The sequence below is a fragment of the Nonomuraea sp. NPDC049655 genome (genome assembly GCF_044465465.1).
Classification (GTDB): domain Bacteria; phylum Actinomycetota; class Actinomycetes; order Streptosporangiales; family Streptosporangiaceae; genus Nonomuraea.
Genome location: NZ_JBITLS010000008.1, coordinates 113,717 through 227,803 on the forward strand (window position 1 = coordinate 113,717; position 114,087 = coordinate 227,803).

Genomic DNA, 114,087 nt, shown 5'->3' on the forward strand with positions numbered 1-114,087 from the left:
CAGCTCCAGCGGGCGCGGGCGTTCGCGGCGCCGTTCGTCCCCGCCTTGGCGTCGCCGGTGATCAGGCGCAGGAACCTCGGCATCGCGACGACCCTGGAGGTCGCGTTGCCCCGGAACTGCAGGCTCACCGTGCCGGCGCGGATCACCCGGCCCACGTTTCCGTCGGGGTCCTGGACGTTCGCGTCCACTTTGCGGTCGCGCAGAACTGGCCAGAAGTAAGTGGATTTATCCCCTAGGCGGCAGGTGGTTCCGGCGGCGGCCAAACTCTCGTCGGTGGAGAAGCCGTCCGTGGACAGGTTGCCGACGTAGTCGTGCAGATGGTGGGCGCCGTTGCTCACGCCGGGGGCCACGATGAAATTGTCGGGGTTGTTGTGACCATTGCGGTTGGTGCCGCATTGAGCGACGAAAGTGCCGCGTGAGCCGTTCCTGCCTATACCCGCGTCGAGCCTCAGGGGCTGGACCTGACGGATGTCCACGAAGTCGGTGACGAACGGGCCGAGATCCTTGCAGTCGTCGTCCTGGGAGGCCGTGGGAGAGGGGGAGGCGGTCCGGGTCGGCCGGCCACGCCGGTCCTGCGACTGGTCACCGGGGTCCTGCGGGTTCTGGGGGTCCTGCGGGTTCTGGGGGTCTTGGGGGTCCTGGGGGTCTTGGGGGTCCTGGGGTGCGGTCGTGGGGGTGCGGGGGGAGCGGTCGCGGCGGAACAGGGCGTCGCCGGAGTCCTCCGGCTCCGGCGACTGCGCCGGGTCGCGCAGCACGATCCCGCCGCCCTGCACCTGCTGATCCCCACCCTGCCCCTGCTCGTCAGGCGCCTGTTGGTCCGGGGCCTGTTGGTCCGGGGCGCGGTCGCGCTGGCGGCGGGAGTCGTCCTGGCTCGCCTGGGCCGGGTCGCAGTGGTCGGCCCGCGCCGGGGCCACGCCGATGACGGCGGCGGACACCAGGCCGCCCGCCGCCACGGCAAGAGCGGTCATGGCCGCGGCCATGCGCCCGGTTCTCATGGTTGTCAGCCGTTGCATGGTGGGAGGTACGCGGGCTTACACCATCAGGTTCACCCATGACCGGAGATAGTTAGAAATAACTGGAGTTATCGGAGTGGCTGCCGGACCGATAACGAAGGTGTAAAGATGTGCCCCGTGCTAGGTCACCTCGACGGCAGGTTCGAGAGTGCGGATGCCGAGGCGGAACATCGCATCGCGGTGCTCTACCAGGAGTTCGGCGGCCCTCTGCTGCGCCACGTACGCAAATCGACCGGAAACGATCTGCAATGGGCCGAGGACGTCGTACAGGAGACGCTGGTCAGGGCCTGGCGAAACTCGGCAAGACTGCAATGGGAACCGAGCCTTTTATGGGCGTGGCTGCTGACAGTGGCCCGCCGCATCGTCATCGACGGACGCCGACGGAAGAGCGCCCGGCCTCACGAGGTCGAGCCGCCCGAAGTCGACCAGATGTCGGTGCCGGACGGCTCCGAGCGCGCGCTGTCGGCGATCGTCGTCGCGGACGCGCTGCGCAGCCTGTCCGCCGAACACCGCGAAGTCATTGAGCAGACCTACCTCCGAGACCGTACGATAAGTGAAGCGGCGGAGATTCTGGGGATTCCGCCGGGCACGGTGAAGTCCCGGCTCTACTACGGCATCCGGGCTCTCCGCGAACAGCTGCGTGACAAGGGGGTAGCCGGCTGATGCACGACGGGGTGGCCGCCTACGTCCTCGGCGTCCTCGACGAGGAGGAGCACGAGGCGTTCGAACGCCACCTCGACGCGTGCGAGCGGTGCCAGGCCGAGCTCATGGAGCTGGCCGAGCTTCCCGACCGGCTCGACGATCTCAAGACCGCCCCCTCGGCCTCCGGCGACGATCCCCCCATGTCGATGTCACGTTGACGTCTATGCCCTTTTCGGGTGATATCGGTACGGCGAGGCACACGCCCGGAATCAGGGCCGGGCGTTCAGGGGGAGGTGTTCGGTGGGCATCGACGGTGATGCGCCCGTTCCCCCCGCGCCGGCGGTCCGGCGAGGAAGGCGGCCGGCTGTCGCCCATCTCCCCGGACGTACCCGTCTGCACTACTTCCCCTCGCTATGGGAACTAAGAGCCTGGCTATGAACAGCCATGGCAAACCCTCACAAAGGAGTGAGAGCGAAATGCCGCTCGACGAGGCCAAGGATGAGCTGCTGCAAAGAGCCGCGGAGAGTTGCGCGGTCGGCAGCGAGCACATGAGCGCGGAGGAGGCCCTCTCCTTCCTGCGGTTCTACTACCGCCATGTCGCACCCGAGGACCTGCTCGACCGCAACCCCGTCGACGTGTACGGCCCGGCGATGTCCCAGCGCCAGCTCGCCGAGGTGCGCCCCCAGGGCCGGGCCGTGGTCCGCGCCTACACCCCCACGCTGGAGGAGAACGGCTGGGACCCGGGGCACTCGGTCGTCGAGGTGGTCACCGACGACATGCCGTTCCTGGTCGACTCGGTCACCATGGAGCTCGACCGGCAGGACATCGGCATCCACCTCGTGGTCCACCCCCAGATGCGGGTGCGCCGCGACATGACGGGCCGGATGCTCGTCCGCGGCCAGGAGGACGTCACCGGCCAGATGCTGGTCGAGTCGTGGATCCACATCGAGATCGACCGTCAGGCCGACCCCGGGGTCCTCAGGCGCGTCGAGGCCGACCTGCAGCGGGTTCTCGCCGACGTGCGGTACGCGGTCGAGGACTTCAGGAAGATGCGGGCCCTGGCCGTCCAGACGGCGGAAGACCTGAGCATGAACCCGCCGCCGCTGGAGCCCGCCGAGGTCGAGGACAGCCTCGACCTGCTGCGCTGGCTCGCCGACGGGCACTTCACGTTCCTCGGCTACCGCGAGTACCGGCTGGAGCACACCGACCAGGGCGAGATACTGAAGGCCCTGCCCGGGGCCGCGCTCGGCATCCTGCGCGACGACAAGGTGGGCTCCGACAGCTTCTCCGCGCTGCCCGCGGAGGTGCGCGCCAAGGCCCGCGAGAAGCAGCTCGTGATCATCACCAAGGCCAACAGCCGGGCCACCGTCTACCGCGCGACCTACCTCGACTACATCGGGGTCAAGCTGTTCTCGCCCGAGGGCGAGGTGATCGGGGAGCGCCGCTTCCTCGGCCTGTTCACGCACGTGGCCTACAACGAGTCGATCTCCAGGATCCCCGTGCTGCGGCGCAAGCTGGCCGAGGTGCTCAACGCCGCCGGCCACGCGCCCGACAGCCACGACGGCAAGGACCTGATCGAGATCCTGGAGACGTTCCCGCGCGACGAGCTGTTCCAGACCTCGGTCGCCCAGCTCCTCCCGATCGCGCTCGGCGTGCTGCGGCTGCGCGAGCGCAAGCAGGTCAAGCTGTTCCTGCGGCGCGACGACTACGGCCGTTACATCTCCTGCCTGATCTACCTGCCCCGCGACCGCTACACCACCAAGGTGCGGCTGAAGATGCAGGAGGTGCTGCTCAAGGCGCTCGGCGGCAGGTCGCTCGACTACAGCGCGATGATCGGCGAGTCCGTGCTGGCCCGGCTGCACGTGGTCGTGCGCGGCGAGCGCGGCAAGCAGCTCCCCGCGCCCTCCGTCGACGTGGAGGAGTTGGAGGCGCGCCTGGCCGCGCTCACCCGCTCCTGGGAGGACGACCTGGCCACCGCCCTCGACGAGATGACCTCCGAGGAGGAGGCTCCCGCGCTGGCCAGGAGGTACGTCTCCGCCTTCCCCGAGGGGTACAAGGCCGACTTCCCGCCCAAGGTCGCCGTGGTCGACCTGCGCCGCCTGGAGCAGCTCGTCGCCGACGGCGAGGAGGTGGCGATCAACCTCTACGAGCCGTACGACGCCACCGAGGGCGAGCGGCGGCTGAAGATCTACAAGGTCGGCTCGCCGATCTCCCTGTCGGAGGCGCTGCCCCTGATCCAGCGGCTCGGCGTCGAGGTCGTGGACGAGCGGCCGTACGAGATCGACCGGGACGGCGACGCGAGCACCAAGAACGCCTGGATCTACGACTTCGGCCTGCGCTACACCCCCTCCGTCGAGGTGGACAGGAACGACTTCAAGCGGCTCTTCCAGGACGGCCTGAGCGCCCTGTGGCAGGGCCGCGTCCAGGCCGACAACTTCAACGCCCTCATCCTGCGGGCGGGCCTGACCTGGGAGCAGGTCGAGATCCTGCGGGTCTACGCCAAGTACCTGCGGCAGGCCGGCAGCACGTTCTCGCAGCTCTACATGGAACGCGTGCTGCTGGGCAACGTGCGGCTGGCCCGGCTGCTGGTCCGCCTGTTCGAGGCCAAGCTCGACCCGAGGCGCGGCGACGACGTGCGGGTCGACCTCGTGGAGGCGCTCAACGAGGAGATCCTGGGCGCCCTCGACGAGGTGGCCTCTCTCGACGAGGACCGCATCCTGCGGGCCTACCTGGAGATGATCCAGGCGACCCTGCGCACCAACTACTTCCAGACGGTCGACGGGCAGCGCAAGCCGTACATCTCGCTGAAGGTCGACCCGCAGGCGATCAGCGTGCTGCCGTTGCCGCGGCCGAAGTACGAGATCTTCGTGTACTCGCCCCGCGTCGAGGGCGTGCACCTGCGCTTCGGCAAGGTCGCCCGCGGCGGCCTGCGCTGGTCCGACCGCATGGAGGACTTCAGGACGGAGATCCTCGGCCTGGTCAAGGCCCAGATGGTGAAGAACACCGTCATCGTGCCCACCGGGTCCAAGGGCGGGTTCGTGGTGAAGCAGCCGCCCGCGTCCGGCAACCGCGAGGACGTGCTGGCCGAGGGCGTGGCCTGCTACCGGATGTTCATCTCCGGCCTGCTCGACATCACCGACAACCTGGTCGACGGCAAGGTCGTGCCGCCGGCCGACGTGGTCAGGCACGACGGCGACGACACCTACCTCGTCGTCGCCGCCGACAAGGGCACCGCCACCTTCTCCGACATCGCCAACAGCGTGGCCAAGGAGTACGGCTTCTGGCTCGGCGACGCCTTCGCCTCCGGCGGCTCGGTCGGCTACGACCACAAGGCCATGGGCATCACCGCCCGCGGCGCCTGGGAGTCGGTCAAGTACCACTTCCGCACCATGGGCGTGGACGTGCAGACCACCGACTTCACGGTGGCCGGCATCGGCGACATGTCCGGCGACGTGTTCGGCAACGGCATGCTGCTCTCCCAGCACATCCGGCTGGTGGCCGCCTTCGACCACCGGCACGTCTTCATCGACCCGGCGCCCGACGCGGCCCGCTCGTTCGCCGAGCGGCAGCGCCTGTTCGACCTCCCGCGCAGCTCCTGGGACGACTACGACCCGTCGCTGATCTCCGCGGGCGGCGGCGTGTTCCCGCGTACGGCCAAGTCGATCCAGATCACCCCGCAGATGCGCGAGGCGCTGGGCATCGAGGCGGGCGTCAGCTCGCTGGCACCCAACGACCTGATCAGCGCCATCCTGCGGGCCCCCGTCGACCTGCTGTGGAACGGCGGCATCGGCACCTACGTCAAGGCCGGCTCGGAGTCCCACGCCGACGTCGGCGACAAGGCCAACGACATGCTCCGGGTGGACGCCGGCGACCTGCGCTGCAAGGTCATCGGCGAGGGCGGGAACCTGGGCTTCACCCAGCTCGCCCGCATCGAGTTCGCCCTGAACGGCGGCCTGGTCAACACCGACTTCATCGACAACTCGGCCGGCGTGGACACCTCCGACCACGAGGTGAACATCAAGATCCTGCTCGACCAGGTCGTGCGTGACGGCGAGCTGACCGACAAGCAGCGCAACCAGGTCTTCACGTCGATGACCGACGAGGTCGCCGACCTGGTGCTGCGCGACAACCACGCCCAGAACGTGGTGCTCGACGCGACCCGCGCCCAGGCGGTCGACATGCTCCACATCCACGCCCGCTACCTGCGCAAGCTCGAACGCGACGGGCTGGTCAACCGCGAGCTGGAGTTCCTGCCCTCGGACAAGACGCTGGCCGAGCGGCGGCAGGCCAGGCTCGGGCTGACCGCGCCGGAGTTCTCGGTCCTGCTGGCCTACACCAAGCTGGTGGCCGACGCCGAGGTGCTGGGCTCCGAGCTGCCCGACGACCCGTACCTGGCCTCCTGGCTGGTGTCGTACTTCCCGTCGGACCTGCGCGAGCGGTTCCGTACGTACATGGACGCCCATCCGCTGCGGCGCGAGATCATCACGACCTGCGTGGTGAACGAGCTGGTCAACGCCATGGGCACCACGTTCATGTTCCGCTTCGCGGAGGAGACCGGCGCCTCCACGTCCGACATCGTGCGGGCGTACCTGGTGGCGCGGGAGGTCTTCGACCTGCCGAGCTTCTACCGGGCCGTGGAGGCGCTGGACAACGAGGTCGACACCGCCACCCAGATCGCCATGCTGCTGGAGGGCCGCAAGCTGGTCGAGCGCGGCACCCGCTGGCTGCTGGTCAACCGGCGTCCGCCGCTCGACCTGGCCGGGTCGGTCGGCTTCTTCCTCAAGGGCGTCAACGGGCTGTCCGCGCACATCCCCAAGCTGCTCACCGGGCCGGACCTGGCCGCGTACGAGGAGCGCCGCGACTCCTTCGTGGCCCGCGGGGTGCCGCAGGAGCTGGCCGAGCGGGTGGCCGCGATGGTGCCCGCGTACTCGACGCTGGACCTGGTCGAGGTGGCGTCCCTGACGGGCCGTCCGGTGAACGAGGTGGCGGAGGTCTACTTCGACCTGGCCGACCGCCTGCAGCTGGCCCGCCTGCGCGAGCGCGTCATCGCCCTGCCCAGGGACAACCGGTGGAACTCCATCGCCCGCTCGGCGCTGCGCGACGACCTGTACGCCGCGCACGCGTCGCTGACCCGTGACGTGCTGGCCCACAGCACGTCCGGGCTGCCGCCCGAGGAGCGGCTGGCCCGGTGGACCGACGGCAACGCGGCCGCCGTGGGACGCGCCCGCCAGACGCTGTCGGAGATCTGGGAGAGCGACCACTTCGACCTGGCGACGCTCTCGGTGGCCCTGCGCGCGATCCGCACGCTGGTGGCCGCCAGCAACCTGCCTCACACGGAGGCGTAGGAACCGCCCGAAGGGGCCCTCACTCGCCGCTGGCGCGGGTGAGGGCTCCGTCGTGGGCGACGACCCGGGCGGCGGCCGGGGCCGACAGCGGGGGCACCGCCGTGGCGTACTGGTGGACCTCGGTCAGCTTGAGGCTGCGGCGCACCGACGAGGTCGAGATGGCCCAGCCCGCCTCCGGCGGCACCGGGATGATGTAGGTGTTGTTGGCGACGGTGCGGGTCGAGGTGTTGCGCGACAGCGAGTACTGGATCAGCGCGCCGCCGTCGGCCGTGCGCAGCGCGTAGACCGGCCAGTTGTCGGCGCTGAAGATCGAGTCGTAGCTGAACCCGTCCTTCTTGGCCGTCTCGCGGTCGGTGGCGATCTGCTTGGCCACCTCCGTCGTGTACGGCCCGTCGGCGAGCAGGCCCGCCGTCACCCCGGCCGACCCGGTCTCGGCCACGCTGGCGTGCACCGGGCCCATGTACTGGGGGCTGATCGTGACGGTCTTGTCGTCGGGCGTCAGCGCCGTGGCGTAGCCGTCGGCGTCGAGCCGCACCCGCGGCAGCTCCTGGCCCGGCAGCAGCTGCGCGGCCGAGCTGAGCAGCCAGTCGTCGCCGCTCTTGGCGAACGTCAGCAGCGTCGGCTGCCCGTTGCGCGTGGCCAGCGCGCTGAACCAGGGCGCCCGCTCGCCCTGGGCGAACCTGGGCACGTAGAGGGTGGGCGAGCCCCAGGCGTAGCGCGGCGGGCGGTCGCCGGTGGACTCGAAGGCGGCCTGCGTGAGCGCCAGCTGCCCGCCGGCGACCAGGTCGGTGTCGAGGAAGAGCCGCCCCGTCACGGGGCTCTCCACGCGCAGCACGTCGTCGGCGGGCAGGATCTCGGCGACCGCCTCGGCCGCCTCCTGACGCGTGACGGCGGGCGGCGGCGCGCTGGGCGAAGGGCTCGCCGCGCCGGTGGCGCCCGCCTTTCCCTGGGTCACCGCCGGGGACGTCTGAGCAGGGCCTGTGCACGCGGTCGCCGCGGCCAGCACGCCGACGGCGAGCGCCAGCATCTTCCCCCGACCGTATGCACGCACCTCGCCATGTTATTCGTGCACGCGAGGGTCGCGTACCCTAGGGAGACGTGGCAGGCATCGATCCGGCAGAAGAGATCAACGAGCTCGCGAACACGCTCCGCAGCATCCAGGACGTGCTCGACCTCGACGCGATGCGCAAGCAGATCGAGGAGCTGGAGCAGCAGGTTGCCGCCCCAGACCTGTGGGACGACCCCGAGCAGGCGCAGAAGGTCACGAGCAAGCTCTCCCATCTCCAGGGCGAGCTCAACCGCGTCGAGGGCGTCGCGCGCCGTCTCGACGACCTGAAGGTGCTCTACGAGCTCGCGGCCGAGGAAGGCGACGACGACACGCGCCTCGAGGCCGACAAGGAGCTGGAGTCACTCAAGACCGACATCGGCGCCCTTGAGGTGCGCACGCTCCTGTCGGGCGAGTACGACGCCCGCGAGGCGCTCGTCACCATCAACTCCCAGGCCGGTGGCGTCGACGCCGCCGACTGGGCGGAGATGCTGCTGCGCATGTACCTGCGGTGGGCCGAGCGCAAGGGCTACTCCACCGAGGTCTACGACACCTCCTACGCGGAGGAGGCCGGCATCAAGTCGGCCACGTTCACCATCAAGGCCCCCTACGCCTACGGCACGCTGCGCGGCGAGCACGGCACCCACCGGCTGGTCCGCATCAGCCCGTTCGACAACCAGGGCCGCCGCCAGACCTCGTTCGCGGGCGTCGACATCGTGCCGGTCGTCGAGCAGACCGACCACATCGACATCAACGAAGACGACCTGCGGGTCGACGTCTACCGGTCCTCGGGCCCCGGCGGCCAGGGCGTCAACACCACCGACTCGGCGGTGCGCATCACCCACCTGCCCACCGGCATCGTGGTCTCCTGCCAGAACGAGCGCTCCCAGCTCCAGAACCGCGCCTCGGCCATGAACGTGCTCCAGGCCAAGCTGCTGGAGCGCAAGCGGCAGGAGGAGGCGGAGAAGATGTCGGAGCTGCGCGGCGCGACCACCACGTCGTGGGGCACGCAGATCCGCAACTACGTGCTGCACCCGTACCAGATCGTGAAGGACCTGCGTACGGGCACCGAGGCGGGCAACCCGTCGGCGGTGCTCGACGGCGACCTCGACGGGTTCATCGAGTCGGAGATCCGCTGGATGCGCAGGGCGGAGTCAGGCACCGACTAGGTGCCTGAGCACCAGCGTCGCGAAGAGCAGCACGAGGAGCAGGACGACGACGAGGGCGGGTGACAGTCCGGCGAAGCCGTGATTGTGCATCCGCTCCCTGTTGGCTCGGCAGAGGGGGCAGCGGCCCTCGATCACGGGGTGGGCGCACTGCGCGCATACGAGGTGTTCACAACTCATGACAGCCCCAAGTCTAGCCGCACAATCGTTTTGTTTCCGTTATGGACGTTCCATGCCAGTCTTCCCCCTAGACTGTCGTCTGGCCAATCGGAACGTCGATCATCAGTAAAGACGGCGCCCCCGATCGGCCGGCGGCGGGAAATGGGCATGTGCCACCCTCGCTTCCGTCCTGACCCCTAGACTGGCATGCCGTGATGCTCTCGTGATCCATTTCGATAATGTCACCAAGGTCTACGCGAACCAGAACCGGCCCGCTCTCGACCACGTCTCCGTCGACGTGGACAAGGGCGAGTTCGTGTTCCTCGTCGGCCCTTCGGGGTCAGGCAAGTCCACGTTCCTGCGTCTGGTCCTGAAGGAGGAGCGGCCCAACTCCGGGGCGATCCACGTCGCCGGCAAGGATCTGGCCCGCCTCTCCAACTTCAAGGTGCCCCACCTGCGCCGCCGCATCGGCTGCGTCTTCCAGGACTTCAGGTTGCTCCCGAACAAGAACGTCTACGAGAACGTGGCGTTCGCCCTAGAGGTGATCGGCAAGCCCAGGCGGTTCATCCGCAAGGTCGTGCCCGAGGTCATCGAGCTGGTCGGCCTGGAGGGCAAGGCCCATCGCATGCCCGACGAGCTGTCCGGCGGCGAGCAGCAGCGTGTCGCCATGGCCCGCGCGTTCGTCAACCGGCCGATGATCCTGCTGGCCGACGAGCCCACGGGCAACATCGACCCCGCGACGAGCATCGGCATCATGAAGGTGCTCGACCGCATCAACCGAACTGGCACCACGGTCGTCATGGCCACGCACGACGCGGCCATCGTGGACTCCATGCGCAAACGCGTCGTCGAGCTGGAGGACGGGAAGATCGTCCGTGACCAGTCGCGTGGCGTGTACGGCCAGGCGTACTGACAGGGAGCGGCAGACACAACATGCGGGCGAACTTCATCTTCTCCGAGGTCTGGATCGGCCTCCGTCGCAACCTGACCATGACGATCGCGGTCGTCATCACCGTGGCAGTCGGCATGGCGATGCTGGGCGTCGGCCTGATGATCAACGCCCAGGTCTCCATGCTCAAGTCCTTCTGGTTCGACAAGGTCGAGATCTCGGTCTTCCTGTGCACCAAGGGCACCGCGATCCCCGAGTGCAACGGCAAGGCCGTCACGCCGGCCCAGACGAAGGCGTTGAAGACCCGCCTTGAGAGCCTCCAGGGCGTCAAGGAGGTCTTCTACGAGGACCAGAGCACGGCGTACGAGAACTTCAAGACGGCCTACCAGGCCAGCCCGACGCTCGTCCAGGCCACCAGGGTCGAGGACATGCCGCAGTCGTTCCGCGTGAAGCTGGTCGACCCCGACAACTACCAGCCGGTGATCGACGCCGTGAAGGGCCAGCCGGGCGTGTCCCAGGTGATGGACCACAAGCAGCTCATCGGCAAGTTCTTCGACCTGCTCGACAAGCTGTCCTTCTACGCGCTGGCCGTCGCCATCGTGCTGGTGCTGGCCGCGGCGTTGCTGATCGGCAACACGGTGCGATTGTCGGCGTTCAACCGGCGCCGGGAGACGGGGATCATGCGCCTGGTGGGCGCCTCGAACCTCTACATCCAGCTGCCGTTCGTCATGGAAGGCGTGATCGCCGGTCTGATCGGCGGCGTCTTCGCGGCCATCATCCTGATCGTGACGAAGGTCCTGCTGTTCGAGGAGATCGCCGGCTACTTCGGCAGCGGCATGGCCCAGCTCGGCTGGGACGCGGTGGCCCAGACCATCACGCTCACCATGGCCATCGGCGTCGTGATCTGTGTGCTGGCCTCGTTCGTGACGCTCCGCCGATACCTCAGGGTGTGAGGAATCGCCGGTAAGGTCGAAGCATGCCACGTGAGACCGGGCGGAAGGTCATCGCCCAGAACAAGCGGGCCCGGCACGACTACCACCTTGAGGACACCTTCGAGGCGGGGCTCGTGCTCCAGGGCACGGAGGTGAAGTCGCTCCGCGAGGGCCGCGCCTCGCTCGTCGACGGCTACGCCAGCATTGACGACGGCGAAGCGTGGCTGCTCAACGTGCACATTCCCGAATACATGCAGGGCACGTGGACCAACCACGCCGCCAAGCGCAAGCGCAAGTTGCTGCTGCACCGCAAGGAGATCGAGAAGCTGGCCGCCATGACCAAGGAGGGCGGCCTCACGATCGTCCCCACGGTCCTGTACTTCCAGGACGGCCGGGCCAAGGTCGAGATCGCCGTCGCCCGGGGCAAGAAGGACTGGGACAAGCGGCAGTCGCTGGCCGAGCAGCAGGCCAAGCGGGAGATGGCGCGGGCCCTGCGGCACCGCAACCGATGAGAGCGGCGGCACTCTAACCGATGACACGCGCGCGCCGCACCCTTGCCGCGACCGTCACCCTGGCGGTCGCGAGCATGACGCTGACCGGCTGCTTCGAGGAGTCCTCGCCGCACGACGCGGTGCGCGACTTCCTCGTGGGCTGGCAGTCCGAGGACTACGCCCTGGCCGCGGGCCGCACCGACGGCGACCCCGCCAAGGTGGGCAAGGCCCTGGCCAACGCCAAGCTGGAGCTCGACGCGGCCTCGTTCCGCTTCAAGATCAAGAGCGTGAGCGTGAACGGCGAGGAGTCCAAGGCCGACTTCCGCGCCGAGGTCGACCTGGGGGAGAACACCCCGCTCTGGGCGTACGACGGCTCGCTGCCGCTGCACCTGGTCGACGGCAGGTGGAAGGTGCGCTGGTCGCCGTCGGTGCTGCATCCGCAGCTCAAGGAGGGCCAGCGGTTCGCGGTCGAGACCAACCCCAAGCCGCGCCAGCCGGTGGTCGACCGGGCCGACGACCCCCTGCAGAACGAGCTCTACGTCTATGTCGTGGGCGTGGTGCCGTCCGCGCTGGGCGACCGGGCCGAGGACGTCGTGGCCAAGCTGTCGGCGATCACCGGTTACGCCCAGGACCGGCTGCTGAGCCGGATCAGGTCCTCGCCGCCCGACAAGTTCGTGCCGCTGGTCACGTTCGGGCGCTCGCGTTACCTGTCGATGAAGTCGAAGCTGGCCGGCATCTCCGGCATCCAGACCGATCCGCAGCCGCAGCCCATCGACCCGGCCGCCCCCAAGCAGATCGTCGGCAAGGTCAGCGCGCTCACCCCCGAGGACGAGCAGAAGCTCGGCGGCCCGCAGCGGGCCGGCGACTCGATCGGCCAGAGCGGCCTGCAACAGGCGTACCAGGACTATCTGACCGGCTCCACCGAGACCAAGGTGATCACCCTCGATCTCAAGACCGGCCGGCAGGTGGCCAAACTGAAGGAGTGGCTGGGCCGCCAGAACGTCTCGGTCAAGACCACGATCGACAGCCGCGCCCAGGCGGCGGCCGAGCGGGCGGTGGCCGAGACGGCCACCAGCGCGCTGGTGGCCGTCCAGCGTGACACCGGCGAGATCCTCGCGGTCGGCACCAGCGGGCTCAACCAAGAGAAGGACGCGCTGGCGGGCAGGTTCCCCGCGGGCACGGCCTTCTCGATCGTGGCGGCCGACGCGCTGATCAAGAGCGGCGTGAGCACCAAGCAGCGGCTGGCCTGCCCGGCCGAGCGCACGGTGGGCGGCGCCAAGTTCGTGCACACCAGCCAGACCGCCGGGGTCACGTCGTCGGCCACGTTCCAGGACAACTTCGCCAAGGGCTGCGTGACCGCGCTGGCCTCGCTGGCCCGCCGGGCCAGCGCCGGCGGCCTGGCCGCGAGCGCCAAGGCGTTCGGCATCGGCCAGCCGTGGCGGCTGCCGTTGAAGTCGTTCAGCGGGGCGATGCCCGAACTGTCCAGCGACGCCGACAAGGCCAGGGCCATCGCGGGCCAGACCGTCGAGGTCAGCCCGCTGTCGATGGCGCTGGTCGCGGCGGCCGTGGGGTCGGGCACCTGGCGGCCGCCGGTGCTCGTGACCTCGCCCACGTCGCCCGATCCGGCGGCGGAGGTCGTCCCGGCCAAGCAGCCGGACGCCGTCCCGATGGATCCGAAGGTGCGCACCGCGCTGACCGCGATGATGCGCGCCGGGGCGGTCGGCAGCCCCGCCCAGGCGGGCCGGGGCAGGGTCTACGGCGTGCGCGCGACGGCGGGCACCCAGGACAAGCCCATGACGTGGTTCGTCGGCTGGCAGGGGGACGTGGCGATCGCCGTCCTGGCCAAGAACTACGACGCGGCGGCCGTCGCGGGCAGCTTCTTCTCGGGCCTCCGTGACTCTGCGTGAAAATCTTGTGACGGCGAGCAACCGTTCCTGGTCGCGGCTGCGTCTTACTGAATGACTGGGCCCGCTCGGGGGGTTGCGGACTCAGTCGCCGTGATGAGATCAGGACTTCATCTCGGGGGAAGTCCTGCCGTCCGGACCGGCTCGACCCTGCCGGTCGGCCCCCGGGAGCGCGTGCTGCTGTGCCACGCTCCCGGGGGTTTCGCCATGCTGGAATTAAGTTGGCGTTGGGGGCGTTGTCCCCTGTAGATTCAGTGTTGCTCGCCTCTGCGTGATGATCAGCGTGAGGCGTGTTGACAACTGCACAGGGGGTGACTGGCTTCGACTTCGATCTTGCAAGCCAGGTGAAGCGGGCCGAGGACTGCGGACATAACCTCGTTAATCCTGTGACCGCAAAACAATAAGTGCCAATTCCAAGCGCACTGAGGTCGGCCAGGGTTCCCTGGCCCTCGCTGCCTAAGTAGCGAAACCTCTGTCAGCCCGGGAGTGCCTTCGGCCCGGTGTCTGGCATCGTTAGAAGGCTCAACCGATCGACCCGGCCACGGGGGAGATCGGGAAATCAAACAGTGGCTGAGCCCGTCGGCGACTCGCCTGCGTGATCGCCGGGGCTGAGAAAAGCACAGCAGGCTGCGCCCGGAGAAGCCCTGACTTGGGATTGAAGGACGCGGGTTCGATTCCCGCCACCTCCACGTGATCAAAAAGCTTCCGACCTGCCGACTAACCTCGGCGGGTCGGAGGCTTTTCGCTGTCCGGAAGACGTGCGCATCCGAGCTCAGAACGTGCGCAGCCAGCGGCGGAGGCGGCCGAGGGGGGTGCGCGGCTCCAGTGGGGGCAGCAGGCGGCGCAGCTCGTCGTCGGTGGCCGGGCGGGCGTCGAGCGCGGCCTGGCGCAACGGCTTCGCGTCCACCCGCAGGCCGCCGAGCACCTGGACGGTCACCGTGCCGCGGCGCGCCGCGTAACCGTGCGTGTCCTCTCGGCGGACATAGGTGAGGCCGGAGCCGACGGGGGTGCACTTCTGGGCGAGATAGCACAAGTCGCCGTCGGCCTGGCTCACGGACAACGTGATGTGGACGCTCTGGCCGCCGTTGCCGGTGTGGTCGGAGGGCATGTAGACCAGGCCCGCCGGGATGCCCATGAGCTGTGGGGTGTAGCCCGGGACGCGGGCCGCGTAGTAGTCGCCGGTCTGTTCCTGCTCGCCCAGATCGCGGGCGGTGGCCGGGCGCAGGCTCCGGGCGGCCGACCGGAGCAGGTCGCGGGGGACGGCGGTGCTCCCCACCACCGTGACGTACCTGCGGCCCACCCGCACCTGGTAGCCGTGCTCGACCGGGCCCTGCCGGTGGACCAGGCCGCCGGGCTCGGCCGTGCAGGATCCGGTAGGCAGGTCGGCGTCCTGCGCGGTGGGCTGGCCGCACACGGCCGCGCCCGGCAGGAGCCGGTCGTAGGCGACGATCCTGACGTACCGGTCGGGCGGGATGGCGGCCGGGTCCGCCGGAGTGAAGCCGGAGCCGCCCAGCCCGCCGCCGTAGTCCCGGCCGTCGGGCCGGTAGCCGGGGACGGCGACCACGTACGCGGTCTCCCGGTGGAGGTCGCCCGCCGCCAGGCGTGCCTCCAGGTCGTCCGGCGGCTCCTGGCGCAGCACGGCCACGCCCGCCCCCAGAAGCGCCACGCTCAGCCCGAGCGCGACGCCCTTGTGGCGCCACCCGCGCAGCAGCGTCCCGGCCACGAGGGCGTACGGAACGCCGCCGAGCACGGCCGTCAGCAGCAGGTCGCGGCTCACCCCGAGGCCGGCGACGTCGGTCACCACCCAGCCGAGGGCCCAGCCGGCGGTTCCCAGGCCCAGCACCAGCAGCGCCCACAGGAGCCGGCCGCCGCGCGTCGCGCCGAGCACGGACACGCCGCGGGTGGCCCTGATCACGATGACCAGGTAGCCGAGCAGGGCCGCCACGCCCAGTGCGGCGGCGGCGAGGGCCACCGCCTCGTCGCCGGCGAACAGCACGGCCAGCAGGACCAGCCACGCCGTCGGCAGGAAGACCGATCCGGCCGCCCAGGCGGCGACGAGCTGGGCCAGGACCAGCAGCGGCCGCGACGCGACCCCGCCGGGTGGACGGTCGGGCCCGCTGTCCGTCAGCCTTTGCCGCTGCTTCTGACGACCGCCGGGCGGCGCGGGTTCGGTCAACGGGACGGTTCGAGGATCGTCTTGATGTGCTGGTTGCGCATGTTGATGAGGTGGGTCATGTGGCGGCGCAGGACCAGCAGCTCGGCCAGGCGGCCCAGGGGGCCGGCGGGGGCGGAGAAGTCGACGACGTCGGTCATGAGGGTGGCGCCCGCGTGCGGAGCCGCCTCGAAGCGGTGTTCGTGCCGCCAGTGGCGGAACGGCCCGGACAGCTGCTCGTCCACGAAGTACGCGGGCCGTTCCCAGGCGCTGATCGTGGAGGTCATCCGCCAGGTGAGGCCGAAGTGCCGGGCCTGCCAGGTGACTTGGTCGCCGAGGCCGAGCAGGCCCGTGGTGACCCCCGCGACGGCGCGTTCCGACGAGCCGGCCATGGACGCGGTGTGGGTCTCGACCGACAGCGACGTGTCGAAGAGCACCTCGCGGGGAGCGAAGACCAGGGTCACGGTCTCGAAACGCGCCATGGCGGCATCTTAGGGATCCCCGTGGGCGCGGGGCCGAGGGGGTCGGGCTAGTGGGCGCAGCCGGCGTACTCGTCGAGGCGCCGGAACATGGCGGCCAGCATGAGCGGGAACATCGCGACGTGCGCGACGAGCATCAGGACGCCGCCGTCGATGACGCCGAGCCAGAGCAGCGGATAGAGCGGCACGATCGGGACGAACATCGCCGCGCACATCTCCAGCGTCGCCGGCCAGCGGTGGCCGCGGAAGCGCATCCACACGGCCATGCCCACCGACATGTCGACGGCCATGATCAGGTACGCGAGCTCCGGCGACTCGTCGTGGGAGACGGAGAGGCCGACGGCCGACTGGAGGGCGCCGAGCGCGAACATGCCGACGAACATGGCGACGATCATCTCCACGTAGTGGAGGGCGAACTTCGACCAGCGGCGTCCGGTCGCGGAGGGGGTCGCGGGTGCAGGGGGCGTCGGTGTCATGGCTCCGACTGTGGCCGGGTGGGGGGACGTGGACGAGGGGCGAAGTCGTACATGTCTGGAAACTTGGGTTCTTGGTCTTCCGGACCTACAGTCGTGCCATGGAGTACCGGCGGGTCGTGGTCGTCGCCTACGAGGCGGCCGAGCTGCTCGACATCGCGTGCGTCAGCTCGACGCTGGAGAACGCGAACTGGCACGGCGCCTCACCGTACTACCAGGTACGGCTGGCCACCCCCGGCGGTCATCCCGTGACCACCGCCGGCGCGCTGGTGCTGCAGGCCCAGCTCACGCTGGAGCGGATCACCGGGCCGCTCGACACGCTCATCGTCTCCGGCGGCACCGGCCACGTGGACGCCGCGGCGAACCCGCTGGTCGTCGGCCATGTCCGCAGGCTGGCGCGGGAGAGCAGGCGGGTCGCGTCGGTGTGCACCGGCGCGTACGTGCTGGCCGCCGCGGGACTGCTCGACGGCAGGCGAGCCACCACCCACTGGCGGGAGGCGGCCGACATGGCCGCCCGCTACCCGCGCGTCACCGTGGACCCGGCCCCGATCTTCGTCCGCGACGGCGAGGTGGCCACGTCCGCGGGGGTCACCGCCGCGCTCGACCTCACGCTCGCCCTGGTCGAGGAGGACAACGGCGCCGAACTGGCCAGGACGGTGGCCCGCGGCATGGTCACCTACCTGCAACGGCCGGGCAACCAGGCCCAGATGAGCATGTTCGTCAGCCCTCCGGCGTCCGCCGACGGCCTGGTCAGGCGGATCGTCGAGCACATCTGCGCGAACCTGGCCGCCGACCTCACCGCGGCCACGCTGGCCGCCGCGGCGGGCGTCAGCGAACGCCATCTCACCCGGCTGTTCCTCCGGCATCTGGGGCAGACGCCGGGCAGGTTCGTGCGGCGGGCCCGTACCGAGGGGGCGGCTCAGCTGCTGGCCTCGACCTCGTTGCCCATGTCCGCGATCGCCGTACGGTGCGGGTTCGGGACGGCCGAGACGCTGCGCCAGGCGTTCGTGGACCGGTACGGCATCCCGCCGTCCCGTTATCGGCTGACCCAGTCGTCCGCGACCGGCTGATCGCCATTTATCCCGCCCGAAATGGGCAATCCGGGCTAGGGTGTCTGACTTGAGCCTTTTCTGAGCATTAAGGTGATCAGCAGATGCGAAAGACGATCGTGCTCATCGGGGCGGCCGTCGTCCTGACAGGGTGTGGCATGTCGCCCGGCGGGCAGCCGCAGACCGCCGCCAAGGAGGCGACCACCACCGCCCCCGCGCCGCCGCGGACCGCGCCCGCGCAGACGGCGCCGCCGCAGGGGGACGTGGTCATCGCCACCCGTGAGGCCAAGGTCGGCTCCGGCGACCAGTACGGCAAGGCCCGCGTCGAGATCACCGCCCTGCTGCGCCAGGGTAGAACCGCCACCCTCAACTGGACGATCACCGCCGTCGAGGGCAAGGTCAACGTGCACAACGGCCTGGGCGGCGGCGGCTTCGACTACACGGTCTCCAACGTCTCCCTGATCGACCCGGTGAACGCCAAGCGTTACCGCGTCGCCCGCAACGGCACCGCCGCCGACGCCACCTGCGTGTGCTCCGGCACGCAGGGCCAGTTCCTGGAGGCGGGGGAGTCCAGCACGCTGTACGCGGTCTTCGCCGCGCCGCCGCCGGAGGTCACGAAGGTCAACGTCGAGATGCCGATGCTGGGCGTGCTCACCGATGTTCCGCTCTCTTAGCCTGGCGCTGGCCCTCGTGCTGACGCCCACGCCGGTCCCGGTCCCGTCCGACGCCGCCGGCCCGGTGGAGGATCTGGTGCTGCCGGTCGAGGACATCGTCGGCGAGGTCGAGTCCATGGACGGCGCCCAGAGCGAGACCAGGCAGGGCCGCGAGGTGACGGTCGCGCTGACCAGCGACGTGCTGTTCGCGCTGGACAAGTGGCGGCTCACGCCCAAGGCCAGGAAACGGCTGGCGGACGTGGCCGCGAAGGTCGAGGCGGAGGGCGCGGGCGGCGTCGTCAGGATCGAGGGGCACACCGACGACCAGGGGAGCGACGCGTACAACCTGGCGTTGTCGCGGCGGCGGGCGCAGGCCGTGCGCGCGGCCCTGGAGAGCCTGCTCGGCGGCGGGAACGTGAGCCTCCAGGCCGCCGGATACGGCGAGAGGCGGCCCAAGCTGCCCAACCTGGTCGAGGGCAAGCCGGTGGAACGGAACCGGGCGAAGAACCGGCGCGTGGAGATCGTCTTCACGGCCCGGCAGTGAGGGGCCGGCCCGGCTGACGGATCGGCCGGGCAGTGAGGGATCGGCCCGGCAGGGACACACCGGCCCGGCGCTGGCACAGCGGCCCGGTCGGGCCGTCACTCGGCCTTGAGCTCGCCGAGGGTGACCGTGACGGTCTGGGTGCCGCCGTCGGGGCGCAGGACCTCCACCTTGACCTGGTCGCCGGGCTTGAAGGCGGTGATCTCCTCCGACAGCGCGGCCATGGTCGTGGTCTTCTTGCCGTTGATCGAGAGGATCACGTCACCGGCCCGGATCCCGGCCTTCTCCGCGCCCCCGCCCTTCTCCACGCTCGCCACGCCCACACCGCTCGGCTGCCCGGTGGCGCCGATGACCGTGCTGCCGCGGATGCCGAGCGCGGCCCGGTGGCTGTTGGTGACCTTGCCGTTCTTCACGATCTGGGCCGCGATGTCGGTGGCCGTGTTGCTCGGGATCGCGAACCCGATGCCGGGCGCGGCCCCGCCGCCGAGCTGCGGGTCGGTGGCGGCGAGGGTCGGGATGCCGATGACCTCGCCGGCCAGGTTCACCAGCGCGCCGCCGCTGTTGCCGGGGTTGATCGCGGCGGAGGTCTGGATCGCGCCGCTGATGGTGGCGCCCGGCGACTCGGGGCTCTGGGGCTCGCTGACGGTACGGCCGAGCGCCGAGACGATCCCGTTCGTGACGCTGCCCGACAGGCCCAGCGGGTTGCCCATCGCCAGGACGATCTGGCCCACCCGCAACTTGCCCGAGTCGCCGAACCTGGCCGGGCGCAGCCCGTCGGGCCGGTCGACCTTGATCACCGCCAGGTCGCCGGCGCCGAACGCCTTGACCAGCTTGGCCGGGCGGGGCGCGCCGCCGGTGGCGATCGTGACGTTCATCTCGGTCGCCTCGCCGACCACGTGGGCGTTGGTGACGATGTGGCCCGCCGTGTCGTAGACGATGCCGGAGCCGAGGCCCACCTTGGTGTTGATCTGCACGATCGACGGCAGGACGTCCGTGATGACCCGCTCGTACGCGCTCTCCAGCGACTGCGGCGCGCTCCCCGGCGCCTGTTCGCCGGCGGTCGGCGAGCCCGGCGTGGTCGTGGCCGGGCTCGCGGTGGCCGTGGAGGTGGACGCCGGGATCGACGGGGACCGCCCGCAGGCGGCCAGCAGTACGACGGCTGTCAGTCCGGCGACGATCTCCCTCATGGGGAGATGTCTGCCCAGCTCAGCGGGAAAGATACGCCTCCCGGACGTCCCGTCTGCTGAGTTTGCCCGTGGGGGTGCGCGGCAGCGACTCGCGGTACTCGATCACCCGCGGGTGTTTCATCCTGGCCAGCCGGGGCGCGCAGTGCCGCAGCAGCTCCGCGGTCAGCTCCGCGCCGCCCGTCACGCCCGGCACGGGCTGGACCAGCGCCACGACCTTGTGCCCCCACTCGGGGTCGGGCACGCCGATCACCGCCACGTCGGCCACCGACGGATGTTCGAGCAGCGCGGCCTCGATCTCGGCGGGGTAGATGTTGACGCCGCCCGAGATGATCAGGTCGGTCCTGCGGTCCAGCAGGAACAGGTAGCCGTCGGCATCGAGGTAGCCGATGTCGCCGGGGGTGTAGGCGGCGCCGCGCATGGCGGAGGCGGTCTTGCCGGGGTCGCCGTGGTACTCGAAGCGGTTGATGCCGCCGATGTAGACCGTCCCGGGTTGGCCGGGGGCCGCCTCGTGGCCGTCGTCGCCGATGATCGTGAAGGCCATGCCGTCGAGCGCCCTGCCGACCGTGCCCGGCCGTTCCAGCCACTCCTGGGACGACACCATCGTCGCCACCGCGGCCTCCGTCGAGCCGTAGTACTCCCACAGGACGGGACCGAGCCAGTCGATCATCGCCTGCTTGGTGGCGGGCGGGCAGGGGGCGGCGCCGTGGTAGAGGTGGGTGAGGGAGGACAGGTCGTAGGTCTTCCGGTCCGGCACGGCGAGCAGCCGGTGGAACATCGTGGGCACCATGAACGCGTTCGTCACCCGGTGCCGCTCGATCAGCGCCAGCGCCTCGGCGGCGTCGAACCGTTCCGGGGCCACGATCGAGTGGCCGAACTGCAGCGCCATCATCGCCTGGCCGTAGGGGGCCGAGTGGTAGAGCTGCGAGCACACCAGGTGCACCCCGTCGGACGGCAGGCCGAAGTGCCGCCAGCTCTTGCGCATCAGGATGGGGTAGAGGTCCTCGGGCGTGAGGTCGAGCAGCCGGCGGCGCACGCCCTTGGGGCGTCCCGTGGTGCCGGAGGTGTAGAGCATCATGGAGCCGGCCCGGCGGTGCTCGGGCGCGGTGTCCGGCCGGCCGTCGGTCAGGTCGGCGACCGTGAGCACGCCGGGGGAGACGACGACGTCGGCGCCGCAGTCGGCGACGATGTAGTCGATCTCCTCGGCCGTGTAGTGCCAGTTGACCGGCACCAGGTAGGCGCCGATCTGGTAGGTGGCCAGCATCATGGTGAGGGCGTCGAGCCCGTTCTTCAGCACGGTCACAACGGCGCCGCCCGGCCGGACGCCACGCGCGACCAGGCCGTGGGAGGCTCTGTTGGCGCGGGCGAGCAGCTCGCCGTAGGTCGCGCCGTCGTCGCCGAGCAGGGCGGGACGGTCCGGGTCGGCGGCTGCGATCTCGTAGAAACCCCTCATGTCCGCAGACCATACAGAATTAGATTCTGCTGGGGGAATAGAGGAATTATCCCGCTCTTCGGTGACGTAACCTCAAGGCCATGGCGGACGTCGGCGACGAGAGATCAGCACAGGACACCCAACCCTTTCGCAAGGTCGTTGTTCCGCCTGCCGAGCAAGTCGTGCCGCCTGCGGAGCAGACGGTCAAGATCCCGCGTCCGCCGCGGCCGGGTGCGTCCCAGCCGGTACGGCCGACTCCTCAGCCGCCGTCCGGCCCGCAGTCTCCGTCCGGCCCTCAGTCGCGTCCCTATCCCGGGCCGCCCTCGGGTCCGCAGGTGCGGCCGCAGCCTCCGTCCGGCCCGCAGGGAGGCCCGCCGCTCCCGCCGCAGTCTCCGGGGGGGAACCAGCAGTTCCAAGGCGCCGGCCGGCAGGGCCCGGGCCCGGGGGTCGCGCAAGGGCCAGGACAAGGGGCGGGGCAAGGGCTCGCACAAGGACCGGGGCCAGGGCCTGCGCAAGGGCCTGGGCCTGCGCAAGGGCCGGGGCAGGTGCACGCGCAAGGGCAGGGGCAGCGGCCAGGGCCGGGGAGGGCGTCGCAGCATCAGCCCGTGCAGGTGTGGCCGCCGGGAGCGCCCAGGTCGCCTCAGCCCCAGCCTCAGCGCCAGCCGGGTGTCGTCGGTCCTGTGACGCCGCTCGTCACCAAGCCGCACAAGCGTGGCATCGGGGACATCCCCATCCGCGCGATCTATCTCGCGGGCGCCATCCTCGTCACCGTCACGGCGGTGTTGCTGATCTTCGTCGTGTTCTCCGGCGACGTGCCCACGACCGGCGACCCCGCCGGGACGACGGTCTCCGTCGCCCCCGTGCCGGCCGCGACCGCCACCCCGACCGCCTCCCCGACCCCCAGCGAGACGCCGGTCGCGCTCCCCTCGGTGCCGGCGAGCAAGGCGTTCCCCACGCTGCCGGGCAAGGCGTCCGTGGTGAGCGGGATCATCTCCGACAAGACGAGCGGCATCAGCTACCCGCGCCTGGCCGCGCCCTGGGACGCCAAGTCGTTCGCGCCGTTCACCGTCGCCCAGCGCATCGGCAAGGTGGCGGTGCCGCACACCGTGATCGCCTCGGCCATGTTCCCCGGCGACGCCCCGGAGAAGAAGCCCTCCAAGGACGCCGACTACCGCGAGATGGCCGTCCGCGCGGCCCGCTGGGCGCTGCGCACGCAGTATCCGGCGGGCGCCGAGCTGACCTCATGGACCGGGTCCGCGAAGGTGCCGGTCGGCAAGGGCTGGTCGCTGGGCTACAAGGTCACCTACGTCTCGGGCGGCAAGAGCGAGACCGCCCAGGCCATGGTGACGGTCGTCGAGGTGGGCAAGACCAAGCCGGCGATGCTGCTGGCCTCGATTCCCGAGAAGAACAAGGCGCGATGGGCTGATTTGAACACACTCGTCCAGCAGGTGCGGCCCCTCTAGGCCAGAAGCATGCTCTAGAATATGGTTCTGGGCATCGGGCACTGACTTTGACCTGGCTGGAGGATGAGCAATGGCGATCGGATTGAGCGAGGAGCACGAGGCGCTCCGCGACTCGGTGAGCGGCTGGGCCGAGCGGAACATCCCCTCGGAGCTGCTGCGATCCGGGTCGGACGAACGTCCGCCCTTCTGGCCGGGCCTGGCCGAGCAGGGGCTGCTCGGCCTGCACCTGCCCGAGGAGTCCGGCGGCTCGGGCTACGGGCTGCTGGAGGCGGCCGTCGCCGTCGAGGCGCTGGCCGAGAAGCTCGCCCCTGGCCCGTACGTGCCGACCGTGCTGGCCAGTGCGGTCATCCACGCCTCCAAGCGGCACGACCTGCTCGAAGCCCTCGCCGACGGCACGCTGACGGGCGCCGTCGCGCTGTCCGGCTCGCTCACCGGCTCCCGTGCCGACGACGGCTCGCTGGTCGTGTCCGGCACGGCCGACCCGGTGCTGGCCGGCTCGCTGGCCGACGTGCTGGTGCTGCCGGTGACCACGTCCGAGGGCGAGGAGTGGATCGCCGTCGACGCCTCGGCCGTCACCGTCACGCCGGTCCGGTCGCTCGACCTGACCCGGCCGGTGGCCAAGGTGGAGCTGTCGGAGGCGCGCGTGCCCGCCGAGCGTGTGCTCGACGGCGTGGAGAGCCCCGACGTGCTCAACCTGGCCGCGATCCTGCTCGGCGCCGAGGCCGCGGGGCTGGCGTCCTGGTGCGTCACGGCCGCCGCCGCCTACGCCAAGGTACGCGAGCAGTTCGGCCGCCCGATCGGCCAGTTCCAGGGCATCAAGCACAAGATCTCCCGGATGCTCGTCGCCCTTGAGCAGGCCCGCGCCACCGTGTGGGACGCCACCAGGGCCGGGGGCCGCGAGCTGGAGTACGCCGCCGCCGTCGCCGGGGTGATGGCCCCCGACGCGGCCGTCCAGTGCGCCAAGGACGCGATCCAGACGTTCGGCGGCATCGGCTACACCTTCGAGCACGACGTGCACCTCTACTACCGGCGCGCCCTCACCCTGCGCGCCCTGCTCGGCTCGTCGGCCGAGTGGGCCGCCTCGGTGACCGCGCTCGCGCTGCAGGGCGTCGGCCGCGAGATGGAGATCGACCTGCCCGAGGGCGCCGAGGAACTGCGCGAGGGCATCCGTGCGGAGATCGCCGAGATCGCCCGCCTTGAGGGCCAGGAGCAGAAGCGGGCGCTCGCCGACCGCGGGTTCGTCATGCCCCACCTGCCCAGGCCGTGGGGCCGCGCGGCCAAGCCGCTGGAGCAGGTGCTCATCGCCCAGGAGCTCAAGGCCGCCAAGGTCAGGCTGCCCGCGATGATCATCGGCGCCTGGGTGGTGCCGTCCATCGCCGTGTACGGCACGCCCGAGCAGCAGGAACGTTTCCTGCCCAAGACGCTCAGCGGCGAGATGATCTGGTGCCAGCTCTTCTCCGAGCCGGGCGCCGGGTCCGACCTGGCCTCGCTGCAGATGAAGGCGGAGAAGGTCGAGGGCGGCTGGCGGCTCAACGGCCAGAAGATCTGGACGTCGGTCGCGCACGTGGCCGAATGGGGCATCTGCATCGCCCGCAACTCCTCCGAGGGCACCAAGCACGAGGGCATCACGTACTTCCTGGTGGACATGAAGGCGCCCGGCGTCACGGTCCGGCCGCTGACCGAGATGACCGGCGAGAACCTGTTCAACGAGGTCTTCCTCGACGACGTCTTCGTCCCGGACGACCTGGTCGTGGGCGAGGTCGGCGACGGCTGGAAGGTCGCCCGCAACACGCTGTCCAACGAGCGCGTCTCGCTGTCGTCCGGATCGGGCGGCACCGGCGCGTCCGTGTCCGACCTGCTCGGGCTGATCGGCCGGCTCGGGCGCGAGCTCACGCCGGCCGAGGAGCAGGAGGTGGCCGGGGTCGTGTGCGAGGGGCACTCGATCAACGCGCTGTCGCTGCGGGTCACGCTCAAGCAGCTGGCCGGGAACGAGCCGGGCGCCGACGCGTCCGTACGGAAGCTGCTGTCCACCTCGCACGCCCAGCACGTCTCCGAGACGGCCGTCGGCCTGCTCGGCGCCCAGGCCGTGGTGGCCGCCGACATGAAGCTCGGCGACGCCGGCTACTGGAACCGGGCGGTGCTCGCGACCAGGGCCATGACCATCTACGGCGGCACCACCGAGGTGCAGCTCAACATCATCGGCGAGCGCATGCTGGGCCTGCCCCGGGACCCCGAGCCCGGTAAGTAACACATGTGAGGCGTCGGCGGCTAATCTCCCTTGTGCCCGGACTGCCGGTCCTGGCACGAGGGAGAGGCGGTGTCACGGTGCTCGAAGGCCGTGCGGGCCGCTGGGGGCCGGCGGTGCTGGGGCTGGGGCTGGCGGTGCTGGCGCTCGGCCCGGCGCTGGGCTGGGGGCTGGTGCTCCGGTACGACCTGCTCTTCGTGCCCGATCCGCCCCTGTGGCCCGACCGCGGTGGTTTCCCCCGGGCGGTGCCCAGCGACCTGGTCGTGGCGCTGCTGTCCAGGGCGATGCCCGTGGAGATCGTGCAGAAGGCGGCCCTGGTCGCCGTGTTCGTGCTGGCCGCGACCGGGGCGGCGGCGCTGGTTCCGCCGGAGCGCAGGCTCGCCCGGCTCGTGGCCGCCGCGTTCTACGCCTGGAACCTCTACCTCGCCCAGCGGCTCATGCTCGGCCAGTGGGCCCTGCTCCTGGGCGTGGCCGGGCTTCCGTGGGCGATCCGCGCGCTCACGCGGGAGACCTCCGGAGGGTTCGCGCGGTTCGGGCGGCTGGGGGTGGCCTTGCTGCCGGCGGCGGTGGGTGGGTTCCAGGCGATGCTGGTGTCCTGGCTCACCCTGATGCCGATCGCCGTCGCCCGGCGCAGGGTGCCGGTCGCCGCCGGGGTGCTGGTCGCGTACAGCCTGCCGTGGGCGGTGCCCGCGCTCGGCTCGGGCGCGGTGACCGATCCGGCGGGCGTGGACGCGTTCGCGGCCCGCGCCGACGGGCCCTTCGGCGTGCTGGGCAGCCTGCTCTCGCTCGGCGGCATCTGGAACGCCGAGGCCGGGCTGCCGGGACAGGAGGCGTGGTGGACGGCGACCGCCCGGCTCCTCCTGGTCCTCGCCGGCCTGTACGGCTACGCCCGCCTCCGCGCGGCCCCCGAACGGCCCGCCTGGTGGGGCGGCCTGGCGGTGGCGGCGGCCGCCGGGTTCTGCGTCGCCGGGCTGGGCGCGTTCCAGCCGGGACGCGAGGCGCTCATGTGGCTCATCGCCCTGTGGCCGGGGTTCGGGCCGCTGCGCGACGGCCAGGCATACCTGGCTCCGCTGGCCCTGCTGACGGCGGTCGGCCTGGCCTCGGTCCTGCGGTCGGGCGCGCTCGCGCTGGTCGGGGTGCTGGCCCCGGTGCTGGCGATGCCGACGTTCGCGCTGGGCGCGTTCGGCCGGCTGGAGGCGGTGACGTACCCGGCGGAATGGACGGCGGTCCAGCGGATCGTGGACGGCGACCCCGCGCCGGGCCCGCTGGTGTCGCTGCCGTGGGGCGCCCACCGGGCCTTCGCCTGGAACGGCGGGCGCGTGGTGCTCGACCCGGCGACCAAGCTGTTCCGGCGCCGGGTGCTCTGGGACGACACGTTGCTCGTCGGCCTGCCCGGCGGCGGCCGGCTGCGGGTGCGCGGCGAGGACCCGCTGAACCGCCTGACCGGTGACCTGCTGGTCGCCGGCGCCTACGGCGACCTGCCCGCCAGGTATCTCCTCATGGCCGCGGGCGAGAACGGGTTCCCGTCCGCGCCGCCCGGCTGGAGAACGGTTTTCGACGGCGAAGAGCTGCGCTTGCTGCGGCGTTGACCGGCTGTTTCATGATGTACCGGAGGGTAACTTGCTTTATCACGGTTTGACCAATGTTATGGATTCAAGACGAAACACGTTCTAGTCTCGGCACACCGCGTCACCGGAAGGAAGGGAGAGCTTCGTGTTGCGACTTCTCGTGGCCCTGGCGATAGGAGCCCTGCTGGCGGTCGGAGCCTCCGTCGCGGTGGTCAACGTGGCCTCACCGTCGCTCACCCCGCCCAACCAGCCGCTCTACAACTACGGCACCAGGTGATCCATCCCGCTTGACGCGGGGCCATACACAGCGAGCACGGAGTGTGGCTCCGCCATGCCCGCATGCCCGCCGACGAGGAGTGATGGTGGTCTTTACCGGTGAGCGCAAGGCGGACACGGCACGGCTGATCGAGCCGCGGAACAGCGACGCGACGGCGGGCGAGCGGCCACTCGCGGGCGTCCGCGTGGCGATGCTCAACTTCCGCGAACCCTGCCAGTCCACGGCCGGCGGCGCCGAGGAGTACGCCTGGCAGGTCAGCCGGTTCCTGCTGAGCCAGGGGGCCTCGGTCGTGTTCCTCACCGGCCGCCAGCGCGGGCAGCGCCGCGCCGAGGTGCTCGACGGCGTCGACCTGCGCAGGATGGGCAACCCGTACCTCGTCTACCTGCTGGTCCCGCTCTGGCTGCTGATCCACCGGCGGCGCGTGGACGTCGTCATCGACACCATGAACGGCATCCCCTTCTTCTCCCCGCTCGTCGTCCGCCGCCGCACGCCCGTGATCAGCCTTGTGCACCACGTCCACGACCGGCAGTTCCACGCCTTCCTGCCCGCCTGGCTGGCCCGGATCGGGTGCTTCGTGGAGGGCGAGGTGGCCCGGCTGGTCTACCGGCGCTGCCTGACGGTCACCGTCTCGGAGTCGTCGAGGCGCGACCTGGCCACGAAGTTGCGCTGGCTCGCGCCGGTCACCGTCGTGCCGAACGGCTGCGCCGAGCCCGCGCGCAGCGAGCCGCCGGCCGCCGTCGGCGAGCCGGCCCTCGTGTACGCCGGCCGCCTGATCGGCCACAAGCGCATCGAGCGCGTCGTGGACCTGGCCGCCGAGCTCGGCGACGCCTGGCCGGGCCTGCGGGTGCACGTCGTGGGCCGCGGCCCCGAGCGCGACGCCCTGGCCGCCCGGATCTCCGGCCGGGGCCTGGACGGCCGGGTCGAGCTGCACGGCTTCCTGCCCGAGCCGCGCAAGAACGCCCTGCTGGCCGCCGCCCGGCTCAACGTGACGGCCTCGGAGTTCGAGGGCTGGGGGCTGACCGTGATCGAGGCCGCCGCGCTCGGCGTGCCGACCGTGGCCTACGACGTGGCCGGGCTGCGCGACTCGGTGCGGGACGGCGTCACCGGCTGGCTCGTACGGGACGGCGAGAGCCTGGCCGAGGTGACCGGCCGCGCGCTGGAGGAGCTGGCCGACCCGCGGCGGCGGGCGGAGGTGGCCGCGGCCTGCCGCGCCTGGGCCGGGGAATTTACGTGGGCCCGAACTGGGGCTAACATGACCGGACTTATCCTGGCGAAACTCCAAGATTGCGGCGGAGCCCCTCAGTGACCCAAGCCTCGCCTGGACCCCCGGGGGAACGCGGGGACTCCACCGTCGAGAGCTACGAGGCCCGGATCAGGCACAGGCTGCGGCTGCTCGCCTCCTGTCTGCTGCTCGGCGCCATCGCGTTCAACACCTCGACCGAGAAGATCATCCCCGAGACGAAGCTCGACATGGCGGTCAACCCGCTGGGCTTCCTCGGCCGGGCGCTGCACCTGTGGGACGGCGCCTACTTCGGCCACCTGCAGAACCAGGCGTACGGCTACCTGTTCCCGATGGGCCCGTTCTACGCGATCTTCCTCAAGCTGGGCATGGAGTCGTGGGCCGTCCAGCGGCTGTGGATGTCGCTCGTGCTGTGCGTCGCCTTCCTCGGCGTGGTCCAGCTCGCCCGCGCGTTCGGCGTCGGCGGCCCGCACACCCGCGTCCTGGCCGGCTTCGTGTACGCGCTCGCGCCGCACGCCCAGGCGCTGATCGGCATCAACTCCTCGGAGTTCCTGCCCAGCGCCGTGCTGCCGTGGATCCTGCTCCCGCTGGTCAAGGGGGCCAAGGGCGAGCTGACGCCGCGCCGGGCGGCCGCGCTGTCGGCGTTCGCCTTCCTCTTCTGCGGCGGCGTCAACGCGGTGGCCGAGGCGGCCGTGCTCGTGGTGCCGATGGTGTACCTGCTGACCAGGCGCGGCGGGCCGGTCAAACGCCGCCTGATCGCCTGGTGGCTGCCGCTGGTCGCGCTCGCCTCGCTGTGGTGGGCCGTCCCGCTGCTCACGCTCGGCGGCTACATCTTCTCCTTCCTGCCCTACATCGAGACCGCCACCGCGACGACCGGCGTGACGTCGCTGGTCAACGCGCTGCGCGGCACGTCGAGCTGGCTCAGCTTCCTGACCGTGGACGGCCAGACCTGGCTGCCCGACGCCCACCAGCAGTCCACCGTCCCGTGGCTGATCGTGGTCACCGCCGCCGTGGCCGCGCTCGGCCTGGCCGGGCTCACCCTGCGCCGGCTGCCCGAGCGGCCGTTCCTGCTGATCAGCCTGCTGTGCGGGATCGCCGTCATCACGACCGGCCATCCCGGCACGCCGCACGAGCAGTTGATGGTCGGGCTGCTCGACGGCCCGCTCGCCGCCTTCCGCAACCTGCACAAGTTCGACGCGCTGATCAGGCTGCCCGTCGCGCTCGGCCTCGCCGGGCTGCTCTCACTGGCCCGCCCGCGCCTGCGCACGCCCCTGACCGTGCTGGCCGCCGGGCTCGTGACCCTGTCGGGCCTGCCCGTCCTGTACGCCGGTCTCGCCCCCGCCGGCGGCTTCACCGCCATTCCCGACTACTGGCGGCAGGCCATCACCTGGCTCAACCGCAACGCCGGCGACGGCATGGTGCTGGCCGTGCCGGGCGCCAAACGCGGCGAGTACCTGTGGGGCCGCCCCCTGGACGAGCCGTTGCAGGCCCTCTCGCAGGCCCGCTGGGCCACCCACACGATCGTGCCGTGGGGCTCGGCCGGCATCTCGCGGCTCATGGCCGCCGTGGACGACCGCCTGGCCACCGGCAAGGGCTCGCCGGGGCTGGCCGCCACGCTGCGCCGGATGGGGGTGTCGTACCTGGTCGTCCGGAACGACCTGGACCGGGCGACGATCGGCACGGCCTGGCCGGCCCGGGTGCACCAGGCGCTGGAGGACTCGCCCGGCGTCTCGCTCGTGGCCCAGATGGGGCCGGGCGTCGGCATCGCCCAGTACGGCCGGGCCGCCGCCTGGCTGGACCAGCCCTACCCGGCCGTCGAGATCTACCGCGTGGCCGGCGCCGCGCCGCTGGTCGGCACCGTGGACGCCACCCGCCCGCTGCGCGTCGGCGGCGCGCCGGAGTCCGTGCTCTCCCTGGCCGAGCAGGGCCTCCTGGACGACGACCGGCCCGTCCTGCTCAACGACGACGCGGGCGTGGTCAAGGTGCCCGCGCACGACACGATCCTGACCGACACGTTGCGCCGCAGGGAGGTCGCCTTCGCCGACCTGCGCCGCAACGCCAGCGCCACGCTCACCGCCGACGAGCCCCTGCGCGGCAGCTCGCCCTCCAGCGACCTGCTCGACCCCGGCTGGGCGCGGTACGTCTCCACGGCGGGCCTCACCGGCGTCGCGGGCGTCACCGCCTCCAGCTCCGAGGCCGACGTCGGCGCCGCGGCGAACAGCCGTGAGCCCGGCCACCAGCCCTTCGCCGCGCTGGACGGCGACCGGCGCACGAGCTGGCGCTCCACCGGCTGGAACGGCGCCGTCGGCGAGTGGCTGGAGGTGACCTTCGCCGAGCCGCTGACGATCCCCACGATCCAGGTGGCGTTCGAGAACTCGCCGATCGGCCCGCCGCCCAGCGAGGTCGTCGTGGAGACCGGCGCCGGCTCGCTGCGCCAGAAGGTGCGCGCGACCGCCGACCCGCAGGAGCTGGCCGTGCCGAAGGGGCCGGTCGAGCGGCTGCGGGTGAAGGTCGTCGCCACCGCGTACGAACCGGCGAACCGCCTCGGCGGCCGGGTCGGCATCACCGAGCTCGCCATCCCCGGCGTCCGGCCCGGACGCTCGATCGTCGTGCCCGACCCGCGCGAGGACACCGGCGAGCCGGCCACGATCGCGGTCGCCAGGACCGGCGACGTGCCCGGCTGCGTCCGGGGCTCGGCCGCCTGGAGCTGCGCCAAGGGCCACGAGGTGCTGGGCGACGACGGCAACGGCTTCGACCGCTCCTTCGTCACCGGCAAGGACGGCGCGTACGGCATCTCGGGCCGCGCCACGGTCACCGACCGCGCGACGATCGAACGCCTCAGCACGCTGCCCGGCGACTCCCTGACCGTGCGCGCCTCCTCCACCGCGGTGGACAGCGGCGCGGCGGGCGGCCGCTGGGCCTTCGACGGCGACCCGAAGACGGCCTGGTTCGCCGACCCGCTCGACCCCAGGCCCACGCTGAACGTCGAGCTGGCCCGCGAGACGAAGCTGTCGCAGATCCGCGTCATCACGCCCGACTCCTACCTCGGCGCCCCTCCCGTCCGGGTGACGATCCGCGCGGAGGGCGGCGTCCGGCAGAGCTGGGTCGGCACGGACGGGCTCGTCCGCTTCCCCGAGATGAAGGCCAGGAAGGTCGCGCTGGAGTTCGGCGCGTCCGGCGGCCGGCCGATCGAGATCAGCGACGTGGCCTTCCCCGGCGTGCGGCCGCTCGGCGCGCTGACCGGCTTCAAACTCACGCTGCCGTGCGGCTTCGGGCCCACGCTCACCATCGACGGCAACGAGGTGCACACCGCCGTCACCGGCGGCACCCTGCACGACGTGGTCACCGGCCGGCCGGTGACCTTCGAGACCTGCGAGCGGCTCCAGCTCGTGGCCGGTCCCACCCGGCTGTCGGTGCGGCCGGGGGAGTCGTACCGGGTCGAGTCGGCGGTCGTGCGGCACGAGCCGGGCAGCCCCGCGGCCGGGCCGACCGTCATGCGGCGCACGCCGGTCACCACGTGGGCGGCCGGCGAGCGGGTCGTCCAGGTGAACGTCCAGGACGACGCTTACCTGGTGGTCAACGAGAACTTCAACGCCGGCTGGAAGGCCACGCTGGGGGCCGCGCCGCTCAAGCCCGTCCGGCTCGACGGCTGGCGGCAGGCCTGGTTCCTGCCCGCCTTCACGGCCGGGACGGTGACGCTCACCTACGAGCCGGACGAGCCGTACCGGGCGGGGCTCGCCGCGGGCGGGGCGCTGGCGCTGCTCGTCGCCGGGCTGGCCTTGGTGGGCAGGGGCCGGCCGGGACGCCATCTGGCGCCCGTCCTGGCCGCCCGGCCACGGATCCGGCACGTCGCGGTGTTCGCCGTGGCGCTCGGCTACTGGGTCGGCGGGCCGGCGGGGGCGGGCGTGGCCGGGGTGGCGTTCGTGCTGGGCGCCTGGTCGCGTCCGCTGCGGGAGGCCGAGCACCTGCGCGGGCGGCGGCGCTGGACCCTGCTGCTCGGGCCGCCCGGCGGGCTCGCGCTCTACCTGGCCGCCACGGCCGCGGTGGCGCTCGGCGCGGGCGGCCTGTGGGCGCAGCTGCTCTGCCTGCCGCTGCTCGGGCAGCTCCTCGTCGAGGTGGCGGCCAGACGCGCGCCGGCCCGGCAGACCACCGTACCGATCACCGTCGCCGCAGGCGGCCCGACCATGACGAGTGTTCCGTGACCGACACGATCAAGCCGCGTCCGGGGACCGTCATCACGGTTCCCGGCCCGGTGGCGCGTGCCGCCCGGTGGGCCCGCCGCCACGGCGTCCTGCTGGCCGGGCTCGTGCTCATCGCCGCCTCGGTGGCGGGCAAGGCGGCCGTCGTCCAGGAGGCGTACTTCAAGGAGGACGACTACGAGTTCGTGGCCAGGGCGATGGAGGGCGACCTGTCCTTCGACTACCTGACCCGGATCCATTTCGGCCAGTTCATGCCGGGCGGTTTCCTGGTGGCCTGGCTGGTCTCCCGGCTGCACCCCTTCGACTGGGGGTGGGCGGCCGGCACGGTGCTGGCGCTGCACGCCCTGGCCGCCCTGGGCGTGCTGCGCATGTTGCGGGTGGTCTTCGGCAGGCGGCCGGCGACCCTCGTGCCGCTGCTGGTCTTCCTGCTCGCGCCGGTCACCGTGCCCGCGCTCGCCTGGTGGGCGGCCGGGCTCAACACCGTCTTCCTCCAGGTCGCGCTGCCCATGGCGGTCGCCTCGCACTGGCATTACCTGCGGACGGGCCGGCTGCGGCACGCCGTGGCCGCGGCGCTGTGGGTGCTGGTCGGGCTGCTGGGCTTCGTCAAGGGCTTCGCGCTGCCGCTGCTGCTGTTCGCCCTCACCGCGATCTACCACGGCGGCCTGCGCGCCGCGCTGCGCCGCCACCTGGCCGCCTGGGCCATGTACGTGACCGTGCTGGTGGCCTTCGGCGCGCTCTACGTCCAGCGGTCTTCGTCGGCGCCGAACAGCGGGGCGCTGCCGATCTTCGACCAGGCCCTGGGCTTCCTGTGGGAGCTGCTGGGCAAGACGTTCGCCACCACCGTGCTCGGCGGGCCGTGGCGGTGGTTCGCGGGCGGCGACTGGGGGGTGGCCTCGCCGCCGCTGCCGCTGGTCATCGCCTCCCTGGCCGTCCTGGCCGCGCTGGTGGTGATCACCAGCCGGTACCGCAGGCGGGCGGTCCTGGCCTGGGCCACGCTGCTGGGCTACCTGCTGGTCGCGGACGCGCTGCCGGTGTTGTGGGGACGCGTCCACCTGCTGGGCTCGTTCGTCGGCACCGACACCCGGTACGTCGCCGACGCCGTCCCGCTGCTCGCGCTGGTCGTGGGCCTGGTGCTGCTGCCGCTGCGCGGCGAGGAGGAGCCGTACCGCAGGGCGCTGCCGGCGCGGGAGCGGGTGACCGGGGCGGCCGGCGCGACGCTCGGGCTGTTCGCGGGCGCGTCCCTGGTCACGGTGACGCTCTTCGCCGGGTACCTGGGGGCCGAGCGGCGGCACGGCTACATCGAGACCGCCCGCGCCGAGCTGGCCAGGGCGGCCCCCGACAGCGTGATCTACGACCGGCTGGTGCCGATGGAGGTGCTGCCGAACTCGTACGGGACCTACAGCCTGACCTCGCGGGTGCTGGGCGCGCTGGCCACGCCCGCGCTCAGGGCCAGGATGCAGGCGCCGCCCGCCGCGCTCGACGGCCTGGTCTTCGACGACCAGGGCCGCCTGCGCCCGGTGGACGTGCAGGGCATCCCGCTCGTGCCCACGACCCGTGACCGGTGCTGGCCGGTGACCGGCGGGACCGTCCAGGTGCCGCTGGACAACCGCGTCACCCGGGTCGAGGGCACCCTGGTCAGGCTGGGGTACGCGGCCCGCTCCGACACGACGGTCACCCTGTGGATGGGCGACCGCGCCACCGACATGAAGCTGCGCGCGGGCTTCGGCCGGGTCTTCGTGCTGGCCGTGCCCGGCGCGGACCGGATCGTCGTGCACGAAGTGCCGCCCGGCCTGTGCCTGGGCGACGTGACGCCGGGACAGGCGGTGCCCCGGCCGTGACCGTCCCGAGCCGAAGGAGCCTCGCGCTGGTGCTGGCCGCCGTGGGGGCCTTCCTGCTGACGCTCATCCCGCTGAGCCGCCTGTACGTCTACGACCGGGTGCTCAAGGCCCCCCTGGAACAGCAGAGCATGACCAGGGCGACCGCCGAGTCGGCCACGTACGTGGACCCGGCGACCATGCGGCAGACGACCGGCGACCTGGTCCAGACCCGGTGGCTGATCGGCGACGTGCTGGCCGGCGACGACGACCGCGCGGTGTGGGGCGAGTCGGTCTCCCTGGCCACCCGCGACGGCCACCGCCTGGACTACCACGAGCGCCGCCTGGCCTTCGACCGGCGTACGGGCGAGATCGTGAACTGCTGCGGCGAGTACCTGGACGAGGACGTCTCCGTCCGGCAGACCGGGCAGGCCTTCCGCTGGCCGTTCAACGCCGAGCGCCGCGACTACCCGCTGTTCGACCTGCGCCTGCGCCGCTCGGTGACGGCCGTCTTCGACGGGGTCGAGCGGGTGCGCGGCGTCGAGACCTACCGCTACGTCCAGCGCACGCCGCGCCGGCTGGTGCCCGGCGAGACGCCGCCGCTGCCGCGCCGCCTGCTCGGCCTGCCCGGCAAGGGCGACGTCGGCCTCGGCCGCTACGCCGAGATCCGGCGCACGTACTGGGTCGAACCGGTCAGCGGCCTGCCCGTCAGGACGCTGGAGGAGGTGACCGAGACGCTGGTCACTGCGGACGGCCGGGGCCGCCTGACCGCCCTGGACGCGGACTTCCGCACCGCCGAGCCGGACGTCGCCGCGGCCCTGGCGACGGCGGCCGCCTACAAGCGCTGGATCCTGCTGCTCGGCACGGTGGCGCCGGTCGGCGGCGGCCTGCTCGGCGCGGGCTGCGTGGCGGCCGCCCTGTGGTTGTCGCGGCGGCGCTCACCTGCGGCGCAGGACGAGGAGCAGGTTCCAGGTGACCAGCTCGCGGATGCCAGGTAGGTGGACGACGTGCCTGGCCCAGCGGGGATGGTAGCGGGGGATCGCGTCGAGGACCTCCACGTCGCGCCTCCTGCGGGCCCAGGCCAGCGGCTTGGCCACGCCGATGGCGTACATGCTCTCGCCGAAGACGTTCTTGGGCGGTTTGCCGTGGGTGCGGGCGTAGCGGCGGGCGGCGTAGTGGCCGCCGAGGTAGTGCCAGGGGGAGGTCTCGTGGCCGCCCCAGGGCGAGAACCAGATCGTGTACGACAGGTAGACCACGCCGCCCGGCCGGGTCACCCGGACCATCTCCTCGGCCATCCGCAGCGGGTCGGGCACGTGCTCCAGCACGTTGGAGGAGAAGCACACGTCCACCGAGCCGGTGGCGAGCGGCAGGTCGAGCGCGCTGCCGAGCACGGCGTCGCGGGGCGGCACGCCGTCGCGCAGGCGCATCTCACCGGCGTCGCAGTCGACGCACAGCGGGCGCGCGCCGACCGCGCGCAGGGCGTCGGCGAAGTAGCCGGGGCCGCCGCCGATGTCGGCCACGGTCGCGCCGGCCAGGTCGGTGTAGGTGGCGAGCTGGGCCACCGTGTCCCTGGCCAGGGTGCCGTAGAAGAAGTCGGGGTCGCTCTGCTCCAGGCGGAAGGCGCGCAGCAACCGGACGGATCTGCCGAGATCCGCTCGGAACGGTTCGGTGTCCACGGCGCGGAGCTTACTGCAGTGGAGGGATACGTCCATGGCTGAAGACGTCAAGCGAGCCGAGCCCTTCCAGATCACCATCCCGGCGGTGCGCACCGGGCCGGTCATCGGCGTGGGCCTGCTGATCGTGCTGATCTCGCTGGTGTTCCGGGCGAGCCTGCTCAGCAAGGCCTACTTCGTCGAGGACGACTTCCTCTTCGTGGCCGGGGCCGGTGACAGCGGGCCGACCTGGGAGTACCTGATGAGGGTGCACAAGGGGCACCTCATGCCGGGCGCGCTCGGCCTGGTGTGGCTGCTCACGTCGGTCGCGCCGTACAGCTGGGCGCTGGTGTCGTTCGTGACCGTCGCGATCCAGGGGGCGGCCTCGGTCATGTTCCTGGTGCTGCTGCGGCGGCTGTTCGGCGACCGGGCGGCGGTGCTCGCCGCGCTGACCGTCTACACGTTCGCGCCGCTCACCGTGCCCGCCATGAGCTGGTGGTCGGCCGCGCTCAACGCGGTGCCGCTGCAGCTCGCGCTGATCGCGGCGCTGGCCGCGCACGTCAGGTACGTACGCGAGGGCAAGGGCCGCTGGCGGGCCCTGGCCTGGACCGCCGTCGGGATGGCCTTCTCCACCAAGGGGGTGTTCATCCCGTTCGTGGTGCTCGGCGTCAGCAGCGCCTATCTCGGGCGTGGCCTGTGGGCCCGTGCCCTGCTCGCCGAGCTGCGCAGGCCCGTCTGGTGGGCGCACGGCCTGCTGCTGGCCGGGTACGCGCTGCTCTACTGGCTGCGCCGCGACACCGCCGGGGCCGACGCGCTGACCGGCCCGAAGGCCGAGGTGGTCCCGGGGCTGCTGCGCAGGCTGCTGGGCGAGACCTTCCCGACGGGGGCGGTCGGCGGCCCGCTGCGCTGGGGCGGCGTCACCTCGACCGGCGGGCTGGCCGACCCGGCCCCGGTGACCGTGGCCGTGGCGTGGGCGGTGCTCGCCGCGCTGGTCGTGGTCACCTGCGTGTACCGCAGGCGGGCCTGGCGGGCGTGGGCGATCCTGGCGGTCTACGTGGTGGTCGCCGACGCGGTGCCCACCGTGATCGCGCGGGCCACCGCCTGGGACCTGGTCGGCGCCGAGACCCGGTACGTCGCCGACGCCGCCGTGCTCTTCGCGCTCTGCCTGGCGCTGGCCGTCATGCCGGTGGAGGACGAGCCCGACGTCCTACGCCGGCCGGTGCCGGCGAGCATGCCGGCCGTCGGCGGCGCGCTGACCGCCGTCTTCGTCATCGCGTCGCTGATCTCGATCAACACCTTCGGCGACACGCTCACCGGCGACCGGGTCAGGACGTACCTGGAGAACGCGAGAGCCTCGCTGGCCGCGGCGGCGGGGGAGGCCGACATCTACTCCCGTCCCGTGCCGCCGGAGATCGTCCTGCCGTGGAACGGGGAGCGCCGGATGACCTCGTACGTGCTGGCGCCGCTGGCCGACGACGCGACCAGGGAGCGCATGCGCGACCCGCGGCCCTCGGCGGAGCCGTACGTGCTGGACGACACGGGCAAGCTCGTCCTGGTGGGGCGGGTGGTGCCGTTCTTCGACGCGGTCAAGGGGCGCAAGTGCTACCCGGCGGGCAAGGAGTTCCCCGTCGAGTCCTTCGGCGGGCCCGGCGTGGTGGTGGCCATGTCGTACGTCAGCCCGCGGCCCGTGCAGGTCGTGGTGGAGGTCGGCGAGGCCCAGCGGGCGGCCACGCTGCCCGCGACCGGCGCCATGGGCGCGCTGTTCTACGTGCCGCACGACGGGCCGGGCAAGGGCATGCGGATCACCGCGGCCGGGGCGCAGGGTCAGGCGTTCTGCCTCAGGGCGGTGGCCTTCGGCGAGCCGGGCCCGGCGGCGCGCTGAGGCACCAGGCGGATCAGCCGCCTGGCCGGCTCCTCCACGTAGCGGTGGGTGAGCCCGGCCATGGTGACCGTGATGGCGGTGACGGCGACCAGGTTGACCAGGAGGTTGCCGGTCCACGGCCGCTGGCCGGTGAAGTCGTACCAGAGGTAGAGGATGACGAACTGCCACAGGAAGACGCCGTAGGAGATCTGGCCCAGGTAGCTCATCACCCGGCCGCCGAGCAGCTCGTGCACCCGCGTGGGCCGTCCGGCCGCCAGCGCGGCCGGGGCGACCAGGCAGAAGGCGACGAGCGTGTAGAGGCCCTGCTCGGTGAACGCGGTCCAGATGCTGCCCAGGCCGACCGCGCGCGGCCCGGTGAGCGGCGTGGCGGCGATGAGGTAGGCCAGGCCCGCGATGACCCACAACGTGCCCCAGGAGGAGGCCAGCGCGGCGCTCAGCCGCCGCGCGCGGCCGTCCTCGGCCCTGGCCCAGACGGTCAGCACGGCCAGCGCCATGCCGGGCACGAAGAACGTCCAGGAGCGCGGCAGCCACACGTTCATCCAGGGCCGGTAGTCGGGGAAGTACTCGAAGACCGTGTACACGTAGGACAGCGCGCCGAAGACGGCCAGGCCGATGAGCAGCCGCCGTCCCCTGGTCCGCAGGTCGGGGTCGCCGCGCAGGGCGAACCTGCGCAGCACCGCCGCCATCAGCGGGAGCGTGAGGTAGAAGGTCAGCTCGACCGCGAGGCTCCACATCTGGCCGAGCCCCTTGGGGCCGAGGCCGTACCACCAGGGGGTGATGTCGTAGGTGTGCACGAGGAACAACATCTGCGCCCACGTCCAGGGGTCGGCCCGGTGCGCCTCGCCCCACAGCAGCAGCGCCACGGCCACCACCAGCCAGTACGCCGGCATGATCCGGAAGAAGCGTTTCCACAGGTAGCGGCGGGTGTCCGGAGCCCGGTCGCCGAGCAGCGCCTCAGCCGCCCACGGCCGGTACAGCAGCAGGCCGGAGAGCGTGAAGAAGATCGGCACGCCGATCTCGCCCCTGGACAGCACGCCGCCCAGGAACCCCGGGTCCAGCGCCGTCCCCGCCTCCATGGACACGTGGAACAGCAGGACGGCGAAGGCGGCCACGGCGCGCACGCCGTCGAGCGAGGTCTGGTGTCCTGAGACCACCGGCACCCCGCCCGAAGTAGAACCTGTTTCGGTCACGTTTCCGCATCCCTGGTGACGTCGGTCACTCGTCGCAATAACATACCGGCGAGTAGGTAGTTCGTTTCAGTACTTAACCACCCAAACAGGCGTCAGTGCACCTGCGCACATGGAGGGTCCATGAACCGGGTCGTCGTTGGCAGCGTCCTCATCGCCGTCGGGGCATTCCTCATCGTTCTGGCTCCCCTGGTGCGTCTCCAGGTCGCGCCCGCCTTCATGGCCGCCAAGGGCGACCAGTACAGCATCAGCAAGCTGCACGCGACGGGCGCCCAGTACTTCAGCATCCCGGACGGCAAGGTGCTGACCGCCGACCTCGACATCATCGTCACCACCCGCGGCGACGTGAAGGAGGCCAACGACGACCGCGTCGTCTGGGACGAGTTCACCGCCGTCAACGACGTCACCAACAGCAAGCCCGGCATCAACTTCAGCGAGCGGCGCAGCGCCTTCGACAAGCGCTCCGGCGTCGGCCTCAACTGCTGCGGCGCCAGCATCGACAAGGCCCCGGTGCAGCTCCAGGGCCAGATCTACAAGTTCCCGTTCGACGTGGAGAAGAAGACCTACCAGGTCTTCAACGCCAGCGCGGGCAAGGCGTTCGACGCCAGGTTCGTCGGCGAGGAGCAGGTCAACGGGCTGGCCACGTACAAGTTCGAGCAGACCGTCCCGGAGACCAGGACGCAGACGCTGAACGCGCCCGCCGCCTGGTTCGGCATGGGCACCTCGGGCGACGTGCAGCTGAACCGGTTCTACTCCGGCACCGTCACCTACTGGATCGAGCCCACCACCGGCGCGCCCGTCAAGCAGGAGCAGGTGCGCAACGAAGTGCTCAAGAGCCAGGACGGCATCGAGCGCTCCAAGGCGTTCGTGGCCACCGCCAAGATGACCGACGACACGGTCAAGGGCCTGGTCGACAGCGCCTCCGAGGGCAAGAGCCAGATCAACCTGATCAGGACCACGCTGCCGATCGTGCTCGGCGTGGTCGGGGTCGTCCTGCTCCTGGGCGGCCTGCTGCTCGCCCTGCGCGGCCGCCGGTCCGCATGAGCCAGGGCGTGGTCGCCCGGCCCTGGTCGCCCGCGCCCGCGCTGGCCCTGGTCAGGGCGGCCCGGCCGCGTCAGTGGCTGAAGAACCTGCTCGTCCTGGCCGCCCCCATGGCGGCCGGGGTGCTCGGGCAGCCGGGCCGCCTGCTCGCGGCGCTGCTCGTCCTGGCCGCCTTCTGCCTGGCCGCCAGCGGCTCCTACCTGCTGAACGACGCCTCCGACGTGGAGGCCGACCGGCTGCACCCGCGCAAGCGCCGCCGGGCCGTCGCCTCCGGCGCGGTGTCGGTGCGCACGGCCCGGGTGGCGGGCGTCGTCCTGCTGGTCCTCGCGCCCGCGGTCGCCGCGCTCACCGGCGGCTGGCAGTCGCCCGCGGTCGTCGCCGGGTACGTCGCCCTGACCCTGGCCTACACGACCTGGCTCAAGCACCAGGAGGTCGTGGACCTCATCGCGGTCGCCGGCTGCCACGTGATCAGGGCCTACGCCGGAGCCGTCGCCGTCGGGGTGCCGGTGACCGGCTGGTTCCTGGTGGTCGTCTCGCTGGCCGCGCTGCAGCTGGTGGCCGGCAAGCGCGAGGCCGAGCTGCGGTCGCGGGGCGTGTCGGGGACGCGGGCCACGCTGGCCGCCTACCCGGCCGCGTACCTGACGCACGTGCGGATCATGGCGTCCGGGGCGATGATCGTCACGTACTGCCTGTGGGCGCTGAACGCGCACGAGAACGTGTTCTACGGGCTCAGCATCGTCCCGTTCCTGCTCCTGGTGCTCCGGCACAACCTGCTGGTCGAGCGGGGCGGCGGCGAGGAGCCCGAGGAACTGGTGATCCGCGACCGGCCCACCCTCGTCTTCGCCGCCGCGCTGGTCGTCCTGGTGGGGCTCGGGATCTACGCGTGAGCACGTTCCTCACCGGCTGGGGGCGCACCTCGCCCACCCCCGCCGTGCTGCGCCGCCCGCGCTCCCTGGACGAGCTGCGCGACCTGGTCGTGGCCGCGCCGGGCCGCGGTGTCGTCGCCCGCGGGCTCGGCCGCTCGTACGGCGACGCCGCCCAGAACGCCGGCGGCCTCGTCCTCGACTGCACCGGCCTGGACGCCTGGAGCTTCGACGAGCGCACCGGCGTCGTGACCGCGGCGGGCGGGGTCAGCCTGCACGAGGTGATGACGGCGCTGGTGCCCCGCGGCTGGTTCGTGCCCGTGAGCCCCGGGACCAGGCACGTCACGGTCGGCGGGGCCGTCGCGGCCGACGTGCACGGCAAGAACCACCACCGCGACTCCTCCTTCGGCGCGCACGTGCGCTCCCTCACCCTGGTGACCGCCGACGGCGCCGCCAGGGTGCTGCGCCCCGGCGATCCGCTCTTCCGGGCGACCCTCGGCGGCATGGGCCTGACCGGGGTGGTGGCCGAGGCGACGTTCGGCTGCGTGCCCGTCGAGTCGTCCCTGATGCGGGTGGACGTACGGCGCACCGCCGACCTCGACGAGACGCTCGACGTCATGGCCCGCACCGACGACCGCTACCGCTACACGGTGGCCTGGATCGACCTGCTCGCCCGCGGCCGGCGGATGGGCCGCAGCGTCCTGACCAGGGGCGACCACGCGCCGCGCGACGGGGACAAGGCGCCGCCGGTCTTCGCGCCGCGCGCCCGGCTGCACGCGCCGCCGTGGGCCCCGGACGGGCTGCTCAACGGGCTCAGCGTGCGGGCCTTCAACGAGCTCTGGTACCGCAGAGCGCCCGCGAGCGCGACCGTCACGCAGGGCATCGCGCCGTTCTTCCACCCGCTCGACTTCGTCGAGGGCTGGAACCGCATGTACGGCTCGCGCGGCTTCGTGCAGTACCAGTTCGTGGTGCCGTTCGGCGCGGAGGAGACGTTGCGCGGCATCGTCGGGTCGTTGTCGGCGCACGGGACGGTGTCGTTCCTGACCGTGCTCAAGCGGTTCGGTCCCGGTTCGGGCGGTTTCCTGTCCTTCCCCGTGCCCGGCTGGACCCTGGCCCTGGACATCCCGGCCGGTCAGCGCGGCCTGAGCGGGCTCCTGCGCGGCTTCGACGAGCGCGTCGCGCAGGCCGGAGGACGGGTGTACCTGGCCAAGGACGCCCGGTTGCGCGCCGACATGATGGCGTCGATGTACCCCGAACTGGAACGATGGCGGAGCATCAGGGACGAGGCCGACCCGGAGGGCCTGTTCCGCTCGGACCTGTCCAGGAGACTACGACTGTGACCACCACTTCTGACGCGACCCGGGCGGCCGCCGCTCCGGGGCGGGGGGCGTCGTGAGGAACGCGCTCGGGGCCGTCGACAGCGTGCTGCTGCTGGGCGGGCGGAGCGAGATCGGCCTGGAGATCGTCCGGCTGCTGGTCGGGCTGGGCGCGACCAGGGTCGTGCTGGCCGTCAGGGGCGAGCTCGCGCCGCCGGCGGACCTCGCCGCCGAGGTGCACGTCCTGCCGTTCGACGCGCTGGACGTGGGGTCGCACGCCGCCGTCCTGGCCCGGGCCGTGGAGCTGGTGGGCGACCTCGACGTGGTGATCTCCGCGTTCGGCGTGCTCGGCAGCCAGGACGACTACGACGCCGACCCGGCCGCCGCCGCCGAGGCCGTCGCGGTCAACTACGGCGGCCACGTCTCCGTGGACCTGCACGCCGCCAGGGTCCTGCGCGAGCAGGGGCACGGCACCCTCGTGGTGCTCTCGTCGGTCGCCGGGGCGCGGGTGCGCAAGGCCAACTTCGTCTACGGCTCGGCCAAGGCCGGGCTCGACGGGTTCGCGCAGGGGCTCGGCGACGCGCTGCACGGGTCGGGCGCACGCGTGCTGATCGTGCGTCCGGGCTTCGTGATCGGCCGGATGACGAAGGGCCTGCCCCCGGCGCCGCTGTCCTCGACGCCCCGCCAGGTGGCCCTGGCCACCGTGCGCGCGCTGCGCGAGGGCGCGTCGTCCGTGTGGGTGCCGCGGGCGCTCGGCCCGGCGTTCGGCCTGCTGCGCCTGCTGCCGCGGCCCCTCTGGCGGCGGCTGCCGCGCTAGAACGCGATTCAAGCCGGAAGCCGACCGACGAAAGGTTCTAGAGTAGAACACGTTGCAGTTCGGCTGCGGCGCGGCTTATCGTCGGGCCATGCGGACACGGGTCACGGACATGTTCGGAATCGAGCTCCCGATCTTCGCCTTCAGCCACTGCCGGGACGTGGTCGCCGCGGTCAGCCGCGCGGGCGGCATGGGAGTGCTCGGCGCGCTCTACTTCACCCCGGAAGAGCTCGAAATGGAGCTCAAGTGGATCGACGACCACGTCGACGGCAGACCGTACGGCGTGGACGTGGTCATGCCCGCCTCCTACGAGGGCGCCGACTTCGCCCCCGAGGAGCTGGTCGGCCGCCTGCAGGCGATGATCCCCGAGGGGCACCGCGCGTTCGTCGAGAACCTGCTGGGCAGGCACGGCGTGCCGCCCCTGTCGTCCGACGCCGACCCCGGCCGGGTGCTGCTCGGCTGGACCGACGCCACCGCGCGTCCCCAGGTCGAGGTCGCGCTCCGGCATCCCATCGCCCTGCTGGCCAACGCCCTCGGGCCGCCCCCGGCCGACGTCGTGGAGCTCGCCCACCGGCACGGCGTCAAGGTCGCCGCCCTCGCCTCGACCCCGCGGCACGCGCTCAAGCAGGTCGAGGTCGGCGTGGACGTCGTCGTCGCCCAGGGCACCGAGGCCGGCGGCCACACCGGCGAGATCTCGACCATGGTGCTCATCCCGCAGGTGGTGGACGCCGTGGACGTCCCCGTCCTGGCGGCGGGCGGCATCGGGAACGGCCGGCAGATGGCGGCCGGCATGGCGCTGGGCGCGGAGGGCGTCTGGACCGGCTCCCTCTGGCTCACCGTCGAGGAGGCCGACACCCCCGAGATGGCGAAACGCCGCATCCTGGAGGCCACCTCGCGCGACACCGTGCGCTCCCGGAGCTGGACCGGCAAGCCCGCCCGCCTGCTCAGGAACGAGTGGACCGAGGCGTGGGAGTCGCAGGAGTCGCCGGGCACGCTGCCGATGCCGCTGCAGTTCATGCTCGTCTCGGACGCCCTGCGCCGGATCGGCCGCTCGGACGCCTCGGAGCTGGCCACGTTCCCCGCCGGGCAGGTCATCGGCCTGACCAACCAGGTGCGCTCGACGAAGGACGTGGTGTTCGGGCTCGTGGAGGAGTACGCGGAGGCCCTGGAACGCCTCGACCGCATCACCCGGGACTGATCGCCCGGCTGTAACCGTGGGCACGTGGCATCCGGGCCGGGACGATCCCGGCGGCGTCCGCGAGCATCTGGTGACGACGGTCCTCGACGGCCTGCGGGGCTGACTCCTTCCGCAGGCCGCCGTTCTCCGCCGGCTCTCCCTCGGCTCTCGGTCAGCCGAACATGCCGGGCACGTAGTCGCCCGCGGGCTGCTGGATGATGACGTTCACCCGGTTGAAGGTGTTGATCAGGGCGATCAGGCACACCAGCGCCCCGAGCTGCTCCTCGTCGTAGTGCTTGGCGGCGTTCGCCCAGACCTCGTCCGGGACGCCGCCGGCGCCGTCGGCGATGCGGGTGCCCTGCTCGGCCAGCTCCAGCGCGGCCCGCTCGGCCTCGGTGAACACCTTGGCCTCGCGCCAGGCGGCGACCAGGTTGAGCCGGATCGAGGTCTCACCGGCGTGCGCGGCGTCCTTGGTGTGCATGTCGGTGCAGAAGCCGCAGCCGTTGATCTGGCTGGCCCGGATCTTCACCAGCTCCTGCGTGGCGTGGGGCAGGCCGGAGTCCATGATGACCTTGTTGGTGCCGATGAGGTGCTTCATGACCTTGGCCGCGACCTGGTTCTCGAAGAGGTTGAGACGGGATTCCATGACGCGCTCCTTGTCGTCGTCGACTGCTTCCACCTCTCGGACGGGGCAGCCGGACGGGATGTGACAGGAACGGATGTGACGTGCGTCTCTCCTCCCGGCGAGTGGTCAGCGGCCTTCGTAGCGGGCCGGGCGCTTCTCGCGGAAGGCCCGGGTGCCCTCCTTGGCGTCCTCCGAGCCGATCACCGGCCAGCCCAGCTCGTCCGACACCTTCAGGGCCTCGGGCTCCGGCATGCCCAGGGTGTCCCGGTACGTCCGCAGAATGGCCTGGACCGCCAGCGGTCCGGAACCGGCGATGTCCGCTGCCAGCTCCCGGGCCGTCTCCAGCGCCCGCCCGTCCGGCACGACCCGGTTGACCAGCCCCATCGCCAGGGCCTCGGCGGCGGTCACGGAACGGCCGGTGAGCAGCAGGTCCATGGCGTGGCAGTACGGGATCTGGCGGGGCAGCCGGACCGCGCAGCCGCCCATGGGGAAGAGTGCGCGTTTGGCCTCGAACAGCCCCAGGGTGGCCGATTCCGCCACCACTCGCAGGTCCGTCCCGACCAGCAGTTCCGTGCCGCCGGCGACCGCGTACCCCTCGACAGCGCTGATGATCGGCTTTGTCGGCAAGTCCTCCCTCAAGAGCCCCTTCCAGTGAAAATTCGGGATCTGGGCGGCTCTTGCTTGAACCTCTGGATCGGTCGAGGGTTGGCCCATGGCCTTGAGGTCGGCCCCGGCGCAGAACGTGCCCACCGCCCCGGTCAGGATCGCGACCCGGATCGAGGGCTCCGCCGACGCGTACGCCCACGCCGAGGCCAGCCCGATCAGCATGTCCGAGGAGAGGGCGTTGCGGGCCTCCGGCCGGTTCATCGTGACGGTCAGGACGTGGCCGTCGCGTTCCACCCGGCAGTGCGGGGTGCTGATCGGCAGAAGCTCCATGTACGCCTCCCAAGTCCCAGAAGCTACTAAATCAAGCGCTTGCTACGAACTTTACCCGCGGGATACGCTCCCCACAGCAAACGAGAACAAGTTCCTGTTTTGCTACGCCTGAGCTGAGGAGATCAGATGGGCACACTCGGTTTCTGGAGGCTGGCGCAGGCGGATCCCGAGTGGATCGCGGCCGTCGACCCCGACGGCACGGAGCACCGCGCGGGTGACCTCCTGGCCCGTTCGAACCGCCTCGTCCACGGGTTACGCGAGCTCGGCCTGGAGCCGGGCGACGGGATCTGCGGCCTGGTCCCGAACGGCGCGGACGGCCTCGTCCTCTACCTGGCCGCGCTCCAGGCCGGCTGGTACTACACGCCGATCAACTGGCACCTCACCGGCCCGGAGATCGGCTACATCGTGTCCGACAGCGAGGCCAAGGCGTTCTTCGTCCACCCCCGCTTCCTCCAGGAGGGCGCCAGGGGAGCCGAGGCGATCGAGCCGCACCGCCGCTTCCTCCTCGGGGACGGCGGCCAGGACGGCTTCCGCCCGGCGGGCGAGCTGACCGCCGGGCAACCGGACACCGCGCCGCCCGGCCGCACGGCCGGCGCCACCATGCACTACACCTCGGGCACCACCGGCCGGCCCAAGGGCGTCCGGCGCACGCTGAGCGGCCTCGACCCCGACGACGGCGCCGAGCTGATGACCTTCCTGCTCGGCCTGTTCGGCATCACGGCCGGGCCGCCCAACGCGCACCTGGTCACCTCGCCCAGCTACCACACCGCCGTCACCCAGTTCGGCGGCAGCGCCCTGCACATGGGCCACACCCTCGTCTACATGGACAGATGGGACGCCGAGGAGACGCTCCGGCTGTGCGAGCGCTACCGCGTCACGAACTCTCACATGGTCCCCACGCACTTCAAGCGCCTGCTCGCGCTCCCCGAGGCCACCCGGGCCAAGTACGACCTGTCCTCGCTCAGGTGGATGATCCACGCCGCCGCCCCCTGCCCGGTCCCGGTCAAATGGGCGATGTTCGAATGGTGGGGCGACTGCATCTACGAGTACTACGCGGCCACCGAGGGCGGCGGCACCCTGGCCACGCCCGAGGGCTGGAAGGCGCATCCGGGCACGGTCGGCTCCGCCTGGCCGATCAGCGAGCTGCTGATCGCGGACGACGAGGGCGAACCCGTGCCGACCGGCACCCCCGGGACGATCTACATGAAGATGATGGGCGTGCCCTTCGAGTACAAGGGCGACCCCGACAAGACCGCCGCGAACCGGCTCAAGGACTACTTCACGGTCGGCGACATCGGATACCTGGACGAGGACGGCTTCCTCTTCCTCTGCGACCGCAAGGCCGACATGATCATTTCCGGCGGGACGAACATCTACCCGGCCGAGATCGAGAACGAGCTCATGATCCACCCCAAGGTCGCCGACGTGGCCGTGTTCGGCATCCCCGACGACGACTGGGGCGAGCAGATCAAGGCCGTCGTCGAGCCCGCGCCGGGCGTCGCGCCGGGTCCCGAGCTCGCGGCCGAGCTGATCGCCTCGCTGGAGGGCCGCCTGGCCCGGATGAAGTGGCCCAAGAGCGTCGACTTCATCGCCGAGATGCCCCGCGAGCCCAACGGCAAGCTGCTCAAGCGCAAGCTCCGCGCACCGTACTGGGAGGGTCACGACCGTGCCATCTGACGATCCGCTGGTCGCCCAGCACGTCCTGGAGTTCCCCGGCGGTTACACCCGCACGACCGGGTCGGTGATCGGGCGCTTCCTCACCGAGTTACGCGGCCGCCGCATCGTCGGAGTGCGCACGAAAGAGGGCAAGGTGCTCGTGCCGCCCCTCGAATACGACCCCGCCACCGGCGACCCCGTCACCTCCGAGTACGTCGAGGTCGGCCCGGCCGGCACGGTGACCTCCTGGGCCTGGGTGCCCGAGCCCCTGCAGAACCACCCGCTCGACCGGCCCTTCGCCTGGGCCACGATCCTGCTGGACGGCGCCGACACCGCGCTCGTGCACGCCGTCGCCGCCGACGACCCCAGGGCGCTGTCGAAGGGCTCCCGGGTCTGGCCGGTGTGGCGCGACCGGCCCACGGGCCACATCACCGACATCGCCCACTTCGCGCCCGAGGTCACGAAGATCGTGTCCAACGTGCGGGCCGAGTACCGCCTCCAGGCGGGCGGCTCGCTCCGCGTCTTCCTGGAGGGCGTCGAGCGCGGCGTCTTCCTCGGCGGACGTTGCGAGCAGTGCGACCAGGTGTACGTGCCGTACCGGATGTCCTGCCCCCAGTGCGGAGGTCTCATCCCGGAGACGCTCGAACTCCCCGACACCGGGACGATCACCACGTTCGCCATCAACAACCTGCCGGATCCGCGCGCACCGGAAGTGCCGTTCGTCTCCGCCTACATCCTGCTCGACAACGCCGACATCCCCATGATCGCCCTGATCGGCGACGTACCCGCGCACGAGGTGCGCCAGGGCATGCGGGTCAGGGCCGTCTGGGTGCCCGAGGAGGAGCGGAGCAAGTCCATGGCGAACATCCGCTGGTTCGCCCCCACCGGCGAGCCCGACGTGGAGCTGTCATGAGAGAGGTCGCGATCGTCGCGTTCGCGCAGACCGTCCACACCGACCACGACACCGGGCTCACCGAGCCCGAGCTGATCCTGCCGGTGATCAGCGAGGTCAAGGAGCGGACCGGGCTGACCAGGTTCGGCTTCACCTGCTCCGGGAGCTGCGACTACCTGGCCGGGGCGCCGTTCTCGTTCGTCAGCGCCCTGGACGCGCTCGGCGCCTGGCCGCCCGTCTCCGAGAGCCACGTCGAGATGGACGGCGCCTGGGCCCTGTACGAGGCGTGGGTCCGCCTCCAGCACGGCGACATCGACTCGGCCCTGGTCTACGGCTTCGGCAAGTCGTCGCTCGGCGACCTGCGCACCATCATGACCCTCCAGCTCGACCCCTACTACCTGGAACCCCTCGGCCTCGACCAGCTCTCCCTGGCCGCACTCCAGGCGAACGCGCTCGACGCGGACAGGAAGCAGCTCGACGAGATCGTCCGCAGGTCCAGAGCGGACGGCAGGAGCAACCCGTACGCGCTCGACCTGCCCGAACCGGACGGCGAGGAAGTCGCGGTCGAACCCCTCAGGAAGACGGACGTGCCGCCCGTCACGGACGGCGCGGCGGCGATCGTGCTGGCCACGGCGGAACTGGCCGGACGGCTCACCAGCCGCCCCGCGTTCGTCAAGGGCATCGCCCACCGCATCGAGCCCCACTACCTGGGCACGCGGGACCTGGCCAGGTCGGTCTCCGCGGCCGACGCCGCACGGGCCGCCGGCGTCGGCAAGGGCCCGGTCGAGGTGGCCGAGCTGCACGCCCAGTTCCCGCACGAGGAGCTCATCCTGCGCGAGGCGCTCGAACTGGGCGGCGACACGCTGATCAACCCGTCCGGCGGACCGCTCGCCGCCAACCCCGTCATGGCCACGGGGCTCATCCGCATCGGCGAGGCCGCGCGGCGCATCCTCGACGGCGGCGCGAGCCGCACCGTCGGGCACGCCGCCGGCGGCCCCTGCCTGCAGCACAACCTCGTCACGGTCCTGGAGGCGTGAATCATGGGCAACCGCTGCGCGGTGATCGGGGTCGGACAGACGCACTACACCACCAAGCGCAGGGACGTCTCCATCGCGGGCCTGGTCCGCGAGGCGGCGCTGCGGGCCCTGGAGGACGCCGGGCTGACGTTCAAGGACATCGACGCCGTCGTGGTCGGCAAGGCGCCCGACCTGTTCGAGGGCGTGATGATGCCCGAGGCGTACCTCGCCGACGCGCTCGGCGCGGCGGGCAAGCCGATGATGCGGGTGCACACCGCGGGCAGCGTCGGCGGCTCGACGGCGCTGGTCGGCGCGAGCCTGATCCAGGGCGGCGTGCACGAGCGGGTGCTCGTGGTGGCCTTCGAGAAGCAGTCGGAGTCCAACGCCACCTGGGCGCTGTCCACGCACCTGCCCTTCAGCGCGTCGCTCGTGGTCGGCGCGGGCGGCTACTTCGCGCCGCACATCCGCGAGTACATGCGCAGGTCCGGCGCGCCCGGCCACATCGGCACGCTGGTCGCCGTCAAGGACCGGCTCAACGCCCTGAAGAACCCCTACGCCCACCTCAGGATCCCCGGCATCGACCAGAAGATGGTCGAGTCCACGCCGATGCTCTGGGAGCCGATCCGCTACCTGGAGACCTGCCCGTCCAGCGACGGCGCGTGCGCGATGGTCCTGGCCGCCGAGCACAAGGTCACCGGCACCCCCGCCTGGGTGCACGGCACCGCCATGCGCTCGGAGCCCATCTTCCGGGCCGGCCGCGACACCGTCAGCCCCCAGGGCGGCAAGGACTGCGCCGCCGACGTCTACCGCCAGGCCGGCGTCACCGACCCGCGCCGCGAGATCGACGTGGCCGAGGTGTACGTGCCCTTCTCCTGGTACGAGCCGATGTGGCTGGAGAACCTGGGATTCGCGGCGGAGGGCGAGGGCTGGAAGCTGACCGAGTCCGGCGCCACGGCCCTCGACGGCGACATCCCGTGGAACGCCTCCGGCGGCGTGCTGTCCAGCAACCCGATCGGGGCCTCGGGGTTGATCAGGTTCGCCGAGGCCGCGCTCCAGGTGCGCGGCCAGGCCGGCGAGCACCAGGTGGACGGCGCTCGCACGGCGCTCGGCCACGCCTACGGCGGCGGAGCCCAGTTCTTCGCGATGTGGATCGTCGGACGGGAGAGACCCTGATGGAGTTCAACCACGCGGACCTGTTCGAAGCACTCGCCGACGTGATCGGGGACCGCACCGCCGTCATCTGCGGCGACCGGCGGCGCACCTACGCCGAGCTGGACGCCGAGGCCAACCGGCTCGCCCACTACCTCGCCGGCCTGGGCGTGCGGCCGGGCCAGCACGTCGGTCTGCACCTGTACAACGGCGTGGAGTACCTGGCCGGGTTGCTGGCCGCGCTCAAGATCCGGGCCGTGCCGATCAACGTCAACTACCGGTACGTCGAGGCCGAGCTGCTCTACCTCTACCAGGACGCCGACCTGCGCGCGCTGGTCTACGACGTCGAGTTCGACCCCCGCGTGGCCGCCGTCGCGCACCAGGCACCGCTGCTGGAGCACCTGATCGCGGTCGGCGGCGAGTCGTCGATCGCCTCGGCGGTGCCGTACGAGGCGGCGCTGGAGCGCGGCAATCCGGAACGCGGCTTCGCCTCGCGCACCGGCCAGGACGTCTACATCATCTACACCGGCGGCACCACCGGCATGCCCAAGGGCGCGATGTGGCACGTCGAGGACCTGTTCATGGCCTTCGGCGGCGGCAACCCGTACGGCGACCCGCGCACCACCCCGCAGGAGGTGATCGACGAGGCCGTCAAGGCCACCCCCATGATCATGATGGCCACCTCGCCGCTCATGCACGGCGCCGCGCAGATGGCCACCTTCATCAGCTGGTGGGCGGGCGGGACGATGGTGCTCGTCCCCAAGTTCGACGCGGGCGAGGTGTGGCGGGCGGTCGAGCGCGAGCGCGTGCTGACCATGAGCATCACGGGCGACGCCATGGCCAGGCCGCTGGCCGAGGCGCTGGAGACGGGCACGTACGACCTGTCGTCGCTGTTCGTCGTCAGCTCGACCGGCGCGATCCTGAGCGGCGCGGTCCGCGACCGGCTCCAGGGCCTGCTGCCCGACGTCATGATCGTGGACAGCTTCGGCTCGACGGAGTCCGGCTACACCGCCTCCGCGCTGCCCGGCTCCACGCCCGAGACCGGGCTGCGCTACCAGCCCAACCCGTCGGCCAGGATCAGCGTCCTGGACGAGCGGGGACGTCCCGTTCCGCCGGGTTCGGGGCAGATGGGGACGGTGGCCAGGTCCGGGCGGGTGGCGTTCGGCTACTACAACGACCCGGACAAGTCGGCGCGCACGTTCGTCACCGACCCCGACGGCACCCGCTGGCTGCTCACCGGCGACCTGGCGACCGTGGACGCCGACGGCACCGTGCACGTGTTCGGCCGCGGCTCGCAGTGCATCAACACCGGCGGCGAGAAGGTCTTCCCCGAGGAGGTCGAGGCCGTGCTCAAGGGTCATCCGTCGGTGTTCGACGCGGTGGTGACCGGCGTGCCGGACGACCGGTGGGGGAGCAGGGTGGCGGCGGTGGTCGAGCCGCGTCCCGGCGTCGAGGTGACCGCCGCCGAGCTGGACGTTCACTGCCGGGCGTCGTTGTCGGGGTACAAGGTGCCGCGTTCGTACGCGTTCGTGAAGGAGATGGTCCGCTCGCCCGCCGGCAAGGCCGACTACCGCTGGGCCAGGCAAACCGCCGAAGCCGCCACCCCCTGACCACCCGGTCGTCGCTCGTGGGCTGCGGCCGTGCGGTGGCTAGGTCGTGCGTAGTTCGGCCTCCACCTGGGCCGCCTCCTCGCGCCTGCCGGACTTCTCCAGCAGCCGCAGCCGGCCGCGCAGCACGTCGCGCAGCAGCTCGGTGAGCTCGGTGAGCTCGCCGTTCCCGCCGTTCCCGCCGTTCCCGCCGTTCGGGGCGGTGGCACCGGCCGTCAGGAGGCCGCGCAGCAGGCCGTGCGCGACCCGGAGCGCGGTGTCGGCCGCGTCGTCCCTGCCCAGCTCCTGCTGGCAGAAGCCGAGCCGGGCGTGGGCGACGGCGGCGGCCGGCTCGTCGTCGATGACCTGGGCGCCGCGATGGAAGACCAGGCCGGCCTCCAGCGCCCGGCCCGACTCCATCAGCGCGTCGCCCAGCATGAGCAGGGCGCGGGACAGGATGCCGCCGAGCAGGGGGTTCGCGGGGGCATGGCGTTCGAGCACGGCGACGGCCTCGCGCAGCGGCCCCACCGCCGCCGCCGGCTGCTCGCGCAGCCGGAGCGCGGCGGCCAGCGTCAGCCCGGCCCCCGCCCGGCTGACGTGGAGCGCCTCGGCGTTCATGCCCGTGGTCAGCAGCTCGTCGTAGATCGCGATGGCCTCGCGGGCCCGTTGCTCGGCCTCCGCAGCCGCGCCGGGCCGCAGCAGGGGCAGCAGCTCCGAGCTCTGCGCCAGCGAATCGGCCAGGATCGCCCGGTACGTCAGCTCGCCCGGCGACCGCCTGGCCAGCCGGATCAGCTCCTCGGCCAGCGCGCCCGCCTCCCGCGCCTCGCCCAGCATCATGTGGCACCTGACCAGGCGCTGGGTGGCCAGGGCATGCCTGAGCGTGCGCGGCGGCAGGCCGGTGACGGCGATCCTGGCGTACTCGGCGGCCTCCTCGGGACGCCCGGCGGCCAGCAGGTCGTCGGCGACCGTCCCGGCCACCTCGGCCGCCGCCGCGGGCCGGGCGAGCCGGACGTGCAGGCGCATGGCCTCCACCAGGTGGGCCAGCGCCTCCTGCGTCCGGCCGGACGCGCGCAGCACCTGCCCGCGCACCTGGATCGCCTGCGCGCGCACGCCGAGCAGCCCGGCCTCGCCGCCCCGCGCCTCCGCGGCGCGGTCCTGCTCGGCCAGCGACCAGGTCACCGCCTCCAGCGCGGCCTGCGGACGGTCGAGGGCGGCCAGAGCGGCGCCGAGCTGGGCGTACGTGACGGCGGCGACGGCGGGCTCGTCCAGCTCGTCGCAGAGGTCGGCGGCGCGTTCCGAGTGGGCCAGCGCCTCCACCGGCCGACCGGCCTCCAACAGTCTGACCGCGTACCTGTTCAGCGTCTCGGCCAGCGCTCTCCCGTCCTCGGACAACAGGTCCACGGCCTGCTCAAGGACGGTCAGGTCGGCGTCGCCGAGCGCGGCCAGCGCCAGGCCCAGGGAGTGCCGGTGGCGGGCGTCGAACGCGGCCAGCCCCTTGAGGACGCGTACGGCCGGAGCCGCCGTCGCGCCGCCGAACATGAGGCAGTGGCCGAACCGCTCGTGCAGCAGCGGGTTCTCGCTGACCGGGGCCTCGCGCTCCAACGCCTCGGCGAACGCCGTCAGCAGCGGCAGCAGCCTGGCGGCCGTCCTCGGGGTGGCCGCGCGCAGGTGGGCGGACAGCTCGTCCACGGCCGTGGTGAGCACGTCGGGGTGCGGCAGCGGGCGTACCCGGAGGATCTGGGCGTACAGGTCGGTTCCGGCGGACGGGCCGTGGCCGGTCACGCGGAGCCGGGCCAGGCGGGCCAGCGCTCGGACGTGCACGCCGGCCAGGTCCCGGGTGAGCGGGCCCGCCTCGGCCATCAGGGCGACGCCCTTGGCCAGCTCGGCGGCGGCGAGGTCGTGTTCGTCCAGGTCGGCGTGGCACAGGCCGCTGAGCTCCAGACAGGTGGCGGTGAGCAGACGGGTGCGCTCGGGCGGCTCGGGCACGAGGATGTCCAGGGCGCGGGTGACCGATTGGAGCGCTCCTGCCACGTTCCCGGCGGCCAGCCGGAGGCCCGCGTGCAGACGCAGCGCGCCCGCGAGCACGACCGGGGACTCCAGCCGCTCGGCCACCAGCCCCTCGCACACCGCGACCAGCCGCTCCGCCTCGCCGTCGGCGACCTCCAGGCGGCCCGTGGCCTCCAGCGCCGCTACCTCCAGGACGAGCAGCTTGGCCAACTCCTGCTGCACCACGAAGCTGACCTCGGACTGCGGCCCACACGCCTCAACGGCACCCCGCAGATACGGCACCGCCTCCGAATACCGCCCCAACCCCACAAGCGCCCGCCCAACCGCCCCCACAACGGCCCCACCCACAACGGCCCCACCCACAACGGCCCCACCCACAACGACCCCACCCGCGCCCACCCCGCCCGCGACCGCCCCACCGACTCCAGCCCCCCGGGTGCTCCCGTCGCCGGGGTCGTCAGGTGTCGCGTGGCGTCGTAGCAGGTCGGCGGCCTGGGTTGCGAGGCGGAGGGCGTCGCGGGCGCGTCCGGTTTCGGCCCAGGCGCGTGCCAGCGCTGCCTGGGCGGCGGCGTACGCTTGCACCCGCGCGGCTTGCGGCCCGGGGCCGTCGGCGGATGCGGGGCCGTCCGCAGGCTCCAGGGCGGCGCGGCGTTCGATCAGGGTTCGTTCGGCTCTGGCCACGTCGGGCGGCGGGGTGATCAGGGCGGTCATCCAGGGCTGTTCGGTTTCTCCGGCCGCCGCGGCGGTGGGGTCGGTCGTCGACTCCTGCCAGGCTCGGATCTCCTCCCGGTGTCGCCGGTAGGACGCGTCTTCGGTGCCCAGGGCGTCGTACAGAGCGACTGCTGCCTGCGCATGGGCTCGGGCGTCGGCGGGGCGGTCGAGTCCGGAGAGGCAGAGGGCGAGCAGGTGTCTGGAGCGGGCCCTGACGGCCCTGTGCCGCTCGTCCAGTTCGGAGGCGAGGATCGCGGCGTCCTGGAGCGGGTCGAGCGCGTCGCGGGGGCGCGCGTCGGTCAGCAGCAGTTCGCCCAGGTCGAGGAGCTGGACGGTCAGGGCCGGTCGGTGCTCGTCGGGTTCGAGCGCGACCAGCGAGCGCAGGTTCCGCACCGCCTCGGCGGCGAACCGCTCGGCCTGGTCCAGGTCGTCCAGCGCGCGGTGCAGCCCGGCCAGCAGGCCCGCGGCCTCGGCCAGCATCAGCCGCAGGCCCGGCTCCTCGTCCGCCAGGCCGCGCAGCCGTACGACGGCCTCTGCGGCGGGAGCGACGGCCTCGGCCGCCCTGCCGTGTTCACCGAGCCACCCGGCCAGCAGGCACAACCGCTGAGCCAGATCCCTGTCGGTCGGCGCCGCGCCCGCCACGGCGGCGGTGGCCGCGACGGCAAGACAGGCGGCCAACTCGGGCAACGCCCCCGGCTCGGGGCCGGGCAAGGCGAATGGCGGGACAGGCGCGGGCACCCGCCTGATGCCGCCCGGCATGACGGGCGGTCCGGCATCGGGTGGGGTGGGCTGTTGGGAGCTGGGTGACGGGGGTTGTGCGGTGATGGGCGCGGGGGTCGGGGGAGCGAGAGTGGGGCTTGTGGGGGAGGCGTGCGCTGTGAGGACGTCGGTCAGGGCTGCGGCGACCTCGCCGGCACCGCCCGCGGCCGCGAACGCCTCCACCGCCTCGGCCGTCCGCCCCGAGTCCAGCAGCGCGCACGCCAGGTTGTGGTACGCCTGCCCGGCCCGTCCCGCGTACCGGGGGTCGTCCTCGGCCAGGATGCGGAACCGGGTCGCCGCCTCCTGCGCGGGCCTGAGCGCGCTGCCGGGCTCGCCCGCGAGCAGCAGGCACGCCCCCAGGACGAACAGCGCCTCCGCCTGACCGGCCGCCTCCTCGTACGGGGGAGCGGCCGCGAAGATCTCCACGGCCTCGGCGGCGGCCACCACCGCCTCACCCACCCGGCCCACGGCCGACAACCGGGACGACAGCCGGGCCAGCGCCCCCGCCAGCGCGGTCCGCCTGCCGCCTGCACGGAAGTGCCGTACGGCCAGCTCGGCCAGCGTCACCTCAAGGGCCCGCAACCCGAGCGGCGGCCCAGCCCGGGAAGCGCCCCACGAATCCCCTCGGGAATCGATCTGCGCATCCACCTGTGGTTCCAAGGGCAGCGCGGCCACCGCCGCGGTCGCCGCCCGGTCGGCCGGCAGTTGCGTGAGCGCGGCGTTGAGCAGGTCGCCGAGCCGGGTGGCGGGGTTCGCCGCCGCCTCCGCGACCAGCGCCCCGATCCTGGACGTCACCAGCGAACGCAGCGCCCGCCCCACCTCCGCCCGCTCCGCGCCCAGGCGGAGCACGTCGAGCAGGCGTGCCAGGTGTCCGGCCGTCCGCCGCTCGTGGTCGTGCACGGCCAGGACCAGCGCGTCCAGGTCCTCGGTCTCGGCGAGCGCCTGCTCGGCCACCAGGTCCGGCCCGAGCGGGCACAGCCGGTCCACGCCGGGGAAGACGCGTCCCAGCCAGTCGGCGACGACCGCCGCGGCCTGCGGATCGCCGTGCAGGGCGGGCACGGCCGACAGCAGGCCGGGCAGCTCGGCGGGGGTGGGGGCGGTGAGCGTGAGCAGGGCGACGGACTGCCGGGCGGTGGTCTCGTCCACCTGGGCGCGGCCGGCGGGCCAGACGGTGGCCCACTGGTCGCGTTCGCGGTCGAGGAAGCGGCTGAGCAGCTCCTCGCCGACGGTCACCGTCGCGCGCGTCCGGGTTCCGCTCCGGCCGCCGGGACGGAAGGCGTTCCAGGACGTCCCGGGGCGGGGCTCGGGCACCGTCCGGTAGGGCGGGGCGCCGATCCCGCCGCCGGGCAGGGCGTCCGGAAGGGTGGGCGCGGGCAGGACCTCCGTCTCGCCGCCGCGCAGCCGCAGCAGGGCCGCGAGGTGGACGCGGAGCGGCAGGCCGTACTCGGGGTCGTCCAGGCGCGGGGGCGTGGGGAGCGCGGCCCGGCTCGGCGCGAACGCCTTCATCGCCGTGAACGCGTGCTCGGTGCGCTCGTTCAGGGTGAGCGGGTGCTGGTTGAGCTGCACGGTCGTGGTGTTGAGCCGGCGCAGCCAGCCGCCCGCCGCCGTGTCCAGCCGCCGCCACCACTCCGCCTCGCCGGGCTCGCGGGCCAGCAGCAACACCCGTACGCGAGGGTTGTGCCCGTGCTTGGCCAGCCGCCGTACCAGCTCGCCCACCAGCGGACCGGACGGCTCCGGCGACTCCACGACCACCAGCGAGGGCCGCACCGCCTCCAAAGACACCGCCGCGCGCCCGGACAGGGCGGCGAGCGCGGCGTCCAGGGCCAGGAATCCGGCGTCCCAGCCCGCTTCCCGCAGTTCCTCGCACAACTCCCCGGCCAGCCGGGTACGGCCCGTGCCGCTCCGCCCGGTCACCACCGCGACCGACAGCGCGACCGGCTCCCCGGCCCAGGCCCGCAGGGCGGCGAGCTGCCCGTCCCGCCCGGAGTACGGCACCACGGCGTGCCGCGGCAGCAGCAGCCGCCAGTCCGGACAGTCGGACGGCAACGGCTCCCGCGCCGGCAGCAGCAGCCCGGACAGGACCACCCGCCCGTCACCGGCGGAAACGCTCTCCAGCGGGCCCGGCGCGGCCCCGGTCAGCTCGCGGAACCGGTCGTCGCGCAGCAGCACGCCCACGGGCACCGCGTCGAGCCGCCCCCGGGCGTGCCCGGCGGCCGAGGCCGTGACGACGGCGGCGACCTGCCCGGCGGGCTCGGCCAGCAGCGCGGCTCCGGTCAGCCCCGCCCACACCTCCATCGGAGGCGGCGGGCCGGGCACGTCCATGCTGAGCGTCCGCGACGCCGGGCCCGTGGGGGCGGCGGCGGTTCCGGACAGCACCCGGACGTCCCTGAACCCCGACCGCCGCCGTGCCCGCGGGAACCCCATGGCCAGGCACGGCACCCGTTCCCCTGACAAGGCGGCCCACCGAAGGTGCCCGATGCCGGGCACGTCGGCCCAGGGCGGTCCGGGCACCCGCAGCAGCACCGCGCCGTGCCCGCGCCAGACCTGCTCGGCTGTCGCCCACCGGGACGACCACGGCGGGCGCACCTGGCAGGGCGCGCCGGGATCCACCACGAGGGACGCGGTCAGCACGAGGTCCGTGCCGATCACATGGCCGGTCCCGGTCACGCCGACCACGTCGTCGTGACCCGAGTAGACCTCGACGACTCGTTCGAGGCCGAGGCGGTGCGGTGGCGCGTCCATGGGTCCGCCTAGCTGCTACGTCCCGGCTTTTCGTCCCCCGATCGATCTCACTATCGCATTAAGAGCGGGAAATTTCGCGGCTTGTCATGCCTTCTCGGTTGTGAGCCATGCGGCCAGCCCGAGGTAGACCAGGCCGCTGCCCACGTCGAGCCGCCGCCGCGCCCGTACGGACCCGCGCAGCCGTCCCGCCAGCGTGGACGACAGCAGCGCGTACATGCCGTCGCTGGCCATCCCCAGCACCAGCCACAACCCGCCGAGCATCAGGATCTGCGGTCCCACCGGCCCCGCCGCCGGGACGGTGAACAGCGGCAGGAAGGTCAGGAAGAACACGGCCGTCTTCGGATTGAGCACGTTGACCACGAACCCCTCCCAGAACAGCCGCCGCCTGGACTGCACCTGCAGCTCGACGACCTCCTCGGACCCCCCGCCGCGCTTCATCAGCTTGCGCAGGCCGAGCCAGAGCAGGTACGCCACTCCCACGTACTTGACGACCGTGAACGCGGTCGCCGAGGCCGCGATCAGCGCGCTGAGGCCGAGGGCTGCCGCGCCGATGTGGACCAGCGAGCCGGCGTGCACGCCCAGCACCGAGACGAACCCGGCGGACCGGCCCTGGGAGACGCTGCGGGTGACGATGTAGAGCACCGCGGGGCCGGGGACCACGAGCAGTCCCAGCGTGGCCGCGCAGAACAGCGCGATATGCGTGATGTCCGGCATGTGCTCATCGTAAGGACGCCGTCAACGGTTTTCCCTCATGTGCTTGTCCTAAGGACGCCGTCAACGGCCTTCGCCGGCGGGCGGCAGGCTCGCGCCGAGCGCTTCGAGCAGGGCGCCGGTGGCCGGCGGGTGCGGCGGGTCGCCGTAGACGGCGGCGTACACGTGCCTGGTGGAGCCGGGCACCTGGGCCGCCGCCACGTCGGGGTTGCGGTGGGCGGTGAGCGCCAGGCCGGGCAGCACGGTCAGGCCCATGCCGGCCGCCACGAGCGCCTGCACGGCCACGATGTCGTCGCTGGTGAAGGAGATGCGCGGCTCGAACCCGGCCTTGGCGCAGATGTCGAGCAGGTGGCTGCGGCAGCGGTCGCAGCCGGCGATCCAGGGGGAGTCGGCGTGGTCGGCCAGCTCGCCGCCCGGCTCGGGGGAGACCAGGTAGCTGGGGTCGTCGAGGAGGTGGATCAGGTGCAGGCCGGCGTCCTCGGGGGCGGTGTCGTCGTACCGGAACATGACGGCGACGTCGACCCGGCCGGCGCGCAGCAGCCTGAGGGCCTCGGGCGGCTCGGTCTCGGTGAGCTCCAGCCGCAGCCCGGGATGGGCGGCCGCCAGACGGCGGACGGCGGACGGGATGAACGTGCCGAGCGCCGACGGGAAGGCGGCCAGCCGCACGCGGCCCTCGCGCAGGCCCACGTGGGCGGCCAGCTCCTCGGCGGTGGCGTCGATCCGGCCGATGATGTCGGCGGCGCGGTCGGCCAGCAGCCGGCCCGCCTCGGTCAGCCGGATGCCGCGCCCCACCCGCTGGACGAGCTTGGCGCCGGTCTCGGCCTCCAGCCGGGCCAGGTGGTGGCTGATGGACGGCTGGGAATAGTGGAGCTCCTTGGCGGCCGCGGTGAGCGACCCCTTGCGGGCCACCGCGACGAGGACGCGGAGCCGGGCGACGTCGAGCATTCATCAATCGTATCTATCAATAGGCCAGAAGACTTCTGTTGGACCTATCGATCGCCATGGGCCACCGTAGAGAGGGAGGACAAATTTCCACATTTTCCCTAGGGGGACACCGTGAACATGGTCGCGACCACCACCAGGCCAGGGCTCGACGTTCTGGTGTCCGGCATCTCCGAGATCGTGGCCAGGAAGCTCGGCGCCCGCGAGACCGCCTTCGCCGTCGCCGACCTGCTGCGCGACCGGCTGCCCGGCATGGACATCCTCACGCCCGAGGAGCGCCTCGGCACGCCCGACCGCTATTCCTCCCACCTGCTGCACGCCCAGGACGAGTTCTCGATCGTGGCCGTCGTGTGGCGTCCCGGCCAGTACACGGTCATCCACGACCACGTGTCGTGGTGCACGTTCGGCATCCTCAGCGGCATCGAGCACGAGACGCTCTACCGCGACATGGGCGACCACCTGCTGGAGATCGGACGCGCCGACAACCGGCCGGGCGAGGTCAGCGGCTTCGCCCCGCCCGGCGACATCCACATGGTGCTCAACACCAGCGACGAGGTCGGGGTGTCGCTGCACGTGTACGGCGCCGACGTCGGCAAGCTGGGCAGCAGCGTGCGCCGCGTCTACGAGCTGCCGGTGCGCTGAGCCCGCCTCACCTGATGCGGCCGTGGAGCAGCTCGACCAGGGTCTGGTGGGTCTGCTCGATCGGCCGCTCGGGGTAGAGGGCGCGGCGTTCGATGGCGACCGTCAGGACCATGCCGAACAGGGCGGTCGCCGCCGTCTCCACGTCGAGGTCGGCGCGGATCTCACCGCCGGCCGCCGCCCTGCGCAGCACGCCCGCGTACACGCCGAGCGCGCTCTCGCGCAGCCGCGCCACCGCCTCCTGCCAGGCGGTGCGCCACATCTCGGCCAGCAACACCCGGGCGAACGGGCCGTGCTCCTCGAAGAAGCGCAGCTGGCCGAGCACGACCGAGTCGAGGGCGGCCACACCGCTCTCGCCGGTGTCGGCGGCGGCCAGCGCGCCCGCCAGCCGCTCGATCGAGTGCTCCAGCAGCGCGGAGAACAGGCCCTCCTTGCTGCCGAAGTTGTAGAACACGGTGCCCTTGGCCACCCCGGCGCGCTCGGCGATCGCGTCGACCGTGGTGGCCGCGTAGCCCTGCTCGGCGATCAGCTCGACCGCCGCCGTGAACACCTTCGCCCGGGTGTCCTGCCTGCTCACAGCGACAGCTCGGGGTGAAGGCGCTTCATGGACCAGACGCGGCCCCGCTCCACCGCGAGGGTGGTCAGCGCGAGCCCGAGCACGAGGAATGCGGACAGCACGCCGCAAGCCTGCCACACCACGGTCAGATCGCCGCCACTGATCAGCCTGCGCAGCGCCGAGACGACCCAGCTCATCGGCAGCCACGGCGAGATCGTCTGGAAGAACCCGGGCGAGGTCTCGATCGGGTACGTCCCCGCCGCCGAGGTGAGCTGGAGCATCAGCAGCGCCAGCCCCACCACCCGGCCGGGCGGCCCGAGCAGCGCGTTGACCGCCTGCACCACCGCCAGGAACGCGGCCGCCGCCAGCAGCAGCAGCCCGATCACCCCGAGCCAGTGGGCCGCCTCCAGGCCGAGCGCGAACCGCAGCACCGCCGCCAGCACGCCGACCTGGGCCGCGCCCAGCGCCACCGCGGGCAGCCAGCCGGCCAGCGCGATGCGCACCGCGCCCTGGGTCCCGGCCAGCCGCCGCTGGTTCAGCGGCTTGAGCACCATGAAGGTGATCATCGCGCCCACCCACAGCGCCAGCGGCAGGAAGAACGGCGCGAAGCCGGTGCCGTAGTTGGGGACCTCGTTGTCGACCGTCTTGGCCAGCCGCACCGGGTCGCTCATCACGTCGGCGCGGGCGGCCCGCTGCCGGGCGTCGTAGTCGGGGATCTTCTCCGCGCCCTCGCCGAGCCCGCCCGCCAGGTCCTTCGAGCCCTTGGCGAGCTGGTCCATGCCCTTGTCCACCTGGCCCGCGCCGTCGTGCAGCCGGCCGACCCCGGTGCGCAGGGTGCTCGCGCCGTCGCTGAGCTTGACCAGGCCGCCGCCGAGCTGCCCGAGGCCGCTGGTGACCTGGGCCGAGCCGTCGTGCAGCTTGGTCGCGCCCTGGTAGAGGGTGCCCGCGCCGGTGCCGGCCTTGGCCAGGCTCGCGTCCACGGTCGCCGCGCCCGCGGCCAGCTTGGCCAGGCCGTCGTCCAGGGCGTTCACCTGGGTCCTGACCTGGTCGACCTTGGGGCCGATCTGCGGGGCCACGGCCGCGATCTTCCTGGCGTTCCTGGCCAGCTCGCGGGCCTGGGCGGACAGGGCGGAGGCGCCGCCCGTGCCGCCGGTGCCCGCAGAGCCGGCCTGCTCGGCGGCGCGTTCGGCGGCGTTCGCCGCGCTGCGCAGCAAGGAGCGCACCTCGGGGTCGGCGTCCGCGCCGAGGCGGTCGAGCGCGGCCTGGGCCTGGGAGGCGGCCTCGCGGGCGCTGCCCGCCGCGCGGGTCGCGCCGGCGCCCGTGCCGGAGCCGTCCGCCAGCCGGTCGGCGGCGTCGGCCACCTGCTCGGCGGCGTCGGCGACCTTCGGGCCCCACTCGTTCAGCACCGGCACGTACTTGTCGGCGAGCTGGTTGACCGCGCGCGTCTGGGTGTGGACCTGGTCGGCCGCCTTCCGGGTGCCCTTCCGCAGCTCGGAGGTGCCCTCGCTGCGGAGCTTGCGCAGGCCGTCGCGCAGCTCGCCGATGGCCTGCTGCGCCTTGCCGATGCCGCCGGTGACCTGGGCCGAGCCGTTCCGCAGCTTGCCGGTGGCGGTGTTGGCGCTGTTCAGGCCGACGGAGAGCTGCTGGGCGCCGTTCTCGGCGGTGCCGAGGCCGGAGTTGAGCCGGGAGACGCCGTCGCCGGCCTTGACCGCGCCGTCGTGCAGCTTGCCGGCGCCGTCGGCGGCCTCGGTGGTGGCGTCGTGGATGTCGCCGATCGAGACGAAGACCTTGTCGAAGTAGTCGTGGATGGCCGTGCGCTCGGCGGCGGCGCGCACCTCGTTGAAGACCGCGTCGGAGATGCTGCCGACGATGTAGCTGCGGCCGGTGTCCACGCGCAGCCCGAGCTGGGCGGGGGTGGGGGTCGCCGTGTCGTCGGACGGCGAGGCCAGGCGGGCGCTGAAGTCGGCGGGCACGGTGAGCGACAGGTAGTAGCTGCCGTCGGCGACCCCGTCGGCAGCCTGCCGGGGCGTGGCCTCGTGCCAGGCGAACGTCCGGCGCTCGCGCAGCTCGTCGGCCAGGTCCTGGCCCGCGTGCAGCGTCTTGCCGTCGACCGTGGCCGGGCGGTCCTCCATGACCAGCGCGACGGGGACCCGGTCGAGGTTGCCCTGGGGGTCCCAGAACGACCACAGGTACAGTCCGGCGTACAGCAGCGGCAGCACGATCACCGCCGCCAGCGCAGCCCGGGTCAACCGGGACCGCAGCATGCCCTTCATCACAGCTCCACGAGGTGGTCGTAGCGGGCGGGCGGGCGCACGCAGCTGGCGACCACGGCCGTGCCGAGGCCGGCGCCGAGGTCGCGCAGGAGGTCCCAGAGCTCCCGTACGCGGTCGTCGGGCAGGCCCGCGTCCACGTTGTCGGCGAGGATCACCGCGGGCTCGTCCAGCAGGGCGAGGGCGACGCCGAGGCGCACCTGCTGCTCGCGGTCCAGTTCGCTCACCGGCGTCGTGTCCGGCGCCGCGAGCCCCGCCCGCTTCAGGACTTCCTGGTACGGCTTGCGCCTGCGCTCGCGCAGGTGCTCCTTGACCGTCAGCGCTCTGTCGAGATCCGTCACGCCGTCGACCAGCGCGAGCGCCGCCGCCTTCCGGATGGCCCGCGGCCTGGTGTGCCCGGCGACGGAGAGCGTGCCCGTGGTCGGCTTCATCCGCCCGGCCAGCGTGAGCAGCAGGCTCGTCCGCCCGCTGCCCGCCGGTCCGGCGACCGCCGTGAGCGTCCCGGGGCCCGCCTTCAGCGAGACCGCCGGGTACACCCCCTCGATCGACAAGCCCTCCGCGACGATCACCACAACCCCATCTCTTGAACTGACTGGTCAGTACAAAAGATTACCTTGTGATGCGGTGCGTCACACTGTGAGATACGCCTCGAACCGCTCGGCCAGCTCCTTCGGCCGCGACAGCATGACCATGTGACTGCCCCCGATCTCGTCGGGCATGACACCGAGCCGTTCCCGGACCACCCGCCGCATGAACTCGGGCGGGAAGAACCGGTCGTCCCGGCAGAGCAGGAACCGCGTCGGCACGTCGGGCCACGCCGCGCCCGGCCACGGCTCGACGGACGACTTCTCCGCCTGCGGACGCCCCCGAGACAACTCCTCCTGCGCCAGCTCCTCCGGGACGTCGTGCATGTACTCGGCGATCGTGTCCAGGCCCTCGGCGCCTCGGTAGCCGGTGTTGGCCCACCACTCGCCCGGCGGCTCGCCCGGGACCGGGATCATGGCCGTGACCAGCACGAGCAGCTTGACGGGCAGGCGGTCGCAGACCAGCGGGGCGACGAAGCCGCCCCACGAGTGGGCCACCACGACCAGCTCGTCCGCCTCGCCGACGGCCCGCGCCACCGTGTCGGCGTAGTCGGCCAGCCCGGCCGACTCGTCCTCGATCGGCAGGTCGACGGCCACCGTGCGGTGGCCCCGGGCGCGCAGCTCGGCCTCGACCAGGTGCCAGTCCCAGGCGGAGCTGCCGCCGCCGTGGATCAGCGCGAACGTCGCCATCCGCCTCACCTCCGCGCCGTCGTGCCGGAAACGCCCCGCGATGCCTCGCTCATGGCTGCTGCTCCCCTCGTCGGGTCCCTGTTCCCGACGCAGTATGGCGAACGGCTGCGACAGAAAATGTCTCGCAACCTCTATTTCGCACGGCCTCATCGAGGAGACGCAGGGCGGCCGGGGCGACGCCCGGGAGCGCTGGTGGCGGACGTCGGCGGAGAGCTTCTCCACCCGCAACTCCGACTTCCGCGACAGCCCCGAGGGCGTCGTGGTCCACCAGACCCTGTCCCGCCTGCACGCCCGTCAGCTCGCCGAGATGTACGACGGCTACCTCGACGCGCAGTGGGCCTGGAGCGAGGCCTGGCAGGACTCGTCTTTCGGGTCGGAGTTCCTGCTGTCGCTGACCGCGGAGGAGTTGCGCGACCTCAGGCAGGAGATCGACGACGTGGTCGTGAAGTGGACGGCCCGCGGCAGGGCGGCCGGCGAGGCGGGGGACACCGAGGGCCGCGAGAACGTGGCCGTGCACCTGTACGGGTTCCCGTTCACGACGTGAGGAGAGAGCAGGATGAATCCCGACTTATACCTACTTGTCGAGCGAGTGCGCGGGCAAGAACTGCGCGCCGCCGCCCGGACCCCCCGTCGGACAGCCCGGACGCACCCGGGGACGGTCGCCCGCGCCTGGGAACGACGGCTGGGCTGGGCCCTGGTGGAAACCGGCCTCCGCCTGGTCAGCCGCGGCACGACCAACCAGACACCACGCCTGGCGGACCACCACGCCTGAGACGCCCGGACCGCTCGGCGTTCTAAGCCGGAGCGGTCCCGTTCAACCCCTTCAGGACCGCGCGCTCGACCGGCGTCGGCGCGGTGCCGGTGGGGTCGAGCAGGCCGGTCGGCATCAGCGGCGGCTGGGCCATGAACCGCGGCACGCTGCCGCGATGCGGCTGGGCCGCGTGGATCAGGAACGGGTGGCACAGGAAGACGTCGCCGGGGGAGCCGGTGACGGTGACCTCCCGGCGCCCCTCGCTGAGCGGCACGGCCTCCCCGCACAGCGGGAGCCATTCACGCCCTTCGTCCCCGGAATCGGCGAGCAGGGCGGGCACGTCCAGATGTGAGCCGACGCGTACCCGGGTGGGGGCGTCGTCGGGACCGACCTCGGAGAACAGGAACAGCATGAGGAGGGCCCGGCCGCGCGAGCGCAGGTTCACCCGGTACTCGCCGGCGTCACCGGCGAAGCTCGCCTCCAGGTGCCAGCCGTCGTCGCCGGGCTCCTCGTCGCTGGGGAAACGCAGCGGGAAGGTGCCGAGGCCCATGGGCGCGGTCCACCGCCCAGAGCCCACGAGCTGGTCGTAAGCCTCGTGCAGCGCCTGCGTGTTGGCCGCCGCGCGGAACGGCGGGGTCGCGATCCAGCCCAGCCGCACGACCGGCTGGGTCCAGCTCGACGGGTCGTCGGGGTCGCAGCCGCTGGCCGCCCACAGCTCGGCCCGGCACTGTTCGGCGGTCTCCCGGGGAACCGCGCCGGGAAGCCGGACGAACCCGTCCTCGACGAACGACTCGATCTGCTCGTCGGTCAACATACGCAGCCCCTCCCGGCAGTTTCCGCGGAACGTCGTGCAGTCTGACGAACGCCGGCCAGGAAGGGCAACGCAATTTCCGCCCGGGGGCGAGAGGCGCGGCTCAGACGCCGAGCGCCGACGGCAGGCTCAGCTCCTGCAGGAACAGCGCCTCGGCGGTGGCCACCCGGCGCAGCTCCTCAAGGTCGACCCGCTCGTTGGGGGCGTGGATGGCGGCGTCCTCGTCCTCGGCGCCGAACAGCAGGATCTCGGCCGCCGGGTACTGCTTGAGCAGCGTGTTCACCAGCGGGATCGACCCGCCCGCGCCCACGTCGCGCGGCGGGCGGCCGAACGCGCGCTCCATCGCCCGGTTGAGCGCCGCCCGCGCCTTGCCGCCGGAGTCGGCCTGGAAGCCGGACCCGACGGTGAAGTCGTCGAAGGACACCTGCACGCCCCACGGCGCCACCTGGCGCAGGAACTCCACCACGGCGTTGACCGTGGTCTTCGGGTCGCCGGACGGAGGCACCCGGACGGTCACCCGGGCCCGCGCCGCCGGCTGGACCGCGTTCACGGCGCCCGACACGGTCGGCACGTCGAGGCCCGTGACGGTGATGGCGTACGAGGCCCACAGCCGGTCGGCCAGCGAGCCGGAGCCGACCAGCGAGACGCCGTCCGCCACGCCGGCGGTCTTCCTGAACTCCTCCTCCGAGGGCCCCTGGCCGAGGAAGCTGCCGCGCGGCAGGCCGGGCACCCGGATGTCGCCGTTCTCGTCGTGCAGCGCGGTCAGCATGCGCATCAGGGCGGCCAGCGCGTCGGGGGCGGCGCCGCCGAACGAGCCGCTGTGCACGGCCTCGCGCAGCGTGCGCACCTCGATGGTGAAGGCCGCCATGCCGCGCAGCGACGTCGTGACCGCCGGGTCGCCGACGCGCGGGTTGCCGGTGTCGGCGACCACGATGGCGTCGGCCCGCAGCAGCTCGGGGTTGCGCTCGACGAAGGCCTCCAGGCGCTCGCCCGCGTACTCCTCCTGGCCCTCGATGATGACCTTGATGCCCACCGGGAACCGGCCCTGGAAGGCGCGCAGCGCGGCGATGTGGGAGATGATGCCCGACTTGTCGTCGGCGCAGCCGCGGCCGTACAGCTTGCCGTCGATCAGGGTGGGTTCGAACGGCGGCGTGCGCCAGGCGGCCAGGTCGCCGGCGGGCTGCACGTCGTAGTGCGCGTACAGCAGGACGGTGGGCGCGCCGGGAGGGGCCGGGGCCTCGCCGTAGATCGCGGGGAAGCTGCCTTCGACGGCGACCTGCTGGACGTGCGGCAGGCCCGCCGAGCGCACGAGCTCCTCCGTCGCCGCCGCGGCGGCGTAGACCGGCTCCTCCGGGTGCCCGGGGAAGGCCACGGAGGGAATGGCGGCGAGCCGCTTGAGCTCCTCGATGGCTCGGGGCATCGCGGCGGCGACGGCGCTCTCGATCTGGTCAGGAGTCACGGGACGGTCCCCCGGGGGTCGTTCTCGGCAGTTTGGTCTCATTGGATCACAGAAGGTTCCACAGTATGGAAACGGGCATGACCCGCGCGTTAATCTACCTGCGGATTTCGTTGCCGTTACACAACGGTTCTGCGGATCTCGATTTTCTTGCATAGTGCTGCGACCGATTCGCTTGGCAAACCGCAGGTGAAGATGCACACTGTGGGGAGTTCGACACGAGGGAAGATAACCATGACGCAGCCGGAAAACGACGTCCTGAAGGCCGCGCAGGACAACCTGTGGTTGCACTTCACGAGGCACAGCGCCTACCAGGAGAACGAGATCCCGACCATCGTGCGCGGTGAGGGGTCCTATATCTACGACATCCACGGCAAGCGTTACCTCGACGGCCTGGCCGGGCTGTTCGTCGTCCAGGTCGGGCACGGGCGTGGCGAGCTGGCCGAGGCCGCCGCCAAGCAGGCCCAGGAGCTGGCCTTCTTCCCCTTGTGGTCCTACTCGCACCCCAAGGCGGCCGAGCTGGCCGCCCGCCTGGCCGAGCACGCGCCGGGCGAGCTGAACCGGGTCTTCTTCACCACCGGCGGCGGCGAGGCCGTCGAGACCGCGTGGAAGCTGGCCAAGCAGTACTACAAGCTCGTCGGCAAGCCGCTCAAGCACAAGGTCATCAGCCGCCAGATCGCCTACCACGGCACCCCGCAGGGCGCCCTGTCGATCACCGGCATCCCGGCGTTCAAGCAGATGTTCGAGCCCCTCGTGCCCGGCTCGGTGCGCGTCCCGAACACGAACCACTACCGCGCCGACGAGATCAGTGGCATCCCCGGCATGTCGCCGGAGGAGTACGGCATCTGGGCGGCCGACCGCGTGGCCCGCGCCATCGAGATGGAGGGCCCCGACACGGTGGCCGCCGTCTTCGCCGAGCCCGTCCAGAACGCCGGCGGCTGCTTCCCGCCGCCCCCCGGCTACTTCCAGCGCCTGCGCGAGATCTGCGACGAGTACGACGTGCTGCTCGTCTCCGACGAGGTCATCTGCGCCTTCGGCCGCCTCGGCACCATGTTCGGCGGCCAGAAGTTCGACTACGTGCCCGACATCATCACCTGCGCCAAGGGCCTGACCAGCGGCTACTCGCCCATCGGCGCAATGATCGCGCACGAGCGGCTGTTCGAGCCGTTCAAGCAGGGCGACAACATGTTCGCCCACGGCTACACCTTCGGCGGCCACCCCGTGTCGGCCGCCGTGGCCCTCGCCAACCTCGACATCTTCGAGCGCGAGGACCTGCTCGGCCACGTCACCAAGAACGAGCCCCTCTTCCAGGCCACCCTCGACGACCTGCGCGACCTGCCGATCGTCGGCGACGTGCGGGGCTCGGGCTACTTCTGGGGCATCGAGCTGGTCAAGGACAAGGCCACCAAGGAGACGTTCAACGCCGAGGAGTCCGAGCGGTTGCTGCGCGGATTCCTGTCCAAGGCGCTGTTCGACGCCGGACTCTACTGCCGGGCGGACGACCGCGGCGACCCCGTGATCCAGCTCGCGCCCCCGCTGATCGCGGGGCAGAGGGAGTTCGACGAGATCGGATCCATCCTGCGGGGTGTGCTCTCGGAAGCGTGGGCGCGCCTCTAACACCCTCCCCACCCGGTACGACGAAGTGCCGGTCTCCGAAAGGATCCCTACGATGAAGATCGGCGTCCCTGCCGAGGTCAAGAACCACGAATACCGTGTGGCGGTCACCCCCGCCGGTGTTCACGAGCTGGTGCGGAACGGTCACGACGTCACCGTCCAGCGGGGTGCCGGCCTCGGCTCACACATCACCGACGAGGAGTACCTCGCCGCGGGCGCGAAGATCCTCGACAACGCCGACGCCGTTTGGGCCGGGGCGGACATGGTCCTGAAGGTCAAGGAGCCCATCGCCGAGGAGTACCACCGCCTGCGCGAGGGCCTGGTCCTGTTCACCTATCTGCACCTGGCCGCCTCCCGCCCGTGCACCGACGCCCTGCTCGCCGCCAGGACGACCGGCATCGCGTACGAGACCGTGCAGGTGGGCCACACGCTGCCGCTGCTCGCCCCGATGTCGGAGGTCGCGGGCCGGCTCGCGCCGCAGGTGGGCGCCTACAACCTCATGCGCTTCAACGGCGGCCGCGGCGTGCTGCCCGGCGGGGTGCCCGGCGTGGCCCCGGCCAAGGTCGTCGTCATCGGCGGCGGCGTCTCGGGCCTCAACGCGGCGCAGATCGCCGTGGGCATGGGCGCGGACGTGACCGTGCTCGACACCAACATCGACCGGCTCCGCCAGATCGACGCCATCTACCAGGGCCGGCTCAAGACCCTCGTGTCCACCTCGTACGCGATCGAGCGCGAGGTCCTGCAGGCCGACCTGGTCATCGGCGCGGTGCTGATCCCCGGCGCCAAGGCTCCGACGCTGGTCTCCAACGACCTGGTCGCGCGGATGAAGCCGGGCTCGGTGCTCGTGGACATCGCCATCGACCAGGGCGGCTGCTTCGAGGACTCGCGGCCGACCACGCACGCCGAGCCGACGTACACGGTGCACGGCTCGATCTTCTACTGCGTGGCCAACATGCCGGGCTCGGTGGCCAACACCTCCACCTACGCCCTGACCAACGCGACGCTCCCGTACGCGGTCAAGCTGGCCAACCTGGGCTGGCGCGACGCGCTGAAGGCCGACCAGGGCCTCGCGGGCGGTCTGAACACCCATGACGGCCTGCTCACCAACGAGCCGGTCGCCCAGGCGCTGGGGCTGCCGTACACGCCGGTCGCCGACGTTCTCTGATCCTCTTCCGGGGGCGCGGCCGGCGGTCGCGCCCCTAACGCACTCCCAGGCGGCGCCGCAGGTCACGGGCGGTGGCGAGGACGTGCTGGATCTCGCCCGTGCCCGGCCACGGCGCGCTGCCGGGGCGCAGCAGCGTGCCGCGCACCGACGCCAGGTGCTCGACCGCGCTGCGGTGCACCCCGCTCCGCTCCACCAGCCAGCCGATCACGTCGGAGTGGTCGTGCAGCGGCCTGGTCACCAGGTCCCAGGTGCCCAGCACCTCCGTCAGCTCGGGCACCGACAGCGGCACGCCGCCCCTGCGGCCGGTGGCCGCGGACGCCAGCTCGGCGCGGGCGGCCAGCTCGGGCTCGGCGGTGCGCGCCCACGCCTGCGGCGGCGGATCGGCCAGCCACTCCTCGGCCTCGCCCAGCTCGCCGGCGACCGTCAGCAGCCCGCCCAGCTCGACCGCCGCGCCGTGGTGGCCCGCCTGTGCCGCCTGGCGGAACCAGTGGCGGCCGCCGGCCAGGTCGCCGAACTCGGCGATCAGCAGCAGGCCGTAGTTGAAGGCGGACTCGGCGTCGCCGCCCGCCGCCGCCCTGCCGAACCAGTGGCTGGCCGCCGGGGTGTCGCCGAGCTCAACGCAGACGAACCCGGCCATGCGCTGGTCCTCCAGCCGCCCGGCGGCGGCCGCCCGCTCGTACCAGGCGCGGGCCGTACGCAGGTCGCCGCGGGACAGGGCGATGGCGCCGAGCCGGGAGGCGGCGCCCGGATGCTCGTTCTTGGCGGCCAGCCGGTAGTAGGCCTCGGCGCCCTCGGGGTCGCGGCTGGCGTGCAGGTAGAGGCCCATGCAGTGGGCGGAGTCGGCGTGGCCGCCCCTGGCGGCGTACTCCCACCAGCGCACGGTCTCCTCGTCCTCGCCGGCGGAGTAGGCCAGGAAGCCGAGGTCGTGGGCCGAGGCCATGTCGCCGTCGTCGGCCGCCCTGCGGTGCCACTCGCGGGCCACGCCGGTCTCGCCGGTGTCCTCGCACAGCAGCGCCAGCCGGCGGGCCGCGGCGCGCGACCCGGCCAGGGCCGAGCGTTCGAACCAGGCCCGCGCGGCGCCGGCGTCGCCGCGCTGTTCGAGCAGGAGCGTGGCCAGGTTGGCGGCGGCCTCCGCGTCGCCGGTGGCCGCGGCGGTCTCGTACCAGATGACCGCCTCCTCCAGGCTGCCGTGCTTCTCGTGCCAGACGCCCAGGTTGTACGCGCTGTCGACGTTGCCGCCCGCGGCCGCCAGCTCCCACCAGAGCCGGGCCGCCGCGCGGTCGCCGCGCTGGGCGTAGAGCCTGCCGAGCCGGTGGGCCGCCTGCGCGTCGCCCTGCTGCGCGGCCACCAGCAACTCCGGCTCGTCACCCACCCGTGGCGCCGGAACGGCCGGCGTCGCCACCTCTCCCTGCCACCAGGCCATGGCGACAGAGTGGCACGTGATCATACGATCGCGAACCGTAATCGCCGACAACGGCCCTAGGAGAACCTGATGAACCCGGAATACATCCCCATCCCGCACACGTAACGCAGCGAGCCGGGGCGGTGGGGCGGCAGCCGTACGGTGGCGGGCAGGGCCACATCGCGCCCGTCGATGGTGACGGTGCCCGTGCAGCCCTGATCGACCAGTTTGAAGATGACCTCGACCGGCACGTTCGCCGGGACGGACACGGCGGCGGGCCGGTAGCCCTCGCGGGTGGCGTAGACCGTGACGGTCCGGGCGGTGGGCCCGGCGGCGGCCGGTGCGGCCTCACCCGTCCAGCCGCCCAGGTTGAGCCCGGCCACGACGGTCCAGAGCCCGGCGGCGACGGCGACGACCCCGGCGAACCTGGCCAGCCGGGTGCGGGAGATCCGCCGCAGCACGTAGCCGAGCAGCGCGAACGCCGGCGCCGTGCCGACCACGAACCCCGCCATGGCCGCCGCGCCCGACAGCGGCGAGCCGCTGGAGACGGCGAGCATCTCCATGCCGATCGTCACCCCGCAGGGCACCAGGACGGTGGCCGCCCCCAGCAGCGGCGCCTGGTACCCGGACGGCCGGACGGGCTCGGCGCACGCGTGCCGCCCGCCGCGCATGAGCCGGATCGCGAACACGATCACGGCGCAGCCGGCCGCGACCAGGAGCACGGCCCGCGCCCGGGGCGGCAGGCCGACCGCCGAGCCGAGCAGCCCGAGCAGCGCCCCCACCAGCGTGTACGCGGCCAGCCGGCCGGCCAGGAACCAGGCCACCAGCGCCGGGTCGCGGCCGGGGCGGTGGCCGACCAGGCCCACGAGCAGCCCGCCCTGGGCGGCCGTGCACGAGGCGGTGCCCGCCACCAGCCCGGCTGCCACGCCCCCGGCGAACAGGGTGACCGCCTCCACGCTCAGCCCTCCCCGGTCGCGCGCGATGCTTTCGGGGGAAACGTAACGCGGCAGGCCGGATGCGGCCAGTGACAGTTCTTGTACCCTAAGTGATGTTTAGGTGGTTGCGCCCTTGAGCACGGACATCTTCTCGAAGAACTCGTCGTCGCCCATCTCGCCGCGGGCGTACCGTTCGGCCAGGATCTGCTCGGCCGACGCGGTGGGCCGGTCGGTGACGGCCGCCGGGCGGCGCCCCCACCAGCCCTTGCGGCGGGCGGTGACGGCGAACGCGATGAGCGCGACCCAGAACAGGCCCCAGAAGACCGGGAAGACCGGCCAGAGATGCGGATGCATGACTTCCTCCTTCGTCCTGCCTCCAGGGTCCGCCTTCGCGCGGCGCGGCGAATCGCCCCCCGGGAGCCGCCGCCGCTGCGCCCCGGGGAGTGCTCAGGCGGGCCCGGCGTACGCCTGAGGCGGTAGCGCGCCGGCGCGTTTCATCGTCCGAAGGACGGGTGCGCCCAGGGCCGCCGGGCCTCGATGAGGAATCTGGACGAATGGGCGACGAACGGGCCCTCGGCCTCGATGAGCTCGTGCAGCTCGCGCAGCCTGTCGCCGTAGCGGGCGACCGAGAAGCCGGGCACGATCCAGATCACCTTGCGCAGGAAGTAGATCACCGCGCCGATGTCGCGGAACTCCATGCGCAGCCGTTCGGCCCGCAGGTCTACCACCTCCAGCCCGGCCGCCTCCGCCTCCGCCACGGCCTGGCGCGGGTCGCGGGCCGAGCCGTCCTGCGGGCCCATGAAGAACTCGGTCAGCTCGAACACACTGCGCGGGCCGACCTGCTGCGAGAAGTACGCGCCTCCGGGACGCAGCACCCGGGCGATCTCCGCCCACCAGGTGGCCACCGGATGGCGGCTGACCACGAGGTCGAAGACGCCGTCGCGGAACGGCAGGCGCGGCTCGTCGTCGTCGGCCACCACGTACGCGCCGCGTGGACGCAGCCGGGCGGCGGCCAGCGCCAGGTTGGGCGGCCACGACTCGGTCGCCACCGTCACCTTCGGCAGAGTGGGCAGCCCGGCCAGGATCTCGCCCCCGCCGGTCTGGACGTCGAGCGCCGCCCGCGCCTGCGCCATCCGCCCGGCCAGCAGGCGGGAGTAGCCCCACGAGGGCCGCTCCTCGGTGGCCCGGCCCTCCAGCCAGGAGAAGTCCCAGCCGGCCACGGACACCGTGTCGGCCTCCTCGACCAGGTCATCGTATGTACGCCGCATCCTTCGACCATGTCAGCGCCCCGGCCGCGGCTTCAACCGGATTTCTCCCGTGTCGCCGATCAGGCGACCCGGGCGCGGACGGCCGCGCGGTCGATCCCGAGCTGGTCGATCAGCCGGGCCACCGGGTCGTGGCGGTCGCGCTCCAGGAGGGCGAGCAGGAGGTGGCGGGGCGCCTGCGGCCTGGTCTTCCGCCGGGTGGCCCCGATGGCGGCGTTGATCACCGCGCGGGCGCTCGACGTGAGCGCGGTGCCGGGGACCGGCGGATGCCTGCGGGGCGTCGCGCGCGGGGCCTGGCCGAGGTCGAGGCCGATCGAGCGCAGCGCCTCGCGGTCGAGCTCGTCGAGCGCGGCGCGCGCCCCGGCCAGGTCGACGCCGAGCGCCCGCGCCGGCTCGGCGGCGGGATCGTGCAGCAGGCCGAGCAGCAGGTGCTCGGTGCCGAGCCGCCGGTCGCCGCGCTGCCTGGCCTCGTCGAGCGCCGCGCTGACGACGGCCGCGAAGGGGCTCTTCTCCTTGCCGAACATGGCGATCCTCACTTTCCGTATCTGGCGTGCACGGACTGCCGCGACATGCCGAGCGCGTCGCCGATCTGTTCCCAGGTCCAGCCCTGCTCCCTGGCCGCCGCCACCGACGCCGCCTCGACCTGCTCGGCCAGCCGGTGCAGCGCGCCCACCGCCCGCAGGCCGAGGGCGGGGTCGTTCGACCTGATGCGTTGAGACAGCTCTTCCATGTCCACGTTGTCAGGCTAGATTGACAGGCGAGATTTTGTCAATCTAGCCTGACAGGCATGGACGACGTGATGATCGTGGGAGCGGGCCCGGTCGGGCTCATGCTCGCGGGCGAGCTGGCGCTGGCCGGCTTACGCCCGATCGTGCTGGACAAACGCCCGGAACCCAGCGAGCTGCCCAAGGCCAACGGGCTCGCCGGGCAGATCGTGGAGCTGCTCGGCCACCGCGGCCTGGTCGGCGTCCTCGCCGAGGGCAGCGGCTTCGCCGGCCCCGCCCCGGGGTTCCCGTTCGGGCAGGTGCCGCTGCGCTTCGCCGGGCACGACGACATGCCGCTGCGGCTGCTGCTGATCCAGCAGCCCCGGCTGGAACGACTGCTGACCGAGCGGGCCGCCCGGCTCGGGGCCGAGATCAGGCGCGGCCACGAGGTCCTCGGGCTGGCGCAGGACGAGGAGGGCGTCACGCTGGAGCTGTCCACCGGCCGGGCCCGCGCCCGGTACGTGGTCGGCTGCGACGGCGGGCACAGCACCGTCCGCGCCCTGGCGGGCATCGGCTTCCCGGGCACCACCGACGACGAGGTGCTGCGGCTCGGCCACTTCGCCCGCGACGAGCAGGGCCCGTTCCAGGCGCCGCGCGTCGAGGGCCTGGAACCCGGCTGGAACCGCACCCCGGCCGGCCGGCTGCTGCTCACCTCGCTGCGGCCCGGCGTGCTCATCGCGGGCGTGCGCGAGCGCGGCACGCTGCCCGGCGGCCCGGTGACCCCGGACGACTTCCGCGCGGCCGTACGCCGCGTGATCGGGCGGGACCTGCCGCTGGGCGAGCCGATCTGGCTGTCCGGCACGGTCGCCCAGGCCAGGCTCGCCGAGCGTTACCGGGCCGGGCGGGTGTTCCTGGCCGGGGACGCCGCCCACCTGTTCCCGGCGGGCGGGTCGGCGCTCAACGTCGGCCTGACGGAGGCGGCCAACCTGGCCTGGAAGCTGGCCGCCGTGCTGCTCGGACGGGTGCCCGCCGGGCTGCTCGACACCTACGAGGAGGAGCGCCGTCCGGTGGCCGCGCGGGCGCTGGCCCAGACCCGCGCCCAGGCGGCGCTGGAACGGGCCCCCGGCGAGGACGGCGACGCCCTGCGCGCGCTGCTCGCCGAGCTGTTCGCCGACGAGCAGCCGCTGCGCCGGCTCGCCGCGCTCCTGCACGGCTCCGACACCCGCTACCCGCCCGCGCCCGGGCTGGAGCACCCGCATCCGCTCGCCGGCCGGTTCCTCCCCGACCTGCCGCTGAACACGGCGGCGGGGGAGCAGCGGACCGCCGGGCTGCTGCGGGCCGGACGCCCGGTGCTGCTCGACCTCCGCGACGACCCGGCCCCGGTGCTGCCCGAGGGCGGCTGGATCGATGTCGTGCGGGCGCGGTGCGCCGAGCCGCCCGCCGACGTGCTGCTCGTCCGCCCCGACGGGTACGTGGCCTGGGCCGGGACCGGCGGCCTGGCCGAGGCGGCGCGGGCGTGGTTCGGCGCGGGGCCGTCCGCCGTCAGAGCCAGCCCGGCTTGACCAGGCCGGACTCGTAGGCGATGACCACGAGCTGGGCGCGGTCGCGGGCGTGCAGCTTCATCATGGCCCGGCTGACGTGCGTCTTGGCCGTGGCCGGCGACATGAACAGCTTGGCGGCGATCTCGTCGTTGGTCATGCCCGTGCCGACCAGGGAGAGCACCTCGCGCTCGCGTTCGGTGAGCTGGTCGAGGCCCTGGGTGGCGACCGGCTCCTTGGCGCGCGAGGCGTACTCGGCGATCAGCCGCCGGGTCACGCTCGGCGACAGCAGCGCCTCGCCCGCCGCCACCACCCGCACGGCCTGGATGAGCTCGGCCGGCTCGGTGTCCTTGACCAGGAAGCCGGACGCACCGCCGCGCAGCGCCTCGAAGACGTACTCGTCCAGCTCGAAGGTGGTCAGGATGACGATGTGCGGCCCGGGCGGCATCAGGCGGGTGGCGGTCAGGCCGTCGGTGCCGGGCATGCGGATGTCCATCAGCACGACGTCCGGGGCGTGCTCGCCGGCCAGGCGCACCGCCTCCGCGCCGTCGGCCGCCTCGGCCACCACGGTCATGTCGGGCTGGGCGTCCAGCAGGGCCTTGAAGCCCGCCCGGACCAGCGCCTGGTCGTCGGCGAGCAACACCTTGATCACGTTGGGTTCTCCTCGGGTAGGGGCAGACGGGCCTCGACCTGGAAGCCGCCGCCCGACGGGCCGGCGACGAGCGTGCCGCCCAGGGCGGAGGCGCGCTCGCGCATGCCGGGGATGCCGTTGCCGCTGCCTTCCTCCGACAGCACGGCGGGCTTGGTCGCCCCCGTGTCGGCGACCACGATGACCAGCTCCTCGGCGCCGTACTCCAGGCGCACCGACACCCGCGAGCCGGGCGCGTGACGGGCGGCGTTGGTGAGCGACTCCTGCACGATCCGGTACGCGGCCCGCTCGACCTGCGGCGGCAGCGGCCGCGACCCCACCCGCCGGAGCGAGACCTCCATCCCCGAACGCTGGACGAGGTCGTCGAGGCGGTCGAGCCCGGCCGTCGGGGAGCGCGGGGCGCCGTCGCGCAGCACGTTGAGCACCGAGCGCATCTCGCCCAGCACCTCCTTGGACGCCGTCTTGATCGTGGCCAGGGCCGAGCGGGCCTGCTCGGGGTTGGCGTCGATGAGGTGCAGCGCGGTGCTGGCCTGCACGTGGATGAGCGAGATGTTGTGCGCGAGCACGTCGTGCAGCTCCTGGGCCATGGTCAGGCGCTCCTCGCTGGCCTGCCGCCTGGCCTCCTCCTCCGCGACGCGCTCGCGCTCTGCCTGGCGTTCCCTGACGATCCTGACCAGCTCGGCCACGACCATGAACAGCAGTATGAACGCCAGGATCGCCACGCTGTGGAACAGGTCGCGGTTGCCCACCCACCAGGCGTAACTGAGGAGCGAGGCCACCGTCATGGTCGCCATCGTCCAGGCCATCAGCCGTCTGCCGCCCGTGACCAGGAGGAACAGCAGGACGCCCGGGCTGAGGAAGGCGGGGCCGTAGGCGTAGCCGCCGATGAGGAACAGGTCCATCGCGGCGAGCGCGAGGGAGACCGTCAGCAGCGGGAACCGCCTGCGGAAGAGGATGGCCAGCGGCCCGACCAGCAGCAACGCGTACGCGTAGGGGTCGAGCGGCTCCCTCAGGAGGCGCTGCTGGCCCCACGTCGCGCCCTGGGCGATCACCAATTGGGCGACCGCCACGATGAGGGCGAGATACGGGTCGAAACCGGACTTCCAGCGCACGCCTCCACGCTAGGCCACCGGCGGCGCGCGCGACATCATCCCCTTGTCCGAGGGGGCCCTACCACGACGGGCGTAGCTGGGTCATCGTGGACACCATGCGCCGTGTGATCTTCTCCGCAGCAGCAGTCCTCATCTCACTCCTGCCCGCCGCGCCCGCGTCCGCGGGCCCCCAGCAGAAGGCCCCGGTCGCCGAGGGGTACGGAGGCGCCGTCGCCACCGTCGACCTCGACGCCAGCAAGGCCGCGATCTCCGTGCTGAGACGCGGGGGCAACGCCGTCGACGCGGCCGTGGCCGCCGGAGCCGTGCTCGGGGTGACCGAGCCGTACTCGGCCGGCCTGACCGGCGGCGGCTTCATGGTGTTGTACGACGCCAGGCAGCGCAAGGTCGTCACCATCGACGGCCGCGAGACCGCCCCGCGCGCGATGACCGCCACCAGCTTCGAGGGCATCCCGTTCGACGAGGGCGTCACCAGCGGCCTGTCGGCGGGCGTGCCCGGCACGCTGGCGCACTGGGACCTGGCCCTGCGCCGGTTCGGCACCCTCTCGCTCGGCCAGGCGCTCCAGCCCGCCATCGAGGTGGCCTCCCGCGGCTTCGTCGTGGACCAGACGTTCCACGACCAGACCGCCGCGAACGCCGGCCGCTTCAAGGACATCACCTCGACGGCCCGGCTCTACCTGCCGAACGGCGCCCCGCCGCCGGTCGGCTCGGTGTTCAAGAACCCGGAGCTGGCGAACACGTACCGGGAACTGGCCCGGCGCGGCCCCGGCTGGCTGTACGGCGGCCGGCTCGGCGCGGAGATCGTCGCCACCGTGAAGAAGCCGCCGGTCACCCCCGGCAGCACCCGCAACGTCAGGCCCGGCCTGATGGAGCTGTCGGACCTGCGGGACTACCGCGCCCTCCTGCGCGAGCCCACCAAGATCTCCTACAACGGCCTGGACGTCTACGGCATGGCCCCGCCGTCCTCGGGCGGCTCGACCGTCGGCGAGGCGCTCAACATCCTCGAAGCCCTGCCCAAGGTGGGCCTGCACGAGTACCTGGAGGCGTCCAGGCTGGCCTTCGCCGACCGCAACGCCTACGTCGGCGACATCCCCGGCGTGCCGCTGCGCGAGCTGCTGTCCGACGGGTTCGCCAAGGAGCGCGCCTGCCTGATCGGCGACAGGGCCCTGACCAGCCCGGTCGCCCCGGGGAGCCCCGACGGCACGTACGGCGCCTGCGCCACCCCGACCGGCACCGCGACCCCGATCGCGGACGAGGGGCCGGAGACCACGCACCTGGTCGTCGCCGACCGCTGGGGCAACGTGGTCGCCTACAACCTCACCATCGAGTCGACCGGCGGCAACGGCATCGTGGTGCCGGGCCGCGGCGTGCTGCTCAACAACGAGCTGACCGACTTCACCTTCGGCCCCGCCCCCGGCGACCCCAACCTGCCCGGCCCCGGCAAGCGGCCGCGCTCGTCGATGGCGCCCACGCTGGTGTTCGACCACGGCAGGCCGGTGCTGGCCGCGGGCTCGCCGGGCGGCTCGACGATCATCACGACCGTGCTGCAGATCCTGGTCAACCGGTACGAATTCGGCATGAGCCTGCCCGACGCCCTCGCCGCGCCGCGGGCCACGCAGCGCAACACCGCCCAGACGCAGGCCGAGCAGGCGTTCCTCGACAAGTACCGGGCCGAGCTGGAGGCCAAGGGGCACGGCTTCGTGCTGAACCCCGAGATCGGCGCGGCCACGGCGCTGGAACTGCGCGGCCACGGCCTGGTCCAGGCCGTCGCCGAGCCCGTACGGCGGGGCGGCGGCAGCGCGCTGGTCGTCGACCCGCGCTGAGCGCGCACGGCGGCGGCCCCCTCGCGGGCCGCCGCCAGTCGCCGGCTTGACCCCGGCATGAGGGAATGTTTGCCCAGGTCACGGGGTTGTAACGGGCATCGCGACGCGCCATGCCGCCGGGCGGTAACCGCCTGCCGCAGCTCGTCAGCCGCCGTCGCGGCATCCCGACAGACACCCGTGGGCGGCTGCCGCCTGCCCTCAGGAGGAACCCCGTGAAGCCGAACGCCAAGAAGCTGTACGCGAGCGCCCTGCTGGCCGCCACCGCCGCCGTGTCGGGCCTCGGCCTGACGTCCGCCCCCGCCCACGCCGACGGCCTCACCTACGGCCAGGACGTCTCCCACTACCAGCCGGACCACGACTGGGCCGCCAGCGGCGCCGCGTTCGGCATCGTCAAGGCCACCGAGGGCGCCACCCGCGTGGACGCCTCCTTCGCCCGCCACTGGGCTGACCTGGGCGCGAAGGGCAAGGTGCGGGGCGCCTACCACTACGGGCACCCGTCGAACGACCCGATCGCCGAGGCCGACCACTTCCTGTCCGTGGTCGACCGGCAGCCGGCCGCCAAGGGCGACCTGCTCGCGCTCGACCTGGAGACCACCGACGGCCGGTCCGTGACCGAGGTCAACGCCTGGGCCAAGAAGTGGCTGGCGCACGTCCAGGCCAGGACCGGCGTCACGCCGCTGTTCTACAGCGGCTGGAACTTCGCCGACGAGTACGGCCACGGCCTCCAGCGGTACCCGCTGTGGGTGGCCCGCTACGGCAAGGGCCCCGGCCAGGTGACCGCCCCCGCCGACTGGAAGACCTGGACCATCCACCAGTACGCCGACGCGCCGGTGGACCAGAACGTCTCCGCGCTCACCCCCGTCCAGCTCAAGGCGCTGGGCCGCGGGTGACCCGCCGCCCTCAGTAGATGAGCTCGTACGCCTGCGGCCGCACCTTCCGCGTACGGGCCCAGTACTCGAAGGTGAAGCCCGGCCAGATCGTCCGGTTCACTCCGTGCTCGTCCAGATACCAGGAGCGGCAGCCGCCCGCGTTCCACACGAGCGGGTCCAGGCGCGCGTGCAGCCGGCGGTTGAAGGCGTCCTGGGCGTCCTTCCTGACGTCCAGCGCCCTGGCCTGGGTTCTGGAGAGCAGGCGCAGGCACTCGATGACGTAACGGACCTGCGACTCGATCATGAAGACGACCGAGTTGTGCCCGAGGCCGGTGTTCGGGCCGAGCAGGAAGAACAGGTTCGGGAAGCCGGCGGTGGTGATGCCGTGGTAGGTCTCGATGCCGTGCTGCCAGGCGTCCTGGATCTTCAGGCCGTTCCGGCCGGTGATGCGCTGGTCCTGGAGGGCCTCCACGACCTTGAAGCCGGTGCCGTAGACGATCACGTCGGCCGGGTGCTCCGCGCCGGTCGTGGTGACGATCGAGCGGGGCCGGATCTCGGCGATGCCGTCGGTGACCAGGGTGACGTCCGGCCTGGTCAGGGCCGGGTAGTAGTCGCTGGAGACGAGCACGCGCTTGCAGCCGATCGTGTAGCCGGGCGTCAGCCTGCGGCGCAGGCCGGGATCGGGCACCTGCGCCGCCAGGTGTTTGAGCGCCAGCACCTCGTGCGCCTTCATCAGGCGCGGGTGCACCGCGAAGCCGAGCGCCCGGCTCTCCAGCGCCCAGTAGATGGCCCCGCGCAGGGCCCGCGCCATGCCGGGCAGGGCCAGGACGCGCCGGGCGGCGGGGGAGAAGGCGAAGTCGGGCTTGGGATGGATCCATGGCGGCGTGCGCTGGAAGACGGTCAGCTCGCGCACCCGGGGGGCGAGCTGGGGGACGAACTGGACGGCGGACGCGCCGGTGCCGACGACGGCGACGCGCTTGCCGGTCAGGTCGACCGAGTGGTCCCATTCGGCGGAGTGGAAGGAGGGGCCGGCGAAGGATTCCCTCCCCGCAATTTCCGGAAATTTCGGGATGTGGAGGGCGCCGATGCCGGAAACGATCGCGTTCGTCCGGATGGGTGCGCCGTCGTCCGTGGTGACCGTCCAGTCGCGGCGGTCGTCGTCGTACTCCAGGGACGTGACGTGCTTGTCGTAGCGGATGTGGGGGGTCACTCCGTACTTGTCCGCGCACGTGCGCATGTAGTCCTGGATCTCGGCCTGGGGGGCGAACATCCGCGACCAGCCGGGGTTCAGCTCGTACGAGTAGGAGTACATGTGCGACGGCACGTCGCACGCGCACCCGGGGTAGGTGTTGTCCCGCCAGGCGCCACCGAGGTCGGCGGCCTTCTCCAGGATCACGAAGTCGTGGTAGCCGGCTTCCTTGAGCTTGATCGCCATGCCGATCCCGGCGAAGCCGGTGCCGATGATCACCAGTCCTGGCTCAGTCACCGAACCTCCTGAACTCCGCAGCGCGGCGGCGTGCTCTTCCAGGAGAAGCGCACCCGGCGAGGCTTGATGTCCGGTGTATTGGACATATTGTCCAATGTAGTCAGTCATCAGCCGCTGGTCCAGTCCGGACATGGAGCCCGTCACACCGACCGGCCGGTATGCGGGGGGTGTGCGGAGACGACAAAGACCCGCCACGGCGTCGGGGCGGGTGGGGTGTCCGTATGCGGTTGGGTGCTAGCGGAGCAGCAGGAAGGCGGCGACGCCGATGATCACGATGACCACGGCGACCGCGAGGATCGGCAGCAGCGGCGACTTCTTGGGGGCCGCCGCGGCCTCCTGCTCCTGGCGCTGCGCGAAGGCGCGGAACTGCTGGGTGTTGCCCGCGGGATCGATATGCTGGTCAGACATGGCCAGCAGCCTAGCGCGATGACATGGTCCATTTGCACCCCTTTGCCACTACCTATAGGCATGGGCTGATGAGGGGACCACTCCACCCGGCGGATAGCTTTGAGGCATGCTCCGGACCCTGCTCTCACCCCGCGTCGTGGGGCTGCATCTGCTGACGATCGGGGTCCTCGTCGCCTTCATCCTGCTCGGCCGCTGGCAGCTCGGCGTGTTCCAGGACTCCGGCAAGCCGCACGCGGCCGTCGATCCGGCCCCGGTGGGCGTCGCCACGCTGGCCCAGGTGGGCGGGCAGATGGACGGCGAGGCCGTCGGCCGCAGGGTCGCCGCCGAGGGCACGTACGAGGCCGCCCGGCAGCTCCTGGTCGCCGACCGGCGGCCCGACGTCGACGCCCCCGGCGGCAACGTCTCACGCGGCCACGGCTACTGGGTGCTCACCCCGATCAGGCTCGACGACGGCACGCTGATGCCGGTCGTGCGCGGCTGGGCGGCCGAGGCGGACGATCCGGGCGTCGCCGCCGTGCCGCAGGGCCGGGTCACGGTGCACGGGCGGCTGCGGGGCCAGCAGGGCACCGACAGCGTCCAGCGGCGGGCGGAGGGGCTGCCTCCGGGGCAGGTGCAGACCGTGTCCACCGGTGAGCTGATCAACCTGTGGACCGGCCAGAAGCTGCGGACCGGTTTCCTGGTGGCCCAGCCGCCGTCCGGCTCGCTCACGCAGGTGAAGATCCGGCCGCCGGAGGTCGGTGGCACGCTGACCTGGCGTAACCTGGCTTATGCCGCAAACTGGTGGATCTTCGCTGGATTCGCCGTCTTCATGTGGTTCCACTTCGTACGCGACGCCGTACGGGCGGATCGGGACCGCGACAAGTCCCCCGAGATGGTTCTGGAAGGTTAACGGTGGAATCGGCTCTCAAGCCCTTCCGGGTGCTCGCCTACGTGGTCGGCGTCATGCTGCTCATCTTGTGCGTCGCGATGGTGCTGCGCTACGGCTTCGGCGCCGCCGAGCTGTCGAAGATCGTCGCGCCCATCCACGGCGGCCTGTACATGATCTACCTCATCACCGTCATGAACCTGGGCATGAAGGCACGCTGGAGCTGGCCGTACATGCTCGGGGTCATGCTCGGCGGCACGGTCCCGTTCCTGTCGTTCTACGTGGAGCGCAGGGTGCACGGCCGGGTGCGGTCGGAGCTGAGCGCGGCGAGGGCCTGACGACCCCCGCCGCGGCCCGCGGGCCTCAGCCGCCGATCCCGCGCCTGCGGGCCCGCTTGAGCCGCTCGCGCTGCGACGGGTCGAGCATGAGGTAGCCGACCACCGGCGCCGCGACCGCGCCGAGCACCACCAGCAGGGTGATCCAGCCCGGCAAGAAGATCAGCGAGAGCAGAACCGCGGCGCCTGCGCCGATGACGTACTTCTGAACTGGCGACATCCCTGGCTTCCTCCGAACGCGGAGCCCGCGCCCCGCCTCTCCCACATTCTGCGTCGCCCGTCCAACGAGTGGACCCGTGCCTGAGGTTCCATGACGCGATGTATCTCAATTATTGCGGGACCAGAGGGTGAGGTGGATCGAGCCGTATGTGCGGGTCTGTCCTGGGACGAGCGTTCTTTTGAGGGTGCGGTAGCGCTCGTCGTCGGCGTACTTCGTCCCGATCCTGGGGGAGATGAGCCAGACCCGGTCCACGCCCTTGAGGGCCGCGTCCAGTTCGGCGGCCGTGCGCGGGCCGGGCGCGCCGGGCGCGCGGGTGAGGTCCGTCAGGCGGTCGTACGGGGCGCCGTACACGGCCACGAACAGCCGGAAGCGCTGCGGCACGAACAACACCCGGTCGCCCGGACGTTCCTCCGCGGCCAGCGTGGCGGCCAGCGTGCGCAGGTCGTCGGGACGCGCGGCGGGCTGCCTCATCGCCGCCTGCGCTGGCGACACGAGCACGGCGAACAGCACCAGGACGGCGACCGGCACGGCCCGCCACCGCACCCCGGCCAGGCCGATCCCGGCGAGCACCGCGAGCAGCGGCACCGCGAAGAGCACGTAACGCGGATGGTAGACGGGCTGGACCTGGGAGATCGCGAACGACAGCGCCACCGGCAGCACCGCCCACACCGCCACGGCCGGGGCGCGTACGGCTCCCCACAGCGCGGCGGCGAACAGCACGACCGCGCCCGCCCCCGCGACCTCGCCGGGGAAGGCGGCCAGCTCGGCCCAGCCGGGGGTCCTGAGCCAGAAGACCTGGGCGTCCCGCTGACCGGCGGCCAGGACGAGCAGCGGCACGAGCGCCGCTCCCGCCGCGCCGACCGCCACCGACGACCGTACGACGGCGGGCATCGGGTTCGCGGTGAGCCGGCGGCGGAGGGCGGGCAGCCAGGCGGTGAGCAGGTGGGCGGGGACGAGCAGCAGGGCGTACAGGTGCAGCCAGCCGAGCAGCGCCACGCTCGCGCCGTAGGCCGCGCAGACCCCCGCGCCGGGACGGTCGAGCAGCTTGACCAGGAGCCACGTGGCCAGCACGGCGACCGCGCTCACCAGGGCGTACGAGCGGGCCTCCTGGGCGTACCGGGCGGCGATGGGGGTGAGGGCGTACAGCAGACCGGCGTACAGGCCGGCGGAGGTGCCGGCCAGGCGGCGGCCCAGGGCCGCGACCCCGAGCGCGGCGCCCGTGAAGGCGAGCACCGAGGGCAGCCGGACGGCGATCTCCGGCGGCCAGGGAAGCGCGGCGAAGGGCCGCAGGAGCAGGTAGTAGAGGGCGTGGACGGCGTCGAGGTCGGCCAGGAAACGGCGCAGCTCGCCGAACGGCATGCGCGCGACCAGCGCGCTGACCGACTCGTCCCGCCACAACGACGGCCCCGAGAGCCCCCAGAACCCGGCCGCCGCGGCGACGGCCGCGGGCACGACCGGCCACCACCTGCCGGCGTCCCGCGTGGCGGCGGCGACGGGACGCGGCAGGACGGGCACGCGGGTCATCGGCGCGGGCCCATGACCGCCCGCAGCTCGTGCCGGAGAACCTCGGGGGCGGGACGGTCGGCCGGATTGCCGGACAGGAGGCGCACCAGGACGGGAGCCAGCGCCCCGGCCCGCGCCAGCGACGCCCCCGGCGCGGGCGGCACCCCCTCCACGGCCATGAACAGGGTCGCCCCCAGGGACCACAGGTCGGCGGCCGGGCTCGCCACCCCCTCCGGAGCCGTGTACGCCGGGACGGTGCCCGACCGCAGCGGCGCGACCAGCGTGGCCCGCCCCTGGTCGGAGATGAGCACGCCGCTCGGCTGCACCGCCCCGTGCCGCCCGCCCATGGCCTGGAGCTGGTCGAGCAGGGCGAGCCCGATCTCGGCCACCTCGGCGGGCGGGAGCGGTCCAAGGGCGCGGACGACCTGGTCGAGCGGCTGGTCGAGAGCCAGTCTCTCCAGCGTCTCGCGGACCACCTCCACCGGCGGCGACCCGGCGGGATGCAGCATGGCGCGGATCAGTGACCGCAGCGGGTCGGCGCCCTCGGCGGGCACCTGGCCGGGCGGGCGGCCCTCGACGGCGAAGTGCAGCGTGGCCGCCAGCGACCACAGGTCGGCCGAGGGCCGCATGCTGAGGCTCGGCACCCCGAACCCGGTGAGCACCGCCCTCCCGGTGCCGGTCAGCAGCACGTTCCCGGGGCTGACCTGCCCATGGACGATCCCGGCCGCGTGCGCCACGGACAGCGCCGACAACACGCAGACGCCCATCCTGGCCACCTGGACGACGGGCAGCGGCTGCCGCGCGCGTACGGCCTGCTCCAGCGACACCCCCGAGACGAACTCCATGACCAGCCAGGGCACCCGGTCCTCGACCAGCACGCCGAGCACCCGGGCGATCGAGGCGTGCCGCAGCCCCGCGGCCCTGCGCGCCTCGTGCAGCGCGGACTCGCGCAACTCGGGCGGGATGCGCAGCTCCCTGACCGCGACGTCGCGGTGTTCCGTCTCGTCGAAGGCCAGCCGTACGGACCCCGCGCCCAGGGGGTTGAGCAGCCGGTAGCGCCCGGCCAGCTTCCTGGTCTCAGCCATGTCGAGTGCACGATAGCGCTCGCCCGGCCCGCCCGGCCATCACGCGGTCCGGCCGGTCAGCCACGCCTCGTGGGCGTCGTGCAGCCTGCTCCAGAGCCGCTCCTCGTCCTGGTCGGTCAGGTCGTCGAAGGTCAGCGAGAACACGTCGGCCAGCGCCGCGAAGTAGTCACGCGCCGTGTCCAGGGTGATCGAGTGGCTGCCGGCGCCGACGCGGGTCAGGACGAGCCCGCGCAGCGTGTCCACGCCCGAGGCGTCGCGCCTCTGCACGACGGCGGTGCGCACGAACCCCGACGACGGTGACGTCGACAAATGGCTGTGCATATCAGCGAAAGCGGACATCCCTGTCGGGGTCCGCTCGAAATCCATCCCCACGAACGAACCGCTCGGGTCATGGTCGAACCGCCACCCGCCGGGCGCGACCTGCGACGGCCGCAGGACGTACGTGAACGGCCCCTGCCGGTACGCGCCCGCGACCAGCGGCAGCGGCTCGTGCACGCCGTCCCCGAGGCCGAGGTCGGCCAGCCACTCGCCGCCCGGGTTGTCCTGGCTCGGCAGGCCCCGCACGGTCAGCACGAGGTGGTTGCCGGTGACGCCGGGCTCGCTGCCGGGGTTCTGCACGCCGCCGACGTGCCTGGTGACGTCGTAGCCGAGGGCCCTGATCAGCTCGGAGAAGGCGCCGTTCAGGTGGTAGCAGTAGCCGCCGCGGCCCCTGATGATGCGCTCGGCGGACTCGACGGGATCGAGGGAGGTGGGGCGGCCGAGCCAGATCTCCAGCGCCTCGTAGGCGACCTTCTCGACGTGCGCCACGTGGAGCGCGCGCAGGCCCTCGGCGCTCGCGGGGGCGTCTATCAGGTGGGACAGGCCCAGACGGCTGAGGTAGCCAGCGGTGTTCACGCGGCAAGTCTGCACCAGATGTGCACAAATTATGGAGTGTCGTCTGCACAGTGCACTTCTAGGCTTTCGTACGTGGCAGAGCAGCGGCGTGTCCTCGTGGTCGAGGACGATGTGACGATCGCACTGGCCGTGCGGAACAGGCTGGCCGCCGAGGGTTTCGACGTCCGGGTGGCGGGCGACGGGCAGGACGCCCTCGTCCAGTACGGGAAGGCGGAGCCCGACCTGGTGATCCTCGACCGGCTGTTGCCCGGTCTGGACGGGCTGGAGGTGTGCCGCAGGATGCAGGCGGCGCGCCCGGTGCCCGTCCTCATGCTGACCGCGCTCGGCGAGGAGACCGACGTGCTGGTCGGGCTGGGGGTGGGGGCCGACGACTACCTGGCCAAGCCGTTCAGCATGCGCGAGCTGGTGGCCAGGATCCACGCGCTGCTGCGCCGGGTCGAGCGGGCCGCCCAGCTCGCCGTCGAGGACACGGTGATCAGGGTGGGCGAGGTGGAGATCGACACGGCCGCGCGCCGGGTGTTCGTGGGCGGGATCGAGGCCCAGCTCACCAGGACCGAGTTCGACCTGCTGCGGCGGCTGGCCGAGCGCCCCGGGCAGGTCTTCGAGCGCGACCGGCTGCTGTCGGACGTGTGGGGCTTCTCCGAGGCCGCCGCGACCAGGACCGTGGACAGCCACGTCCGCGCGCTGCGCCGCAAGCTCGGCTCCGACGTGGTGCGCACCGTCCACGGCGTGGGCTACGCCCTGGTCCGGCAATGAGGCCGCTCGACTTCCTCGGCCGCATCAAGGTCAAGCTGGGCATCGTCATCGTGCTGGCGGTGGGCACCGCGTTCGTGGTGAACGAGGTGGGGCTGAACGCCGGGTTCACCCGGGACGTCCGGATCGTGGTCGCGGTCATCCTCGCTCTGATCATGGTCCAGGTGCTGGCCATGGGCATGACCAAGCCGCTGCGCCAGATGGCCAGGGCCGCCCAGACGATCGCCAAGGGCAGCTACGGCCTGCGGGTCAGCGCCACCTCGCGGGACGAGGTGGGCGAGCTGGCCAGGGCGTTCAACGCGATGGCCGCCGACCTCGGCGAGGTGGACCGGCAGCGGCGCGAGCTCGTCGCGAACGTCAGCCACGAGCTGCGCACCCCCATCACCGGCCTGCGCGCGGTGCTGGAGAACGTCGTGGACGGCGTCTCCGCGCCCGACCCGGTCACCATGAGGACCGCGCTCGCCCAGACCGAACGGCTCGGCCGCCTGGTCGCGCAGCTCCTCGACCTGTCCAGGCTGGACTCCGGCGTCCGGCTGATCGAGCCCGAGGCCGTCGCGCTGGCGCCGCTGGTCGAGCAGGCCGTGCGGGAGGCGTCGCTGGCCCGTGAGGACGTCACGATCGAGGCGTCGGCGCCCGCCGGGCTGGGGGTGCGGGCCGATCCCGACCTGCTGGCGCAGGTGCTGGCGAACCTGCTGGACAACGCCGTACGGCACAGTCCTTCCGGGGGCGTGGTGACGGTGGCGTGCGGCGCGGAGCGGGACGGGGCTCGGCTGGTGGTGGCCGACCAGGGGCCGGGCATCCCGGCGGCGGCCCGGGGGCGGGTGTTCGAACGATTCTCCCGGCTGGACGCGGGGCGCGCGGCCGACTCCGGGGGCGCGGGGCTGGGGCTGGCGATCGTCAAGGAGGTCGTGGAGCTGCACGGGGGGTCGATCCGCATCGACGAGTGCGCGGGGTGCCGCATGGTCGTCGATCTACCAGGAAGGACGACGATGACGGACACACCGTTCGACACGGGGGCGAACCGGAGCCACGACGACCGCCTGAGAGACCCGCTCCCCCCAGCCGCCGCCCCCCACGCAGGCGGCGCCGTCCCCACCGCCCCCACCCCGGCTTCCGGCACCGTGGCGCCCCAGATGGCGGCCGAAGGCGCGACGGCGGCTCAGGGCGCGACGGGCGCGCAGCGCGCGACGGCGGGGGAGGGCGCGACGGCAGGGGAGGGCGCGGCTGCCTCGGGAACGCCGGTCCGGCCGGCCACGGCCGAGGACGCGCCGCCCGCGCCGGCGATGACGGACCCCGGCCCGCTCGCGGCGTCCGGCACCCCCAGAGGGCTCGACGCACCCGCAGGCTCCAGCATCCCCACAGGGGCCGGCATCCCCGCAGACTCCGACATCCCCGCAGGGGTCGGCCTGTCCGCAGAGTCCGGCATCTCCACAGGCGCCAGTGCCACCACAGGGTCCGGCGTGCCCGTGGGAGGCGGGGCCCATGAGGCAGGCGGTCCGGCGCAGCCCGTGTCGGCGGGGGTGGCTCCGGCGGGGGTTGGAAGCGGGGGGCTGGCCAGGATGGTCGGTGGCGGGGTCCTCGGGGTGATCGTCGGGTTCCTGGGCGGTCTGTTCGCGGCCGTGCTGGTTTCGATGACCGTCGGCGACGGTCTCGCGCTCGTCACCCTCGTCATGGTGACCGCCCTGGGCGGCGCACTCGGCATGGCGCTGGGCGCGGGCTCAGCGCGCAGGACGGCGGCCTACCAGGCCGCCTACCAGACCGCGACGCACCAGGGTGCCGTCTATCAAGGCGCCGCGCCCCAGGGCGCCGCTTATCAGGGCGCCGCGCCCCAGGGGGCCGCTTATCAGGGGGCCGCCTATCAAGGGGCAGCGCACCAGGAGGCCGCCTATCAGGGGGTGGGGCGGGCGGGGGGCGGGGGTGGGCAGGTGTATGTGCCGCCGCCGCTCTTCCCCAGGCCCGAGCTGCCCGCGCCGCCGCGCTGGCTGCTGCCGGCCGCCGCGGGGGCGGGCGTGTTCGCCGCCGTGGCGCTGCCCGACGCGCAGGTCGGGCTGGGGATCGTGCTCGTCGCCATGGTGCTCGGCGCGGCGGCGCTGCCGGCCGTGCTGCGCAGGATGACCCCCTGGACGCTGGCGTTCGGGATGACGGCGTACTGGCTGATCTCCATGACGGCCGTGCGCGACGCGGACTGGCTGGTCGCGATCCTGCTCATGGCGGGGGCCGGGCTGGGCGCGCTGGCGGCGTCCGGGGCGGGGGCGGGATGGCTGGGCGTGATCAGGGGCGGCATGTCCGTGGTGCTCGCGCTCGGCCCGGTGCCGTGGTTCCTCGCCGGGCCGTTGCGGAAGCTGACCGCCAGGCGGCGGATCCTGCCGGTGCTCGCGGGGCTCGGCATCACGGTCGTGCTGGTGCTGGTGTTCGGGCTGCTGTTCGCCTCGGCCGACGCGGTGTTCGCCGCGTACGTCGAGCGCCTGACCAGCACCCCTGCCTGGGCCGACTCGGTGCCTTCGCGGATCTTCGTCTTCGGGTTCGTCGCCGTGCTGCTGGCCGCCACGGTGCTGGTCGCGCTGCGGCCGGTGATCGACCCCGTCGGTCCTGAGCACAAGTTCGGCGTGAGCAGGAGCGTGTGGCTGGTGCCGCTGGTCGCGGTGAACCTGCTGTTCACGGCGTTCGTGGCGGTCCAGATCAGGGTGCTGTTCGGCGGCGACGGCTGGGTGCTGCGGACGGCGGGCCTGACCTACGCCGAGTACGCCAGGCAGGGATTCTTCCAGCTCGTGGTGGTCAGCGTGTTCGTGCTGGGCATCGTCGCGGTGGCCGGGGGGCTGCTGCGGACCGAGCGCGGCGAGCGCTGGCTGCTGGCCGTCATGCTCGGCGTGTTGTGCGGGCTCACCATGGTGGTGCTGGTCTCGGCCCTGCACCGGATGAGCCTCTACACCGACGCCTACGGCCTGTCACGGCTGCGGATCTCGGTGCAGGCGACGGTGTGGTGGCTGGGCGCGCTGTTCGCGCTGGTGCTGCTGGCCGGGGCGGTACGTCTGGCGGGCCGCGGCTCCGGCTGGCTGCCGCGCACGATCGTCCTGGTCACCGGGCTCGGCCTGGGGGCGTTCGCGATGGTGAACCCCGATCTGCAGGTCGCGCAGACCCAGGTCGAGGTGCGCGGCGTGACCAACATGGACTCCGACTACCTGGGCGACCTGGGCGCGGAGGCCGTGCCCGCGCTCGACCGGCTGCCCGAGCCGCAGCGCAGTTGCGTGCTGGCCGACGTGGTCCGCGCCAACGGGCTCGACCGCCCCGACCCGTGGAACGGCTGGAACCTCGCCCGCGCGCGGGCCAGGGACCTGCTGGCCGAGCGGCCCGTCGTCCGCTCGATCACGTGCCCATCGGGGTCCTCGCGCGGCTCTGATTGAATCTTGGTGTGAGGTTCGACGTAGTCATCAGCGGCGGCCGGGTGCTCGACGGCACGGGTGCGCCGCCGTACCGGGCGGATGTGGGCATCGCGGGCGACAAGGTCGCGGCGGTCGGCAGGCTGAGCGGGGCGCAGGCCGGGACGGTGATCGACGCGACCGGACGGTTCGTCGCGCCGGGCTTCGTCGACTGCCACGCGCACGGCGACGCGGCCGTGTTCGACCCGGCCGTGCAGCTCGCGGCGTTGCGGCAGGGGGTGACCACGTTCGTCCTGGGACAGGATGGTCTGTCCTTCGCGCCGGGGTCGGCGGCGACCGTCGCCTACGCCTCCCGCTACTTCGCCGCCGTCAACGGCGCCCTGCACGAGGGCCCGCTGAGCGTGGCCGAGCTGCTCGACGGCTACGACCGCGCGGTGGCGCTGAACACGGCCTACCTGCTGCCGCACGGCACGATCCGCTACGACGTCCTCGGGCCCTCGCCGGCATCGGCCTCGCGGGCGGAGCTGGCCGCGATGGTCGAGCGGGTCGAGCGCGGCCTGTCCGAGGGCGCGGTGGGGCTGTCCAGCGGGCTGGAGTACCTGCCGGGCCGCTACGCCGACGCCGCCGAGCTGGCCGCCCTGTGCGCGCCGCTCGGCGGCCTGCCGTACGTCACCCACATGCGGGCCTACGGCGCGAACGCCGGGGTCGGCATGGCGGAGGTCGTGGACATCGCCGGCCGTTCGGGCGCGGCCATGCACGTCTCCCACCTGCACGGGCCGGCCGACGTGCTGCTGCCGCTGGTCGGCAGAGCCCACGACGACGGCGTCGACCTCACCTTCGACACCTACCCCTACCTGCGCGGCAGCACGATCCTGGCCATGGTGGTGCTGCCGCCGTCCGTGCCGGGCGCCGACACCGACGCGGCGCTGGAGATGATCGGCTCGCCCGAGCTGGACGACTGGTGGGCGGGGCTCGGCGAGGTCTACCCCCGGCTGACCGTCTCCCACGCGCCCGGCCTGGAATGGGCCGAAGGGCTCGCCCTGCCGGACGCCGCGGAGCGGGCCGGCATGACGCCCGCCGCCTTCTGCCGCCACCTGCTGGTGGCGACGCGGCTGGAGGCCGGGTGCGTCTCCGCGCGTCCCGACGAGGGCCCGGCGGGTGAGGAGTCCGTACGCCGGATCCTGCGCCATCCCTCCCACACCGGCGGCTCCGACGGCATCTACGTGGGCGGTCATCCGCATCCGCGCGGGTTCGGGGCCTTCGCCAGGTTCCTCGGCCGGCACGTCCGCGAGCTGGGCGACTGGACGTGGGAGCAGGCGGTCGTGCACCTGGCCTCCCACCCGGCCCGGCGGTTCGGGCTCGACCGGCGCGGGCTGGTACGCGCAGGACACGTCGCCGATCTGGTGGTGTTCGACCCGCTCACGGTGTCGGACCGGTCGACGTACGCCGATCCGCGCACCCCCGCGCACGGCGTGGACGACGTGCTCGTCTCCGGCGTGCGGGTGCTGACCGGCGGCGAGCTGACCGGGGCCAATCCCGGACGGGCGCTTCGATCACGCTGATCCCGCCTGGGATAAGGTCAGACGCGGATAAAAGGGGGGTGTCGTGCAGGTGATCCTTGGGCAGTCCGTCCTCGACGGCGAGCTCGGCTTTCCGCTGATGATCGTGCACCGCGACGCGCTGGAGCACAACGTGGCCACGATGGCGGCCTTCGCCCGCGACCACGGCATGGAGCTGGCTCCGCACGTCAAGACGCACATGTCGCCAGAGATCTCCGCGATGCAGCTCGAAGCGGGCGCCTGGGGGCTGACGGTCGCCACGACCCGGCAGGCCAGGATCGCCCGCGGCTACGGCGGCGACCGGATCATGGTGGCCAACCAGGTCGTCGACACCGCCGGGCTGACCTGGGCCGCCGGAGAGCTCGACCGCGACCCCTCCTTCGAGTTCCTCAGCTTCGTCGACTCCGAGGCCGGGGTGGACATCCTCGCCCGGCACGCCTCGACCCGGCCGTTCCGGGTGCTGGTGGAGCTGGGGCACGAAGGCGGACGAGCCGGCTGCCGCACCCTCGACGAGTTGCTGAAGGTGGCCGCGTACGCGCAGGAGACGCCCGGCGTCGAGCTGGCCGGCGTCGCCGGGTACGAAGGGGCGCTGAAGAGCGCCGACGAGGTGCGGCGTTACCTGGGCGTGCTGCAGGAGGCCGTCGAGCACGTCCGCGTGCGCACCCCGATCCTGACGATCGGCGGCAGCCAGTGGTTCGACGTGATCGGGCGCGAGCTGGTCACCACGCACGCCAGGATCCTGCTGCGCAGCGGCGCGTACGTCACCCACGACGACGGCTACTACCGGGAGCGCACGCCGTTCAACCGGATGGAGGGCGAGCTGCGGCCGGCCCTTGAGGTGTGGGCGCACGTGTTGTCCACGCCCGAGCCGGGTCTCGCGATCGTGGGCATGGGCAAGCGCGACGCGCCCTACGACGAGGGCCTGCCGGTGCCGCGCCGCAGCGGCGTCACGATCACGAAGATGCAGGACCAGCACACCGTCGTCCGGGCCGACGGGCTCAAGCCGGGCGACCTGCTGGCCTTCGGGATCTCACACCCGTGCACCGCGTTCGACAAGTGGCGCGTGCTGCCGTTGGTGGACCGGGACTACCGTGTCGTCGGCACGATCCACACCGATTTCTAGGGAGATTCCGTGAAGAAAGAGCTCAAGACCACCGAGGGCGCCGCGCCGGTCGGGGCGTACTCCCAGGGGCTCGTGGTGGGCGACTTCGTCTTCACCTCCGGCATGGGCCCGCTCGACCCGCACACCGGCGAGATCGTCGGCGACGACGTGGCCGCCCAGACCCACCAGGTCATGAAGAACCTCGGGGCCATCCTCGCCGCCCACGGCCTCGGCTTCGACGACGTCGTCAAGTCGACGGTCCACCTCCAGAACGTGAAGGAGGACTTCGCCGCGTACAACGAGGTGTACAAGTCGTACTTCACCCAGCCGTACCCGGTGCGGACGACGGTGGGCTCGCAGCTCATGAACATCCTGGTGGAGATCGACTTCGTCGCGCACAAGAGCGCGTAAGGTCTGCACGTGGACAGTTCGGTATACGTCTTCGCCGAGGACCTGCACGGTGAGGGCGTCGAGCGGGTGCTCGACAGGATCAGCGCGTACGGCGTGGGCGGGGTCACGGTCGGCGCCGTCCACCACGCCGCGCGCGACGTCACCCCGCACGGACTGTCCCGGCTGACCGTCAGGCACGACGGCGCCCACTTCACCCCGCCGGCCGAGCTGTTCGACGGGCTGCGGCTCGCCCCCGTGCCCGGCCACGTCCACGCCCTCGACGGGCTGCGCGAGGCGTGCGCCGGGCGCGGCCTGAAGCTCCACGGCTGGACGGTCTTCCTGCGCAACGCCACGCTCGGCAACGAGCACCCCGACGTGACCGTGCGCGACTGCTTCGGCGACCGCGGCTCGCTCGTCGACCTGTGCCCGGCCCATCCCGACGTGCGCGCATACTCCGTCGCGCTGGCCAGGGCGGTGGCCCGGCTGGGCGTCGAGAGCGTGGTCGCCGAGGCGCTGCACTTCACGCCGGTCGAGCCGCAGCGCTCGTTCGTGCAGCTCGGCCCCATGGACACGTTCCTGTTCGGGCTCTGCTTCTGCGACTACTGCATGCGCCGGGCCACCGACCTGGGCGTGAACGCCGAGGTGGCGCGCGAGGAGTGCGCGCGGATCGTGGGCGGCGTCTTCGACGGCGACCCGGCCGCGCAGGGCGAGGTGACCAGGGCGGCGCTCACCGCCTACGCCGGGCCCGAGGTGGTGGCGTACGCGCGGGCGCGCTCGGAGACCGTCACCACGCTGGTCTCCGAGGTGTCGTCGGCGGTCGCGGAAGAGGGCTCCAAGCTGGTCTTCATCGACTCCACCGGGGCGGTGAAGGGCTACCGGGACGGCCTGCCGACGCCGGGCCTGGCCGCCCACGACGCCTGGCAGCTCGGCGTGGACCTGGTGGCGCTGGGCGACCTGGTGCCCGCCTTCGGCGTGCTGGCGTACGCGCGGGACGCGGCGCGGGTGGCCGACGACGTGGGCGCGTACCTGCGGTCGGTGGGCAAGGACCGCGAGGTGCGGGCGGTGCTGCGGCCCGGCTACCCCGACAGCGACTCGACCGACCGCCTGGTGGCCAAGGCCAGGGGCGCGAAGGCGGCGGGCGCGCTGGCGGTCGACTTCTACGCCTACGGTCTGGTGCCGCACCCGGTGCTCGACCGCATCCCGGCCGCCCTCGCCGCCGCCGGCTGACCTGCCAACTGCTCAGAAGGCGTCGAGCAGGGCCGAGACGGCCTTCTCTGCGAAGCCGCCGGGCAGCGGCAGGCCGCGGAAGACCGTGCGCATCCACACGGCCCCGGCCAGCAGATCCATGATCAGCAACGGGTCGGCGGACGCGCTCAGCTCACCGCGCCGCACCGCGCGCTCGAACACCACGCGTTCCCGCGCGAACCGGTCGGCGAAGAACCGGCGGACGTCGAGCTCGGGATGGCGCACGGCGGCGGCCAGCGCCGCGACCGCGATGTCGCTGCCGGGCGGCTCGGTGAGCAGCCGCTCGACCTGCTCGACCAGCGCCACTAGGTCGCCGCGGAACGACCCGGTGTCCGGCGGCTCGACCGCCAGCACGTCCGACTCGACCAGCGCGGCCCCCAGCAGCGCCGCCTTGGACGGCCACCACCGGTAGATCGTCGTCTTGTTGACCCCCGAGCGCTCGGCGACCCCCTCGACGGTGAGCCCGTCGTAGCCCTTCTCCGCGACCATCCACAGGGTCGCGTCGAAGATCTCCTGCTGCTTCCTCGGCGCCATAGGTCATTTTCTCCCGGCGAACGCCATGGCCACGCCGAGCCCCAGGTAGACGACGCCGCTGACGTACCGCAGGGCCTTGGCGCCCCTGGTCAGGCGGGTGCCGAGGGTGCCGGCGGTGAGGGCGTACACGACGTCGGAGACGAACCCCAGGAGCAGCAGCGTCAGGCCGAACACGACGATCTGCAGCGCCGGCGAGCCGGCGCCGGGGTCCACGAAGTGCGGGAGGAACGCCACGAAGAACAGCGCCACCTTGGGGTTGAGCACGTTGACCAGGACCCCTTCGAGGAACACCTTGGCCAGCGGCTGCACGGGCGGCGTCCCGGCCTGCGCGTCCTTGGCGGTGAAGGCGCGCACGCCCAGGTAGACGAGGTAGGCCACGCCGGCCCACTTGACGACCGCGAACAGCGTCGCCGACCGCGAGATCACGTACGAGAGCCCGGCCGCGGCGGCGGCGATGTGCACCAGCGTCCCGGTCTCCACGCCGAGCGCGCTGGCCAGCCCGGCGGCCCTGCCCTGGGCCAGGCCCCTGGCGGCGATGTAGAGGTGGTTGGGGCCGGGGACGAGCACCAGGGCGAGCGAGGCCGTCGTGAAGAGCACGAAAGTCGTCAAGGAGATCACGAAAGAGCAGCGTAGAGCGGGTCCGGTTCGACGATGAGGGCCAATCCCGCGGCGGCCGGGCGGACCAATGGAATGTCACAGGCGCGTGGCACACTTGCTGGCGTGAACGGTCTTCTCGTCGGGCGCTCGGCCGAGCTGTCCAAGCTCGTGCGTGTGCTGGAGTCCGCGGCCGACGGCACGGCCGGGGTCGCGCTCGTCGGCGGCGACGCGGGGATCGGCAAGACGCGCCTGGTCGGCGAGCTGGTCGCCGAGGCGCGCGAGCGCGGCTTCCACGTCATGGTCGGCCAGTGCGCCGAGCTGGGCGACGCACTGCCCTACCTGCCGCTGGCCGACGCGCTGCGCGGGGCCGAGCCCGGCGTGCGCGAGGCCGTCGCCGCCCATCCCATGCTGGGCCAGCTCCTGCCGGGCCGGGAGAGCGGGGCGCCGTCGGCCGGGCTCACCCAGCAGCGGCTGTTCGGGTCGCTGCTCGGGCTGCTGGCCGACGTCCAGCCGGTGCTGTTCGTGATCGAAGACCTCCACTGGGCCGACCGTTCCACCCGCGACCTGCTGGTCTTCCTCAGCCGCATGCTCCAGAGCGAGCGCGTCTGCGTGGCCGGCACCTACCGCACCGACGACCTCCACCGCCGCCATCCGCTGCGCGCGGTGCTGGCCGAGCTGAAGCGGCTGCCGTCGGTGACGAACGTGGAGCTCGGCCCGCTGGAATCCGGCGAAATGTCGGACTATGTCACCACCTTGGGGCAGGTGGACGCGCAGGAGCTCGGGCTCATCGTCTCGCGCGCCGAGGGCAACCCGTTCTACGCCGAAGAGCTGTTCGCGGCCATGTCCGAGGGCGACAGCCTGCCCGACGGGCTGGCCAGCCTGCTGCTGTCGCGGGTCGAGGTGCTGTCCGAGGCCGGGCAGCGGGTGCTGCGCGCCGCCGCGGTGGCCGGCCGCCGGGTGGAGGACGACCTGCTGCGCGAGGTGGCGGGGCTGCCGCTGGCCGAGTTCGAGGAGGCGGTCAGGGAGATCGTCTCGCGCGGCCTGCTCAAGGTGCGGGGCCACGGCTACGCCTTCCGCCACGCCCTGCTGCAGGAGGCCGTCTACACCGACCTGCTGCCCGGCGAGCGCACGCGGCTGCACGCCGACTTCGCCCGGCTGCTCACCTCGCCCGCCGAGCTGGCCCACCACCACCTCGCCAGCCACGACCTGGCCGGAGCGCTGGCGGCCTCGGCGCAGGCGGGCCGCGAGGCCGAGCGGCTGGGTGCGCCCGCCGAGGCCCACAACCACTACGACCAGGCGCTCGGCCTGTGGGACCGCGTCGAGGGCGCCGCCGGGCTGGCCGGGGAGAGCCGGGTCGCGCTGGCCTTCCGCAGCGCCGTCGCGGCGGCCGACAGCGGCGACAACCACCGCGCCGTCCACCGGCTGCGCGCGCTGCCCTCGACCTCCGAGGTAGAGGAGCGGCTGGCGTACTACCTCTTCGAGACCAACGACCCGCCCGGCGCGATCGCGGCGGCCGAACGCGCGGTCGAGGGCGCCGAAGACGAGCCGAGCCTCGCCCGTGCCCTCGCCACGCAGGCCCGCACGCTGCTGTGGACGCCGCGCCACCACGAGGTCGAGCCGCTGACCGCGCGCGCCCTGGAGACGGCCCGCGCCTGCGGCGCCGTCGACGCCGAGGTGGGCGCGCTGCTCACGCTGGCCAGCTACGTCGAGCAGCGGGGCGACGTCGCCCGCGCCCATTCGCTGGTCGAGAGCGCCTCCGCCCGGGAGACCGGCGACCTGGCGATGGACCTGCGGGCCCGCTTCCACCACGCCCGCATCCTCTACGAGCAGGGCCTGCTGGCCCAGGCCGCCGAGGTCGCCGACGACGGCATCAAGCTGGCCGTCCACACCGGCCTCAACTGGAGCACCTACGGCACCGACCTGCGCTTCCTGCGCCTGCTCATCCACTACGTCGCGGGCGAGTGGGACGCCGCGGAGGCGGTGGCCGCCGGGTTCGGCGCGCGGGTGGGCACGTTGTCGGAGGCCATCCTTTCGTCCTTCGCCCTGTTCATCGAGGTGGGGCGGGGGTTGCCCGCGGTCGAGGCGCGGCTGGGGTGGCTGCGCCCGTTCTGGCACGACCCGCTGGCGACGTACATGTCGCGGGGCATGGCCGCCGAGCACGCCCTGTGGAACGGCGACCCGGCCGCCGCGCTCGACCACGCCCACGCGGCCATGGCCACGCTCGACGAGGGCGAGTCGGGCACGCTGCGGCTGGCCGCCGTCAGCCTGTGGGCGATGGCCGAGCTGGGCACCACCGAGGGGGCCGACGACCTGCTGGCCCGCGCCCGGTTCGCCGCCACGAGAGGGCCGACCGGCGACGGCGGCCACCTCGGCCCCGAGGGCCAGGCGTGGGCGCTGCGCGTGGAGGCCGACTGGCACCGCCTCCACGGGCGGCTCGACGTCGAGCTGTGGCGCGAGGTGGTCGCGGCGTTCGACTTCGGCTTCGTCTACGAGGTGGCCAGGGCGCGCTGGCGGCTGGCCGAGGCGCTGCTCGCGGCCGGTGAGCGGGAGGCGGCGCAGCAGGAGTGGTCCCTCGCCAAGGAGGCGGCCGGCCGGCTGCGGGCCGCGCCGCTGGAGGCCGCGCTGCTGGAGTTCGGCAGGCGGGCCAGGTTCGGCGGCGGGCAGGCCGAGGGCGGGCTCACCGCGCGCGAGGTCGAGGTGTTGCGGCTGGTCGCCGAGGGGCTGACCAACAAGGAGATCGCCGGGCGGCTGTTCATCGCGCAGAAGACGGTGAGCGTGCACGTCTCCAACATCCTGGCCAAGCTGGAGGTCTCCACCCGTACGCAGGCGGCCGCCGCAGCCCGCGCGCACGACCTCCTCTGATCGCCCGCTCCGGCTGCCGGGCTTCCGCGCCTGCGCTGCCGGAGATGCCGAGGGCGGACAGGCAGGGGTGAGTCCGTACATCTGGGACGCCACGTGCGGCCATTTGGGGCGATGTTTGCGGTTCGCCTCGTAGCGTCCGAGATCGGGACCTCTCACCGGAGAGCGATGGCGGGCCCGGGCCGGCTCGCGTCGACCCGTCCTGTCGTGACAGGTCGGCCCGATGCGCCGACCCGTCCTGCCTCGAAAAGGAGCAGTCTCATGCCTACTCTCGCCACGTCACTGCCCGCCCTGGCCGCCGCCGGGCTGACCGTCCTGGCTCCGGCCGTCGTCCCGGGGGCCGCGCACGCCGCGGCCGTGATCTCCTGCACCGTGTCCGGCCAGGCACAGTACATTCCCGGGGCGCAGCGGCTGCTGCACCTGGACCGTTCCGTCAGCCGCCGGGAGCCGTGGAACTGCGTCGACCGCAGCGGCACGGGCGTCACCGCGGCACGGCTCAGAGCCAGCTTCAACGGCGTGAACCCGAGCTGCGGCGGACGAACCATCACCCGGGGGCGCCCGTCCGGCGAGGGCAACGCCTTCGACCGCGTGTTCGGCGACCGCGACGCCGAGGACCGCAGCCTGTCCAACCGCATCGTCTACAACCGCGAGGGCCGCAGCCTGGCCGACCGCATCGTCCACGACCAGGACGAGCGCAACCTGGCCGACCGCGTCGTCTACGACCGCGAGCGCTGGGGGCAGTCCGACGGCGTCATCCGCGACCGCGCCGCCGCCGCCGGGACCGCCGCGCCCGGGGGCACCGGCACGGTCACCATCGACTGGACCATCAAGGGCGCCAAGCAGACCAGCAAGGCCAGCGCGCGCATCGTCGAGGTCGTGCACGACACGGCCAAGGTGTCGGGGACGATCCAGTCCGGGCCGTTCAGGGGCAGGACGTTCACCGGCCGGTTCGACACCTACCTGCTCGGCGGGTCGGGCACGTGCGTCACGGGCTCGTCCGGCAGTGTGCTGCACGCGGGCTTCAAGGGGCAGTTCAACGTCGGCTGACCGGCCACCCACCGGGCGCGACCGGCGCCTGGCCCCGTACGGGCGGCCAGTACGCCGGTCCCGTCCGGCCGCGCCTCTTGGTAAGTTGTCCTGAGGTGTGCCGGGAAGTCTGGTCGGCGATTCTGTCGTCGATCGTGGAGTTCTCCTTGAAGGCTTTCCCGGGTGGTCCGCCGTGACCGTCACCGCGTGGCTGGCGGTCGCCGTCTTCCTCGTCTCGTACACGCTGATCGCCACCGAGAAGGTGCACCGGGTCGCCGCCGCGCTCGGCGGCGCGGGGATCATGCTGGTGCTGCACGCCACCGACGGCGGCGCGGCCTTCTTCGACGAGCACACCGGCATCGACTGGAACGTCATCTTCCTGCTGCTCGGCATGATGGTCATCGTCGGCGTGCTGAAACAGACGGGCGTCTTCGAGTTCCTGGCCATCTGGGCCGCCAAACGGGCCAGGGGGCGCCCGTTCCGGCTCATGGTGCTGCTGATCCTGATCACCGCGGGCGCGTCGGCGCTGCTGGACAACGTGACCACCGTGCTGCTGATCGCGCCGGTGACGTTCCTGGTCTGCGAACGGCTGGCGCTGCCGGTGGCGCCGTTCCTCATCGCCGAGGCGATGGCCTCCAACATCGGCGGCACCGCCACCCTGGTCGGCGACCCGCCCAACATCATCATCGCCAGCCGCGGCGGGCTGACCTTCAACGACTTCCTCGCTCACCTCGCCCCGCTGATCGTGGTGCTGCTCGTGGTCTTCATCGGGCTGTGCCGGGTGATGTTCCGCCGGTCGTTCCGCTACGACCCCGAGCTGGCGGCCGAGATCATGACGCTCGACGAGCGCGAGGCCATCGCCGACCGCAGGCTGCTGTGGCAGTCGCTGACCGTGCTCGCGGTGGTGATGGCGGCGTTCGTGCTGCATCCCGTGCTGCACTACGAGCCGTCGGTGGTGGCGCTGCTCGGCGCGGGCGTGCTGGTGGCGCTCACCAAGGTGACCACCGAGGAGGCGATCGCCGAGGTCGAGTGGCCCACGCTGGTGTTCTTCGCGGGGCTGTTCGTCATGGTCGGCGCGCTGGTGGAGACGGGGGTCATCGCCCAGGTCTCCCAGGCCGCCGCGGAGGCCACGCACGGCCGGCTCGGGCTGACCACGATGGTCCTGCTGTGGGCCTCGGCGGGCCTCTCCGCCATCGTCGACAACATCCCGTACGTGGCCACCATGAGCCCGATCGTCGCCGACCTCGTCCAGGCCAACGGCGGGGAGGGGCCGGCGCAGGTGTTGTGGTGGGCCCTGGCGCTCGGCGCCGACCTGGGCGGCAACGCCACCGCCGTGGGCGCGGCGGCGAACGTGGTCATCCTCGGCATCGCCGCCCGCAACGGCACCCCGATCAGCTTCTGGCAGTTCACGAAGTACGGTCTGATCGTCACCGCGACGACGGTCGCGCTGGCGACGCCGTACCTGTGGCTGCGCTACCTGGTGTGACGCAGTTCATGTCACACCCGGGGGCCACAAAGGCTCTCAAAGGACATGATGCCTGGAATGACGGACGTTTTCGGCGGCCACAGGGAGCTGCTGTTCTCCATCGTCTACAACATGCTCGGCAGCGTCTCCGACACCGAGGACGTGCTCCAGGACACCTGGCTGGCCTGGTCGTCGCGGGACCCGGACCCGCTGGAGCGGGCCGTGTTCGTCCTGCACGAGGTGTTCGCCTTCCAGCACACCGAGATCGCCGGCATGCTCGGCCGCAGCCCCGCCGCCGTACGCCAGCTCGCGCACCGGGCCCGCGAGCACGTGCAGGCCCGGCGTCCGCGCTACCGGGTGGACGCGCACGTCCAGCAGGAGGTGACCGAGCGGTTCGTGGCGGCGGCGTTCGGCGGCGACCTCGACGCGCTGATGGAGCTGCTGGCGCCGGAGGTGACCCTGTGGGCCGACGGCGGCGGCAAGTCCGTGGTGGGCGGGCCGCGTCCGGTCCGGGGCCGCGACAAGGTGGCCCGGCTGCTCGTCGCGCGCACCGCCCAGCCGATGGAGGGGCTGGACATCCAGTACCGGGAGACCAACGGGGACCCGTCGGCGGTGGTGTTCGTGGAGAACGCGCCGTTCGCCGTCATGGTCGTCGATCTGACCTCCGACGGGTCGCAGGTGCGCGACATCTACACGGTCGCGAACCCCGACAAGCTCTCCCGGGTGCGTGCGCCGGGGGGCGGACCCGTCCTAGCCGACGGTCTCGGGCACCGGGCTCTCGACGGGCGCGGCGGCGGCGCGGGCACGCAGGCCGAACGCGGTCACCAGCACGGCCGCCACCGCGACGGCCACCGGGACGGCCAGGGCGATCCGGAGCGAGTCCAGGGTCGGCGCGGCGCCGCCGCCGAGCGCGGCCACGTTCACGGCGGTGACCGCCGACAGGCCGAGCGCGGTGCCGAACTGCATCGCCGTGTAGAGCAGGCCGCCGGCCAGGCCCTGCCGGTCCTCCGCCACGCCCTCGGTCGCGGCCATGGTCAGCGGGCCGTAGGTCAGCGAGAAGGCCAGGCCGAGCAGGAGCATGGTGGGCAGCATGGCGGCGTACGTCCAGTCCGGGCCGACCGGCAGGAACAGCGCGTACGCCAGCGCCGACAGCACGATCCCGGCGAACAGCACGCGGGCGTTGCCGAACCTGTTCACCAGGCGCGGCGTGAGCGTGGGGGCCAGCACCGTGTCGATGCCGATCACCAGCATGGCCAGGCCGGTCTGCAGGGTGCTCCAGCCGCGCACCTCCTGCAGGTAGAGCGTGGCCAGGAACTGGAACCCGGCGAACGAGGCCAGGAAGAGCAGCGCGCCGAGGTTGGCCCGGACGAGCGGCCCCGAGCGCAGGATGTCCAGCCGGACCAGCGGGTTGGACGAGCGGCGTTCGATCAGCACGAACAGGGCGAGCAGCAGCAGCCCGGCGGCGAACGTCGCGACGGTGGCGCCGGAGCCGTCCGCGGGCGCCTCCAGGCGGACCACGCCGTACACGAGCAGCAACATCGAGCCGGTGATGGTCAGCGCCCCGGCCAGGTCGAACGAGCCCCGCACCCGTTCGCCGGAGTCCTTGACCAGCGGGACGGCGGCCAGCAGGATCACCGCCGACAGCACCACGGGGGCGAAGAACACCCAGCGCCAGCCGATCGAGGCCAGCAGGCCGCCGGCGACCAGGCCGAGCGAGAAGCCGCCCGCCGCGGTTCCGGCGTACACGCCGAGCGCCTTGGTGCGCTGCGGGCCCTCGGGGAAGTTGCCGGTGACCAGCGCCAGCCCGGCGGGCGCCATGAACGCGGCGGCGACCCCCGTGACGAACCGGGCGACCAGCAACATCCATCCTTCGGTCGCCAGGCCGCCCAGCCCGGAGAAGAGCAGGAACACCGTCAGCCAGGTCAGGAACATGCGGCGGTGGCCGAGCAGGTCGGCGGCCCGGCCGCCCAGCAGCATGAAGCCGCCGTAACCCAGCACGTACGCGCTGACCACGCCGCTGAGCGTGCCGGTGGACAGGCCGAGGTCGGCGCGGATCGACGGCAGCGCCACGTTGAGCATGGCCACGTCAATGCCTTCCAGGAAGACGGCCCCCGCCAGGACGAACAGCGCGCTCCACGCGCGCGCCCCCATGCGGGGGTGGTTCGAGGGAGACATGGTGAATTCCTTCCACAATGGTCGGTTCCTTCTTGTAACCAGCAGCATTTTTGGTCACCATAAGGAGCCATGGAAGACGGAACCTCGATGTCCCTCGGTCACTGCGGGGATACCGACTACGACGTGCTGCAATGGGACCAGCGGGAGGACTGCGAGGTCCGGCAGATCCTCGACCGGATCGCCGACAAGTGGTCGCTCCAGGTGATCGCGCTGCTCGACCGGCGCAGCCTGCGCTTCACCGAGCTGCGCCGCATGATCGACGGCGTGAGCCAGCGCATGCTGACCAGGACCCTGCGTCACCTGGAGCGCGACGGCCTGGTGAGCCGTACCGTCCACCCGACCGTGCCGCCCCGCGTGGACTACGCGCTGACGCCCCTCGGCGGCACGTTGCACGCCACCATCCGCGCCCTGGTTACCTGGACCGAGGAGCACCAGGGCGAGATCGCCACGGCCCGCGCCGCCTACGACGTGCGCATGGCGGCCGAGCAGGCGGCGGCGGCCGAGGAGGAGGCCGGGCGGGAGGCCGTCGCGCGCGGCGTGCTCGCGGGCCTGCGCTGACCGGCCTGGTGGAGGCGGGCCGGCCAGGACGGGGTCAGCGCCGGGCGGCGGCGAACTCCCCGATCGTCACCGGACGACGCCCGCCGACGCGCTCGATGCTCTCGGTGACCCGGTAGAGCGGGTGGTCGCCGGAGCCGATGAAGCGGAAGATCGCCCACAGGTGGCTCAGGTGCTCGACGGCGTACGGGTCGCGGTACACGTCGTGCGCCCGCCGCTCCCACTCCTCGGGCGGCAGGTCCGCGTAGCGCACGCCGAGGGCGTCGGCGGCCTCGGCGGCCGTCGCCATCTGGCCCGTCACCAGGCACACCGGGTCGGCCGGCGCCGGGTCCAGCAGCAGGCCCGCGCCCACCCGCGCCACGTCGGCGGCGGCGACGAGCGGGATCAGCGTGTCCGGCGGGCCCAGCGGGAGGGCCAGCTCGCCGTACGCGTCCGCCACGACGGCCAGGTTCTCGAAGAAGACCGCCGCGCGCAGGTGCACCGCGCCCACCCCCGCCCAGTCGAAGACCTGCTCCGACAGCCAGTGGCGGCGCATGCGCGGCGTCCCGGCCTCGGGCTGGGCGTCGAGCTGGGAGACCTCGACCACCCGCTCGACCCCCTCCTCCCTGGCCGCCGCCGCGAACGCGCCGGTCGCGTCGAGCAGCCCGGCCGTCACCGGATAGGTGAAGTACGCCCGCCGCACCCCGCGCATCGCGGGCCGCACGTCCCTGATCTCGCGCAGGTCGCCGACGACGACGTCCGCGCCGAGCTTGCGCAGCTCGCCGGCGCGCTCGTCGTCGGAGTGCACGAAGGCGCGCACGGCCTGGTCGCGCTGGAGCAGCTGTTCGGCGACCTGCCTGCCGGTGCCGCCCTGGGGGCCGCCGGCCGCGCCCGTGACCAGGATCATCGTCCGCTCCTTCCCGGCAGGGTGAGCCTGAGCAGCCCGAGCGCTTCGAGGTCGCGCAGGAACGGCTCGGCGGGGAACGCCTCGGCCGGGGCGAAGACGCCGGGCCCCGGCCCGTGCCCGCCGGCCAGCCGCACGGCGGCCTCGACCGAGGCCAGCGCGCTGAGCCGCCACAGGTCGCGGCCGGTGATCCGGCCGGCCGCGCCGCCGTCCTCGGTGACGACCTGGACGGCCACGGTGAACTCCGAGCTCGCCCTGGTCTCCGGGTCGACGGCCTCGCCGGTGAACGCGCCCTCCTCCTCGAAGGTGTGCGCGGTGAGCTGCGCCTCGACCCGGCGGGCCGGCACGTGCCTGGGCACGGTGACGACCTCCGACGACGGGATCGGCGCGATCATCGTCCGCGGTCCGAGCGGCGGCGGGAAGGGGAAGACGGCGTTGCGCGGCTCGACGTACCCGACGTGCTCGGCGCCGTCGCTGAAGGTGATGCGGCGGGTGTCGGCGAACAGCAGCTCGGCGGTCTTGCGCGCGCCGGTGGTCAGCCGCCAGCCGGACACGGCGTACGCGCTGGTCACCCGGTCGATGCCGGTCAGCCCGGCGGACACGGCCGCGGCCAGCAGGTCGCCCATGCCGCCGTAGAAGCTCATGGCCGTGATCATCGTGATGCCCGCGGCCGCGGCGGGCTCGGACATGGTGTCGAACATCCACTTGGTGTGGTGCTGCTCCAGGGCGTGGTCGACGTAGTGGCAGCCGGACGCCGCCGCGGCGCGGGCCACGGGGCGGCCGGTGTCGGTGAAGGGCCCGGCGCAGTGGACCAGCACGCCGGCCTCGGCGGTGAGGGCCCGCAGGGCGTCGGCGTCGTCGAGCGGGGCCTCGTGCACGCGGGCTCCGCCGAGCTCGTCGGAGACGGCCTTGAGCCGGGCGGCGTCGCGGCCGGCCAGGATCACCTCCAGGCCGCGGGCGCGTAATTCCGCCGCCACCAGGCGTCCGGTATGACCACTTGCTCCGTAGACGGCGATGGGTTCTGCGGACACGATCGGCCTCCATGTTCCATACTTCTGGTACGTGATTCGAACATACGTACCAGGAGTATGGAAGTCAATGAGCCGCCGTACCCAGGCAGAACGCACGGACGAGACGACGGCGCGGCTGGTGGGCGCCGCGCGCCGGCTGTTCGGCGAGAACGGCTACGCCGACACCTCGATCGACGCCGTCGCCGCCCGCGCGGGGGTGACCAAGGGGGCCGCCTACCACCACTTCGGCGGCAAGCCGGCGCTCTTCCGGGCGGCGTTCACCGGCGAGCTGGCCGAGGTCGCGGCGGCCCTGGAACACGCCGGGGCCCAGGAGGACGACCCGCTGGCGGCGCTGCGCCGGGGCCTGCGCACCTTCCTGGAGCACTGCCTCGACCCGGGCTTCCGGCAGATCGTGCTGCTCGACGCGCCCTCGGTGCTGGGCTGGGAGACCGCCCGCGAGATCGAGTACGACCACCTGCTCCGCGTCCTGGCCGGCGGCCTGCGCCGGGCCGCCGAGGGCGGCCGGATCGCGGGCGGGAACGCGCCCGCCCGCGCGCAGCTCGTGTTCGGCGCGGTCTGCGAGGGCGGCATGCTGCTGGCCCGCTCCGCCGACCCGGACGCCGACCTGCCGCTGATCGCCGCCGAGCTGGACCGGCTGCTGTCGGCGCTGCGGCCGTCAGTGGCCGGTTGAGTGGCCGGTTGAGTGGCCGGTCCGGTGACGGGGCGCGTGGGGCGGCGCGTGGCCCGGCGCCGCCGGAGTGGTCGCGGGGCCGGGCGAGCCGGCGGGGGACTGGCTCGCGTTCTGCTTCACGGGCACGTACACGCGCACGGCCCCGGCGTCGCGGAAGGTGAAGGTCATGGGCACGGTGGCGCCGCGTACGCCGGTGACCGTGCCGAGCGGCTGGTCGCCCGCGCCCACGGGCTGGCCGGGCCGGATGTCGGCGGCGGCGCCGGAGAGCTGCACCGAGCCGCCGCCGTCGACGGTGATCCGCTGGAGCTGGTCGGGCTTGTGGCCGTCGTTGATCAGCACGGCGTAGAGGGTCTGCTCGGAGGCGGGCGAGGACGGGGTGGCCGCCTGGCCGGCGGCGGCTCGCAGGTGGGCGTTGCGCACGTGTATGACGCCCTTGGCGTCGGCGTTCGCGCCCTCGTTCTGCGGCAGGTGCTGCCCTGTGTCGTATCCGGTGTTCGTGCAGCCCGTGACGCCCAGGGCCAGGATCGCGGCACAGATGATGGGACGCTTCACGACGCCCTCCCCGTTCGATACTCGACGTCACCGTTCCGTTACCCGCGATGATGGAGGCGAACCCTTGAGAAAAGGCCAATTTTCCTACCGGAAGTGTGGGAGAATGGAGTATGGGCTTGGACCGGACCCGCTCGCCGAGTGAGCGCGCCGAGACTCCGCTGACCGCCGCGATCATGGCGGGCCGCTGGATCCGCACCGCCGCCGTCGACGACGGCAGAGGCCGCCACTGGCGCGCCAACCCCGACCCCCGTGGCAGGTCGGCCGCCGCCGGCGACTCCGCCTCCCTGTACGCGGGCGCGGCCGGCATCGTGCTGTTCTTCCTGGAACTGGCCGCCGCCACCGGCCACGAGGCGTACCTGGACGACGCCCGCAGAGGCGCCCGCTACCTGGCCGCCACCTGGCGCGAACGCGCCGACCTGACCCTCTACCACGGCCTGACCGGCACGCTCGTCGCGCTGATCGAGGCCGGCTGGGCCTTCGGCGACGGCGTCTTCGAGGAGGAGGCCGTCGCGGTGGCCGACACGATCGTCCGCGCCGCCCGCCCGCTGGACGGCGGCCTCGGCTGGACCCGCGAGCCCGCCCAGCGCGGCGACGGCGGGATCGTGCTCGGGCTGCTCCAGGCCGCCGCCGCGCTCGGCGTGCGCGGCTACGAGGAGACGGCGGTGGCGGCGGGCGAGCGCATCGCCGGGCTCGCCGTGCCCGGCCATCGTTTCGGCGACTGTGCCGACCTGCCGCTCGACGCCGTCACCCCGGGCTTCCTGTCCGGCACGGCGGGCACCGCCTTCCTGCTGGCCAGGCTCCACGGCGTCACGGGCGAGCGGCGTTTCCTGGAGGCGGCCGCCCGTGGCGCGGGCTTCGTGCGCGAGGTGAGCGCGGTGGCGGGCAGGTGCGCCGTCGTCCCGCACCATGTGCCGCAGGGGCGCGAGCTGTACTACCTGGGCTTCTGTTCGGGCTCGGCGGGCGTGGCCCGGATGTTCTACGAGCTGTACCGGGTCACCGGCGACCCCGGCCACCTCGACTGGGTCGAACGGCTCGCGCACGGCGTCGTCGAGAGCGGCGCCCCCCTCCGGCAGACCGACGGCTTCTGGAACGTGGCCTGCCAGTGTTGCGGCGCGGCCGGGCTGCTCGAACTGTTCGTCGGCCTGTGGGCGGCGACCGGCGACGAAGCCCGCCTCGCGCAGGCCCAGGTGCTCGCCGGGCACCTCATCGGGCGCGGCGACAACCACGACGGGCAGGGGTTCCGCTGGTACCAGGCGTACCGGCGGCTGCGGCCGGGCGAGGTGAGCGCGGACACCGGGTACATGGTCGGCGCGGCCGGCATCGGGGCCGCCCTGCTCCACCTCGACGCCGCCATGCAGCCCCGGCAGGCGCGCCGGGTCATCCTGCTGCCGGACAACCCCTTCCCGGCGATCCCGGTGCCACCCGCCAAACTTCGCGATTCATCCCAATAAGGTATTCCCTTTAAAACCAGTAGGGAATATTGACTTGAGGCTCGCGGCGGCCTAGCGTCGTTGGCATGAGCCAGGGCACTCTCCTGACCAGGCGCCCGCACGTGGACTTCGGCCACGTCGCCAGCGCCCAGTGTCGTTGATCACGGACCAGCAGCCGCCCGCCTTCCCCTGAGCGCTCCAGCGTGGCCGACGCCGTCCACGCCTCCGCTGACGAACCCTCGCGTGCCCCCTTCCCGGCGCTCCCGGCCCGGCCGCCGGGAGCGGCGTGAGCACGCCCTCTCTCCCGTGAGGAGCCTTTCCGTGATCGCAATCAGACCCGTCCGCCCGTACCGAGCGGAGGCCGGCGCATGACCGACACCCTGCCCGACCAGCAGGCCGTCGGCGCCGACGTGTTCCGCCAGGCGCTCGCCGTGCACGCCAGCGGAGTGGTGGTGATCACCGCGCAGAGCGAGGGCATCCCCGTGGGGCTCACCGCCACCTCGTTCTCCTCGGTCAGCCTCGACCCGCCGCTCGTCTCCTTCTACGTGGACCAGTCCTCCACCACCTGGCCGTGGTTGCGCGGGGCCGACCACTTCGCGGTCAACATCCTGGCCAGCGACCAGGCCGAGCTGGCGGCGCGGTTCGCGCGCAAGGGGGTGGACAGGTTCGCCGCGCCCACGCGGTGGCGGGCGGGGCCGCTCGGCGCGCCGCTGCTCCAGGACGTCTCCGCCCACCTGATCTGCCTGCCGTACGAGACCGTCGAGGTCGGCGACCACGTGCTGGTCGTCGGCCTGGTGGCCGAGGCGGCCACGCACAACGCCGGCCGCCCGCTGCTCTACCACCAGGGCCGGTTCGGCCGCTTCCTACCCCACCAGGAGAACCTGTGACCGCCACCACCGGCACGCCGGTCTACGCCGGCCCGCTCGACCGGATCGCCTACGGCCGCTACGGCCCCGGCCGCCTGCACCTGTCGGCCGGCTGGGACCGCCCGGTCTACCCCTTCCAGGACCGCGTCACCGCCGACGGCACCAGCGGCTACCGCGCCGAGCCCGGCCGCTACCACGTCTATGCCGCCTGGACCTGCCCCTACGCCCAGCGCGTCGCGATCGTCCGCAAGCTCAAGCGCCTGGAGGACGTCGTCTCGTTGTCGTACGTGGACGACGAGCGAGACGGCCGGGGCTGGGCCTTCAGGGAGCGCAGGGGCCCGGACCCGGTCAACGGGTTCGCCTTCCTGGAGCAGGCCTACGACGCCACCGAGAAGGGCTACCCGGGCCACATCTCGGTGCCCGTGCTCTGGGACAGGGCACGGCGCAGGATCGTCAGCAACAACTTCCCCGACATCACGATCGACCTGGCCACCCAGTTCGAGAAGTGGGCCGACACCTCGGTCGACCTCTACCCCGAGCACCTGCGCGCCGAGATCGACAAGCTGAACGCGTGGATCTACCACGACGTCAACACCGGCGTCACCCGGGTGGCCCCCGCCGGCACCGAGGCCGCCCGCGAGGACGAGCGCCACCGCGTCGTCGCGGCCCTGGAACGCCTGGACGAACGCCTGGCCGAGCAGCGTTTCCTGACCGGCGACACGATCACCGAGGCGGACGTGCGGCTGTGGGTGACGCTGGCCAGGTTCGACGCATTGCACAACCGCGAGCACCTCATCAGCGAGCGCGAGCTGCCCGACTTCGAGCACCTCTGGGGCTACGCCCGCGACCTCTACCAGCGCCCGGCGTTCGGCGAGACCGTCGAGGGCCTGCCCGCCGCCTGGGACACGCCGCACGGGCGGGGCCGGTGACGCGCAAGAGGCAGGTGCACCTCGCCGCGCACTTCCCCGGCGTGAACAACACCACCGTGTGGGCCGACCCCCGGTCGGGGAGCCAGATCGACTTCGCCTCGTTCGTCCACCTCGCCAGGACGGCCGAGCGCGGCACGTTCGACTTCTTCTTCCTGGCCGAGGGGCTGCGGCTGCGCGAGCTCAAGGGCCGCATCCACGACCTGGACGTGGTCGGCAGGCCCGAGGCGCTGACCGTGCTCAGCGCCCTGGCCGCGGTGACCTCGCGGCTCGGGCTCGCGGGCACGGTCAACGCCACCTTCAACGAGCCGTACGAGCTGGCCAGGCGGCTGTCCACGCTCGACCACCTGAGCGAGGGCCGGGCCGCCTGGAACGTGGTGACCACCTCCGACGCCTTCACCGGCGAGAACTTCCGCCGCGGCGGCTTCCTCGACCCCGCCGACCGGTACCGGCGGGCCGAGGAGTTCGTCCGGCTGTCGCGCGAGTTGTGGGACTCCTGGCAGCCGGACGCCGTGCTCGCCGACCAGGGCGCGGGCCGTTTCCTGCGGGAGGGCGCGATCGGCACGGTCAGCCACCGGGGCAGGCACTTCACCGTCGAGGGCCGGTTCACGCTGCCGCGCTCCCCGCAGGGACACCCGGTGATCATCCAGGCCGGCGACTCGGACGACGGCCGCGAGTTCGCCGCCGCCCACGCCGACGTGGTCTTCACCCCGCACGGCAGGCTGGAGGACGGCAGGCGCTTCTCCGCCGACGTCAAGGGCCGCCTGGCCCGGTACGGCCGGGAGCCCCACCAGCTCAAGATCATGCCCGGTGTGACGTTCGCGCTGGGCGACACCGACGAGGAGGCCGCCGAGAACGCGGCCAGGATCCGGCGGCAGCAGGTCGGGCCGCAGACCGCGATCGCGTTCCTGGAGCAGGTGTGGGGGCGGGACATGTCGGCCTTCGACCCCGATGGACCGTTCCCCGACGTCGAGCCGGACCTGTCCCAAGGCGTCTCCCAGGGACGGGTGCCGATCAAGGACCGTGCCGAGGTGGCGGCCAAATGGCGGGCCCTGGCCGCGGAGAAGGGGCTGAGCATCCGCGAGCTGGTGATCGAGGTCACCGGACGGCAGACGTTCGTCGGCACCCCCGAGGGCGTGGCCCGGCAGATGGACGAGCACGTGCAGGCCGGCGCGGCCGACGGCTTCATCCTCGTCCCGCACCTGACCCCCGGCGGGCTGGACGAGTTCGTCGACCGGGTGGTGCCGGCGCTGCGCGAACGCGGCGTCTTCCGCACGGAGTACACCGGGACCACCCTGCGCGAGCACCTGGAGCTGTCATGACGCTGCACCTGGCCGTGGCCCTGGACGGCGCGGGCTGGCACCCCGCCGCCTGGCGTGCGGCCCCCGGCACGCGGCTCTTCTCGGCCGGTCACTGGGCGGGGCTGGTCGCCGAGGCCGAGCGCGGGCTGCTCGACTTCGTCACCATCGAGGACGCCCTGGGCCTGCAGTCCACCCGGCCCGACGGCCCCGACGACCGCACCGACCAGGTACGCGGCCGGTTCGACGCGGTGCTGCTCGCGGCCCGGCTGGCGCCGCTGACCACCCGGATCGGCCTGGTGCCGACGGCCACCACCACGCACACCGAGCCGTTCCACGTGGCCATCGGCATCGCCACCCTCGACCACGTCAGCGGCGGCCGGGCGGGCTGGCGGCCGCAGGTCTCGGCGCGGGCGAGCGAGGCGGCCCACTTCGGCCGCCGCCGGTTCGCCCCGCTCGACCAGGTGCTGAACCGGCCCGGCGGGGTGGACCTGTCGGCCGACCCGCACGTGCGCGCCCTGTTCGCCGAGGCCGCCGACGCCGTGGAGGTGGCCCGCCGGCTCTGGGACAGCTGGGAGGACGACGCCGAGATCAGGGACGTGGCCACCGGCCGGTTCGTCGACCGCGGCAAACTCCACCACATCGACTTCGAGGGTGGGTTCTTCTCGGTGCGGGGGCCGTCCATCACGCCCAGGTCACCGCAGGGGCAGCCGGTGGTGGCCGCGCTGGCCCACGCGCGGCTGCCGTACGAGTTCGCGGCGGGCGGCGCGGACGTCGTCTTCGTCACGCCGCGCTCGGCCGAGCACGCGCGGGAGATCGTCCAGGAGGTCCGGGGGCTCTCCGGCGACCTGCGGATCTTCGCCGACCTGCTCGTCTTCCTGGGCCCGGACGCGGCCCGGCGCAAGGCGCGGCTCGACGAGCTGGACGGGGCCGAACTGACCTCCGACGCGGCGATCTTCACCGGCGACGCGGGGGAGCTGGCCGGCCTGCTGCTGGAGTGGCGGCGGGCCGGGATCGAGGGCTTCCGGCTGCGGCCGGGGGCGGTGCCGTACGACCTGGAGCGGATCAGCCGGGAGCTGACGGCCGAGCTGCGCGGGCGCGGGGCCTTCAGGAGCGGGTACGAAGCCCGGACGTTACGCGGGCTGCTCG

The 114,087-nt window shown here is 72.7% G+C and carries 96 protein-coding genes and 1 other RNA gene (2 of these 97 only partly in view); 56 read left to right on the top strand and 41 right to left on the bottom strand.

The genetic code is table 11. The features are described from left to right. On the bottom strand, positions 1 to 980 hold the 5' portion of the coding sequence (locus ACIBQ6_RS25800; RefSeq protein WP_397214927.1) for a DUF1996 domain-containing protein. Its footprint begins 361 nt before the window's first position; only the first 980 of its 1,341 coding nucleotides appear in the window; it begins with the start codon at positions 978 to 980; its stop codon lies beyond the left edge, outside the window. Positions 981 to 1,121: 141 nt separating this feature from the next. Between ACIBQ6_RS25800 and ACIBQ6_RS25805 the strand changes: the two genes are divergently transcribed. From ACIBQ6_RS25805 to ACIBQ6_RS25815, 3 genes are all read left to right on the top strand, one after another. Then, on the top strand, positions 1,122 to 1,676 hold the full coding sequence (locus tag ACIBQ6_RS25805) for a sigma-70 family RNA polymerase sigma factor (protein WP_352321706.1): 555 nt from the start codon (positions 1,122 to 1,124) through the stop codon (positions 1,674 to 1,676). Continuing rightward, on the top strand, positions 1,676 to 1,873 hold the full coding sequence (locus ACIBQ6_RS25810) for a zf-HC2 domain-containing protein (protein ID WP_352349335.1): 198 nt from the start codon (positions 1,676 to 1,678) through the stop codon (positions 1,871 to 1,873). The genes ACIBQ6_RS25805 and ACIBQ6_RS25810 overlap by 1 nt, the downstream gene beginning before the upstream one ends. Before the next feature lie 258 nt (positions 1,874 to 2,131). Further along, the gene (locus ACIBQ6_RS25815; protein WP_397214929.1) at positions 2,132 to 7,000 is read left to right on the top strand and encodes an NAD-glutamate dehydrogenase; all 4,869 of its coding nucleotides are present in this window, start codon (positions 2,132 to 2,134) and stop codon (positions 6,998 to 7,000) included. 19 nt (positions 7,001 to 7,019) lie between these two features. Here the strand turns inward: ACIBQ6_RS25815 and ACIBQ6_RS25820 are convergent, their stop codons facing one another. After that, the gene (locus tag ACIBQ6_RS25820; RefSeq protein ID WP_397214931.1) at positions 7,020 to 8,051 is read right to left on the bottom strand and encodes a hypothetical protein; all 1,032 of its coding nucleotides are present in this window, start codon (positions 8,049 to 8,051) and stop codon (positions 7,020 to 7,022) included. Positions 8,052 to 8,098: 47 nt separating this feature from the next. Between ACIBQ6_RS25820 and prfB the strand changes: the two genes are divergently transcribed. The 6 genes from prfB to ssrA all read left to right on the top strand — a co-directional run bounded on the left by prfB (position 8,099) and on the right by ssrA (position 14,278). Continuing rightward, positions 8,099 to 9,214 (top strand): peptide chain release factor 2, encoded by a 1,116-nt coding sequence (gene prfB, locus ACIBQ6_RS25825; protein WP_358282811.1) that lies wholly within the window; start codon positions 8,099 to 8,101, stop codon positions 9,212 to 9,214. Between the two features lie 379 nt (positions 9,215 to 9,593). Continuing rightward, positions 9,594 to 10,283 (top strand): cell division ATP-binding protein FtsE, encoded by a 690-nt coding sequence (gene ftsE / locus ACIBQ6_RS25830; protein WP_020541427.1) that lies wholly within the window; start codon positions 9,594 to 9,596, stop codon positions 10,281 to 10,283. A 20-nt stretch (positions 10,284 to 10,303) separates the two neighbouring features. Further along, positions 10,304 to 11,212: a permease-like cell division protein FtsX gene (ftsX, locus tag ACIBQ6_RS25835; RefSeq protein ID WP_352321716.1), complete on the top strand. Its 909-nt coding sequence runs from the start codon at positions 10,304 to 10,306 to the stop codon at positions 11,210 to 11,212. 23 nt (positions 11,213 to 11,235) lie between these two features. Continuing rightward, positions 11,236 to 11,703: an SsrA-binding protein SmpB gene (gene smpB / locus ACIBQ6_RS25840; protein WP_352321717.1), complete on the top strand. Its 468-nt coding sequence runs from the start codon at positions 11,236 to 11,238 to the stop codon at positions 11,701 to 11,703. A 20-nt stretch (positions 11,704 to 11,723) separates the two neighbouring features. Next, positions 11,724 to 13,589 (top strand): penicillin-binding transpeptidase domain-containing protein, encoded by a 1,866-nt coding sequence (locus tag ACIBQ6_RS25845; protein WP_358282814.1) that lies wholly within the window; start codon positions 11,724 to 11,726, stop codon positions 13,587 to 13,589. Between the two features lie 304 nt (positions 13,590 to 13,893). Further along, positions 13,894 to 14,278: a transfer-messenger RNA gene (gene ssrA, locus ACIBQ6_RS25850) on the top strand. Positions 14,279 to 14,358: 80 nt separating this feature from the next. On the opposite strand, the gene ACIBQ6_RS25855 is transcribed toward ssrA, so the two are convergent. From ACIBQ6_RS25855 to ACIBQ6_RS25865, 3 genes are read right to left on the bottom strand one after another with little or no spacing between them, the layout of a single operon-like run. Next, the gene (locus ACIBQ6_RS25855) at positions 14,359 to 15,762 is read right to left on the bottom strand and encodes a hypothetical protein (RefSeq protein WP_397214934.1); all 1,404 of its coding nucleotides are present in this window, start codon (positions 15,760 to 15,762) and stop codon (positions 14,359 to 14,361) included. Beyond that, positions 15,759 to 16,220: a cyclase gene (locus tag ACIBQ6_RS25860; protein WP_397214936.1), complete on the bottom strand. Its 462-nt coding sequence runs from the start codon at positions 16,218 to 16,220 to the stop codon at positions 15,759 to 15,761. Before ACIBQ6_RS25860 ends, ACIBQ6_RS25855 begins: the two co-directional genes overlap by 4 nt. 47 nt (positions 16,221 to 16,267) lie before the next feature. After that, a complete protein-coding gene (locus ACIBQ6_RS25865) occupies positions 16,268 to 16,693 on the bottom strand; it encodes a hypothetical protein (RefSeq protein ID WP_364325647.1) in 426 nt (141 codons plus the stop codon). A gap of 98 nt (positions 16,694 to 16,791) precedes the next feature. On the opposite strand from ACIBQ6_RS25865, the gene ACIBQ6_RS25870 reads away from it, so the two are divergent. The 3 genes from ACIBQ6_RS25870 (at position 16,792) to ACIBQ6_RS25880 (ending at position 18,936) form a co-directional block, all read left to right on the top strand. Further along, entirely contained in the window at positions 16,792 to 17,760 is a 969-nt protein-coding gene (locus tag ACIBQ6_RS25870) for a GlxA family transcriptional regulator (protein ID WP_397214938.1), read from the top strand. Positions 17,761 to 17,843: 83 nt separating this feature from the next. Beyond that, a complete protein-coding gene (locus tag ACIBQ6_RS25875; protein ID WP_358282824.1) occupies positions 17,844 to 18,413 on the top strand; it encodes a lipoprotein in 570 nt (189 codons plus the stop codon). Then, on the top strand, positions 18,397 to 18,936 hold the full coding sequence (locus tag ACIBQ6_RS25880) for an OmpA family protein (protein ID WP_358282826.1): 540 nt from the start codon (positions 18,397 to 18,399) through the stop codon (positions 18,934 to 18,936). The genes ACIBQ6_RS25875 and ACIBQ6_RS25880 overlap by 17 nt, the downstream gene beginning before the upstream one ends. Positions 18,937 to 19,031: 95 nt before the next feature. Here the strand turns inward: ACIBQ6_RS25880 and ACIBQ6_RS25885 are convergent, their stop codons facing one another. Together ACIBQ6_RS25885 and ACIBQ6_RS25890 are read right to left on the bottom strand one after the other, a co-directional pair. Beyond that, positions 19,032 to 20,120: a trypsin-like peptidase domain-containing protein gene (locus ACIBQ6_RS25885; RefSeq protein WP_358282828.1), complete on the bottom strand. Its 1,089-nt coding sequence runs from the start codon at positions 20,118 to 20,120 to the stop codon at positions 19,032 to 19,034. Positions 20,121 to 20,139: 19 nt separating this feature from the next. Beyond that, positions 20,140 to 21,570, bottom strand: coding sequence for an AMP-binding protein (locus ACIBQ6_RS25890; RefSeq protein WP_397214941.1), 1,431 nt, complete (start codon positions 21,568 to 21,570; stop codon positions 20,140 to 20,142). A gap of 659 nt (positions 21,571 to 22,229) precedes the next feature. On the opposite strand from ACIBQ6_RS25890, the gene ACIBQ6_RS25895 reads away from it, so the two are divergent. From ACIBQ6_RS25895 to ACIBQ6_RS25930, 8 genes are all read left to right on the top strand, one after another. Further along, complete coding sequence (locus ACIBQ6_RS25895) at positions 22,230 to 23,012, top strand: hypothetical protein (RefSeq protein ID WP_397214943.1); 783 nt, start codon at positions 22,230 to 22,232, stop codon at positions 23,010 to 23,012. Between the two features lie 70 nt (positions 23,013 to 23,082). Continuing rightward, entirely contained in the window at positions 23,083 to 25,260 is a 2,178-nt protein-coding gene (locus ACIBQ6_RS25900) for an acyl-CoA dehydrogenase (RefSeq protein ID WP_397214945.1), read from the top strand. Positions 25,261 to 25,337: 77 nt separating this feature from the next. Beyond that, positions 25,338 to 26,846, top strand: a complete 1,509-nt coding sequence (locus ACIBQ6_RS25905) for a hypothetical protein (protein WP_397214947.1) — start codon at positions 25,338 to 25,340, stop codon at positions 26,844 to 26,846. Positions 26,847 to 26,970: 124 nt separating this feature from the next. Then, positions 26,971 to 27,102, top strand: coding sequence for a hypothetical protein (locus ACIBQ6_RS25910; protein ID WP_260477562.1), 132 nt, complete (start codon positions 26,971 to 26,973; stop codon positions 27,100 to 27,102). Positions 27,103 to 27,184: 82 nt separating this feature from the next. After that, the gene (locus ACIBQ6_RS25915; protein ID WP_397214949.1) at positions 27,185 to 28,408 is read left to right on the top strand and encodes a glycosyltransferase family 4 protein; all 1,224 of its coding nucleotides are present in this window, start codon (positions 27,185 to 27,187) and stop codon (positions 28,406 to 28,408) included. Next, positions 28,405 to 32,544: an alpha-(1->3)-arabinofuranosyltransferase family protein gene (locus ACIBQ6_RS25920; protein WP_397214951.1), complete on the top strand. Its 4,140-nt coding sequence runs from the start codon at positions 28,405 to 28,407 to the stop codon at positions 32,542 to 32,544. Before ACIBQ6_RS25915 ends, ACIBQ6_RS25920 begins: the two co-directional genes overlap by 4 nt. Continuing rightward, positions 32,541 to 34,379 (top strand): hypothetical protein, encoded by a 1,839-nt coding sequence (locus tag ACIBQ6_RS25925; RefSeq protein ID WP_397214953.1) that lies wholly within the window; start codon positions 32,541 to 32,543, stop codon positions 34,377 to 34,379. The genes ACIBQ6_RS25920 and ACIBQ6_RS25925 overlap by 4 nt, the downstream gene beginning before the upstream one ends. Next, positions 34,376 to 35,353: a DUF3068 domain-containing protein gene (locus tag ACIBQ6_RS25930; RefSeq protein WP_397214955.1), complete on the top strand. Its 978-nt coding sequence runs from the start codon at positions 34,376 to 34,378 to the stop codon at positions 35,351 to 35,353. Before ACIBQ6_RS25925 ends, ACIBQ6_RS25930 begins: the two co-directional genes overlap by 4 nt. Here the strand turns inward: ACIBQ6_RS25930 and ACIBQ6_RS25935 are convergent. Then, positions 35,294 to 36,031 (bottom strand): methyltransferase domain-containing protein, encoded by a 738-nt coding sequence (locus ACIBQ6_RS25935; protein WP_358282852.1) that lies wholly within the window; start codon positions 36,029 to 36,031, stop codon positions 35,294 to 35,296. The genes ACIBQ6_RS25930 and ACIBQ6_RS25935 overlap by 60 nt on opposite strands. Before the next feature lie 34 nt (positions 36,032 to 36,065). On the opposite strand from ACIBQ6_RS25935, the gene ACIBQ6_RS25940 reads away from it, so the two are divergent. Continuing rightward, a complete protein-coding gene (locus tag ACIBQ6_RS25940) occupies positions 36,066 to 37,889 on the top strand; it encodes an ArnT family glycosyltransferase (RefSeq protein ID WP_397214957.1) in 1,824 nt (607 codons plus the stop codon). On the opposite strand, the gene ACIBQ6_RS25945 is transcribed toward ACIBQ6_RS25940, so the two are convergent. Continuing rightward, positions 37,832 to 39,079, bottom strand: a complete 1,248-nt coding sequence (locus ACIBQ6_RS25945) for an acyltransferase family protein (protein ID WP_397214959.1) — start codon at positions 39,077 to 39,079, stop codon at positions 37,832 to 37,834. The genes ACIBQ6_RS25940 and ACIBQ6_RS25945 overlap by 58 nt on opposite strands. Positions 39,080 to 39,199: 120 nt before the next feature. Between ACIBQ6_RS25945 and ACIBQ6_RS25950 the strand changes: the two genes are divergently transcribed. The 5 genes from ACIBQ6_RS25950 to ACIBQ6_RS25970 all read left to right on the top strand — a co-directional run bounded on the left by ACIBQ6_RS25950 (position 39,200) and on the right by ACIBQ6_RS25970 (position 44,308). Then, a complete protein-coding gene (locus tag ACIBQ6_RS25950; protein ID WP_358282858.1) occupies positions 39,200 to 40,120 on the top strand; it encodes a DUF3068 domain-containing protein in 921 nt (306 codons plus the stop codon). Beyond that, positions 40,117 to 41,004: a decaprenyl-phosphate phosphoribosyltransferase gene (locus ACIBQ6_RS25955; RefSeq protein ID WP_358282860.1), complete on the top strand. Its 888-nt coding sequence runs from the start codon at positions 40,117 to 40,119 to the stop codon at positions 41,002 to 41,004. The genes ACIBQ6_RS25950 and ACIBQ6_RS25955 overlap by 4 nt, the downstream gene beginning before the upstream one ends. Beyond that, the gene (locus ACIBQ6_RS25960; RefSeq protein WP_358282862.1) at positions 41,001 to 42,320 is read left to right on the top strand and encodes an FAD-binding oxidoreductase; all 1,320 of its coding nucleotides are present in this window, start codon (positions 41,001 to 41,003) and stop codon (positions 42,318 to 42,320) included. Before ACIBQ6_RS25955 ends, ACIBQ6_RS25960 begins: the two co-directional genes overlap by 4 nt. Positions 42,321 to 42,372: 52 nt before the next feature. After that, positions 42,373 to 43,113, top strand: a complete 741-nt coding sequence (locus ACIBQ6_RS25965) for an SDR family NAD(P)-dependent oxidoreductase (protein ID WP_397214962.1) — start codon at positions 42,373 to 42,375, stop codon at positions 43,111 to 43,113. An 88-nt stretch (positions 43,114 to 43,201) separates the two neighbouring features. Beyond that, positions 43,202 to 44,308, top strand: a complete 1,107-nt coding sequence (locus ACIBQ6_RS25970; RefSeq protein WP_358282866.1) for a nitronate monooxygenase family protein — start codon at positions 43,202 to 43,204, stop codon at positions 44,306 to 44,308. 151 nt (positions 44,309 to 44,459) lie between these two features. Here the strand turns inward: ACIBQ6_RS25970 and ACIBQ6_RS25975 are convergent, their stop codons facing one another. After that, complete coding sequence (locus ACIBQ6_RS25975) at positions 44,460 to 44,933, bottom strand: carboxymuconolactone decarboxylase family protein (RefSeq protein ID WP_397214964.1); 474 nt, start codon at positions 44,931 to 44,933, stop codon at positions 44,460 to 44,462. A 105-nt stretch (positions 44,934 to 45,038) separates the two neighbouring features. Further along, positions 45,039 to 45,848 carry a crotonase/enoyl-CoA hydratase family protein gene (locus tag ACIBQ6_RS25980; RefSeq protein ID WP_397214966.1) on the bottom strand — a complete coding sequence of 270 codons (810 nt, stop codon included), beginning with the start codon at positions 45,846 to 45,848 and terminating at the stop codon, positions 45,039 to 45,041. 126 nt (positions 45,849 to 45,974) lie between these two features. Here ACIBQ6_RS25980 and ACIBQ6_RS25985 point away from each other — a divergent pair, with 126 nt between their 5' ends. The 5 genes from ACIBQ6_RS25985 to ACIBQ6_RS26005 are packed head-to-tail and all read left to right on the top strand — an operon-like array spanning position 45,975 to position 52,171. Continuing rightward, positions 45,975 to 47,525 (top strand): acyl-CoA synthetase, encoded by a 1,551-nt coding sequence (locus ACIBQ6_RS25985; RefSeq protein ID WP_358282872.1) that lies wholly within the window; start codon positions 45,975 to 45,977, stop codon positions 47,523 to 47,525. Then, on the top strand, positions 47,515 to 48,417 hold the full coding sequence (locus tag ACIBQ6_RS25990) for a Zn-ribbon domain-containing OB-fold protein (protein ID WP_397214968.1): 903 nt from the start codon (positions 47,515 to 47,517) through the stop codon (positions 48,415 to 48,417). The genes ACIBQ6_RS25985 and ACIBQ6_RS25990 overlap by 11 nt, the downstream gene beginning before the upstream one ends. Continuing rightward, positions 48,414 to 49,433: a thiolase domain-containing protein gene (locus ACIBQ6_RS25995; protein WP_397164912.1), complete on the top strand. Its 1,020-nt coding sequence runs from the start codon at positions 48,414 to 48,416 to the stop codon at positions 49,431 to 49,433. The genes ACIBQ6_RS25990 and ACIBQ6_RS25995 overlap by 4 nt, the downstream gene beginning before the upstream one ends. 3 nt (positions 49,434 to 49,436) lie before the next feature. Further along, positions 49,437 to 50,585: a thiolase domain-containing protein gene (locus tag ACIBQ6_RS26000; protein ID WP_352323091.1), complete on the top strand. Its 1,149-nt coding sequence runs from the start codon at positions 49,437 to 49,439 to the stop codon at positions 50,583 to 50,585. Continuing rightward, on the top strand, positions 50,585 to 52,171 hold the full coding sequence (locus ACIBQ6_RS26005) for an acyl-CoA synthetase (RefSeq protein WP_397214970.1): 1,587 nt from the start codon (positions 50,585 to 50,587) through the stop codon (positions 52,169 to 52,171). The genes ACIBQ6_RS26000 and ACIBQ6_RS26005 overlap by 1 nt, the downstream gene beginning before the upstream one ends. A 39-nt stretch (positions 52,172 to 52,210) precedes the next feature. Here the strand turns inward: ACIBQ6_RS26005 and ACIBQ6_RS26010 are convergent, their stop codons facing one another. From ACIBQ6_RS26010 to ACIBQ6_RS26020, 3 genes are all read right to left on the bottom strand, one after another. Further along, the gene (locus ACIBQ6_RS26010; protein WP_397214972.1) at positions 52,211 to 58,366 is read right to left on the bottom strand and encodes a hypothetical protein; all 6,156 of its coding nucleotides are present in this window, start codon (positions 58,364 to 58,366) and stop codon (positions 52,211 to 52,213) included. 84 nt (positions 58,367 to 58,450) lie between these two features. Then, positions 58,451 to 59,080 carry a LysE family translocator gene (locus ACIBQ6_RS26015; RefSeq protein ID WP_358282918.1) on the bottom strand — a complete coding sequence of 210 codons (630 nt, stop codon included), beginning with the start codon at positions 59,078 to 59,080 and terminating at the stop codon, positions 58,451 to 58,453. A 60-nt stretch (positions 59,081 to 59,140) separates the two neighbouring features. After that, complete coding sequence (locus tag ACIBQ6_RS26020; RefSeq protein ID WP_358282920.1) at positions 59,141 to 60,022, bottom strand: LysR family transcriptional regulator; 882 nt, start codon at positions 60,020 to 60,022, stop codon at positions 59,141 to 59,143. Between the two features lie 117 nt (positions 60,023 to 60,139). Between ACIBQ6_RS26020 and ACIBQ6_RS26025 the strand changes: the two genes are divergently transcribed. After that, complete coding sequence (locus ACIBQ6_RS26025) at positions 60,140 to 60,661, top strand: cysteine dioxygenase family protein (protein ID WP_358283909.1); 522 nt, start codon at positions 60,140 to 60,142, stop codon at positions 60,659 to 60,661. 7 nt (positions 60,662 to 60,668) lie between these two features. On the opposite strand, the gene ACIBQ6_RS26030 is transcribed toward ACIBQ6_RS26025, so the two are convergent. The 4 genes from ACIBQ6_RS26030 to ACIBQ6_RS26045 are packed head-to-tail and all read right to left on the bottom strand — an operon-like array spanning position 60,669 to position 64,758. Next, positions 60,669 to 61,235 (bottom strand): TetR/AcrR family transcriptional regulator, encoded by a 567-nt coding sequence (locus ACIBQ6_RS26030; protein WP_358282922.1) that lies wholly within the window; start codon positions 61,233 to 61,235, stop codon positions 60,669 to 60,671. Further along, positions 61,232 to 63,487, bottom strand: a complete 2,256-nt coding sequence (locus ACIBQ6_RS26035) for a YhgE/Pip family protein (protein WP_397214975.1) — start codon at positions 63,485 to 63,487, stop codon at positions 61,232 to 61,234. The genes ACIBQ6_RS26030 and ACIBQ6_RS26035 overlap by 4 nt, the downstream gene beginning before the upstream one ends. Further along, entirely contained in the window at positions 63,487 to 64,053 is a 567-nt protein-coding gene (locus ACIBQ6_RS26040) for an ATP-binding cassette domain-containing protein (RefSeq protein WP_397214977.1), read from the bottom strand. The genes ACIBQ6_RS26035 and ACIBQ6_RS26040 overlap by 1 nt, the downstream gene beginning before the upstream one ends. A 60-nt stretch (positions 64,054 to 64,113) precedes the next feature. Further along, on the bottom strand, positions 64,114 to 64,758 hold the full coding sequence (locus tag ACIBQ6_RS26045; RefSeq protein ID WP_397164899.1) for an alpha/beta fold hydrolase: 645 nt from the start codon (positions 64,756 to 64,758) through the stop codon (positions 64,114 to 64,116). Positions 64,759 to 64,852: 94 nt separating this feature from the next. Between ACIBQ6_RS26045 and ACIBQ6_RS26050 the strand changes: the two genes are divergently transcribed. Then, positions 64,853 to 65,302 (top strand): hypothetical protein, encoded by a 450-nt coding sequence (locus ACIBQ6_RS26050; RefSeq protein ID WP_397214979.1) that lies wholly within the window; start codon positions 64,853 to 64,855, stop codon positions 65,300 to 65,302. A gap of 250 nt (positions 65,303 to 65,552) precedes the next feature. Here the strand turns inward: ACIBQ6_RS26050 and ACIBQ6_RS26055 are convergent, their stop codons facing one another. Both ACIBQ6_RS26055 and ACIBQ6_RS26060 read right to left on the bottom strand, forming a co-directional pair. Beyond that, positions 65,553 to 66,323 carry a phytanoyl-CoA dioxygenase family protein gene (locus ACIBQ6_RS26055; RefSeq protein WP_397214981.1) on the bottom strand — a complete coding sequence of 257 codons (771 nt, stop codon included), beginning with the start codon at positions 66,321 to 66,323 and terminating at the stop codon, positions 65,553 to 65,555. Between the two features lie 100 nt (positions 66,324 to 66,423). Then, entirely contained in the window at positions 66,424 to 67,779 is a 1,356-nt protein-coding gene (locus tag ACIBQ6_RS26060) for a dipeptidase (RefSeq protein WP_358282938.1), read from the bottom strand. Positions 67,780 to 68,010: 231 nt separating this feature from the next. Here ACIBQ6_RS26060 and ACIBQ6_RS26065 point away from each other — a divergent pair, with 231 nt between their 5' ends. Together ACIBQ6_RS26065 and ald are read left to right on the top strand one after the other, a co-directional pair. After that, positions 68,011 to 69,393, top strand: coding sequence for an aspartate aminotransferase family protein (locus ACIBQ6_RS26065; protein WP_358282940.1), 1,383 nt, complete (start codon positions 68,011 to 68,013; stop codon positions 69,391 to 69,393). A 52-nt stretch (positions 69,394 to 69,445) separates the two neighbouring features. Next, positions 69,446 to 70,555, top strand: a complete 1,110-nt coding sequence (gene ald, locus ACIBQ6_RS26070) for an alanine dehydrogenase (RefSeq protein ID WP_358282942.1) — start codon at positions 69,446 to 69,448, stop codon at positions 70,553 to 70,555. Positions 70,556 to 70,589: 34 nt separating this feature from the next. Here the strand turns inward: ald and ACIBQ6_RS26075 are convergent, their stop codons facing one another. From ACIBQ6_RS26075 to ACIBQ6_RS26100, 6 genes are all read right to left on the bottom strand, one after another. Further along, positions 70,590 to 71,978, bottom strand: a complete 1,389-nt coding sequence (locus tag ACIBQ6_RS26075) for a tetratricopeptide repeat protein (RefSeq protein WP_397214984.1) — start codon at positions 71,976 to 71,978, stop codon at positions 70,590 to 70,592. Between the two features lie 56 nt (positions 71,979 to 72,034). Continuing rightward, complete coding sequence (locus ACIBQ6_RS26080) at positions 72,035 to 72,913, bottom strand: sulfite exporter TauE/SafE family protein (RefSeq protein ID WP_397214986.1); 879 nt, start codon at positions 72,911 to 72,913, stop codon at positions 72,035 to 72,037. A gap of 96 nt (positions 72,914 to 73,009) precedes the next feature. After that, positions 73,010 to 73,246: an SHOCT domain-containing protein gene (locus ACIBQ6_RS26085; RefSeq protein WP_397214988.1), complete on the bottom strand. Its 237-nt coding sequence runs from the start codon at positions 73,244 to 73,246 to the stop codon at positions 73,010 to 73,012. A gap of 140 nt (positions 73,247 to 73,386) precedes the next feature. Then, a complete protein-coding gene (locus ACIBQ6_RS26090; RefSeq protein ID WP_397214990.1) occupies positions 73,387 to 74,160 on the bottom strand; it encodes a class I SAM-dependent methyltransferase in 774 nt (257 codons plus the stop codon). Positions 74,161 to 74,219: 59 nt separating this feature from the next. Next, positions 74,220 to 74,693 (bottom strand): Clp protease N-terminal domain-containing protein, encoded by a 474-nt coding sequence (locus ACIBQ6_RS26095; RefSeq protein ID WP_352349439.1) that lies wholly within the window; start codon positions 74,691 to 74,693, stop codon positions 74,220 to 74,222. Beyond that, positions 74,690 to 74,887, bottom strand: a complete 198-nt coding sequence (locus ACIBQ6_RS26100; RefSeq protein WP_352326953.1) for a helix-turn-helix domain-containing protein — start codon at positions 74,885 to 74,887, stop codon at positions 74,690 to 74,692. The genes ACIBQ6_RS26095 and ACIBQ6_RS26100 overlap by 4 nt, the downstream gene beginning before the upstream one ends. Positions 74,888 to 74,944: 57 nt before the next feature. Between ACIBQ6_RS26100 and ACIBQ6_RS26105 the strand changes: the two genes are divergently transcribed. Beyond that, positions 74,945 to 76,423: an FAD-dependent monooxygenase gene (locus tag ACIBQ6_RS26105; RefSeq protein WP_397214992.1), complete on the top strand. Its 1,479-nt coding sequence runs from the start codon at positions 74,945 to 74,947 to the stop codon at positions 76,421 to 76,423. Here ACIBQ6_RS26105 and ACIBQ6_RS26110 read toward each other — a convergent pair. Further along, positions 76,404 to 77,051: a response regulator gene (locus tag ACIBQ6_RS26110; protein WP_397214994.1), complete on the bottom strand. Its 648-nt coding sequence runs from the start codon at positions 77,049 to 77,051 to the stop codon at positions 76,404 to 76,406. The two genes, ACIBQ6_RS26105 and ACIBQ6_RS26110, sit on opposite strands and share 20 nt — an antisense overlap. After that, positions 77,048 to 78,160: a sensor histidine kinase gene (locus ACIBQ6_RS26115; RefSeq protein ID WP_397214996.1), complete on the bottom strand. Its 1,113-nt coding sequence runs from the start codon at positions 78,158 to 78,160 to the stop codon at positions 77,048 to 77,050. Before ACIBQ6_RS26115 ends, ACIBQ6_RS26110 begins: the two co-directional genes overlap by 4 nt. A gap of 95 nt (positions 78,161 to 78,255) precedes the next feature. On the opposite strand from ACIBQ6_RS26115, the gene ACIBQ6_RS26120 reads away from it, so the two are divergent. Then, a complete protein-coding gene (locus ACIBQ6_RS26120; RefSeq protein ID WP_397214999.1) occupies positions 78,256 to 79,980 on the top strand; it encodes a gamma-glutamyltransferase family protein in 1,725 nt (574 codons plus the stop codon). 212 nt (positions 79,981 to 80,192) lie between these two features. After that, positions 80,193 to 80,870: a glycoside hydrolase family 25 protein gene (locus ACIBQ6_RS26125; protein ID WP_397215001.1), complete on the top strand. Its 678-nt coding sequence runs from the start codon at positions 80,193 to 80,195 to the stop codon at positions 80,868 to 80,870. 10 nt (positions 80,871 to 80,880) lie between these two features. On the opposite strand, the gene ACIBQ6_RS26130 is transcribed toward ACIBQ6_RS26125, so the two are convergent. Together ACIBQ6_RS26130 and ACIBQ6_RS26135 are read right to left on the bottom strand one after the other, a co-directional pair. Continuing rightward, a complete protein-coding gene (locus ACIBQ6_RS26130) occupies positions 80,881 to 82,335 on the bottom strand; it encodes a flavin-containing monooxygenase (RefSeq protein ID WP_397215003.1) in 1,455 nt (484 codons plus the stop codon). A gap of 234 nt (positions 82,336 to 82,569) precedes the next feature. Continuing rightward, positions 82,570 to 82,743 carry a hypothetical protein gene (locus ACIBQ6_RS26135; protein ID WP_357990759.1) on the bottom strand — a complete coding sequence of 58 codons (174 nt, stop codon included), beginning with the start codon at positions 82,741 to 82,743 and terminating at the stop codon, positions 82,570 to 82,572. Positions 82,744 to 82,849: 106 nt separating this feature from the next. Here ACIBQ6_RS26135 and ACIBQ6_RS26140 point away from each other — a divergent pair, with 106 nt between their 5' ends. Both ACIBQ6_RS26140 and ACIBQ6_RS26145 read left to right on the top strand, forming a co-directional pair. Then, complete coding sequence (locus ACIBQ6_RS26140; RefSeq protein ID WP_358282958.1) at positions 82,850 to 83,632, top strand: SURF1 family protein; 783 nt, start codon at positions 82,850 to 82,852, stop codon at positions 83,630 to 83,632. Positions 83,633 to 83,634: 2 nt separating this feature from the next. Continuing rightward, complete coding sequence (locus ACIBQ6_RS26145; RefSeq protein ID WP_352349459.1) at positions 83,635 to 83,946, top strand: DUF3817 domain-containing protein; 312 nt, start codon at positions 83,635 to 83,637, stop codon at positions 83,944 to 83,946. Positions 83,947 to 83,971: 25 nt separating this feature from the next. Here ACIBQ6_RS26145 and ACIBQ6_RS26150 read toward each other — a convergent pair whose 3' ends face one another. The 4 genes from ACIBQ6_RS26150 to ACIBQ6_RS26165 all read right to left on the bottom strand — a co-directional run bounded on the left by ACIBQ6_RS26150 (position 83,972) and on the right by ACIBQ6_RS26165 (position 87,645). After that, the gene (locus ACIBQ6_RS26150; protein ID WP_352322643.1) at positions 83,972 to 84,163 is read right to left on the bottom strand and encodes a hypothetical protein; all 192 of its coding nucleotides are present in this window, start codon (positions 84,161 to 84,163) and stop codon (positions 83,972 to 83,974) included. A gap of 105 nt (positions 84,164 to 84,268) precedes the next feature. Continuing rightward, entirely contained in the window at positions 84,269 to 85,687 is a 1,419-nt protein-coding gene (locus tag ACIBQ6_RS26155; protein ID WP_397215005.1) for a glycosyltransferase family 39 protein, read from the bottom strand. Next, positions 85,684 to 86,751 carry a protein kinase gene (locus tag ACIBQ6_RS26160; RefSeq protein ID WP_397215007.1) on the bottom strand — a complete coding sequence of 356 codons (1,068 nt, stop codon included), beginning with the start codon at positions 86,749 to 86,751 and terminating at the stop codon, positions 85,684 to 85,686. Before ACIBQ6_RS26160 ends, ACIBQ6_RS26155 begins: the two co-directional genes overlap by 4 nt. Positions 86,752 to 86,790: 39 nt before the next feature. After that, positions 86,791 to 87,645, bottom strand: coding sequence for an arylamine N-acetyltransferase (locus ACIBQ6_RS26165; protein WP_397215009.1), 855 nt, complete (start codon positions 87,643 to 87,645; stop codon positions 86,791 to 86,793). A gap of 72 nt (positions 87,646 to 87,717) precedes the next feature. Here ACIBQ6_RS26165 and ACIBQ6_RS26170 point away from each other — a divergent pair, with 72 nt between their 5' ends. Genes ACIBQ6_RS26170 through ACIBQ6_RS26195 form a run of 6 tightly spaced genes read left to right on the top strand, consistent with a single transcriptional unit; the run spans position 87,718 to position 96,053 of the window. After that, positions 87,718 to 88,401: a response regulator transcription factor gene (locus tag ACIBQ6_RS26170; RefSeq protein ID WP_387668586.1), complete on the top strand. Its 684-nt coding sequence runs from the start codon at positions 87,718 to 87,720 to the stop codon at positions 88,399 to 88,401. Beyond that, positions 88,398 to 91,799 (top strand): DUF4153 domain-containing protein, encoded by a 3,402-nt coding sequence (locus ACIBQ6_RS26175; protein WP_397215011.1) that lies wholly within the window; start codon positions 88,398 to 88,400, stop codon positions 91,797 to 91,799. Before ACIBQ6_RS26170 ends, ACIBQ6_RS26175 begins: the two co-directional genes overlap by 4 nt. Before the next feature lie 8 nt (positions 91,800 to 91,807). Continuing rightward, the gene (locus tag ACIBQ6_RS26180; RefSeq protein ID WP_397215013.1) at positions 91,808 to 93,337 is read left to right on the top strand and encodes an amidohydrolase family protein; all 1,530 of its coding nucleotides are present in this window, start codon (positions 91,808 to 91,810) and stop codon (positions 93,335 to 93,337) included. A gap of 43 nt (positions 93,338 to 93,380) precedes the next feature. After that, on the top strand, positions 93,381 to 94,457 hold the full coding sequence (locus tag ACIBQ6_RS26185) for an alanine racemase (RefSeq protein WP_397215015.1): 1,077 nt from the start codon (positions 93,381 to 93,383) through the stop codon (positions 94,455 to 94,457). A gap of 9 nt (positions 94,458 to 94,466) precedes the next feature. After that, positions 94,467 to 94,847: a Rid family detoxifying hydrolase gene (locus ACIBQ6_RS26190; RefSeq protein ID WP_352349473.1), complete on the top strand. Its 381-nt coding sequence runs from the start codon at positions 94,467 to 94,469 to the stop codon at positions 94,845 to 94,847. A 9-nt stretch (positions 94,848 to 94,856) separates the two neighbouring features. Beyond that, complete coding sequence (locus tag ACIBQ6_RS26195) at positions 94,857 to 96,053, top strand: hypothetical protein (RefSeq protein WP_358282971.1); 1,197 nt, start codon at positions 94,857 to 94,859, stop codon at positions 96,051 to 96,053. 12 nt (positions 96,054 to 96,065) lie between these two features. Here the strand turns inward: ACIBQ6_RS26195 and ACIBQ6_RS26200 are convergent, their stop codons facing one another. Both ACIBQ6_RS26200 and ACIBQ6_RS26205 read right to left on the bottom strand, forming a co-directional pair. Then, complete coding sequence (locus ACIBQ6_RS26200; RefSeq protein ID WP_358282972.1) at positions 96,066 to 96,605, bottom strand: TetR/AcrR family transcriptional regulator; 540 nt, start codon at positions 96,603 to 96,605, stop codon at positions 96,066 to 96,068. Positions 96,606 to 96,608: 3 nt separating this feature from the next. Next, complete coding sequence (locus ACIBQ6_RS26205; RefSeq protein ID WP_358282974.1) at positions 96,609 to 97,223, bottom strand: LysE family translocator; 615 nt, start codon at positions 97,221 to 97,223, stop codon at positions 96,609 to 96,611. Positions 97,224 to 97,325: 102 nt separating this feature from the next. Here ACIBQ6_RS26205 and ACIBQ6_RS26210 point away from each other — a divergent pair, with 102 nt between their 5' ends. The 3 genes from ACIBQ6_RS26210 to ACIBQ6_RS26220 all read left to right on the top strand — a co-directional run bounded on the left by ACIBQ6_RS26210 (position 97,326) and on the right by ACIBQ6_RS26220 (position 102,573). Continuing rightward, positions 97,326 to 100,064 carry an AAA family ATPase gene (locus ACIBQ6_RS26210; RefSeq protein WP_397215019.1) on the top strand — a complete coding sequence of 913 codons (2,739 nt, stop codon included), beginning with the start codon at positions 97,326 to 97,328 and terminating at the stop codon, positions 100,062 to 100,064. 258 nt (positions 100,065 to 100,322) lie between these two features. After that, positions 100,323 to 101,108, top strand: coding sequence for a hypothetical protein (locus ACIBQ6_RS26215; RefSeq protein WP_397215021.1), 786 nt, complete (start codon positions 100,323 to 100,325; stop codon positions 101,106 to 101,108). A 172-nt stretch (positions 101,109 to 101,280) separates the two neighbouring features. Beyond that, positions 101,281 to 102,573 (top strand): ArsB/NhaD family transporter, encoded by a 1,293-nt coding sequence (locus ACIBQ6_RS26220; protein ID WP_397215023.1) that lies wholly within the window; start codon positions 101,281 to 101,283, stop codon positions 102,571 to 102,573. A gap of 329 nt (positions 102,574 to 102,902) precedes the next feature. On the opposite strand, the gene ACIBQ6_RS26225 is transcribed toward ACIBQ6_RS26220, so the two are convergent. Then, complete coding sequence (locus ACIBQ6_RS26225; protein ID WP_397215025.1) at positions 102,903 to 103,199, bottom strand: hypothetical protein; 297 nt, start codon at positions 103,197 to 103,199, stop codon at positions 102,903 to 102,905. 103 nt (positions 103,200 to 103,302) lie between these two features. Then, on the bottom strand, positions 103,303 to 104,727 hold the full coding sequence (locus tag ACIBQ6_RS26230; protein ID WP_397215027.1) for an MFS transporter: 1,425 nt from the start codon (positions 104,725 to 104,727) through the stop codon (positions 103,303 to 103,305). Positions 104,728 to 104,796: 69 nt separating this feature from the next. On the opposite strand from ACIBQ6_RS26230, the gene ACIBQ6_RS26235 reads away from it, so the two are divergent. Beyond that, positions 104,797 to 105,285, top strand: a complete 489-nt coding sequence (locus ACIBQ6_RS26235; RefSeq protein WP_358282985.1) for a helix-turn-helix domain-containing protein — start codon at positions 104,797 to 104,799, stop codon at positions 105,283 to 105,285. A 34-nt stretch (positions 105,286 to 105,319) separates the two neighbouring features. Here the strand turns inward: ACIBQ6_RS26235 and ACIBQ6_RS26240 are convergent, their stop codons facing one another. Continuing rightward, positions 105,320 to 106,168 carry an NAD(P)H-binding protein gene (locus ACIBQ6_RS26240; RefSeq protein ID WP_358282986.1) on the bottom strand — a complete coding sequence of 283 codons (849 nt, stop codon included), beginning with the start codon at positions 106,166 to 106,168 and terminating at the stop codon, positions 105,320 to 105,322. Continuing rightward, positions 106,165 to 107,196, bottom strand: a complete 1,032-nt coding sequence (locus ACIBQ6_RS26245; protein ID WP_397215029.1) for a saccharopine dehydrogenase NADP-binding domain-containing protein — start codon at positions 107,194 to 107,196, stop codon at positions 106,165 to 106,167. Before ACIBQ6_RS26245 ends, ACIBQ6_RS26240 begins: the two co-directional genes overlap by 4 nt. A 67-nt stretch (positions 107,197 to 107,263) precedes the next feature. Between ACIBQ6_RS26245 and ACIBQ6_RS26250 the strand changes: the two genes are divergently transcribed. After that, a complete protein-coding gene (locus ACIBQ6_RS26250; protein ID WP_397215031.1) occupies positions 107,264 to 107,866 on the top strand; it encodes a TetR/AcrR family transcriptional regulator in 603 nt (200 codons plus the stop codon). Here ACIBQ6_RS26250 and ACIBQ6_RS26255 read toward each other — a convergent pair. Then, on the bottom strand, positions 107,852 to 108,418 hold the full coding sequence (locus tag ACIBQ6_RS26255; RefSeq protein ID WP_397215033.1) for a hypothetical protein: 567 nt from the start codon (positions 108,416 to 108,418) through the stop codon (positions 107,852 to 107,854). The two genes, ACIBQ6_RS26250 and ACIBQ6_RS26255, sit on opposite strands and share 15 nt — an antisense overlap. Positions 108,419 to 108,528: 110 nt before the next feature. Here ACIBQ6_RS26255 and ACIBQ6_RS26260 point away from each other — a divergent pair, with 110 nt between their 5' ends. From ACIBQ6_RS26260 to ACIBQ6_RS26280, 5 genes are all read left to right on the top strand, one after another. Continuing rightward, entirely contained in the window at positions 108,529 to 109,869 is a 1,341-nt protein-coding gene (locus ACIBQ6_RS26260) for a lanthionine synthetase LanC family protein (RefSeq protein ID WP_397215035.1), read from the top strand. A 347-nt stretch (positions 109,870 to 110,216) separates the two neighbouring features. Then, positions 110,217 to 110,735, top strand: coding sequence for a flavin reductase family protein (locus ACIBQ6_RS26265; protein WP_352349501.1), 519 nt, complete (start codon positions 110,217 to 110,219; stop codon positions 110,733 to 110,735). Then, the gene (locus tag ACIBQ6_RS26270) at positions 110,732 to 111,643 is read left to right on the top strand and encodes a glutathione S-transferase C-terminal domain-containing protein (RefSeq protein ID WP_397215037.1); all 912 of its coding nucleotides are present in this window, start codon (positions 110,732 to 110,734) and stop codon (positions 111,641 to 111,643) included. Before ACIBQ6_RS26265 ends, ACIBQ6_RS26270 begins: the two co-directional genes overlap by 4 nt. Then, on the top strand, positions 111,640 to 112,962 hold the full coding sequence (locus ACIBQ6_RS26275; protein ID WP_358282997.1) for an NtaA/DmoA family FMN-dependent monooxygenase: 1,323 nt from the start codon (positions 111,640 to 111,642) through the stop codon (positions 112,960 to 112,962). Before ACIBQ6_RS26270 ends, ACIBQ6_RS26275 begins: the two co-directional genes overlap by 4 nt. Then, positions 112,959 to 114,087 carry the 5' portion of an LLM class flavin-dependent oxidoreductase gene (locus ACIBQ6_RS26280; RefSeq protein ID WP_397215040.1) on the top strand. Its footprint extends 41 nt past the window's final position, so 1,129 of the gene's 1,170 nt are visible here — the first part of the coding sequence; the start codon lies at positions 112,959 to 112,961; its stop codon lies off the right edge, out of view. The genes ACIBQ6_RS26275 and ACIBQ6_RS26280 overlap by 4 nt, the downstream gene beginning before the upstream one ends.

Coding starts and splice junctions, on each gene's coding strand:
- ACIBQ6_RS26005 (WP_397214970.1), top strand. CDS start 50,585: ATGGAGTTCAACCACGCGGACCTGTTCGAAGCACTCGCCGACGTGATC.
- ACIBQ6_RS25940 (WP_397214957.1), top strand. CDS start 36,066: ATGGCTGAAGACGTCAAGCGAGCCGAGCCCTTCCAGATCACCATCCCG.
- ACIBQ6_RS26160 (WP_397215007.1), bottom strand. CDS start 86,751: ATGGCTGAGACCAGGAAGCTGGCCGGGCGCTACCGGCTGCTCAACCCC.
- ACIBQ6_RS25900 (WP_397214945.1), top strand. CDS start 23,083: ATGGCGATCGGATTGAGCGAGGAGCACGAGGCGCTCCGCGACTCGGTG.
- ACIBQ6_RS26000 (WP_352323091.1), top strand. CDS start 49,437: ATGGGCAACCGCTGCGCGGTGATCGGGGTCGGACAGACGCACTACACC.
- ACIBQ6_RS25985 (WP_358282872.1), top strand. CDS start 45,975: ATGGGCACACTCGGTTTCTGGAGGCTGGCGCAGGCGGATCCCGAGTGG.
- ACIBQ6_RS25950 (WP_358282858.1), top strand. CDS start 39,200: ATGAACCGGGTCGTCGTTGGCAGCGTCCTCATCGCCGTCGGGGCATTC.
- ACIBQ6_RS26175 (WP_397215011.1), top strand. CDS start 88,398: ATGAGGCCGCTCGACTTCCTCGGCCGCATCAAGGTCAAGCTGGGCATC.
- ACIBQ6_RS26150 (WP_352322643.1), bottom strand. CDS start 84,163: ATGTCGCCAGTTCAGAAGTACGTCATCGGCGCAGGCGCCGCGGTTCTG.
- ACIBQ6_RS26090 (WP_397214990.1), bottom strand. CDS start 74,160: ATGCGGCGTACATACGATGACCTGGTCGAGGAGGCCGACACGGTGTCC.
- ACIBQ6_RS26215 (WP_397215021.1), top strand. CDS start 100,323: ATGCCTACTCTCGCCACGTCACTGCCCGCCCTGGCCGCCGCCGGGCTG.
- ACIBQ6_RS25955 (WP_358282860.1), top strand. CDS start 40,117: ATGAGCCAGGGCGTGGTCGCCCGGCCCTGGTCGCCCGCGCCCGCGCTG.
- ACIBQ6_RS26075 (WP_397214984.1), bottom strand. CDS start 71,978: ATGGCCTGGTGGCAGGGAGAGGTGGCGACGCCGGCCGTTCCGGCGCCA.
- ACIBQ6_RS26155 (WP_397215005.1), bottom strand. CDS start 85,687: ATGACCCGCGTGCCCGTCCTGCCGCGTCCCGTCGCCGCCGCCACGCGG.
- ACIBQ6_RS25810 (WP_352349335.1), top strand. CDS start 1,676: ATGCACGACGGGGTGGCCGCCTACGTCCTCGGCGTCCTCGACGAGGAG.
- ald (WP_358282942.1), top strand. CDS start 69,446: ATGAAGATCGGCGTCCCTGCCGAGGTCAAGAACCACGAATACCGTGTG.
- ACIBQ6_RS25815 (WP_397214929.1), top strand. CDS start 2,132: ATGCCGCTCGACGAGGCCAAGGATGAGCTGCTGCAAAGAGCCGCGGAG.
- ACIBQ6_RS26225 (WP_397215025.1), bottom strand. CDS start 103,199: ATGACGGCGAACGGCGCGTTCTCCACGAACACCACCGCCGACGGGTCC.
- ACIBQ6_RS26045 (WP_397164899.1), bottom strand. CDS start 64,758: ATGGCGACGTTCGCGCTGATCCACGGCGGCGGCAGCTCCGCCTGGGAC.
- ACIBQ6_RS26025 (WP_358283909.1), top strand. CDS start 60,140: ATGGTCGCGACCACCACCAGGCCAGGGCTCGACGTTCTGGTGTCCGGC.
- ACIBQ6_RS26050 (WP_397214979.1), top strand. CDS start 64,853: ATGGCGAACGGCTGCGACAGAAAATGTCTCGCAACCTCTATTTCGCAC.
- smpB (WP_352321717.1), top strand. CDS start 11,236: ATGCCACGTGAGACCGGGCGGAAGGTCATCGCCCAGAACAAGCGGGCC.
- ACIBQ6_RS26035 (WP_397214975.1), bottom strand. CDS start 63,487: ATGAAGGGCATGCTGCGGTCCCGGTTGACCCGGGCTGCGCTGGCGGCG.
- ACIBQ6_RS26240 (WP_358282986.1), bottom strand. CDS start 106,168: ATGATCCTGGTCACGGGCGCGGCCGGCGGCCCCCAGGGCGGCACCGGC.
- ACIBQ6_RS26085 (WP_397214988.1), bottom strand. CDS start 73,246: ATGCATCCGCATCTCTGGCCGGTCTTCCCGGTCTTCTGGGGCCTGTTC.
- ACIBQ6_RS25970 (WP_358282866.1), top strand. CDS start 43,202: ATGCGGACACGGGTCACGGACATGTTCGGAATCGAGCTCCCGATCTTC.
- ACIBQ6_RS25870 (WP_397214938.1), top strand. CDS start 16,792: ATGGAGTACCGGCGGGTCGTGGTCGTCGCCTACGAGGCGGCCGAGCTG.
- ACIBQ6_RS25845 (WP_358282814.1), top strand. CDS start 11,724: ATGACACGCGCGCGCCGCACCCTTGCCGCGACCGTCACCCTGGCGGTC.
- ftsX (WP_352321716.1), top strand. CDS start 10,304: ATGCGGGCGAACTTCATCTTCTCCGAGGTCTGGATCGGCCTCCGTCGC.
- ACIBQ6_RS26055 (WP_397214981.1), bottom strand. CDS start 66,323: ATGTTGACCGACGAGCAGATCGAGTCGTTCGTCGAGGACGGGTTCGTC.
- ACIBQ6_RS26200 (WP_358282972.1), bottom strand. CDS start 96,605: ATGGCGCCGAGGAAGCAGCAGGAGATCTTCGACGCGACCCTGTGGATG.
- ACIBQ6_RS26265 (WP_352349501.1), top strand. CDS start 110,217: ATGACCGACACCCTGCCCGACCAGCAGGCCGTCGGCGCCGACGTGTTC.
- ACIBQ6_RS25860 (WP_397214936.1), bottom strand. CDS start 16,220: ATGGCGCGTTTCGAGACCGTGACCCTGGTCTTCGCTCCCCGCGAGGTG.
- ACIBQ6_RS25875 (WP_358282824.1), top strand. CDS start 17,844: ATGCGAAAGACGATCGTGCTCATCGGGGCGGCCGTCGTCCTGACAGGG.
- ACIBQ6_RS26015 (WP_358282918.1), bottom strand. CDS start 59,080: ATGCCGGACATCACGCATATCGCGCTGTTCTGCGCGGCCACGCTGGGA.
- ACIBQ6_RS26010 (WP_397214972.1), bottom strand. CDS start 58,366: ATGGACGCGCCACCGCACCGCCTCGGCCTCGAACGAGTCGTCGAGGTC.
- ACIBQ6_RS25995 (WP_397164912.1), top strand. CDS start 48,414: ATGAGAGAGGTCGCGATCGTCGCGTTCGCGCAGACCGTCCACACCGAC.
- ACIBQ6_RS26250 (WP_397215031.1), top strand. CDS start 107,264: ATGAGCCGCCGTACCCAGGCAGAACGCACGGACGAGACGACGGCGCGG.
- ACIBQ6_RS25975 (WP_397214964.1), bottom strand. CDS start 44,933: ATGGAATCCCGTCTCAACCTCTTCGAGAACCAGGTCGCGGCCAAGGTC.
- ACIBQ6_RS26020 (WP_358282920.1), bottom strand. CDS start 60,022: ATGCTCGACGTCGCCCGGCTCCGCGTCCTCGTCGCGGTGGCCCGCAAG.
- ACIBQ6_RS25880 (WP_358282826.1), top strand. CDS start 18,397: ATGTTCCGCTCTCTTAGCCTGGCGCTGGCCCTCGTGCTGACGCCCACG.
- ACIBQ6_RS25805 (WP_352321706.1), top strand. CDS start 1,122: ATGTGCCCCGTGCTAGGTCACCTCGACGGCAGGTTCGAGAGTGCGGAT.
- ACIBQ6_RS25865 (WP_364325647.1), bottom strand. CDS start 16,693: ATGACACCGACGCCCCCTGCACCCGCGACCCCCTCCGCGACCGGACGC.
- ACIBQ6_RS26135 (WP_357990759.1), bottom strand. CDS start 82,743: ATGTCTGACCAGCATATCGATCCCGCGGGCAACACCCAGCAGTTCCGC.
- ACIBQ6_RS26230 (WP_397215027.1), bottom strand. CDS start 104,727: ATGTCTCCCTCGAACCACCCCCGCATGGGGGCGCGCGCGTGGAGCGCG.
- ACIBQ6_RS26100 (WP_352326953.1), bottom strand. CDS start 74,887: ATGGAAGAGCTGTCTCAACGCATCAGGTCGAACGACCCCGCCCTCGGC.
- ACIBQ6_RS26120 (WP_397214999.1), top strand. CDS start 78,256: ATGCGCCGTGTGATCTTCTCCGCAGCAGCAGTCCTCATCTCACTCCTG.
- ACIBQ6_RS25890 (WP_397214941.1), bottom strand. CDS start 21,570: ATGAGGGGTTTCTACGAGATCGCAGCCGCCGACCCGGACCGTCCCGCC.
- ACIBQ6_RS26105 (WP_397214992.1), top strand. CDS start 74,945: ATGGACGACGTGATGATCGTGGGAGCGGGCCCGGTCGGGCTCATGCTC.
- ACIBQ6_RS26235 (WP_358282985.1), top strand. CDS start 104,797: ATGGAAGACGGAACCTCGATGTCCCTCGGTCACTGCGGGGATACCGAC.
- ACIBQ6_RS25915 (WP_397214949.1), top strand. CDS start 27,185: ATGGTGGTCTTTACCGGTGAGCGCAAGGCGGACACGGCACGGCTGATC.
- ACIBQ6_RS25980 (WP_397214966.1), bottom strand. CDS start 45,848: ATGGAGCTTCTGCCGATCAGCACCCCGCACTGCCGGGTGGAACGCGAC.
- ACIBQ6_RS26140 (WP_358282958.1), top strand. CDS start 82,850: ATGCTCCGGACCCTGCTCTCACCCCGCGTCGTGGGGCTGCATCTGCTG.
- ACIBQ6_RS26065 (WP_358282940.1), top strand. CDS start 68,011: ATGACGCAGCCGGAAAACGACGTCCTGAAGGCCGCGCAGGACAACCTG.
- ACIBQ6_RS26260 (WP_397215035.1), top strand. CDS start 108,529: ATGGGCTTGGACCGGACCCGCTCGCCGAGTGAGCGCGCCGAGACTCCG.
- ACIBQ6_RS25885 (WP_358282828.1), bottom strand. CDS start 20,120: ATGAGGGAGATCGTCGCCGGACTGACAGCCGTCGTACTGCTGGCCGCC.